Below are 115343 nucleotides of genomic sequence, written 5' to 3'. Positions count from 1 at the left end.
CACGGTGTTTACCGACCTGGCCACGGCGGTGCTGTGCGGCATTGTGATTGCGGCGCTGAACTTTGCCTGGCAACAAGCCCGTGAGCTGTACGCCGACGAGCATCTTGAAGCCGACGGTAGCAAGCTCTATCGCTTGCACGGCACGCTGTTCTTCGCCTCGACCACACCGTTCCTCAACCAGTTCGACCCGGCCAGCGACCCGGAACAGGTGACGCTGGATTGTCGCCACCTGAGCTTCGTCGACTACTCGGCCATCGCCGCGCTGATGACCTTGCGCGAGCGCTACACCAAGGCCGGCAAGCATTTACGGGTACTGCACTTGTCCGAACGCTGCAAAAAACTGCTCAAGCGTGCCCGCGTTCAGCACGACTAGCTAGAGCGACGGATCACTTCACGGGCCTACAAGGTTTTCCAGTTCCTGCGCGCGGGTCCGGGTCATGTCCAGCCAGCAGCTGGCACCGTTGACTTGGTCGATGGTGCCGCCGGTTGCCGAGCCTGCGAACCCGCAATTGGCATCCCGATATTTGATCCACAGGCGCTGCACATCCTGCAGCTTCTGTTTGCGATTGCCTTCCTGGGCTGCCATGGCTGTCTTGTAGGCGGTGTTCAGGCACGTGTCCTGCACCTTGGCTTCCTTGGTGTTGCAGTTGACCATGTCCGCGGTCGTATTCGCGCCATCCATGCATTTTTTCAACGCCGCACTGTCGGCGGCCGACGCGGTGCCGCACAAGGCCAGCAACAAGGCGCTGGCGGCGAAGGGGGCAAGCAGGGCTTTTCGATTCATTGTCGGTTTTTCCTGATCAGGATTCGGTCCTCTGTCTATGACCTGACACCGGCATTTGAGTTTCCAGCGTCCCTCTCAATCCTCATGTAAGAATGCACCTTCGATTTTCATTCTTTGTCTCTGGGCATATCTCAAAGCGACAGCGCTTATCTGTGGGCGAAACTTACTTTCATAAAAATTGAAAATAATCCTCGGTAATGATTTATGAATTTCACAACCTATTCGACGTGACCCTTTCCGAGGAGTACCGCATGGCCGCATCACCGGGCGTTTGGCTATTGGCATACGCAGCCATCGCCATCATTGCATTGATCGTGCTGATCGCACGCTACCGGCTCAACCCGTTTATCGTCATCACCCTGGTGTCCATCGGCCTGGCGCTGCTGGCCGGGATGCCGGCGGACACGATCATGGGCTCCTACGAGGCGGGCGTCGGCAAGACCTTGGGCCACATCGCCCTGGTGGTGGCGTTGGGCACCATGCTCGGCAAGATGATGGCCGAGTCCGGCGGCGCCGAGCAGGTGGCGCGCACGTTGATCGACCGCTTCGGCGAACGCAACGCCCACTGGGCGATGGTGTGCATTGCCTTCCTGGTTGGGCTGCCGCTGTTTTTCGAGGTCGGTTTTGTGTTGCTGGTGCCGATTGCTTTCACTGTAGCGCGGCGGGTAGGCGTTTCGATTTTGATGGTCGGCCTACCCATGGTTGCCGGCTTATCGGTGGTACATGCACTGGTTCCGCCCCATCCGGCGGCGATGATGGCGGTACTGGCCTACAACGCCTCGGTCGGGCAAACCGTGCTGTATGCGATCTTGATCGGCATCCCGACGGCGATCATTGCCGGCCCCGTCTACGCCAAGTTCATCGTGCCGCGCATTCACCTGCCGGCGGAAAATCCGCTGGAACGCCAGTTCATCGACCGCGAACCACGCACCCGGCTACCGAGCTTCTCGCTGACCATGGGCACCATCCTGTTGCCGGTGGTGTTGATGATGATCGGTGGCTGGGCCAACCTGATTTCCACCCCCGGCAGCGCCTTTAACCAGTTCCTGCTGTTTATCGGTAACTCGGTGATCGCGCTGCTGGTGGCGACCCTGGTGAGTTTTTGGACGTTGGGCCTGGCTCAGGGCTTCAGTCGCGAATCAATCCTCAAGTTCACCAACGAATGCCTGGCGCCGACCGCCAGCATCACCTTGCTGGTGGGGGCGGGCGGTGGCTTGAATCGGATTCTTATCGATGCCGGCGTCACCCATGAGATCCTTGGCCTGGCCCATGCTTTCAACCTGTCGCCACTGGTGATGGGTTGGTTGTTCGCTGCGTTGATGCGCATTGCTACCGGCTCGGCCACCGTGGCCATGACCACCGCCTCAGGCGTGGTGGCGCCCGTTGCCATGGGCCTGGGTTATCCACACCCGGAATTGCTGGTACTGGCCACCGGTGCCGGTTCGGTGATCTTTTCCCACGTCAACGACGGCGGCTTTTGGCTGGTCAAGGAATACTTCAATATGACGGTGATCCAGACCTTCAAGACCTGGACCGTGCTGGAGACCCTGATCTCGGTGGTCGCCTTCGGTCTGACTTACGGCCTGTCACTTTTGTTATGAGCATCATTCTGTAATTCGGAGCCCAATTGATGGACATCCTCTACCAGATCCGCGCCCGCCAGGATTCCTTCAGTGCCGGCGAAGGGCGTATCGCCAAGCTGATGCTCGACGATGTCGGCTTTGCCGCGTCCGCCAGCCTGGAAGAGTTGTCCCAAAGGGCTGAGGTCAGCACCGCCACTTTGTCGCGGTTTGCCCGCAGCGTCGGTTGCCGTGACTTGCGTGACCTGCGCCTGCAACTGGCCCAGGCCAGCGGCGTCGGCAGCCGATTTCTCGACCCGGCGGGCTTGCCCGAACAGTCGGCGTTTTACCGGCAGATCCTCGGCGATATCGAGGTGACCTTGCGTCAGCACTTGTCCGGCTTCAATCAACGTTGTTTTGTCGATGCCGTGAGCCTGCTGGGCAAGGTGCGGATGATCCATGCGTTTGGCATGGGCGGCCCGTCGAGCTTGTGCAGCGACGAGTTGCAAGTACGCCTGGTGCGGCTGGGGTACCCCATTGCAGCCAGTCACGACCCGGTGATGATGCGCGTGACCGCCGCCACGCTGGGCCCGGAACACGCGCTGATCGTCTGCTCGCTGACCGGCCTCACCCCGGAGTTGCTGAGCGTGGTGGAGCTGGCCCGTAACTACGGCGCCCACATTATCGCCATCACCCTGCCTGATTCACCGCTGGCGCAGTTGGCCGATGTGCTGCTACCGCTGCAACCGGCGGAAACCAGTTTTATCTACAAGCCAACGGCGGCGCGCTACGGAATGCTGTTGGCCATCGACGTGCTCGCCACCGAGCTGGCCCTGGCCATGCCGGACGACAACCAGGAACGCCTGCGACGGATCAAGCTGGCCCTGGACGATTATCGCGGCGGCGCTGATTGCCTGCCGCTTGGAGACTGAAATGAAGTACGACACGCTGATCCGCAACGCCCTGATCATTGATGGCAGCAATACGCCGGGTTATGTCGCCGATGTGGCCCTGCGCGAGGGGCGCATCGAAAAGATCGGCGATTTGTCGGCAGCCCATGCCGAGCATGAAATCGACGCCACTGGCCGGGTGCTGGCGCCGGGGTTTATCGACGTCCATACCCACGACGATACGGTGGTGATCCGCCAGCCACAGATGCTGCCCAAACTCAGTCAGGGCGTGACCACGGTGATCGTCGGCAACTGCGGCATCAGCGCATCGCCGGTCAGCTTGCGCGGCGATCCGCCAGACCCGATGAACCTGCTGGGCAAGCGCGACGCGTTCGTCTACCAGCATTTTGCCGACTACCGCGCAACGGTGGAAAACGCCCACCCGGCCGTCAACGTCGCCGCGTTGATCGGTCATACGGCGCTACGCAGCAACCATATGGATGACCTGCATCGCACCGCCACGCCCACTGAAATCGCCGCGATGCGTGAACAGTTGCAGGAAAGCCTGGAGGCCGGCGCCCTTGGCTTGTCCACAGGCCTGGCCTACGCCAGCGCCTTCAGCGCCGAGACCGACGAAGTGCTGCAACTGAGCGAAGAACTGACCGCGTTCGGCGCGGTGTACACCACCCATTTACGCAGTGAATTCGAGCCGGTGCTGGAGGCGATGGACGAGGCGTTTCTGATTGGCCGTCACGCCAAGGTGCCGGTGATCATCTCTCATCTCAAATGCGCCGGTGCCGGCAATTGGGGGCGCAGTCCGCTGTTGTTAGCGTCCCTGGAACAGGCGGCCAAGACCCATCCGGTGGGCTGCGATTGTTATCCCTATGCCGCCAGCTCTTCGACCCTGGACCTCAAGCAAGTCACCGATGCCTTTCGTATCACCATCACGTGGTCGACGCCGCACCCGGACATGGGCGGGCGCGATTTACAGGACATCGCAGCCGACTGGGCGGTGCCGCTGATGGAGGCAGCACGGCGCCTGCAACCGGCGGGGGCGGTGTATTACGGGATGGACGAGACGGATGTACAGCGCATCCTCGCTCATCCGCTATCGATGATTGGCTCGGATGGCTTGCCGGAAGATCCGTTTCCCCATCCGCGTTTGTGGGGGGCGTTTCCACGGGTGCTCGGGCATTTCAGTCGTGATCTGGGTTTGTTCCCGCTGCATACCGCCGTACACAAGATGACCGGGTTGTCGGCAGCGCGGTTTGGCCTGGCCGGGCGCGGTGAGGTTCGCGAAGGGCACTGGGCGGATTTGGTGTTGTTTGACCCGTTACGGGTGCGCGACGTAGCGGACTTCAAGGAGCCTCAACGCGCGGCGGAAGGGATTGACAGGGTGTGGGTCAACGGCGTGTTGAGCTACAGCGACGGGCAGGCAAACGGGCAGCGGCCGGGGCGGTTTTTGGCGCGTAGCGGGGATTTGCACTTGGGGTTTGCTGCTCTATAGTGGCGGCTCTTAAACAGGGAGTCAGCGCTATGCACTTAGGAAAAGTTACCCCTATCCTGCGAATCTTCGACGAGGCCAGGGCCGTTGAGTTCTACGTCGATTTCCTCGGGTTCAAGATCGATTGGCAGCACCGCTTCGAAGCGAATTTTCCGCTGTACCTGCAAGTGTCGCTGGGAGATTGCGTGTTGCACTTGTCCGAGCACCATGGCGATGGTTCGCCAGGTGTCGGGGTGCGGATTCAGGCGCAGGGGCTGGAGGCGTATCAGCAGCAATTGCTGGCCAAGGACTACCGCTATGCCAAGCCAGAAATTGAAGAGACGCCTTGGGGTACGCGGGAGATGACCCTCCGTGACCCGTCCGGCAATCGGTTGGTGTTTGTCGAAGAAATTTAAGGCTGACGCATACTCTGTGGCGAGGGGGCAAGCCCCTCGCCAGAGTTGAGCGTGCTACACCCGAAAGTGACTAACCATCTGCTGCAACTGCCCGCCCAATCGCGCCAGTTCCACGCTGGACTTGGCCGTCTCATCACTGGCCGCTGCGGTCTGTTCCGACACATCACGCACGTTGACGATACTGCGGCTGATCTCTTCAGCTACGGCGGTTTGCTGTTCGGCAGCGGCGGCGATCTGCTGGTTCATCGACTGGATGTTCGACACCGTACGGGTGATGTTTTCCAGTGACACACCGGCCTTGCGGGTCAGCTCGACGCTGCTGTCGGTAAGGTTGCGGCTGTTGTTCATCACAGTGGCCACTTGCTGGGTGCCGTTCTGCAAACCGGCTACCAGGCCTTCGATTTCTTCAGTGGATTTTTGCGTGCGCTGGGCCAGGCCACGTACTTCGTCGGCGACCACGGCAAAACCGCGACCGGCTTCACCGGCACGGGCGGCTTCGATGGCGGCGTTGAGGGCCAGCAGGTTGGTCTGTTCGGCCACGGCCTTGATCACGTCCATCACGCTGCCGATTTTGTTGCTCTCTTGTTGCAGGTGCGCCATGGCGTCGGTGGAACGAGCCACTTCGGCAGCCAGGCGTTCGATTTGGGCGATGGCTTCAGCCACCACTTTGTCGCCTTCACGAGCCTGGCCGTCAGCATCCGAGGCGGCCTGGGACGCTTGTTCGGCATTGCGCGCGACTTCCTGCACGGTGGCGGTCATCTCGTGCATGGCGGTGGCCACTTGATCGGTCTCGATCTTCTGGCTGTTGACCCCGGCGCTGGTCTGCTCGGTCACGGCCGACAGCTCTTCGGCGGCGCTGGCGATCTGGGTGACGCCGTCGCGGATACCCGCGATCAATTCGCGCAAGGTGGTGCCCATGCGCTGGATGCCTTGTTGCAGAACTCCCAGTTCATCACGGCGAGTCACTGCAATGTTATGGCTCAGGTCGCCGGAAGCGATGCGTTCCACTACGGCCAGGGTCTCGCGCAGTGGGCGGGTGATCTGGCGGGTGATGATTAGGGCGGCGATGATGCCAACGAGCAGTGCCAATAGGGTGCTGATCAGTTGCAGGCTGCGGGCCTGGGCACTTTCCACGTCGCGGCGTTGCAGCTGGATATCGTACAGAGCGTCGCTGCGGGCGAGAATGTCTGCACCCTGGACGGTCATCTCCTGGCGGGCGAGGACGATATTGGCGTTGGCAGACTTGTAGGTTTGCATCGCGCTGCGATAGGCACCGAGGGCTGTTTCCAGTGCGGCCAGCTCGGTTTGTTGGCTAGTGCCGAATATCGTGCTCAGCTCTTTCGAACCTTTGATTGCAGCCTCGATTTGCGCAGCGGCGCGGGCTTCGGTGTCCGGGTTGGTGTTGCCGGTGTAGCCGCGCACTTCATAGCGGGCCACTTGAAACTGTTCCTTGGCGTGGTTGACGGCATCGAACTCGGCGAAGCGTTCAGGGCTTTCCGGCATCTGGCGCATGTTGCGGTCCAGGGTGGTAATTAGCGCGCCCGCTGCGTCAGCCCGGTCGCCCATGGTTTGGCGAGCTGCGTTGCCAGCACGGTAGGCCTCGCGCATTTTGTTCAGGGACTGCTGGTAGGCGGTGATGATGCTTTTCTGCTCGTTGAGCAGCTTGAGGTTTTCCGGGCTCTTGAAACTGTTCAGAAGTTTTTGCTGCTGGGCGACAAAGCCGTCGAGGCTGGTCTGCACGTTTTGTGCCACGGTTTCGTCGCCGTTGGCCAGCATATATTGCAGGCGGACGATGCGCAGTTTGGTCAGCGAAGCATTGAGCTGGGTGATGTCGCTCATCCAGTTGCTACGGTCAATCAGGCCACTGAGGCTGGTCCAGCCGGTGAGGGCCAGGATCGAAGTCAGGACCAGTACCAAGCCGAAGCCCAGTCCCAGTTTCAGGTTGACGCTGATGTTACCGAACCACTGGTTCATCGAATTCCTCCAGGAACAGATTACGTGTACGACAGTTGCTGGAAGTTCGCCCAGCCCATAGTTAGTCAGGAGGTATCGGCAGCCAGGGCCAGAGCTGAAACGGTTTTTACAAGAAGGCATGATGCGCGGATGGGAGGCCATTAAAGGCAAGCGCTCCGAGAGGGCGCTTGAGGGGCGGTCAGAGGTCGGCTGCGGCGCTCGCAGGAAGAATCGTCAGGATCAATCGCGACGCAAAATCCCGGCTCAGATGTACCCGGTTGTGGGCCAGTTGTGGGCGCCGAGCTACGCAAGGCGACGTACCGTTCGACCTATGCCAGCGACCGGGATAACTATCGGGTCTATCTGACTTACGATTTGGCGTTGTGGTAGGCGTTCTGACTGATCACTGCTCGACAAAGTAGTAACGCTGTCGGTTCACCGCCATCTCCTTGACTACCGTCACCGGCGCCGTCAGTTGATCGGTGCGATCCAGCATCGCCACGTTGCCCGGCTTGGCTGCGAGGAACGTTCGCAGCTCAGGCTCCGACTGCACAATTGTCAGATACGCCTGGGTATAGAACACCGTGGCTCCGGCGATTCGTTCGTTCGGTTGATACAACACCACCTGCTTGCCCTCGGCTTGCAGCGCCTGGATCTGGCTGACCAGCGGCACGAACGATTGGCGCACATCGGCCTTGGGCGCAAACCAGCACGCGGCGACCAGGTAGCTGGCAATCACCAGGGCAAAAAAGCTGCTGATCAGGCCGCGCCGATGGTCATAAAAGTGCTCGGCGAAATTCGATGTGCGTGCGCGGTGTTTCAACCAGTCCAGTAGTACGCCAGCGTACTCCGCTGCCAGCACGGCGGCGGCCGGCGTCAGTGACATCAGGTACACCGTACGCTTGCTCGATGCCAGGGTCAGCAGGGTGAATTGCGCCACCAGCCACACGCAGAAGAACAGTCGATAACGATTGCGTGCCAGGCTTTTGCGAAAGTGCCACAGCCCCAGGTACACCAGGATGTTCCACGGCAGGAACGCCTCGGGCAATTTGACGAGGTAATAGTAGAAGGGCTCGTAATGCCCGGCTTCGACAAACGAGCCACTGAAGCGTCCGACGCTGTTGGTCCACAGCACCGCACCGACCGCCTGCATCCCGTCGCGTTGAAACAGAAAGCCCAGCCAGATCAGCAACGGTACCAACGCTAATAATGTGAACAGCCCCGGCCGCAGCCAGTCGCCGATCCGTAGGCGCTTGTCCAACAGGCTGGTGCAGGCCAGGTAGACGAAGATCACGATGCCCGGCATCGCGAGGCCCAGCACGCCTTTGCTCAAGGTGGCGATCACCATTCCCAGCGTAAACAGGCCCCACATGGCGGATGATTGTTTCGCCTCGGGGCGGGTCGCCTGGTAAAACGCCAGCAGTGCCATGGTCACGCCCAGGCTGAGCAATGCGTCTTCACCGACACCGCGTACGTTGCTCCAGTAACTGGCCATGGTCGCCAGCATCAGGGCCGCGACGAATGCCAGGGTCTTTGGCCTCCCGAACTTGCGCAGCATGCCGTACAGCAGCATCACACTGAACAACCCGGCAAGCGCCGAGGCCAGCCGCACCGCCCAAGTGCTGGCGCCAAACAGGCGAATCGCACCCGCGTCGAGCCACAGGCTCAAGGGCGGTTTTTCCAGGAAAGGCTCACCAAACAGTCGCGGCACTACCCAGTCGTTATCCAGGTGCATGGCCATGGCGATCCCGGCCACCCGGGCCTCGGTCGAGCCTTGCAACTCGTGATTGCCAAGGGCAAAAAAGAACAACAGACAGCCAAGTAGAAGCAGCAGAGGAGCAGGACGCGTCATGGGTTCTGGCTACCGGGGCAGGGGAGCGTTCGGGGGAACGTTCCAGGCAATCGGCGAGTATACGAGGGCGATTCTTAACGAATCGTGAATGAGTGAGGGGTTTTTGTAAGGCTAGCCTGCTAATGCCGGCAAGTTAAGAAAATGGAGCGCCTAAGATTACCCTGTGGCGAGCGGGCTTATTGCAGTGAGTGGACTTGATTGTGGCGAGCGGGCTTGCCCGCGTTGGGGCGCGCAGCGGCCCTAAAACCATCGACTGCGGTCTTTCTGACAGATCGCAGTGACCGGCCAGGGAGTGCTCCGCACTCCACGCGGGCAAGCCCGCTCGCCACAGGTACCAGCACTCACAAAAAGAGGTGTCGATGCCTATACAGCGATGGGTTCAGCTCGGTCTCCCACCTTTGACCGAGCCCGACTGGACGTCACCGATCAATGTGGAGACTGGCTTCCCAGCGATGTTTCTCTTTCATAGATGAACGGGAACATTTAGTAAGTCATCCGCATATCGTGGTTCAGACGATACTCTGGACTGATGATGACCGAGGTCATATTCCCCTTTCAGCAATCTGCTAAGGTCTAAAGCCCCTGAAACTTCCACGGAAGGCTAGATTTCAGTCCCCATGACAACGGATTGATGATCGGAGCATTCACGTTGAAGAGCTGGCACTGTATCGTCGGTATATTGCTAATCACCACCCTTACTCTGCTGATTGATGTCCCTGTCGATACCTGGCTGACCTCGGCGACCCTGAGCCTGGTCCTCGGTACTACAGCGTTGGTTTATATGGCAGCGTCCTGCCTATTGGCCAGTCGCTGGCGTGTGGTCGAGAGCCTATTTGGCGGCCTGGACCGGGTCTATGATTCGCATAAGTGGCTGGGAATTTGGGCCCTGGTATTCGCCACGTATCACTTTGTGTTCAAGGCCAACCTGGACGTCTGGAACAGCGTACCTATTCTGGAGCTCCCCAAGTACTGGACGCGACTGGTACGCCAACTGAGCTACGTCACCTTGGGCCTGATTGTGCTGCTCGCCTTAAACCGTAAGATCCCGTACAGCCTTTGGCGCTGGTGGCACAAGCTGTCCGGCCCGCTGTTTCTGATCGTAATTTTGCATTGGCTGAGCTTCAAGTCACCCATCACCCTGGCCAGCCCTTCAGGCATTTGGTTGATGCTGTTCTGCGGGCTGGGTGTGGTGGCAGCACTCTATAAACTGATGCTCTATCCATTTGTCGCCCGTGCTGGGGAATACCGAGTTACGGCAGTTTCCAGCGACAAGGGCGCGCTACATTTGACACTGGCAGCCGTGCATAAAGGGTTTCCCTTCAAGGCCGGGCAGTTCGCTTTTCTGGCGATGAAGCAAAAGGGTCTGCGTGAGCCGCACCCGTTCACCATTGCCAGCGCCTATGGGGAAAATGGGCAAATTGAGTTCGTGATCAGGGCCCTGGGGGATTACACCCAAAAGCTGCGCGAGCAGGTCAAAATTGGCATGCTCGCGGATATCTACGCCCCTTATGGACGCTTTAAACGCCAGCCCCAGGCCGAACGAGAAATCTGGATTGGCGCAGGTGTGGGTATTTCACCTTTTATTTCCTGGTTGCAAGACCCGGGCGGCCAAGACTTCGACAAAGCCACCTTGGTCTATTGCTTCAACCCCTCACGCGCCTTCCCGCCCGCCGAACAGTTACAAGCCATGGCCGAGGTACGTGGAGTGCAGTTCGTAGGCAATGTCGGTGGCGTCGATCAGTTGGCCGAAACCCTGCGTCAGGCAGTAGCCCAGACCGAACCCCACAAGGTTCAGGTCAGTTTCTGTGGTCCCAAGGGGTTACTGGCTCAGGTTCGTGAACTGATGCGGGCCATCCAGATTCCGGAAGCCAACCTGCACATCGAACTCTTCGAGTTCCGTTGAGCCGGCGGGCTGCCGTTTACTGAGTTGACCCTGGTTTTGTCACCCGCCTCAACATGGCGCCCGAGCAGCAATGGCAGTCCGCCATCGCCACGTCCGGGGACTACCGACACTGGGTCGATGTGAGGGGCAGTCCTATGCCCACACCATGAACCTGGCCACCAGTGCACCGTTCAACCTGCTTGCGGCCGTCACCGTGGTGGTGGCCTCGTGCATGCATCGCCGATGCTTGGGCCACGGCGCTGATGGTGCTGGTCGAAGTTGAAGGCCCACGCCTGGCGCAGGAGCGCATGACTGCGCGAGCTAGGTTGTTCATTTCCTATCCGCACGAGCTACATATATATCCTTATCCCATAACTCGCCTCGGCGTTAGAACTCAAGGCAGGAGCCGTATGCGGTAATTGCGCACGTACGGATCTGTGCGGGTGGGGGGAAAGTGACTGCCATTCCTGCCGCGACCAAAGGTCTGTCAGTGTCTTGCGTTATTCATACGGGTAACGGAAGACACAACTAGTCAGAGACTTGATCCTTGTCATATTTGTGAGCGTATTCAGGTTTATATTGTACGTGTTTGCCAAGCAACCCAATTTGCCACGCAATCCACGAAGTCCCAGAAAAAGCGGAGTATTATTATGAGTGGCTATAACGCAGTATTGGCAAGAAATACGAAAAATGCTGCAAGAAGTATAGGTCCATATTCACAAACTGTAGCGTTCTCTCATTATAACAATCTGTCAGCTCAATTGCCGATCGACCCAAAATCTGGAAAATTGGTAGCTGGCGGTGTAAAAGAGCAGGCGCTGCAATGCTTTGAAAATATCAAGGCAATTCTAGAAAGTATCGACCATGTTATGGATGATATTGTTAAAGTCAGCATATTTCTTAAAAATATTTCAGATGCTGACACTGTAAATAAAGTTTATGCAGCATTTTTTTCTGGCTATGTTCCTGTACTGACGACCGTCGCAGTTTCAGCTTTACCTATGGATGCCTTGGTGCAAGTTGAAGTGCTTGTGTCGAACGGCGAGGGTACCATTCCAAACGCGCCACAGGCAGGCGATCTAATAAAGACTACAAAGAATACGGAAAACGCACCAGTAAGCTCTCTGTCTACGCAAGCTGTAGCTTTCTCTCATTATAATAATCTGTCAGCCCAATTACCTATCGACCCAAAATCTGGGAAATTGGTAGCGGGTGGTGTGAAAGAACAGGCAGGTCAGTGCCTGAAGAATGTCAAGGCAATTTTAGAAAGTATCGACGTTCCTTTTGATGATATTGTTAAAGTAAGTATTTACCTTAAAGATCTCTCGGATATTGAAGCTGTAAACGAAGTTTATACAACATTTTTCCCAGACTCAGCTATCGCTAGGACCGTAGCCTATGTTCCTGCACGGACGGCAGTTGCAGTTTCAGCTTTGCCTATGGATGCTTTGGTGCAAATCGAAGTAGTAGTGTCACACGGAGATGGCACACCACCGCAAATTGTTGAAGATAGACATGGCCTCGTCATCAGGGCAAACAATACAGAAGACGCACCAAAAAGCGCTCTATCTACACAAACAGTAGCTTTTTCTCATTACAACCATCTTTCAGCTCAATTGCCTGTAGACCCAAAAACGGGTGAAGTGGTTGGCGGTGGTGTAAAAGAGCAGGCTGGGCAGTGCTTGAAAAATATCAAGGCAATTGTGGAAAGTATCAGCCACGTTATGGGTGATGTGGTTAAGATAAATATCTTCCTCAAAAATATCGAAGATATTGACGCTGTAGATGAGGTTTACACGACATTCTTCCCAGGCGGTATTCCTGCACGAAGAACAGTGGGTGTATCTGCTTTACTTCAAGATGCTTTGGTCCAAATCGAAGCGGTTTTGTCACACGCTGAAGGCACGCCTCCAAACGCATAACAGACATTTATTTGTCAGCGCAGAAACCGTCATGATTGCTTATTAGTGTCGGCGGTTAATGCGAGATCGCATGTAAGATTATAAAAGGAAACTGGAAGTGGTGTTCGGTTTCCTTTTTTAATAGTGCGAGGATGGTACTAAATGGTACATCTAAAACTAAATCCCCCGTTTTTCTAGAAGCGGGAACTGTCCATTGCAGGTCGGAAGCAGTCCTCTGCGAGCGTCCGCTTCTGGCCGTTTTCTGCCTCATGCGATGGGTTGCTATGGGTCCAGATTGTGTGAAAACGCATGCTCCGTTTTGCAGTCTGCGTGGCTAACCGTTTGATGAAGGCACTGTCGGCGTAGAAAAGGCTGAATTTTGCCCATCCGAGAGGCTGTAAAACAGCGTTGACGTGTTCTAGGTCGCTACCTGCGAAATTGCATCTCACTTGAGCACTCAATTGCATTGCCACGGACCAGTCGTTTGCATTCGCGCTGACCGGTCATTTGCATTCGACTTGACCACCCCGCCGGTTGGCGGAGTGGTCGGCGGTCTTTAGCTTTTCCTACTCTTGAGTTTGCGCATTGATTCGCCCTTTAGCGGAATCACATGCGCCTTGTGAACGATTCGGTCCAACACCGCATCGGCAATCGTCGGATCCGTGAAAAGGTCGTACCATTTTTCATTGGGGTACTGGCTGGTGATCAGCTAGGAGCCATTGCATGACTGCTGATCGATGACATCTCGAAGGAAGTGGCCGAGCGGGCGTTCGCCGAAGAAACATTCTGAACAAACGAAAGTTCTTATGCAGTTTAGGATGTTTCCTACATCTATTCGTTTGTCGCTTTGTTAGCGTGCTCGGAAATTTAAGCTTGTTCAGGCTAGGTATGACCTGACATCGCGTTTTTGCCTCCTCTCTCAGCTTAAGGATAAGCGTATGTTCGCACCGGCCAATGCTGCGCACTTCACGTTACTGATCCCCTCTGTTCGCAACGACTTCAAGGTACTGGCCTTTCACGGCTCTGAAGCTATCAGCAGCTTGTACGCGATCCAGGTTGAACTCGTCAGCGAGTCCCCTGATTTCGATTTGGAAAGTCTGCTCAGTCAGCCAGCGTTTCTCCAGTTCGGCCTGAATGGCGAAGGTATTCATGGGCGTATCGAAGATGTGTTTGTAGGTGAAGGGGGTAAGCGCCTGACCCGTTATCATCTGACCTTGGTGCCGGCTCTGCACTATTTGCAGTTCAGCCACAACCAACGGATATTCCAGCACCTGACGGTGCCGCAGATCGTGGCCCAAGTGCTCAACGGACACGGCATCCAGGCGGATGCGTATACCTTTCATGTCAGCACTAGCCCAGAGCGCGAATACTGTACCGAGTACGGGGAAAGCGACTTCGAGTTCATCCAGAGGCTGTGCAGTGAAGATGGAATTTCGTGGCACCACCAGCACAGCCAGGATGGCCATCAGTTGGTGTTCACTGACGATCAGACCTATTTCCCCAAGCTGGGGGGCACACCGTATCAGCAAGGCTCCGGCCTGGCCGCGGATCACCCGGTCGTCAGCCAGTTCTGGATGCGTTTTAGCACCCGAACCAGCACAACCACCCGCCGGGGCTATGATTTAAAACGCCCAAGCCAGTTGCTGGAAAGCCAATTTACCGCCGAGTTCAGTCCTGCTCTCGAAGACTACCGCTACCCGGTGCTGATCGAAAATGAAAAGCTCGGCAAACAGATTGCCCGGCAGGCCCTGGAGCGGCACCGTACCGACTACCAGTTGGCCGAGGGTAAAAGCGACCAGCCGATCCTGCGCAGTGGCCACTTCTTCGACCTGACCGAACACCCGCGTCAGCAGTGCAACGCGTTGTGGCTGCTGCTGAGTGTGACGCACTCAGGCAAGCAACCTCAGTCACTGGAGGAAGCAATCACCAGCGACGTCAAGTCCGAAGACGGCTTCACTCAAGGTTACCGCAATAGCTTCAGCGCCATCCCCTGGGACGTGTTTTACCGTCCACCGCTGGTCACGCGTAAATCGGTATTGGTCAGTCAGACTGCCCGAGTCACCGGGCCTGCTGGGGAAGAAATCTTTTGCGATGAGTACGGGCGAGTTAAGGTTGAGTTCCATTGGGACCGCGCCGAACTGGGCAGCGACAAGAGCAGTTGCTGGCTGCGGGTGTCATCCAGCTGGGGGGGGAAGGTTTCGGTTCGGTGACCATACCGCGCATCGGCATGGAAGTTGTGGTGACCTACCTGGAAGGTAATCCCGACAATCCGTTGATTACGGGTTGCGTGCCTAACAAGGTCACACCTGTGCCGTACCTCTTGCCAACGAACAAAACCAAAGCCGTGCTGCGCAGCCATAGCTCCCCGCACAGTGGTGGTTACAACGAGCTGTCGATTGAAGACCGTGCGGGACAGGAACTGATCTACCTGCGTGCTCAGCGCGATATTGAACAGGTGATCCTCAACGACAGCGACACCAAGATCGGTAACGACCGCAGCGAGCAAATTACTCGCGACAGTCACAGCCTGATCAGTAATGACCGCTTTGAGCAGGTAGATAACAACAGCTCCAGTCTGATCAATGGCGACGAGCTACACACTACCCAAGGCCTGCGTAACACGGTGATCGGTGGCAATGAACTGATCTCCATCGCCGGCAATAGCAGCACCGTGGCGGATGGAACGCTGGTGATACAGGCTGGGCCACACGCTCATGTCAGCGCCGCCAACGTGGTAATTAATGCGGGCATGAGCCTGACACTCAAGGCTGGTGGTCAGCACATTGTCATCAGCGCAGGCGGGATCTTTAGCAGCGTACCGATAGTTGTAGGCGGCGCACCGGTTGCGGGTGCAGCGGCTACGCCCGCCCTGTCGGTGATTCCTGTGGCCGCGCTGACAATGATCGTCAACACCCTCCCCATGGAAGCGCTACTCAAACAAAACGCTGTTTTCCGTGAAGCGACCTCCGGAATTTGTCCGGTGTGTGATGCCGCCCAAGAGCAGTTGGACGCCGAGGGGGCTCAAGCATGACGTCCATGACCCCAAAAAATGGACTGCTCCTGCTTGACGGCGCTCAGTATGACGACGCTTTTGATTGGTTGAACGAGCACTACGGTCTCGACAACCCCCTGCCACTCTTCAAGGGAACACCGTACGAGCCTATTGCCGGGGCCGGACCATTTTTACTCAATGCTTCATACGGCAGTGCCGCCTATACCGAGTGGTGGGGCGGCGGTGACTTGCAACGCGGCGTATGGCTGGGCTCTCTTAAAAGCGCCAATCAATTACTTCCAATCCTGCAACGACGCTTACGCATTTTTGATGAACAGCGCCGCGAATTTTGGTTACGCCTGGCCGATGGCCCCGCGCTGAATCGCGCACGGTTGGCCGGCGCCCAATGGCCTGCTGGTTTTTGGTGTGGCGTGGATAGTGTCTGGTTGCGACATGGCGGCGACTCAGTGCGTGCATGGACGAACGAAACACCTGAGCGTGATTCTGCTATCGCGGATAAAGGTTTAGCGGCACAAATCATCTTGCCCAATGCGCTCTTGCACGCGCTCAGCTTACCCGCCAACACGGAACAGCATTCATGAACCCACCCAATCAAGCGCCCTACGGGACGTGCCCGCTTTTCGCCGCTGTTTTGCCTCTGCGCTATGCCTTGGGTCCCACGGCAGCTGTCGATATCAGTGCCCATGGTCTGCCCCCGCTGAGCGGACAGTTTCCAGATCTTGGGCCGCGCCATCCTGACCTGGCCGAGCAAGACCTTAATTACACCTCGCGCTTGCTGCGCGATGGTTGGCTCTACGTCTGGGAAAGCGCTCCAGCCAAGCTGGTGGAGTATCAGGTCGAATCAGCGCAACTCACGCAAACCTCACGGGCAGGACGGGTGATTGACACCCGAACCCAGCCACACCTACTGCTCAGAGCTGGCGATTCTGCCGGTTTGGTGTGGTCGCCAGTTCGATGGAGTGAGCCGCAGTATCAGGCAGCCAAAAAAGACCCCGCCGTGCGCCAGCGCGTCATGCGCAGTTTTGTGCCGGGTACTGCACCGTTCAGTGGCCAAGTGGACTCTATCAACAAGCAGATTGGCGAATACAGCGATGCAACTCGCTATGGCTGGAGCAGTGAGCCCGAAACGGAGCACGCGCCCAACTGGCTGAAAGTGCTCAAGCAGATGGCACGTTGCGAACAGCACACTTATGCTGTCATTGATGATGCTTGGGGCGTGCTGCTCGATCTCGCTGCGCTGATGCGCGCCCGTAAAGCGGGGTTTGACAGTTATCAGGAACATCACGCGGAAGAGTGGGCCATTGCGGGTGTTTTAAAGTCCTTGAGCGATAATGACGCGCAACTAAAAACGCAGTTGCCCTCAATCACTCGCTATGACGAGTTGAGTCTCGCCTGGGAAGACCAGAACACGCAGGAAGACCGCTATACCGCCGACATGCGCCGGCTGGCGCAGCTCTGGGTCGATTGGTTCAAAACCTTGCAAGTGAATGGCCCCTCCAGCATGGACACCGCCTGTGGCCACTTCGATATCACTCAGCCAGCCAGTCGTGAGACCTTGGAGTTGCATTTTGCTGCCGCCTGCCTAGGCCCGGCGAATACCAGCGCCGGAGCCAAGGCCATAACGCTAAGCCTTGAAGGTGATGCGCAAGGCAAACCCTGGTTGCTCTGGGCATTGCTTGGGTTACCCAAAAGGCTTGGCATTGGAGAAATAAAATACCTGATCGATTTGAGCGATGCTGCCCACGACAATGGCGCATCGCTGAAAGAAGGCGCCACTCAGTTGGCTAAAGCCTTTGGTTATGCCGAAGCGATGAACAAGGCGGCTGAAAAGCTGAGTCAACGGGCTCCGGCGTCCAGTATGGAAGCTTTATTTCTGTCCCTTGCGCCGGCTGCTGGGCTGCACTTGCACCAAGCGGAAAATGCCGCCAGCACCGCTGGGCGCATTTACATGGCCGCCGCGTTAGCTCGCAGTGGCCAGCGTATTCAGACCTTGGGTATCACACCGCGCCAACTGGGCGAGTGGTACAGCGACCTGATAGGCACCCGCAACACACTGCCTGCCAGACTCAACGTGACGCCTCTGGCCGGTGCCGTGAGCGAAAGCATTCCGTTTATGCACCTGGTACCGGCCAGCACCAAGCTGCCGCCGTTGCCGGCGAATCTGGCGGCGAGTGCTGAGTTGGGCAGTGTGTTTGATTTGAAGAGCGCATTGGGTAAAGCGCCGATCAAGTGTTTGGTAACACTGATGGCGGGGGTGAATTTTGTTTGGGCGACGGATCAGCTTTTTGAAAAGCGGACTTACCAAAGCGCATTTAGTACCGCTGGGGCAGCATTTGGCATTGGTGCTGCGGGCGCAGCGGTTGTTCAGCGAGTGGCCGAGGTTGACTGGGCTTCGGCTGTCCGCCAAAGCGGAGGCACGTCGATTTCATCACGGCTACTTTTGGCCAAGGCTTTGGGGCGCGCCGCCACTACTGCTTTGGCGCAAGGCGTCTTTCTGGCGTTCGACGTCGTGCTTTATGGGGTAGACGCCTTTGAGGCCTACAAAGCGGGCGACTTTGACACCATGGCCGTGAACTTGGCAGTCGTTGGCGCTTCGCTGGCCAGTATCAAAATTCAGGTCCAGGCGTTCCGGGCGCTACGGGTCGCACGGGCCGCGGTGATAGCCGGGGATGCGGCGACTATTGCCAGGGGGCTCAACGTAGTGCCACACCTGGGAGCCAAGCTACTGGGTCTCGCGGTGGTGATTGTGGGTGGAGTGATTACCCGGATCTATACAAAAGACACGCCGTTGGAACAGTGGGTCAAAAATAGCTATTTCGGCATTAGGAAGGATGAAGAATGGGCCCACAGCTATGCCCAATCCATGGATAGGCTCTACCCCCTTCTTTTCCCAATTAGCGTCGAGGCTTATCGGTTGGCTGAACTCAACCCTTACCAAGGGCAAGTTGTCTCCACTTACCTGTTGCTAAACCTGCCCGGTGAAAACGTGGAGCTGACCGACGGTATGATTCATTTCACCGGCCAGGAAGTTTGGGGCGACACACTCGGATATCACTCCGATAAAATCCAAAAGGTCGAGTGGACAGGTAAAGACTTTGCTCGGCATAGCGGTACCCGCGTTCCTGTGCCAGCCGGCATCACCCCTTATCGTCGTGTGTACCATGAGGACGGTGTTAGAGACTTGCGGCGCATCGAGGGCGATTTGATCTATTCCCCTCGTGAAGGACTGACGCTGCCTTCAGTGAAGATCATGGAGCGAGCTTGGATATGAATACGCCAGAGCAACCCCTTAGTAACGCGGCATCAGCAATAAAACTCGAACCGGACAAGCCCACTGGCGAACAGCCAATGGAGCTGTTTATTACTGACGAACATACCGAGTATTACCTCGCGCTAAAAGCTGGGGGAGATTCGGATCGAGGGTTGCTCACCGGTGTATTAGGTGGAATAGGTGGCTGCGCATTGGTGGGACTTGGCCTTATAGGAGCAATGCAAGGTAAGTTCGATATCACCTATATGACGTTTTCTATAGGCATACCTTTATTTCTGGTGCCGTTCCTATGGGAAACACTACGCCCATTACCTCTGCCCATCCTATTTAACCGCCGCACCCGCGAGGTGTACTTCGATCATGAAGGCGAACTGTTCCACACCCCATGGGATGGCATTAGCGCTGTTGCCAATGAGTTTCAGCTAGTGGGCACCCAAATCGGTGGAATGCAAAGCGCTTCGCTTGAAATTCGAGTGTGGAAATTTGAAGAACCGGAAAACGCACTGATGATCAGCCTTGGTGCGCCGTTCGGTAAATCACTGGCGATGCAAAAAGGTTTTTGGGAGTACATCCGTGCCTACATGAACAACGGCCCTTACTTCGACGAACACGGTAATCACAGTGAATCGGATGCGTTCGTAAAAAGCCAGCTGGACGTGCGATTTAAAATGAGCGATAGCTTCAAGCAAACCCTGGCGCAGTTAAAACAGGCGAAAAACGAGGCGGACGGCAAGAATTACTTAGGCGCCAGTGATGTTGCAAAGCTGATATTAGAGCCAATGCTCTACCCTCAGGATCGAATCCAGGAATTCACCTACAGCATTGCAAAACGCCGCTCTCGCAACCGCTGGCCAAACGTTGTTGCTGAGCGTTTGAAAACCAATGGACCTACCACGCGTCTTGTCGATTTGGAATGCGAGATCGCGGCGAACCAATAATGTATCGGTGTGCTGCTTTCGTTTTCGAAGTTTTGCTATGCGTCGTTCTATTTACCTAAAAAATGCAACAGGTAATGGACCTTGTCCTGCCTAATATTAAAATAAAGGAAAAACATGCAAGCTATTTTTAATTTGAAAGTTTCCCTTGAAATCATGAGTTGGGCGTGTGGAAGCTTAGTCGTGACTTCGATTCTTCTTTTTTTTCCGATTCTTCAGTTCCAGAATTATTTTGGGTTGTGGTTGGTAGGCGCGTCGATCTTGGTAGCTGTAATACTTTTCGTCACTTGCTCCTTCGCAAGGCGTGATCATAAAGTGAGCATTTCAATCGTTCCGGAAGGGTTGATGTTTCGCGATGAGGCCGATGGTTATAATCGCCAAGATCTGATCCAATTTGAAAAAATACGTTCGATCCACGCTCGCCGGAATCCATTTTTTCAATCACTTATTATTGACTTGAAAGAACAGAACCAACAATTTACGCTGAGTAATGTATTGCTCCCCAAAGATTTTATTTCGCAGGTGCAGGCGCGAATTGGCGGTACAATCTCTCACGTTTGACGCCGTGCTATTTTGGGATAGAAGGTGATGTTGCGGTTATTAAGTGGGAATGCCTGTTTTGGTGCTTGTCTGGTACACGCTAACCAAAACTTGTTGAAGTTGAAAGTAAAATATTAAATCAAAAAATAAAGGCATGGAAAACTCCATGCCTTTGTTTTAATTGATTCCGATTGGCTTATCATTTTTGTCATAGCAAATTGGATACTCGCAGTGCCCGCCTGCATTGAGTACTTCTAGTTCGTAGACTGCTGGCAGGTATTGCTTAAGCTCCTCCTTTAGCACTTTCTTACCGTTGATCGTGCATTCATCATCTGCGCGCGGGTTGCACCAGGCTTCTTTTACGTCGATTGTTTGTGTGGGTTTTGTCATGGGCGTTTTTTCGATCTGTGGCTCGTCATCGACTGACTCACCACTCGTTACATTCGCATCCAACGAGTAGGCAGCAATAGCGTCTTTTGCGCTCGTTTTGCTGATGCCGTGATCTAGCAAAAAGTCCTGAAGTATTTTTCGGGATTGAGCGTAGGTAACCTCTTGAGTAAGCCGACACCTATTAGATACGCCCTTCCGGTAGCTGGGGTGCTATTTCACAACACAAAAGCGACTGAAAACATTCGCGAGGACGTGAGGCGGAGAGTGGTTCGCAGGGTAAGTATAGAGGCTGTCATAAAACTGGCATAACCGAGCCAAAACCACCCAATCAGACACAAAAAAGGCACTTGCGATAAACGCTAAGTGCCTGATTTGTATAGCTTATTTGGTGGAGCCGGGGTAATTTGAATTGGATTGTTAGGGGCTTGATTTAACTAAATTATGTGAGTTCGAAAAAAACTTTGGAATACCAAATGGAATACCGTGAGCAACTGGGTCGAGCACAATGCATTGTATCCGTCTCTTTTTTGATGAAGGCCGAAAGCAATCTCTGTTTACTCGAAACCGGGCAAACTGAGCATGCCGCCAGTGGTGCGTTTGCCAAAGCCGGTGGGCATTAGGATTTTGTGCTTCTTCATCTCTGCGAGTACCGCCAACCATTCGGTTTTGCCAAAGCGCAGCTTGGTGTCGTTCCAGCTATGCATGACTTCGTCCACGATGGCTTCATCAGAAGCCGGGCGGCCTTCGAGAATAAAGTCGTTCCAGGCTGCGTAGAGGGTCACTATCATTTCGCAGCGATCCGTATCCCAGTCCCGCATCAGCTCGATGACTCGCTCTATGGCGGCTCGCTCAGTGGCTGACCAAGCGGTGTTGTATGCCTGCCGATGCTGCCCAGCTTTGGAAAGTGGGCGGTAGGAGTGGCCCTTAGTCTCGCGCTCTATGCGCTCATACCACTGGTTGTTTTGCAACCCAGCTTCGACCTGGTTCATCAGTTGGCGATCATGGGGGCCGGCTACGTTGCGCAGGTAACTGCCCTGAATCGCCTTGAGCCTGGCCGCATGCTCGGCCAGGTAAATCACCTTCTGCAGCTTACGTTGGCCGAAGGTGCGCTGGGCGTGAAGCCTGTGAGTGACTTCGGCGGCGAGCAGGGTGCGAGTGGCTTTTTGATCCGTGGTAATAGGGAGCGACTGGCCATCTTTGACAAGGGCGCGCTGGATCAGCGTTCCGGTCAGTTGTTCGTTTAGTTGGCGCGCCTGGATTAGGCGGGTTTTGAGTTGGTCGCAGAGTGCCATTAGCTGATCGACCTTGGCGACGATGCGGTGTTGTTCTGCCAGAGGCGGCACAGCCATCAAAAGCGAAGTCGACTGAGCCAGATATAAGCCGGGCTGCGCACTCTGCTTAACCCCTGCCCATATGGCGCTTTGCAATTGGGGAGATCGGATCATCAGTGCCAGAAAATTGGCATCAACAAACAACGGCCTAATCAGCGTGACGCTTCGCACGATGACCATATCCATGTTTTCTTTAATAACAGTTAAGCGGCCTAAGGTCGCACCAACTGAAACCATCATTATATCGCCTACTTCTGGCTTGCAGCGGCTCCAGCATTTTTCAGCAATGCTGCGCTCTACATAATCGGTGTTTCCATAATCCATAAAGCCATCACGAACATTTTTCGCTGTAACCAGCGGAATCTGAGTACTGTCACTTGTCCGCTGCGGTGTTAAGTGCTCCCCATCTGTAATCAACAGGGCACAGTCAAGTAGGCGCGCCCATTGCCACCCCGTGGCCAATTCAAAAGGCTTTTCACCTGCTGCAATTTTGTGCGGAGGCTTCTGCTTTTTCAGTTTGCCTTCCGCCATAAGCCGCTGCTTTTTCGTTGCAATTCGCGTGAGCAGTTCGCTGGCCGGTTCATCGTCGGGATCTTGCGGCACCAGTTTGCCCATAACGGCCAGCTGCAGCAGGGTTTGTTTGAGGGCGTCGATGCTTGGTTCTGTGGTGAACAGTGTTTGGAAATGTTCTGCCAGGCGTTGCCAGTTGGTGGCGAAATTGGTCGCGTCGCTGGCTTGGGTTAGGCTTTCGAGCAGCTCTTTTACCAGTTGAGCGTGGACGCTTTCGGCATTAGCCTGCTGGGCTTCCAAGCGGTCGCACAGGACCATCAGCGCATCGACTTTCGCGACGATGCGGTGTTGTTCGGCTTCGGGTGGGATGGGTATTAGGAATTGAGCCAGCTTCCCGATGCTGAGTCCTTCACGCGAAACACCGACTTGCACATCCATTACAGTCTGTTGGACCAGTTGTGAGATCAGCGCCACATGAAGGAACTGCTGAGTATTGTCTGAAACTGGTCGAATAATAGTTACGTGCTGACTTACGTTACCTGTATCAAAGTCAGAAGGTACTGCCGCACAGCGCCCAATAGATGCACCGGTGATGTTGAAGAGCAGGTCACCTGATTCAACCTGTGTTCCTGACATTTTTTGGTGTGTCGCTTCAGGTATGAAGGCGACGTTATCAAGGCGAAGCCCTTCATTCCAAACGTTTTGAGACCGAAGAAATTTGACACCGTCCGTGACGTAAGCCTGTTTTCCTCCTAATGGAGTGCTACCTGCCCCAATTTTCTTAAGTAGAGCATCAAGTCGTACCCACTCCCACCCAGAAGGCAGCTCAAAGGGTTTTTCTTCCACATTAATCTCTGTCAACGGCTTTTGCTTTTTGATCTTGCCCTCAGCCACCAATCGCGCCTTTTCCTCGGCAATCCGCTTCAGCAACTCACTGGCTGGTTCATCGCTCGGGTCCTGCTGCACCAACTTGCCGCGCACCGCCAGCTCGAGAATCAGCTCACGCAGCTTATTGATGCCATTGGGCGCGCCAGCCAGCAATGGAAGGTTATCGGTAAGCAACTCCGTCATACTTGGCGCTCCAAGGCTTCAGCCAGTACAGCCTTAAGCTGGTCGCGCAGATCGCCGATCTCGCATTGCAGGCTGGCGTAGTCGCGAAGCAGTTCGTCTGGATCGTGGCTAATCTGCTCTCCGATGTGCGGATTCTTGCAGTCCAGGTTCCAGTTGCGTGCTCGCAGCTCGTCGATGCTGGCCTTCCAGGCAAATTCATTCTCCACGCGCGCGACAAAGCTATCGGCTTCGCTGCCCCACCAGGCTTCTTCCACGGCGAATTCTTCGACGTGCATTGGGCGGGTCTTGGAGTAGTTCTTCACTCCGGCCGGGTACTGGTGCTCGTAGAACCACACCTGTTTGGTCGGTGTGCCTTTGGTGAAGAACAGCAGGTTGGTCTTGATGCCGGTGTAGGGGTTGAAAACACCGTTAGGAAGACGAACGATGGTGTGCAGGTTGCACTCGGTCAGCAGCTTTTCCTTGATACGGCTTTTAATCCCTTCGCCAAACAGGAAGCCGTCGGGCAGCACTACGGCGGCGCGACCGCCGTCCTTGAGCAGGTGCATGATCAGCACCAGAAACAGGTCGGCGGTTTCGCGGGTGCGGAAAGCTGCGGGGAAGTTGGTTTCGATGCCGTCTTCTTCCATGCCGCCGAACGGCGGGTTGGCGACGATACAGTGCACGCGCTCGCTCGGGCCCCAACTGATCAGAGGTTTGCTCAGGGTGTTGTCGTGGCGAATCTGGTTGGGTACCTCGATGCCGTGCAGGATCATGTTCGTGGTCGCCAGCAGGTGCGGTAGCGGCTTTTTCTCCACGCCGAAAATGCTGGCCTGCAGGGTGCGTTCGTCTTCGGCGGTTTTTACGTAGCGGCTGCGTTTGTGTTCGATGGCGCAGGTGAGGAAGCCGCCTGTTCCGCAGGCCGGATCCATGACCTTCTCGTCTAGCTTGGGGTCGACCATGCGCACCATAAATTCAGTGACTGGGCGCGGGGTGTAGAACTCGCCGGCGTTACCCGCGTTCTGCAGGTCTCGCAGCAGTTGCTCGTAGAGGTTGCCGAACTCGTGGCGTTCCTGGGCTTTATTGAAGTCCACGCCTTCCTGAATCTTATTGATCACCTGGCGCAGCAACTGCCCGGACTTCATGTAGTTGTACGCGTCTTCAAACACGCTGCGTACCACAAAGGCCGAGGGCGTGTTGCTGTACTCGTGTAGGTTCTGCAGTTGGGGGAACAGGTTGTTGTCGATAAAGCCCTTGAGCGCATCGCCGGTCATGCCTTCCGGATCGGCGGCCCAAGTACGCCAGCGGCAACTGTCGGGAATGGGCGAGCGATAGTTGTCGTCCATCAGCTCCCATTCCAGCTCACGGTCATCAAAGATCTTCAGGAACAGCAGCCAAACTAGCTGGCCAATGCGCTGGGCGTCGCCGTCTACGCCAACGTCTTTGCGCATGATGTCTTGGATGGACTTGATGGTGGAGCTAATGGACATGAAGTTCTCTCAACGCGTACCGCAAGGGGGCGAAATTCTACAGGATAGTGTGAACGACTGCTTTGGCACGTCGTCAGCAGTTGACCGTTAGCTTGCGTAAAGTTCGTCTTCCAGCTCGTGGATAGCCTTGTTGTAGCCAGCCTTGCCGCCAAAGGCTTTGACCAACTCCATAGGCGCACCGAACTGGCTGAATGGGTCGAGCTGCAGGATTTTGATGTCCTCGATATGCTCAACGCCGGTATCGGCGTATTTATCCACTAAAGCCTCCAAAACCTGGCGGGCCGCGCCGGAATACTTGGCGAAATAGTTGCGCTTTTTCACCTGCTCAGCCCGCTCGCGGCGTGATAGGGCAGGCTGATCGAAGGCAACGTGGCAGATCAGGTCGAATGGATCGAGCTGTTTACCCTGTTTTTTTTCCACTTCCTCTGCCAAGGCTTCCCACATCACGCCCTGGACGGCCATCTCCTCAATGATGACTTTCTTTTGCTCGGAATCACTCCAGCGCCGAAGGAAGTCATCCAGTGAGGCAAACTGCTTTTGTACGCAGGTGCGGGTGTAGTCGTGGAGCGACTCTGTGATCAGGCGGCCATCCGGGCCGTAATACTGCACACGTTCGGCGATGACAGAAATCGTGACGTTGTCGATGACATACTTGATGCGTTTTTTGCCCTCATCTTCGCTAGTAAAATCCAAGTCATCGCCCTCATTACCATCGCCCGCGCTAATGCCATCTTCGTCGGCAAGCGGGTCATCCGGTGGTACGGGAGAGTCATCACCTTCCGGGGCGTAGATCACCACCGGGTCGCCGTCGAAGGCCGGGTCGGCAAACAGCTCGGTGGCCTTTTTGAAGTCCATGATGGTGAACCAGTACTTGCCGTAGTCCTCGTTGATGCGCGTGCCACGACCGATGATTTGCTTGAACTCGGTCATCGATTTGATGTGCTGGTCGAGCACAATCAGCTTGCAGGTCTGAGCATCGACGCCAGTGGTCATCAGCTTGCTGGTGGTGGCAATCACCGGGTAGCGCTCTTCCGGGTTGATGAAGTTATCCAGCTCGGCCTTGCCTTCCTGGTCATCGCCGGTGATACGCATGACGTATTTGCGATTCTCGGCCACACGCTCGGGGTTGAGGTTGACCAGTGCCTGGCGCATGCGCTCGGCGTGGTTGATGTCGTCGCAGAAGACGATGGTTTTCTGAAACGGATCTGTGGCCTTGAGGAGTTCGGTAACCTTCTGCGCCACCAGTTGGGTGCGGGCCTCGATAACCAGGGTGCGGTCCATATCCTTGAGGTTGTAGATGCGGTCTTCGATCAGCTCGCCATTTTTATCGAGCATGCCTTTGGGCGGCCGCCAGCCTTGCAGGTCTTTATCGAAGTCGATACGCACCACTTTGTAGGGGGCGAGAAAGCCGTCTTCGATGCCTTGCTTCAAGGTGTAGCTGTAAATCGGCTCACCGAAGTAAGTGATGCTGGAAACCTCTTTGGTTTCCTTTGGTGTGGCGGTAAGGCCAACATGGGTGGCGCTGGAGAAGTAGTCGAGGATTTCACGCCAGGCGGAATCCTCGGAGGCGCTGCCACGGTGACATTCGTCGATCACGATCAGGTCGAAGAAGTCGCGGGAGAACTGCTTGTAGATGTTCATCTCTTCATCAGTGCCGGTGACGGCCTGATAGAGCGACAGGTAGATCTCGTATGAGGTATCGATCTGACGTTTGGCGATTTTGGTCATCGCCTGGCCGAAGGGCTTGAAATCGTTGTTCTTGGTCTGGTCGACTAGGATGTTGCGGTCGGCCAGAAACAGGATGCGTTTCTTCTGTTTCGATTTCCACAGACGCCAGATGATTTGGAAGGCGGTGTAGGTCTTGCCGGTGCCCGTAGCCATCACCAGCAGGATACGGTCTTGGCCGCGCGCAACAGCCTCGACGGTGCGGTTGATGGCATTCATCTGGTAATAGCGCGGCATGCGCCCGGAGCCGTCGTCGTAGTAGGGCGCTTCGATCTTGTGTTGGGCTGTTGTATCCAGCCCCTTCCACTGGCAGTAGCGGTGCCAAAGTTCGGCAGGGCTGGGGAATTGATCAAGGGTGAGTTCGGTTTCTACCTGGCTGCCTGTGCCACTGCGGTCGTGAAACAGGAAACCATCGCCATTGCTGGAGAACACGAACGGTACGTCCAGCGCCTCTGCATAGCCCAGGGCTTGCTGCATGCCGGAGCCAACGGAGTGCTTGTTGTCCTTCGCCTCGATTACAGCGATAGGTAGGTTGGCCTGGTGGTAGAGGATGAAGTCTGCGCGGCGTGCTTCACCACGGCTGTGAAGTTTGCCTCGGACGATAATGCGGCCTTTGGTAAAGCTGACTTCCTCGCGCATCTGCTTGTGCATGTCCCATCCAGCTTGCTGAACGGCTGGGGCGATGTACTTGCTGCAGATGTCCCGCTCGGAAAGCGACTTTTTGTCCATAACCCCAATTCCCTTTCAAGCCGGCCTGGTCGCTCCATTCCGGCACTGCTGATCGTGCTCGATGGGCGTAAATGTACCTTGTTTGATAGTGGCACGGGGGAAGATCAGATTTTGGTGGTTGAAGCTGTAGGCAAGATGAGTCGAGGCCATGACAGCGCGAGTGTTTTGCGTCGTCCCGATTCCTTTATCTTGGATCGTTCTCTGCAGCGGGCTGAAGATGGCTAGGGTGGATAGGACCACAAGCGAATCGTTGGTACTGAATTAACTTCCGTCGGCGTACATCACCAATTTGGCGGAGCATGTTCGGTCGTTCCCGATCCATGTAGGCCGCTGGAAACAGCTCCGGATCGTAGGGGATGGCGTCCAGCACGTCGATTCCATATTCGACATAAACACGCTTGCCTAGCGGTGTCAGGGCCAAGGCCTTAATTCGATGGATATGCTCTGATATGACTCGATACCCATCATGAACCAGCAAGTCGCGCAGGTAGTGGTTCGATGCGCGTAGTGCGATCTTCACTCGCACTGACTCCCGGTGCTTTCGATCCTGCCAGTAAGCGAATAGATTGAACAATCGGGACTTTAAACACGTGATGGGATCGATGACGGCGACCTGCACACCTTCGATATCCAGGACGGATAAATACTTGAAAATCTCTTTTTTGGGCGCGCCCCCTACGCTGTCCATTTCCAGGATATCGACGATGACCTCTTTACCGTCAACCCAGTCAATGTACGCGGCGGCAATATTTATCGTGTTGTCGTCCATCTTCGCCTTGCGAAAAGGGACGCCCATCATCTGGGCGCAATAATCAATAGAGTTGGGCTTGCCGATAAAGTCCAAGTCATCGCTAGTGACGAATCCGACATCCTCGCCTGTCATTTCGTCGATGAGGTATTGCCGGGCCCAAAGCGTAAGCGATTGCCCGCCAACGATCACAAGGCCGTAATCGGTGACAGCTGATTGAATTGAGGGACGGTAGACGCGCTGAATTAGATCGAGCAGGAAAGTGAAGAGCTCTGAACGTTCAAGTAGGGCGAACGGAGCGTCTTCGTTTACCGCTTCGGGCATCAGTTGCTAAGCGCAGAGAATCGTTGTGGGCGAGCGATTGAAGCAGAGTTGCCACGAAGGGCAGCTTTGGCACGGGCAGCAGCCATTTCAAGCATCTGAGGGTCAGCTGCATAGACAGCATCAACCTGACGGTCACGTGAGCTGCTTTTAAGGCTCATCATTTCCGCAAAGCTAAGGTCTTTTGAATGCTGGTGGCTGCTGATCATGGCGAAAGTACCCATAAGGGTGGAGATATAGACTTGAATTTGAGGTTAGCACATTCAGTCTGCGCATTTACAGGTGAAGGGCTGTGATTGCAAGGCTTTAACCGACGAAATGCATTACCTAGTGAGCCTTTAACGCATTAAAAGACGATCTTTAAGAATCTAATCAGTTGTCAAGTGAAATGTCAACAGTGGTGTGGGTACTGTAGCGTTAGCTAAGCCTATCAGCTCCGGCATTGAGACGCGCTGACCCACATTGGTGATCCGTAATCGAAAAATTGCATGCACCGAAAATAGGTTGCCCGATGACCGTGAAGGTGAGGATCTCGCTGAGCACGTAGCCCTACGATTTTTGAGGGCGGGCCGGAGGGCAGTCCATAGTGTAAGCCGTGGAGTCTATTGCAAAAGAATTCGTGATTAAAAAACATGAGGCTGAGCTAGACACCTGATCGACTCTGGGCGCAATCTCACTTGAGAGTGGTATCTGAACTCCGAAGCTGGAGGAAGCGTCAAAATCCAACTGATAGCGCTGATGGCCAAAAATAGGTTGGTAATGTTCAAAAAGTCGATGAAGTGCTATTGAGATAGCTTAATGCTATCTGTAGAGTTCGGCCCCCAGAGAACATGACGGTACTGAGCATTGGAAGCGGACGTTAATCCAACCGGTGAGGTTGATGAGGTTGTTGAGGCTGAAGAGGCCATTCAACCCCGTCTCAGACTTGAGCTTCCAAATGAGATTTCAGCTGAAACGGTCGATCCCGTCGTTGCTTTCTTGAAGGACGCTCCTGAAGGGACTGCGATTGAGCTTCACCTGCGACATAACGCAGGTGGGCGAGTGGACAAAATGGTCGCTTTGATCGATGCTCTTAATGAAACGAAGGCAACGGTCGAAATAACCTATAGTCGATACATAATGAGCGCAGCAGCAACCGTATGGCTTCATTTTCTGCTGAGAGCCACGACGAATGTGCAGTCGCTGATGCCGAAAAAACCTGGCGTCGTCATGTATCACCGTCCACGCAAGACACAAGGTGACTATTTGTGTTTTGCGGACGAAGTAAAAGATGATCATCCGCTGAAAGGGCCCTTGGCGAAGCAGATGAAAATTTTTGATGACTTGTTTGAAACTATGTATTTAGCCTTCCTTAGAGTTGGTCCTGACGGCCAGCTGAGGGATGAGCCCGCTGAAAGTATGGTTCATGAGCCCGATGGCCTGACCTACAGGCATTGGGTGATGCGGCTCAGAGATTGCTACTACGGGAACCAGGACTGCCTGATTCCTGTCTAAACCTACAACGGAGTGGAGACGGCGATATGACTGGTAAATCGTTAAGGTATCTCAAACCTGCTTCAGTAGAGCAGCGTAAGCAGAACGCCGAGCTTACTCGCGAGGCTGTGGCCAGTTATAAGAAGGCCACCCAAGACATCCATGAAATTTGTGCAGCGAAAGGTTTGGTTGAGCCCATCCTTACTGCGTGAATTAGCTGAAGTCAAAAAACCCGCCTATTGGCGGGTTTTTTTGTGGGTTTTATCCAACGCTGGCCCGGGCCCACACGGCAAGGTTGTCTATTAAGCTGGCATAACCGAGCCGGTTCATCCGCAAGAGAATATCCACGCACAGATAGATGAAGGTGGGCAAACGAGCCTGGAGGGTTGCCTATCCACGATTCGAGCGTTAGATCGGCATTTCGCGGTCATTTCCTAAGCGTTTCCAGATCAATAGGGTGGTGAGTCGATAGTAATGCTGGGTGGCGTCGGAGTGGTCTTTCAGGTGCTGAGTGAGAAACCAGCGCACATGCTTGAGTTGCCAGGTCCAAGGGTTGTCTCGCTGCCATCGCTGTTGAATGGCCGTTTGCATGATTCGGGCTTGGCGTAGATGTCGTTGCTGCGTGACCTTCGAGCCAGTCAGTACGCCGCTCAGGAACAAAGCCATATCAAACGGTTTGCTCATGATCGGCCACCAATGTAGGCCGATACCACATCAATCCGGTTGTGTCCGAGTTCATGGCTGATCTGCTGACGCGCCTGTCGATCCAGTTCACGGTCAATGCGATAGCAGTGGCCGCCATTGACCGGTGCGGCGTGGCCCGTGAGCTGTTCGTAACGCTCGCAGGCGTAGGCTGCGCGCAGTTCATGAAAGCCCTTCAGCCCGTGTTCATGCAGCGTTTTGCGGGCCGGGAGTACGGTCTGTTGCAGGAACGCGGCATAGCTTTCGTCTCGGGCCAGCAAGTTGCGGCTGCGGGGCGGCGATGCATGACGAGCAAGTTGCAGTGCAGCCTTCACCGCCTCATTGGCCACAACCCATCGCGGCGCTGATACCCCTGAACGGCCGCCTTTGGTGCCGTCCTGGATGTTGATGCGGCCGAAGTGTTCGGCTTCGCGGTGCAATCGTGGCAGGTCAGCCAGGATCGCTTCACGCAGGCGCATACCGGTTGCTCGGGCCAACCGGACAATCGCGGCCACCCGCTCGTGTTGCTGTTCGCCAAGCGCCTCGAGTACTCGCCGCACCTGTTGGTGGTCTTGGCCATCTGGCGCGCGGGTGCGTACGGTCGAGCGCTTCTGTCCCAACGCCTGACTCGGGCCGGCGATCCTCACGTCTTGATCACCGCGCAGCGCAGCGAGGGTGCGGTTGACGCTGCTCAGGCGGTTCTGCGCGGTGGCGATGCAGAGTTCACCTTGCAGGATCTGCTGGCGCAGATACGCGGCGTAGTCTTGTAGCGTCTGTCTATCGATCTGGCGCGCATCGTTGTAACCGGGGCCGTCCTCTGATCGACACCAACGCACGAACGCTTGCCAGCGATCACTATGCGCTTTGACCGTGGCGAAGTGGCCGCCGGCAAACAGATCCTTGAGCGCCTGTGGACCGGCGTAGCTCAGCTGGCGGCCATAGCCAAAGTTGCGACCCTCACGCCGACCGACCAGAGCCATCGTCATCACCGTTTTCGTTTGTTTGCAGAAAGCGCAGCAGGGCTTTCCAGTGGGGGCTGAGCCTGTCCAGCTGCTGCCAGTGTGTCGGGCGGATCAGGAGGGCATTTTCGTAGTGCAGCAGCAGTGCCCCTTCCTCACGCAATTGCTCGATCAGTCGGGCGAGGTGGGTAGGCTCCAGGGGTGGTGTGGCGACAGCGGCGACAGTGGCGACAACCCGCGTCGTTGCTGGCCTGGCGCGTGGCGACAGGGTGGCGACAGAAGCGGCGACACGCCGCAATTCTGGCTGTGGTTGATGTTGCGCTTGGTAACGGCGTACCGCGTCATTGAGGCGGAACATGACGGACCTCGAACGTTTTTCCATCGCGGCTGTTCAGCCAGCGATGCGTGATCAGCTCGACGAATAAAGAGGCGGTATGGTCAGCGCTCTTGCGGGCAAAACGAGGACCGTTGCGATTGACGTCGCGGACGGTGAAGTGGGTCCAGCCTTTCTGCGCCAGCCAGCGCAGCAGCCGATCCGCTTCCTCGCGTCGGCTATGGATCGGCTCTTGTTCGGTCAGGCGCTGAATCTCGGCCAGGTAGTAATCCATCAGGGTGGAGGCGCGCTGGATGTGTGCTTCGTCCAAGGCACTGGCCTCTTCAACCATGGCCAGCACGCCCGCGATGCGCAGCACATTCGCCGCGGCCTTGCCCGCGACAGACTGGACGCCGGCCAGCTCACCGAACTCACCAGACTGGCACTCGATGGTGTCGTGAATATCAATCCAGGCCCGCCGGGCGCGGGGAGTTAGCTCCAGGGTGGCGGGATTGAGTGAGCCATCCTGGTGAAGCGACCAGGGCTGTTGCAGCAGGGCGGTGATCCGCTGTTGGTAGCGCTGGACGTTGGCATCTCGGGTCAGGTCGATCGCCTGGTAGAGCCGCTGGCCGGCCAGGCGCTCGGGCCAACTGATCAGGCAGCGGCCGAGGATGCCTTGGCCATTGATCACCGGGTCTTTGAACAGTTGGTTGGCCAGGTAGGGCTGCAGCATCAGATGCAGGCTGAGGCGGCGGTCATAGGCACGCAGGCTTTCTCCGGCCATGGAGCGCGCCCGATCGATCGGGCTACCATCCCACAGTGTCGACAAGGTGGTGATCGCCTTGAGCAGATTCTCTTTGCTCATGGTGCTGCTGCCCAAGAACTGGCCACCTTCATCATTGAACAAGCCCATGCTGGGCAAGCCCTGGCACAGGCTTTTGACCAGAGCCTCAATGGTGGGCTCGGCAATGATCAGTCTCGGTGATACCGGCTCGGACAGCTCGCCGCCTTCCGCCTCCGCGTGTTTCTTTGAGGTTTTGGGTTTGGCCATGATGCTGGTCGCGGCGCGATAGGCTTTGAGTTTTTCCGCATACAGGGTCCACTGCTGCCGTTCCCAGTCGCGCGCCGCCTTCAGTGCCAGATGGTCCACCGCGCTTTTGCGATCACCCGAGGACGCCACCGTCAGTAGGTAGAGGGACAGCGGATAGGTTCGGCCGTCGAGTTGGACATTGGCATGACCCTGGCTCACCAGGGCAGCAGTAGCCAGCACCGATTGCGCGGCCATGGCGCAGGGCACGCCGATCACCTCGGCCAGTCGTTCGACCGCAGGGCCCAACAGATCCCCGAGTGCTTCGACCGGGTAGGGCAGTGGCGCCTGCTGGTATTCCAGCAATGGCTGTGGTGGTTCGAACGCTTCGCACAGTTGCATCGCCATTCTCCTGAGATTATCGACTCCGTCCTCACTCATCCCGCCACGGTTGTTGAGTGTTATCAGGGATCAAGGCCCCTGCGACCTGTGAGGTTTGTCCACTAGCGCGGGACTGACGGCTCTTTATGACCGGGAGCTTGGGCATCTCATGATCTGGCCTCCTGAACACTTCCGCAGAAGTGGGCGGGTGGAGGCCGCACTGGCTGACGAGACCGGCGCCGCGAGATCCTGAGTCGGGTGAAGGCAGAGAGGCGACGACCGGGGCATGCCTGACTGTCAGTCAGGTGCAGTCCATTCCGTGGGCTGCGGCACCATCATCGGCATCGCTGTGGCGAGTGATCATTCGGTGTTTGTCACGCCGATTGTCACCAGGGAGAAAGCCGCAAAGGCCCGTGCGAGCAGGGCTGCAGCAGTGTGATATGCGCCCGTCTCTTTAGGGGGTAAAGAGACGGGCAAAAGGTTGGCGCAAGAACTGGCCAAGCGAATAAGTTGCTGCAGGACAGCTGGGTAGGGTGGTTTTGCCGCAGTAGGCAAAGCTAAGAAGTGGGCATCCATCACATGGGTAGTGACCGTGCGAGCCGCCGGACGCTAATCGCACTTGGGAAGAACCACCACGTTCGTGGCGTAGTCTTGAAGGTTCTGGCTACCTGGGTGCTGTCGAGGACAGCGCTTGTACGGTTCTGGTGTAGCGCTCGTTCTGCTCGCGGTCAACCGTATTTTGGGGGCGACTCTTGCGCCAATCGGTAGCGCTGGAAGACCTTGGAGGCCGGTGGTTTGCCATGGCCGGGCGGTCGTTCGTCGGGTTTTAATGTGAGCCCATGCAGGTGGGAATGCGGAGCCTTCCCGCCTGCATGGGCTTGGTCGATAAAGCCCCAAGAGCGAGGATTGCAACGGCGACAGTCGCCACTTTTGTCGCCATGCTGCAGGCCAGGTATTACACGGGTTGTCGCCGGTGTCGCCGCTGTCGCCAAATCAACCATCACTCCATCTGGGGAGTCATTCTCGGTTACCGGTAGCGTCCGGTGAGCGCTCACCGTATCGGTACGACGTTGCGGCCCCTGGTTTGATTGATGGCCGATGCCGACAGGCTGCCGGTGGCCGCCTTCTGGATATGTTCACTCCACCAGGCCATCATCGGACGCCGGCGTTCGATGTAATCCGCCCGGTTGTAGGCGCTTCGAACTTCGTCTTTATCGACATGCGCCAACGCGACTTCGATTAGCTCCGGATCCCATCCATGCTCGTTCAGGATTGTGCTGGCCATGGAGCGCATTCCGTGGCTGACCAAGCGGTCCTGAAAACCCATTCGTTTCAACGCCATGTTGGCTGTTTGGCTATTCGCGTGGGTGCGCGGATTTCTATCTGACGGGAACACATATTCCCTGTGGCCGCTATGGGGCTTAAGCGTCTCCAATAACGAGAGTGCATGTTCGGTCAGCGGGATTGTGTGCGGACGACGCTTTTTCATTCGCTCCGGAGGGATGGTCCAGATGCGTTTTTCGAAGTCTATGTCTTCCCATCGGGTAGTCGCCGCTTCGGCAGGGCGGGTCATAGTGTGTAGCTGCCATTCGATCAGGCAGCGGGTCGTCCGCTTGATGCTGGCGTTCGCGATTCCCATCATGAGCTCCGGAAGCTCATCTGGTAGTAGCGCTGCCATGTTCTCTTTCTTAGGTTTCTTGAACACCGCTCGAATGCCGCTGAGAGGGTTGGCAAAAATCATTCCGGAATTGACCCCGTAGGTCATGATCTCGTTAAGGCGCTGGCTCACTCGCTTAACTGTCTCGAGGCTACCTTTGGCCTCAATCGGACGAAGGAGCTTGATGACCATTGGGGCGCTGACTTCGGAGAGAGGCGTTGATTTCATGCTCGGAAAAACATGCAGTGTGAGGGAGCGCCAAATGTCTTCGGCATACGCCGGCGTGACGGAGTCCTTCTTCAGCTCGAACCAGGCGGTGGCCACGTTCTCGAAGGTGTGTTCCGTTTCCGCTCGTTTGGCTTCCTGTAGCTCATTGCGCTGAGCTTTTGGATCGATGCCCTGTGCAAGCAGCTCTCTGGCCTCAACGGTTTTCTTCCTCGCTTGCGCAAGAGAAACCTCGGGATAAGAGCCGAGTGCCATGTTGATTCGATTTTTGGTGACGGGATGCCGGTAGTTGAAATTCCACTGCATCGAGCGATTGACCCTGACTCGCAGTTGGAGCCCGTCGCCATCCGTGAGGACGTAATCCTTGTCTTTCGGTTTGACCGCCTTGAGTTGGTGGTCGGAGAGGCGGGTGGTTTGAGCGCACATGAGAAGTACTCCATGACACCTTTTGGTATTCCCAAGATTAGCGCCGGGGAGCCGGGAATACCATTGGGAATACCAAACTGCCTGGAACTCAAAAAGCCTGGAAAGCCTCCCGTGGCCCTGAAACCCCCGTATTTACTGGATTTCAGGCACAAAAAAAGACGTCCGTGGACGTCTTTAGATGTTGAAGTGGTGGAGCCGGGGGGATTTGAACCCCCGTCCGCCAGTACTCTGCTGTCGGTACTACATGCGTAGCCGTGTCTATTGAGTTAACCCTCAGCCGCCCGACGGGCAGGGTGCATTGGGCGAGTTGTGTAAGTTTTAGCCGCTTCGTCCACAACGTACTGCACGGCGATTCTGTTCTATATGACAATCACTTTGGGTTTACAGACATCCCCTGATGATTGCTGGACCCGAAGGTACCAGGAGGGAAGGGCTAAGGCTGCTTACGCAGCGAGAGCGTATTCCCCGTAGGTTTCGTCATTGGCAACTATAGAAAGTTGCAACAGTGGATTTACGAGTTCTGTTACCAACTCGGCATGCACCTAAAGGTTCGCAACCAGCGTCGAATCCTAAACGGCCCCGTGCTTGTTGCTCGGTGTTTCTTAATGAGCGACAAGCCTGCGCAGTGTACGTCAAACGGTCACAGAAGGCCAACCCGAAGGTTGGCCTTGAGCGGTTGGCGAATTACTTGCCGCCTTTGTCGCTGTCCTGCAGATCTTGCAGGGCCTTGGAGGTGATCTCGATACATCTCTTGTCGTCCCCCGCTGCATGGGCGGCTTTGGCTTGGGAGACGGCCGTATCAATTTCGCCGCTTTTGCCGCTGGTGTCAGTGGCGAGCAACGCTTTCCCGTTGTTGATTTTGTCCAGATTGATCTGGCACAGGTCATCGGTTGTACCGGCTGCAAACACCGGGGAAGCCAGCATTGCAGCGGTAACGAACAAACCAGCAAGAGCGGAACGCTTCATGGGTATCTCCTTGTGCAAAGAGGGCTCGATGCCGCCGGATTTCCGTGCAGCCAGCGAGGTCACTGATGAGCCTCGTTCGCCGAGGCCTATGCAGATGACTACGTTGGCGCGCAGGGGTTCTGTTTTATTGCCGGATTAGTGACTTCGCGCCTGAGTGACACGATCCACCAGGTACACCAAACCGTGATAATCAATCCCGCCATGCTGGCTCAGGCCGATCTCGCAGGTACGGCTGGTGGAGATGCCCTCGCTGCAATATTGCACCGCCTCTTTCAGGGATCGCAGTGAGTGAGCGTTCAGCTCGGGTGTGGTGAAACCCTTGTCACCGGCAAAACCGCAGCAGTGAATGCCTTCGGGGATCACTACGTTTTTGCTGCATCGCCGGGCCAGGTCGATCAAGGCCTGGCTTTCACCCAGATGCTGGGTGCTGCAGGTGACATGCACGGCGATGGGCGCGTCTTGAGGCGTGAAGTCGAGGCGGTCCATCAAGTGTGTGCGGATGAAGCGCACCGGGTCGTAGAGGTCCAGGCGCGTTTCGCCCAAGTCTTGAACCAGGCGCAGGGTGCAAGGGCTGGTGTCGCAATAAATCGGGTCAAGGCCGCCACGGCTGGCGTGAAGCAGGGCGCCGATCAGTTCCTGGCGCTTGTGCTCGGCTTGCTCGGCGTAGCCTTTGGACGCGAAAGGCTGGCCGCAGCAGAGGCTGTCCTGATTGTCTGGGAAGACTACTTGATAACCGGCCTTTTCCAGCAGGCCACGGGTTTTGTCGTACAGCGACATCTGTTCCTTGTCGCTCGCCGCCGGCCCCATGGTTCGGGATACGCAAGCCGCCAGGTAAACCACTCGTGGCCGTTCATCGTTGACGGTCGGACTGAAACGAATGGCCTTTTCCGGCTGCGGCATGGCGTTGGTCCATTGGGGGATTTGCCCCTTGGACAGCTTGGTCACCGTGGCGGAAAGTTTTGCCAGGCGTTGCGCGCCCAGCAACATCCGCGCACCGTTGGCTACGTGCAGGGTAAAGCGTGCGCCTTGCAATACTGTTGCAAAATGCGTCGCCAGCCACTCCGCTGTTTTCGTGTGGTCGGCGTCACGGCTGCGCAGCTTTTTCACCAGGTCACCGGTATTGATGCCTACGGGGCAGCGTTGAGCGCAAAGCCCGGTGGCGGCGCAGGTGTCGATGCCCTGATAGCGGTAAGCCTCTTCAAGTTCGGTGGTGTCGATGCCGGCGCGTTTTTTCGCCTGGATATCGCGCCAGATCACAATGCGCTGGCGCGGGCTCAAGGTCAGGCCTTTCGATGGGCATACCGGTTCGCAAAAACCGCACTCGATGCACTTATCCACCAACTCGTCGGCAGCCGGCAGAGGCTTGAGGTTTTTCAGGTGGATTTGCGGGTCTTCGCTGAGCACCACGTTCGGGTTGAGAATGCCGTTGGGGTCGAGCAGGCGCTTGAGTTGCCACATCAGTTGATAAGCATCGCTGCCCCATTCCAGCTCGACGAAGGGCGCCATATTTCGGCCAGTGCCGTGTTCGGCCTTCAGCGAGCCGCCGAACTCCACCGCCACCAATTGTGCCACGTCGTCCATGAACGCCTGGTAGCGTGTGACTTCTTCGGCACTGTTGAAGCCTTGGGTGAAGACAAAGTGCAGATTGCCTTCCAAAGCGTGTCCGAAAAGGATGGCTTCGTCGTAGTGATGTTTGTCGAACAACTTGATCAGGCGGTTTACGCCGATAGCCAGTTGTTCCACGGGGAAGGTGACGTCTTCGATGATTACGGTGGTGCCGGTTTTGCGTACGGCACCGACGGCAGGGAAGGTATCTTTTCGGATGGCCCAGAGGCGGGCGTTTTCCAGCGGATCTTCAGTGAAGTCGACTTGCTTCTCCACCGGGAAACCGGCCAGGGATGCCATGATCAGCGCCAGTTGTTCATGGAGCAGCGAGGACGATGCAGCGCGGGATTCGATCAATAGCGCGCAGGCGTTTTCCGACAGTTGCTGTACGAAAGCCGGCATGCCGGGTTTGTCCTGCACCGAACGCATACTGCGCCGATCCAGTAGTTCGACCGCTGAAACCGGCTGGGTTTTCAGCACCGTTACTGCGTTGCAGCAAGTTTCAACGTCTGGGAATACGATCAGCGCCGAGGCTTTGTTCGGGTGGTCGATGACTGTGTCGTAAGTCACTGCGCTGATAAACCCCAGGGTGCCCTCTGAGCCCACCAGCAGATGGCTGAGGATATCCAGTGGTTCGTCGAAGTCCACTAACGCGTTGAGTGACAGGCCGGTGGTATTTTTCAGACGGTATTTGTGGCGAATTTTTGCGGCCAATTCAGCATTGGCCCGGGTCTCGCGGCCCAGGGTCGCCAGGCGTTCAAGCAGGTCACCGTGCTGCTCACGGAATGCCGAGACGCTGACCCTATCTTCGGTGTCGAGGCGGCTGCCATCGGCCAGCACCAGGCGGATTCCGGCCAGTGTGTGGTAGGTGTTCTGCGCCGTACCGCAGCACATGCCGCTGGCGTTGTTGGCGACGATGCCGCCGATCTTGCAGGCGTTGATCGACGCAGGGTCAGGGCCTATCTTGCGTCCGAACGGTGCCAGCCAGGCGTTGGCCTGGGCGCCGATTACCCCAGGTTGCAGGCGGATTTGCATACCTTGGCCGCGAATCTCGCGACCGTTCCAGTTGTCGCCGAGCACGATCAATACTGAATCGCTGATGGCCTGACCGGAAAGGCTGGTGCCAGCGGCGCGAAAGGTCACCGGTACGCGGTCGCGCTGGGCCAGTTGCAGCAGGTCGACTACTTCCTCTTCCGACTCTACGCGGATGACCAGCTGTGGGATCAGTCGGTAAAAGCTGGCGTCGGTGCCAAATGCCAGAGTGGAAAGCGCATCGTCGAAGCGCCGATCTTTCGGGATCAGCCGTGCGACATCATCAAGGAACGCTGCGGGCAGACTCATTGGTCCTCCAGGATCAACACCACCAAGTCTTTCGGGCCGTGGGCACCGTAGGCCAGTACCTGTTCGATGTCGGCGGTCTTCGACGGACCGGATACCAGCAGGGCGTTGGTGGGCATGCCTTGGGCCCAGGCGAATTGCTGCTGGACCTGATAGAAATTATCGTAAATCTCACTGGCCTTGAGCAGGGCGAAATGCACCGGCGGCACCAGGCTCATCAGGCGCGGCTCTTCCCGCGTTGGCCAGAGAATCAAGCTACCGGTTGCGGCGATAGCGCCCAGGGTTGTTGTAAGACTGGCTGGGGTGTCATTGAACAGCTCGGCTTTCCACTCTTCTACCGGACGGTTGTAGGCTTTTAGCACCGGCAGATGCGGATTGTTCGCCCAGTGTTCGGTAACACACCGGCCGTGGGGCGTGGTTGGGGCGATCAGCAGGCTGGGCAATGTTCGGTCTTGCAGCAGTTGCGCCAGCAACGTTGGCCAGCCGGCACCAGACGTCAGGTGGATTTCAGTGTGTACCGCTTCCATCAGCTTGCGCAGTTGCGGGATACGTTGCTCGGCAGTGTAGGTGTAGATCTCCGTCACCAGGGCTTCGTCGAAGTTGTCAGGCACCGGCGTGGTGCCCGTCAGACTATGGCGCAATTTGGCGAGGATGTTGTGCTTGGCGCTCATCAGCGATCTCCCTGTTTGGCCAGATGCTCGCGGGCCAGGTCATGCAGTGAGCGTGCGGCGGGTTTCGGCGCACTGTGGTTTTGCGTCCACGGCCCGAGGTTGTTTGGCGCCAGGGCGCGCAGACGGGTGGCGCAGAAGGCAAACAGCCGGTACAGCGTCGGTGAACTATTGAGTCGGGCCCACGCATTCCAGATAAAACGTTCCTTGCGCGAGTACTTGCTGCCTTGGCCGCGCATCACCTGATGAGGGCTATCGGGGGCTTTGACGTTCTCTTCCCGCAGGCGACGCAGCAGCGCAGGGATTGGTATTTTTACCGGGCACACTTCACCGCAGGCGCCGCACAACGACGAAGCACTGGGATGATCGGGGACTTTCGCCAGGCCGACCATATGTGGGGTGATGATTTTTCCGATAGGGCCTGGGTACACCTCGCCGTAGGCATGGCCGCCGATTCGCGTGTACACCGGGCAGTGATTCATACAGGCGCCGCAGCGGATGCAGTTGAGGGTCTGACGCAGTTCGCTGTCGGCAAAGGCCTGGCTGCGGCCGTTGTCCAGCAGTACCAGATGCACGTGCTCGGGGCCGTCCAATTCATCGGCCTTGCGCGGGCCGGAGATCATGTTGACGTAGGTGGTGATCGGCTGGCCAAGGGCCGAGCGGGTCAGCAACGACAACAGCGGTACCACATCCCGCAGGTTTTCGACGACCTTTTCTATGCCAGTGACGGCAATATGCACTGGCGGCACGGTGGTCGACATGCGCCCGTTGCCTTCGTTTTCCACCAGCAGCAGGGTGCCGGTTTCGGCCACGGCGAAGTTGACACCGGAGACGCCAATGTCGGCTTCGAAGAATTTTTGCCGCAAGACTTTACGGCCAATCTGGATCAGTTGATCGACGTCCTTGGTGTACTCCACGCCCAATTTTTCGTGGAACAGCGACGCGACCTGGCCGGCGTTCTTGTGAATGGCCGGCATGATGATGTGGGAAGGCTTCTCGTGGTCCAGTTGAACAATGAACTCGCCCATGTCCGACTCCAGGCATTCAATGCCCTGGGCGGCGAGGACGTGGTTCATGTCCATCTCTTCACTGACCATGGATTTGCCCTTGATCACCTGTGTGGCTTGGCGCTCGCGGATGATCGACAGCACGATGGCGTTGGCCTCTTCGACTGTTTGCGCCCAGTGCACCTTGACGCCGTTGCGGGTCAGGTTCTGTTCAAGCTGCTCCAGCAGGTCAGGCAATTTGGACAGCGCCCGGGCACGCACAGCATTGCCCAGGGCTCGCAGGTGTTCACGTTCGTGGGCATCGCTAAAAGACGCTGCCCGTTTGGTCATCAGCGAATCCATCGCGCTGCGAAAGTTGTTTCGCAGTTGTGCGTCACCCAATGCCTGATGGGCACGGGTGCGGAAATCTTCCGACACGTCGACGGTGGGGATCAGCGTGGCGGTGTTCATTGTGCACCCCCGGTTCGCTGCCAGAGAAAGCTGGCCAGGTGCTGACCGCGCAATGCAGCCTGCTGTTTCTCCAGGGAGCCATTGATGTTCATCAGGCAGCCGCAATCGGCGCTTAACACTTGGTGGGCGCCGGACTCTTTCAGGGCTCGGGTCTTGTCGGCGACCATCGCCCCGGAAATATCCGGCATGCGCACGCTGAACGTCCCGCCGAAACCGCAGCATTCGCTTTCGTGGCTGTGATCGACCCGCTCGACGTTGTTCAGTTGCGCCAGCAGTTCACGGCCATGCAGGTGGGTGTTCATTTCCCGGCGTGCCGAGCAAGAGGTATGCAGCGCCACCTTAACCGGTGCACCGCTGTCCTTGAGCTGGACCTTGCACACGAACAGCAGGAACTCCGCCAACTCGTAGGTGCGAGCGGCGAGGGCCTGCACCTGTTTGAGCGTTTCGGGCTCGTCCTTGAACAGGTCGGCATAGTGCTCGCGCAACATGCCCGCGCAGGAGCCTGAAGGCACCACCACCGGGTAGTCATCGGCAAACAGTGCCAGTTGTGAGCGTGCCACTTGTCGGGCCTGTTCTGTGTAACCCGAGGTGTAGGCTGGTTGCCCGCAGCAGCTTTGTCCCTGGGGGTAGTTGACGCGAATGCCTTCGCGCTCCAGCAGGTGAATCGCGTCCATCCCGGCTTCGGGATAAAACAGGTCCACTACGCAGGTACCGAACAGGTAGACCTGTTGAGGTTTTACTCCGGGGTACTGGCGCGGTTCGGCCAAGGGCGGCGCGACACGGGTGGCATTAGGCACGGCATTGTAAAAAAGCTCGCTCATCAGGCGCATTCTCCGGGTGGTCCCGGTTATCCGTCCGTGTTGGCCGCTGATTGCTCGGCGGCCTTACAGACCGGGTTGTGAATAGCTGACGCCGGAATCGCTGTCCGGCGTCGGTTCTTACCCTAATCCCTGCACGGCTTAGTGCACCAGCATGCCGGTGAGCCAGTAGGCCTGGGCCAGGGTGATCAGCCCGACAATCGTGGCGAAGAACAGGCTGTGCTTGAGGGTGAAGCGGAACAGGTCGGACTCTTTGCCCACCAAGCCTGTTGCTGCGCAGGCCACGGCGATCGATTGTGGGGAAATCATCTTGCCGGTCACGCCGCCGCTGGTATTTGCCGCGACCAGCAGGGTGTCGCTGACACCAATCTGGTGGGCGGTGGTGGCTTGCAGGGAGCTGAACAGGGCGTTGGACGACGTGTCGGAACCGGTCAGGAATACCCCCAGCCAACCGAGGAATGGTGAGAAGAAGGGAAATGCTGCGCCGGTACCGGCCAGGACCAGGGCCATGGTCGACGACATGCCGGAGTAGTTGGTAACAAACGCGAACGCCAGCACCATGCCGATGGACAGGATTGGCCAACGCAACTCGTAGAAGGTCTCTTTCAAAGTGGTCAGACCAGTTTTGAAATCGATTTTCAGCACTGCCATAGAGATCAGTGCCGAGAAGAAAATGGCCGTGCCGGTGGCGGAAATAGGGTCCAGTTTGAACACCGCAGGAATGGCGGTCGGGTTGGTGACGATCGGGGCAACCTTGACCACCAGTTGGTCCAGGTGGGGGATCGCGAAATTGAAGACCCAGCTGTACATCGAGCCGCCAGCAGCGAACATCGCCTTGAATGGTTTGAGGGTCCAGATGGTGACCAGTACCGTCAGAATCAGGAACGGTGACCAGGCTTTGAAAATTTCCCCAAGGCTGTAGGGCGAAGCCACGGAAGTACGAGGTTGGCCGAAACCGCCGACGCGGGCAGTGACGGCTGCGCTGGAGGTTGCCCCGGCAATTTGTGCGCCTGCGGTGCGCTTGGGTTGCCAGACTTTCAGGAACAGGGTCAAGGAAATCAGGCTGGCCAGGGCCGAGGTGATGTCCGGCAGTTCCGGGCCGATGAAGTTAGAGGTGAAGTACTGGGTGATGGCGAAGCTCAGGCCCGCCACCAGTGCTGCCGGCCAGGTTTCTTTGACGCCGCGTAGGCCGTCCATCATGAATACTAGCCAGAACGGCACGAACAGCGACAGCAGCGGCAATTGGCGACCGGTCATGGCGCCAATCTTGAAGGCGTCGATGCCCGTCACCTGGCCGGCAACGATGATCGGGATACCCAGCGCGCCGAAGGCCACGGGCGCGGTGTTGGCAATCAGGCACAGGCCGGCGGCGTACAGGGGGTTGAAGCCCAGTCCTACCAACAGTGCGGCGGTAATCGCTACCGGAGCACCGAAACCGGCTGCACCTTCGAGGAATGCGCCGAAGCAGAAGCCAATCAGCAGCACTTGCAGGCGCTGGTCGTCGGTAATCGACAGCACGGAGCTGCGGATAACTTCGAACTGGCCGCTCTTGACCGTCAGTTTGTAGAGGAATACGGCGGCGACAATGATCCAGGCGATCGGCCATAGGCCGTAGGCAAATCCATAGCCAGCAGCGGCGAGCGCCATGTCTACCGGCATCTGGAAGGCGAAGATCGCCACCAGGATCGACAGCGCCAATGTGATGCTGCCCGCGACGTGGCCTTTAAGGCGAAACACGGCCAGGGCCAGGAAGAAAAATACGATGGGAATAACGGCGGCCAATGCGGACAAGCCGAGGCTGCCGAGTGGACTGTAGAGCTGTTGCCAGGTTTGCATATGGGGTGGCCCCTAATTGTTGTTGGTCATGCACTGTGCAGCTGATTTGGTTAATTGGTAATACCAATATACAATCGCTGTTGGCTAGGTTAAAAGCCTTGGGGCCGATGTGTCAATTTGTCGCTTGTGAAACTTTGGTCGAATGCTGGGGGGGCAAATGATCTGGGCGGCTAAATCAAAGGGGCTCTGATAGGTGCCGGTAGCGCGGCAATAGGCCAGAATAGAGAGCTCGGCGACTTGGTCGGGATGGTGGAGAGTGAGTTATGGGGTTTGATCAGGTGCGTCAGCGCCGTTTGTCTGACGATATTGTCGAGCAGCTTGAGGGGATGATCCTTGAGGGCACGTTGAAGTCGGGCGAACGCTTGCCGGCCGAGCGCGCACTGGCCGAGCAGTTCGGCGTGTCACGCCCGTCGTTGCGTGAGGCGATTCAGAAGCTGTCCGCCAAAGGTTTGTTGGTCAGTCGCCAGGGCGGTGGCAACTATGTGGTTGAAACCCTGGGCTCAACCTTCAGTGATCCGCTGCTGTGCCTGCTGGAAAATAACCCGGAAGCCCAGCGTGATCTGCTGGAGTTTCGCCAGACCCTCGAAGCGTCTTGCGCCTATTACGCTGCACAGCGCGCCACCGAAGTGGACCGCGAGCGGCTGACCGCCGCCTTTGAAACATTGCAGGATTGCTACACGCGGGTTGATGAAGTGAGCCGGGCGGAAGAGGGGGCGGCGGACGCCAGGTTTCACCTGGCCATCGCCGAGGCCAGCCACAACGCAGTGCTGCTGCACACCATTCGCGGCCTGTTCGACCTGCTCAAGCGCAACGTGGTCACCAACATTGGCGGCATGTACCAGCAGCGCACAGAAACCCGGGACATGCTGATCAGTCAGCACCGGGATTTGTACCTGGCAATTATCGAGGGGAGAGCCGAGCAGGCGCGGGAAGTCTCCACGCGTCACCTGCTGTATGTGCAGGAAGTGTTGGAGGAAGTGCGTCAGGAGGTTCAGCGCATGGCTCGGGCGGAGCGGCGTAAAGGGGTGTGATTGTTTAATGCAAAAAATCGCAGCCTGCGGTAGCTCTTTCAGGAGCGGCCGCTGGCTGCGATCTTTTCAATCGCGCCACATATTTAGAGCGAAAGATTAATCTTCCTTGCCCTTGTTACGTACGGCACGCTGCAATTCTCGGTCGGAATCGCGCTCGCGCTCGGTGTCACGCTTGTCGTATTCCTTCTTGCCCTTGCCCAGAGCAATTTCGCACTTGACCAAGTGCTTGCTCCAGTACCACGACAGGCAGATGCACGCGTAACCCTTTTGTTGCACGGCGGCGGCCAGCTTCTCCAGTTCGCGGGCATTGAGCAACAGCTTGCGGGTGCGTACCGGGTCGGCGATGACGTGGGTGCTGGCAGCGGTCAGCGGCGTGATATGGCTGCCGAGCAGCCACGCTTCGCCATCCTTGAGCAGCACATAACTGTCGACCAGCTGTAGCTTGCTGGCACGCAGACTCTTTACTTCCCAGCCGGCCAGGACCAGACCAGCTTCGAACCGATGCTCGATGAAGTAATCGTGTCGCGCCTTTTTATTTTGCGCGATGGTCCCTGTAGGGTGTTTCTTTTGTTTAGCCATAGGGGCGGCATTATAGGGAGTTGCGAGCGTATCGGCTACGGTCAACCTGCGTGCTTGAGCGTGTTGGCTGAATCCCGGACAATACGCGCTCTTCTTTAGATTTCTTTCTTTCGCGAATCATGTAGTTCTTTCGCGATGTTTGCCGCTCAGCTGTGGAAATAACGCTCACATGACGACGCATATTCAACGCTCGGCCCTGTTGCCCTATCCGGCGCAAGCGCTCTATGACCTGGTTAACGATGTGGAGCGTTACCCGGAATTCCTGCCCTGGTGTTCGTCTGCCGAGGTGCTGGAGAGCAGCGATGAACACATGCGTGCCAGTCTGGCAGTGGCCAAGGGCGGGCTCAGTCAGCATTTCGTTACACGTAATACGTTGGTGCCGGGCCACTCCATCGAGATGAATCTGGAGGAAGGGCCGTTCAGCCAGTTGCATGGCGTCTGGGTGTTCAAGCCCTTGGGGGAGAAAGCCTGCAAGATCAGCCTGGACCTGGCGTTCGATTATGCCGGTCCTATCGTGCGAGCTACGCTCGGGCCGCTGTTCAATCAGGCGGCGAACACGTTGGTGGATGCGTTCTGCCAACGGGCCAAGCAATTGCATGGTTGAGTCATTGATCGAAATTGAGGTGGTATACGCCGCCGTGGATCGTCAGGTGTTGTTGATGCTGGCGGTTGCATCGGGCACGAGTGTGAGGGCGGCAGTGCTGGCGTCGGGGGTTGCGGCGCAGTTTCCTGAGCTGGATCTGACGGGCTGTCCATTGGGAATCTTTGGGAAAGTCGTAGCCGACGCCGATGTTCGTACTGTGCAAGCCGGGGATCGCATTGAGATATACCGGCCTTTGATGGCTGATCCGAAAGAAGTTCGCCGGTTGCGTGCGGCCAAGGCCGCCAGCGCGAAGCAGCAGACTCGGTGATTTGTGAAACCACAGGCAACAAAAAGCCCGGCATGCCGGGCTTTTTGTTGGGCGTTTAAACTTACTGCGGGCTGGAATCCAAAGGTTCTGGAGTTGGCACCGGAACAGTTTGCACACCGTCGACGTCTTTCTGGATTTTATCCAGCAAGGAGCCTGGCTTGGCTGGCACCTCGGACTTTGGCTGTTCGCCATTCTGCGCAGGCGCAGTGACGTTGGTGCCGCTGTCCTTGCCCAGCAGGGCTTCATCGCGGCTTACGCCAGGCATGAAGTCACCGGACAGGCTGCTGAGCTGGTCATTGCCATTGAAGATGACACTGACGCGCTCCTGTTGGCGTTCCCCGCCTCCAGGCTGCAGGCTATAGAGATAATCCCAGCGATCGGCATGGAATGTGTCAGTCAGCAGGGGATTGCCCATAATAAACCGTACTTGCCGTCGGGTCATTCCCGGGCGTAACTGGTCTATCATGTCCTGCGTGACGACATTGCCCTGCTGGATGTCGATTTTGTAAACCCCGGGGAATGAACAACCGGCGAGTGCGAGCAGTCCCACAAAGGTGAAACTGGTTAGCAAGAGCTTGGTGTTTTGCATCGGTGGGCGACTTCCACTATCTTGGCTGGGACAACGTAAACGCCGATCATACCCGTATTAAGAGAAGCTGCGAAGCAGCATCCGCGAGAAAGCTGACCATGGTTGAAAATAGCGAACTTCGTAAAGCCGGCCTTAAAGTGACCCTGCCACGGGTCAAAATTCTACAAATGCTCGATTCTGCTGAGCAGCGCCACATGAGTGCTGAGGATGTTTACAAGGCGCTCATGGAGTCTAACGAGGATGTCGGCCTGGCCACGGTTTACCGTGTACTGACCCAGTTTGAAGCCGCAGGGCTGGTAGTTCGTCATAATTTCGACGGCGGTCATGCAGTATTCGAATTGGCTGACAGCGGCCACCACGACCATATGGTCGATGTGGAAACTGGCGAAGTTGTCGAATTCGTCAGCCCGGAAATCGAGAAGCTCCAGAATGCTATCGCCGAGGCGCACGGAGTCGAATTGGTGGATCACAATTTGGTTCTGTACATCCGTAAGAAAAAGTAAGAAAACTACGCAGATTCGCTTTGCGAAACGATCGAAGGCGACCTTAGGGTCGCCTTCGTGCTTTGTGTCGGGAGGGAAATGGTCTGTAAGGCTTGGCTCAGGCCTTCGCGGTAACGACCATTTTTTTCGCGTGGGCCAGGGATTCCTTGGTCAGGTCGATACCGCCGAGCATGCGCGCCACCTCTTCCACCCGCTCGGTCTTGTTCAGCTTGGACACGGCAGTATGGGTTGCGTCGCTGCCTCGCACCTTATGTACAAACAGGTGCTGATGCCCTTGCGCAGCCACCTGTGGCAAGTGGGTAACGGTCAATACTTGCCCGCGATCACCCAGCCGGCGCAGAAGTTGGCCGACAATTTCGGCTGTCGGCCCGCCGATCCCCACGTCCACCTCGTCGAATACCAGTGTCGGAACCCGTGAGGTCTGAGCGGTAATGACCTGGATCGCCAGGCTGATCCGCGATAGCTCGCCACCGGATGCGACCTTTGCCAGCGCTTTCAACGGTTGGCCAGGGTTTGCGCTAACCAGTAGCTCCACCTGCTCCAGGCCATTGGGCAGCAATTCATTACTGGTATTGGCGTGCAGTTCAATGGTGAAGCGCCCGCCAGGCATGCCCAGGCGTTGAATCTCCTGCTCCACCGCGCAGGCCAGGCCGGTGGCCGCCTGATGCCGCAGATCGCTCAGTTCACGGGCTTTCTCTTGATAATGACGTGCGAAGGAGGCCAGTTCGTCCGCCAGGCGTTCGATGGATTCATCGTTGGCATTTAGTGTTTCGATTTCATCCAGCAGCTTCTGCTGCATGGTCGCCACTTCGGTTGGCTGGATTCGATGCTTGCGCGCCAGTGTGTAGATAGTGTCCAGGCGCTCTTCTATCTCTTGCAGGCGCGCTGGGTCGGCGTCGAAATGGTCAAGGAACCGGTTCAGCTCACCCACGGCCTCTTCCACCTGAATCTGCGCGCTGGTCAGCAGGGTCGTGGCTTCATTCAGCGAGCCGGAGGAATTGTTCACGCTCGACAGGCGATTGAGGCTGGCGGTCAGTGCGTTAAGCACATTTCCGGAATCGCTCTCGCTGCACTGCTCGACCACTTGTCGGCAAATACCCAGCAGGGTTTCTGCATTGGTCAGATTCTTGTGCTCTTGCTCCAGTTGCTCCAGCTCTGTGTCGCCCAGCCCCAGGCTTTCCAGTTCTTCCAGCTGATAGCTGAGCAATTGGTGGCGGGCGCGCTGCTCGTCGCCGGAGTTGGAGAGGCGTTCCAGCTCCTGGCGGGTCTGGCGCCAGCGCTGTGCGGCCAATTGCACTTGGCGCGCAAGGTCGGTTGCGCCAGCGTATTCGTCGAGAAGGCGGCGGTGGGTGTCGGTTTTCAGCAGGGACTGGTGTTCATGCTGGCTGTGGATGTCAATCAGCAACTCGCCCAGGGCTTTCAAGTCGCCAAGAGGGCAGGGCGTGCCGTTGATATAGCCGCGTGAGCGCCCTTCGGCGGTGATCACGCGGCGCAGGATGCATGGGCCATCGCTATCAAGATCGCGCTCGGCAAGCCAGGCGCCGGCTTCCGGGATATCCGCCAGGTCAAAGGTCGCGAGAATGTCGGCTTTGTCGGCGCCTGGACGAACCACGCCGCTGTCGGCGCGATCGCCCAGGGTGAGACCCAGGGCATCAAGCATGATCGACTTGCCGGCGCCGGTTTCGCCTGTGATTACGCTCATCCCGCGATCCAGTTCAAGATCCAGGTGCTCAACGATGGCGTAGTTGTGTACAGACAGGTGCACCAGCATGACGGCCGCTCCCAAGCTTAAGGTATGGTTATTTATACAGTGTTTTGTTCTTGGCTGACAATCCTGCCGCTTAGCTCGATTCACTTGGTGATAGGTGTTTTTTATTGCATCAAGGAATGAGTCGGGGAAATTGATCCAAGACATGCCAAAGACATTCGTGCCCTTGAACCTGAAAATTGTGGCCCCATATACCGGAACAGAAGCGCGAGTCGAGTTCGCGCACGATTTTGAAAGGAGAAATCTATGGCTGACGAACAGACGCTGGATACGCAAAATCTAGACGCCAACCAGGCCTCGCAAGCATCGGGTGAAGACCTGGCGGCTCGTGTGCAAGTGCTCGAAGAGCAACTGGCAGGCGCTCAGGATCAGGCTTTGCGTGTTGCGGCCGATCTGCAGAACGTCCGCCGTCGCGCTGAGCAGGATGTAGAAAAAGCCCACAAGTTTGCTCTGGAAAAATTTGCCGGGGATCTGTTGCCGATCATCGACAGCCTGGAGCGTGGCCTGGAGTTGTCCAGCCCGGACGATGAAAACATCCGCCCCATGCGTGAAGGGATCGAACTGACCCTGAAAATGTTCCAGGACACCCTGAAGCGTTATCAGTTGGAAGCCATCGATCCGCAAGGCGGTGAGCCGTTCAACGCTGAGCATCACCAGGCAATGGCGATGCAGGAAAGCGCAGATGTTGAGCCTGGCAGCGTATTGAAGGTGTTTCAGAAGGGTTATCAGCTCAACGGTCGCTTGTTGCGTCCGGCGATGGTGGTGGTGAGCAAGGCTCCTGCACCGGTTGCACCTTCGATTGATGAGCAAGCTTGAAATTAGCCGCAAGGCCCCCATTTATAAGTCAAGCGTTTAAGTGCTACCGCAGTTAGCCACCACTGCTGCGGCAACCAAATCCAAAGTTTCGGGAGAGTAAATCATGGGCAAAATTATCGGTATCGACCTGGGGACTACCAACTCCTGCGTCTCCGTGCTGGAAAACGGCGTATCCAAAGTTATTGAAAACGCCGAAGGCGCGCGCACCACTCCGTCCATCGTGGCCTATGCCAGCGACGGCGAAATCCTGGTGGGCCAGTCTGCCAAGCGTCAGGCTGTGACCAATCCGCATAACACCCTGTACGCGGTGAAGCGTCTGATCGGTCGTAAGTTCGACGAAGAAGTCGTACAGAAAGACATCAAGATGGTCCCTTACAAAATCGCCAAGGCTGACAACGGTGACGCCTGGGTTGAAGTAAACGGCCAGAAAATGTCGCCGCCACAAATCTCGGCTGAAATCTTGAAAAAGATGAAAAAGACCGCCGAAGACTACCTCGGTGAAGCAGTGACTGAAGCGGTCATTACCGTTCCGGCCTACTTCAATGACAGTCAGCGTCAGGCGACCAAAGATGCCGGCCGTATTGCTGGTCTGGACGTAAAACGTATCATCAACGAACCAACCGCGGCCGCTCTGGCTTACGGTATGGACAAGGCTCGGGGCGACCACACTGTGATCGTTTATGACCTGGGTGGCGGTACTTTCGACGTTTCCGTGATCGAAATCGCTGAAGTCGATGGCGAGCACCAGTTCGAAGTGTTGGCCACCAACGGTGACACGTTCCTGGGTGGTGAAGACTTCGACATTCGTCTGATCGACTACCTCGTTGACGAATTCAAGAAAGAAAGCGGCATGAACCTCAAGGGTGACCCGCTGGCGATGCAGCGCCTGAAGGAAGCTGCTGAGAAGGCCAAGATCGAATTGTCTTCGAGCCTGCAGACTGACGTGAACCTGCCGTACATCACTGCAGACGCCACCGGTCCTAAGCACTTGAACGTGAAAATTTCCCGCGCCAAGCTGGAATCGCTGGTTGAAGACCTGGTTCAACGCACCATCGAGCCTTGCCGCATTGCTCTGAAAGACTCGGGTATCGAAGTTGGCAAGATCGACGATGTGATCCTGGTCGGCGGTCAGACCCGTATGCCACTGGTTCAGAAGCTGGTGACTGAGTTCTTCGGTAAAGAAGCGCGTAAAGACGTCAACCCGGACGAAGCGGTTGCCATGGGTGCTGCCATCCAGGGCGCGGTATTGGCCGGCGACGTGAAAGACGTTCTGCTGCTGGACGTAAGCCCGTTGACCCTGGGTATCGAAACCATGGGCGGCGTGATGACTGCGCTGATCGAGAAAAACACCACGATTCCTACCAAAAAATCGCAAGTGTTCTCGACTGCCGACGACAACCAGGGCGCTGTGACCATTCACGTGCTGCAAGGCGAGCGTAAGCAAGCTGGTCAGAACAAATCCCTGGGCAAGTTCGACCTGGCCGAGATTCCACCAGCACCACGTGGCGTGCCACAAATTGAAGTGACCTTCGATATCGACGCTAACGGCATTCTGCACGTAGGCGCCAAAGACAAGGCCACCGGCAAGACTCAGTCGATCGTGATCAAGGCCAACTCCGGTCTGTCCGAGGAAGAAATTCAGCAGATGATTCGCGATGCTGAAACCAACGCCGAGGAAGATCGCAAGTTCGAAGAGCTGGCAGCTGCCCGTAACCAGGGTGATGCACTGGTTCACTCGACTCGCAAAATGGTCGCTGATGCTGGCGACAAAGTGACTGGCGAAGAGAAAACTGCGATCGAAGCTGCTGTAGTTGCCCTGGAAGCCGCCGTAAAAGGCGACGACAAGGCAGCTATCGAAGCCAAGGTTGAGGCGCTGTCAAAGGTCTCCGCGCCAGTGGCTCAGAAGATGTATGCCGAGCAAGGCCAGCCAGCTGATGGCGCTGCGCAGCAAGCAGAGCCTGAAGCCAAGCACGACGATGTTGTCGATGCCGAGTTCGAAGAAGTCAAAGAAAACAAGTAAGCAGTAAGTTGGTCGGCCGGTTGACCGCTTTCAGGCGGTGACTGGTAGGATGTCGCCGCGCGGGAGCTTGCTCCCGCGTTGGCGTGTCTGGGGCACGCGAATTTTTACAGCATGCGACAGCGTTCGGATGCTGGCGGTGTGATCGGGGATGCTCCTGCTTTCCGAGCGACAGTCGCCGCTTTTTTGGCTGGGTTCCTGGCTGAAAACATTTAAGACCAGGATCGTTGAATTGACGTGAGTTGGGTCCGGGCCTGTATTGGGGCTCAACGAGTTTGGCGAGGCTCAGGAGGGGTTTGCCGAACGTCCTTAAGAGTGCAAAGACTTATGGCAAAGCGTGACTATTACATAGTGTTGGGTGTGGAGCGCGGTTCCAGCGAGGCGGACCTGAAAAAGGCTTACCGTCGCCTGGCGATGAAGCACCACCCGGACCGTAATCCGGATAACAAAGAATCCGAAGATTTGTTCAAAGAGGCCAACGAGGCCTACGAGTGCCTGTGTGATCCAAACAAGCGGGCGGCCTACGATCAGTATGGTCACGCTGGCGTTGATCCAAGCATGGGTGGCGGCGGTGCCGGTTTTGGCGGCCAGAACTTCTCCGATATTTTCGGCGACGTGTTCAGTGACTTCTTTGGTGGTGGTCGTGGCGGTCAGCGTGGCGGTGCCCAGCGTGGTAGCGACCTGCGCTACACCCTTGAGCTGAACCTCGAAGAAGCAGTGCGTGGCACCAGCGTCAATATCCGTGTGCCGACACTGGTCAACTGCAAGCCGTGCGACGGTGCGGGCGCCAAGAAAGGCTCCTCGCCGATCACTTGCCCGACCTGTGGTGGTATCGGTCAGGTTCGCATGCAGCAAGGCTTCTTCTCGGTGCAGCAAACCTGCCCGCGCTGCCATGGCCAGGGCAAGATCATTTCCGATCCGTGCGACTCCTGCCACGGTGAAGGCCGTGTCGAAGAGTACAAGACCCTTTCGGTGAAAGTGCCATCGGGTGTTGATACCGGTGACCGCATTCGCCTGTCGGGTGAGGGTGAGGCGGGCGCGCAAGGTGGTCCCGCGGGCGACCTGTACGTGGTGATCAATGTGCGCGAGCACGCTATCTTCCAGCGCGACGGTAAACATCTGTTTTGTGAAGTGCCGATCAGCTTCGTCGATGCGGCTCTGGGTGGTGAGTTGGAGATTCCGACACTGGATGGTCGGGTCAAACTCAAAATTCCCGAGGGTACGCAGACCGGCAAGCAGTTCCGTATCCGTGGCAAAGGCGTTGCGCCGGTGCGCGGTGGTGGTGCTGGCGACTTGATGTGTCGTGTGGCGGTAGAGACGCCGGTCAACCTGGGTCGTCGTCAGCGCGAACTGTTGGAAGAGTTGCGCAGTTCCCTGGCGGGCGATGACACTCATTCGCCCAAGACTGCTGGCTGGTTCGAAGGCGTGAAGCGCTTCTTCGGCGACCTGTAAGGACGTGAGTATGCGACGTATAGCTGTGATGGGCGCGGCCGGACGCATGGGCAAGAACCTGGTTGAGGCGGTGCAGCAGCGCTCGCCTCTGTCGGGTCTGACGGCGGCGATCGTTCGGCCGGACAGCACACTGATCGGCGCCGATGCCGGTGAGTTGGCATCGCTGGGCAGGATCGGTGTGTCGTTGTCCGGTAGCCTGGAAAAGGTTATTGATGAGTTCGATGTGTTGATCGATTTCACGCTTCCAGAGGTGATGCTGAAAAACCTGGCGTTCTGCCGCAAGGCGGGCAAGGCCATGGTCATTGGCACCACCGGCTTGAATGCCGAGCAAAAGCAGCTGTTGGTTGCAGCGGGTAAGGATATCCCGATTGTGTTTGCTGCCAACTTCAGTGTTGGTGTCAATCTGTCGCTGAAGTTGCTCGACATGGCAGCTCGTGTGTTGGGTGATGATGCGGACATCGAAATTATCGAAGCTCATCACCGGCACAAGGTCGATGCGCCGTCGGGTACGGCGATGCGCATGGGTGAAGTGATCGCCGATGCGCTGGGCCGTGATCTTTCGAAAGTGGCGGTGTATGGCCGCGAAGGCCATACCGGCGTGCGCGATCGTGAAACCATCGGCTTTGCTACCGTTCGCGGCGGTGATGTGGTGGGTGATCACACGGTGTTGTTCGCGGCAGAGGGTGAGCGCCTTGAGATCACGCACAAGGCTTCCAGTCGTATGACTTTCGCCAAGGGTGCGGTGCGTGCGGCGTTGTGGTTGGACGGTCGTGAGCCTGGCCTGTACGACATGCAAGATGTGCTTGAACTGCGTTAAGCAGTAGCTAAAACAGGGCTCAGGCATTAACCTTGGGCCCTGTTTTTACCCGCTAAGCGACGTCCTGTCGCATTCCCCTGCCTTTAAGGCTCATTAGCGGTGGACCAAAAAAGCCTTTTTCTGTAAGCTACAGCTTTAGTGTGTCCACTAAAAGCGCGCAGAATAATTCAGTGAAGAAGCGGGGTGACGTGTCCATACGTCACTCCGCTTTTTTGCAACCTGCGATCGCCCTTTCAGGCTTTATTTACGGGAGGTCTTCTTGACTAAGCCAGCCATACTCGCCCTTGCTGATGGCAGCATTTTTCGCGGCGAAGCCATTGGAGCCGACGGTCAGACCGTTGGAGAGGTGGTGTTCAACACCGCCATGACCGGCTATCAGGAAATCCTTACCGATCCTTCCTACGCCCAACAGATCGTTACCCTGACCTATCCGCACATCGGTAATACCGGCACTACGCCGCAAGATGCCGAGTCTGATCGTGTCTGGTCGGCCGGTCTGGTTATTCGTGACCTGCCACTGGTTGCGAGCAACTGGCGTAGCACGATGTCCCTGTCCGATTACCTGAAAGCCAACAACGTAGTGGCCATCGCAGGTATTGATACGCGTCGCCTGACACGCATCCTGCGTGAAAAGGGCTCGCAGAGCGGTTGCATCATGGCCGGTGACAATATTTCCGAAGCAGCAGCGATTGCCGCGGCGCAAGGTTTCCCTGGCCTGAAAGGCATGGACCTGGCGAAAGTTGTCAGTACCAAGGAAAAGTACGAGTGGCGCTCCACTGTCTGGGACTTGAAGACCGACAGCCATGCCACCATCGAAGCCTCCGAGCTGCCGTATCACGTAGTGGCTTACGACTACGGTATCAAGCACAACATCTTGCGCATGCTGGTCGAGCGCGGTTGCCGCGTGACCGTGGTGCCGGCGCAAACCCCGGCCAGCGACGTACTGGCCTTGCAGCCGGACGGTGTGTTCCTGTCCAACGGCCCGGGTGACCCGGAGCCTTGCGACTATGCGATTCAGGCCATCAAGGACGTGTTGGAGACCGATATTCCGGTATTCGGCATTTGCCTGGGTCACCAGCTGTTGGCTCTGGCCTCCGGTGCCAAGACCCTTAAAATGGGCCACGGCCATCACGGTGCCAACCACCCGGTGCAGGACCTGGATACCGGCGTTGTCATGATCACCAGCCAGAACCACGGTTTTGCGGTGGATGAAGCGACCTTGCCGGGCAACGTCCGAGCGATTCACAAGTCGCTGTTCGACGGCTCCCTGCAAGGTATCGAGCGCACAGACAAGAGCGCGTTCAGCTTCCAGGGCCACCCTGAAGCAAGCCCGGGCCCGAACGACGTAGCGCCGCTGTTCGACCGTTTCATCAATGAGATGGCCAAGCGACGCTAAGTGAGTGGCCTGAGGGCGGCACGGGAAACCGGCGGCCCCCTCAGGCTCTTCAAGGATTGTTCAAGACGGCTTGCCGACTGACCTGCGGATTTGAGTGACAAACCCATGCCAAAACGTACAGACATAAAAAGCATCCTGATTCTCGGCGCTGGCCCGATCGTGATCGGCCAGGCCTGCGAATTCGACTACTCCGGCGCCCAGGCCTGTAAAGCCCTGCGCGAGGAGGGTTACCGCGTCATCCTGGTGAACTCCAACCCAGCCACCATCATGACCGATCCGGACATGGCCGACGCCACCTATATCGAGCCGATCAAGTGGCAGACCGTTGCCAAGATTATCGAAAAAGAGCGTCCGGACGCACTGCTGCCAACCATGGGCGGCCAGACTGCACTGAACTGCGCCCTGGACCTGGAGCGCGAAGGCGTTCTGGAAAAGTTCGGCGTAGAGATGATCGGCGCCAATGCCGACACCATCGACAAGGCTGAAGACCGTTCGCGTTTCGACAAGGCGATGAAGTCCATCGGCCTTGATTGCCCGCGCTCGGGTATCGCCCACAATATGGAAGAGGCCAACGTGGTCCTCGAGAAGCTTGGCTTCCCGTGCATCATCCGTCCGTCCTTCACCATGGGCGGTACCGGTGGCGGTATCGCTTACAACCGTGAAGAGTTCGAAGAAATCTGCGCTCGTGGTCTGGACCTGTCGCCGACCAAAGAGCTGCTGATCGACGAATCCTTGATCGGCTGGAAAGAATACGAGATGGAGGTTGTCCGCGACAAAAAGGACAACTGCATCATCGTTTGCTCCATTGAAAACTTTGACCCGATGGGTGTGCACACTGGTGATTCGATCACTGTGGCTCCTGCACAAACCCTGACCGACAAGGAATACCAGATCCTGCGTAATGCCTCCCTGGCGGTACTGCGTGAGATCGGCGTGGAAACTGGTGGCTCCAACGTTCAGTTCGGTATCTGCCCGAACACCGGCCGTATGGTCGTGATCGAGATGAATCCGCGTGTTTCGCGCTCTTCGGCCCTGGCGTCGAAAGCCACTGGCTTCCCGATTGCCAAGATCGCGGCCAAGCTGGCTGTGGGTTATACCCTGGACGAGCTGTCGAACGACATCACCGGCGGCAAGACCCCGGCGTCCTTCGAGCCGTCCATCGACTATGTTGTGACCAAGCTACCGCGTTTTGCCTTCGAAAAATTCCCGAAAGCCGACGCCCGCCTGACCACTCAGATGAAGTCGGTGGGTGAAGTCATGGCCATCGGTCGGACCTTCCAGGAGTCCCTGCAGAAAGCCCTGCGCGGCCTGGAAGTGGGCGTTTGCGGCCTGGACGAGAAGCTCGACCTGAGCAATCCGGAAAGTATGAGCGTGCTCAAGCGTGAGCTGACCGTGCCGGGCGCCGAGCGTATCTGGTACGTGGCTGATGCCTTCCGCGCCGGCATGACCGTCGAAGAGATCTTCGGCATGAACATGATCGACCCGTGGTTCCTGGTACAGATCGAAGACCTGATCAAGGACGAAGAGAAGGTCAAGACCCTGGGTCTGGCCAGCATCGACCGCGACATGATGTACAAGCTCAAGCGCAAGGGCTTCTCCGATATGCGCCTGGCCAAGCTGCTGGGCGTCACCGAGAAAAGCCTGCGTCGCCACCGTCACAAGCTTGAGGTGTACCCGGTCTACAAGCGCGTTGACACCTGCGCCGCCGAGTTTGCCACCGACACCGCTTATCTCTACTCGACGTACGAGGAAGAGTGCGAAGCCGCACCGTCGGGCCGCGACAAGATCATGATCCTTGGCGGTGGTCCCAACCGTATCGGTCAGGGCATCGAGTTCGATTACTGCTGCGTACACGCGGCACTGGCCCTGCGCGCAGACGGTTACGAGACCATCATGGTCAACTGCAACCCTGAAACCGTTTCCACTGACTACGACACCTCGGATCGCCTGTACTTTGAACCAGTGACCCTGGAAGACGTGCTGGAAATCGTTCGGGTAGAGAAGCCAAAAGGCGTGATCGTCCAGTACGGCGGCCAAACCCCGCTGAAATTGGCTCGTGCCCTGGAAGAGGCCGGCGTACCGATCATCGGCACCAGCCCTGACGCCATTGACCGTGCCGAAGACCGTGAGCGCTTCCAGCAGATGGTCGAGCGCCTGAACTTGCGTCAACCGCCAAACTCCACCGTGCGCAGCGAAGACGAAGCCATCCGTGCAGCCAGCAAGATCGGTTACCCGCTGGTGGTGCGTCCGTCCTACGTACTGGGCGGCCGGGCGATGGAAATCGTCTACGAGGAAGAAGAGCTCAAGCGTTACCTGCGCGATGCGGTGAAAGTCTCCAACGACAGCCCGGTGCTGCTGGACCACTTCCTCAACTGCGCCATCGAAATGGACGTGGATGCGATCTGCGACGGTACCGACGTAGTGATCGGCGCGATCATGCAGCACATCGAACAAGCGGGTGTTCACTCGGGTGACTCCGCTTGCTCGCTGCCGCCGTATTCGCTGCCATCGCACATCCAGGACGAGATGCGCGAACAGGTCAAGAAAATGGCCCTGGAGTTGGGTGTGGTAGGTCTGATGAACGTACAGTTGGCGCTGCAAGGCGAAGACATCTACGTCATCGAAGTCAACCCGCGTGCTTCCCGTACCGTGCCGTTTGTTTCCAAGTGCATCGGTGTTTCCCTGGCAATGATTGCCGCACGTGTGATGGCCGGTAAGACCTTGAAGGAAGTCGGCTTCACCAAGGAAATCATTCCGAACTTCTACAGTGTGAAAGAGGCGGTGTTCCCATTCGCCAAATTCCCTGGCGTGGACCCGATCCTGGGCCCAGAGATGAAGTCTACCGGTGAAGTGATGGGTGTGGGCGACACCTTCGGTGAAGCGTTCGCCAAGGCCCAGATGGGCGCGAGCGAAGTGCTGCCGACCGGCGGTACTGCCTTCATCAGCGTGCGTGATGATGACAAGCCGCTGGTTGCAGGCGTGGCCCGTGATCTGATCAACTTGGGCTTTGAAATCGTGGCTACTGTCGGGACTGCCAAGCTGATCGAGGCGGCAGGCCTGAAAGTGCGTCGCGTGAACAAGGTGACGGAAGGCCGTCCACACGTGGTCGACATGATCAAGAATGACGAAGTCACTCTGATCATCAACACCACCGAAGGTCGCCAGTCGATTGCGGACTCCTACTCCATTCGTCGTAACGCCTTGCAGCACAAAATCTATTGCACCACCACCATTGCTGCTGGCGAAGCTATCTGTGAAGCGCTCAAGTTTGGTCCAGAAAAGACTGTGCGCCGCTTGCAGGATCTACACGCAGGATTGAAGGCATGATCAAGTACCCAATGACAGTCCAGGGCGCCAAGGCCCTGGAAGAAGAACACGCTCATCTGACCAAGGTTGTCCGTCCGAAGCTGAGTCAGGACATCGGGACCGCCCGCGAATTGGGTGACCTGAAGGAAAACGCCGAATACCACGCCGCTCGTGAGCAGCAAGGTATGGTCGAAGCGCGGATCCGTGACATCGAAGGCCGTATGCAGAACGCGGTGATCATTGATGTCACGACCATCCCGCGCACCGGCAAGGTGATTTTTGGTACGACCGTGGAAATTGCCAACGTCGAGACTGATGAGCGCGTGACCTACCACATCGTGGGTGAGGACGAGGCTGACTTCAAACTCGGTAAGATCTCCGTCGGTTCGCCACTGGCCCGCGCCTTGATTGCCAAGGAAGAGGGTGATGTGGTGGCCGTCAAGACGCCTGGTGGCGTGATCGAGTACGAGATTGTCGAAGTTCGTCACATCTGAGAGGCGGCGCCCGCTACGTGCGGGCGCCATGCTCTGGCAGTTGGCCCAGATGCTCTGGGTCGGCGGCCTGTGGCTGTTGCATATTGGTGTCTTGCCGGTGTTGGGCCTGATTGGCCTGGCGCCGTTGCTGATCGATGAGGTCGGCGGATTATTGAGTGCGCTGCTGGTGGGTTTTGCAGCGGCGTGCGTGACGCTTCAGGCGCTGGTGCTGATCGAGGCCGAAGGCTTGGGGAGTTTGTGGCGGGATATTCGCGGGCAACTGCTGTTGATGGCGTTGTATGCGTGCGCAATGTATTGCTTGGTGCGCATGTTTCTGCCGGAAGCGTTGCGCTGGCAGCTGTTCAGCTATCTTGTGCTAGGGTTCTCCGGCTTGGTGCTGGTTGTGCAACCGGCGCCGGGGTGGAGCGGCAGGGCGCGCGAAGCGCGCCCTTGACCCTTGTATCATTTGAAACGATGGACGTTCGACAGTTGCTTGTTGGCGCTGAAGTTCCTGCGATACAACAGTGCCATCTTGCCGATGACCTGAACCAGGTCCGCTTTGCCGGCCTTGCAGAGTTCTGCAATGGCCGCCAGGCGCGCCTCGCGATCAAGGATGCTGACCTTGATCTTGATTAGTTCGTGATCGCCCAATGCGCGTTCAAGTTCGGTTAACACACCTTCAGTCAAACCGTTGTCAGCCACAGTCAAAACTGGTTTCAGATGGTGGCCAATGGATTTGTACTGTTTCTTCTGCTCTTGAGTGAGCGGCATAATCTGACCCCTGTGTCTGATCTTGTAAAAAGCGGCGGCCAGTTTACCCGAGCGAGTCCGGGACCGCCCAGTTAATCACGACCCGTTTATTTTTGAGGTGGCCCGTGGCCCGTTCCAAAACTAGCCTTAAGTGGCTGCAAGAGCATTTCAACGACCCTTACGTCAAAATGGCGCAAAAGGATGGCTACCGTTCCCGGGCCAGTTACAAGCTGCTGGAGATCCAAGAAAAGGACAAGTTGATCCGCCCTGGCATGAGCGTTATCGATCTTGGCGCAGCCCCAGGTGGTTGGTCCCAGGTGACCAGTCGTCTGATTGGTGGGCAGGGTCGTTTGATCGCTTCCGATATTCTGGAAATGGACAGCATCCCGGATGTGACCTTTGTCCATGGTGACTTTACCCAGGACGCCGTGCTGGCGCAGATTCTCGAAGCCGTTGGAAAATCGCAGGTAGACCTTGTGATTTCCGATATGGCCCCCAATATGAGTGGATTACCAGCCGTGGATATGCCACGAGCGATGTTCCTTTGCGAATTGGCATTGGACTTGGCTGGTCGGGTTTTGCGTCCCGGTGGTGATTTTCTGGTCAAGGTCTTCCAGGGTGAAGGCTTCGACGAGTACCACAAAAACATCCGCAAGCTGTTCGACAAGGTGCAGACGCGCAAGCCTGACTCTTCCCGGGGCAGGTCCCGCGAGCAGTATTTGCTGGGCCGCGGTTTCCGTGGCATTGAAGGCGCTGCCAGCGATGAGCGTTTTTGAGAGATTCAAGGGAGTCGATAGGTTTTTTTATATCGCTTTCGTCACGAAGCTTTACGAATATTGTGTAGTCAAAGTTTCACAAAGGGTTACAGACGGCGCCTGCCAGAGTTGTAGGTAATGTAGTAAGTTAGGCCGGTGAATATCATGCGAAGCACGCGCCAGTAGCGGAGCTTGCTTCAGAGGGTAGTTAATTGAACGATATGGCAAAGAATCTGATCCTGTGGTTGATCATCGCGGCTGTCCTGGTGACGGTGATGAACAACTTCTCCAGCCCTAACGAGCCGCAGACCCTCAACTATTCCGACTTCATCCAGCAAGTTAAGGATGGCAAGGTCGAGCGCGTAGCGGTTGATGGCTACGTGATTACCGGCAAGCGCAACGATGGCGACAGCTTCAAGACCATTCGTCCGGCAATCCAGGACAATGGCCTGATCGGCGACCTGGTGGATAACCACGTAGTCGTTGAAGGCAAGCAGCCTGAACAGCAAAGCATCTGGACCCAGCTCCTGGTGGCCAGCTTCCCGATCCTAGTGATTATCGCCGTGTTCATGTTCTTCATGCGCCAGATGCAAGGTGGTGCGGGAGGCAAGGGCGGGCCGATGAGCTTTGGTAAGAGCAAGGCGCGCCTGCTCTCCGAAGATCAGGTGAAGACCACCTTGGGTGACGTTGCTGGTTGCGACGAAGCCAAGGAAGAAGTGGGCGAGCTGGTTGAGTTCCTGCGTGATCCGGGCAAGTTCCAGCGCCTGGGTGGCCGTATTCCTCGCGGCGTGCTGATGGTGGGTCCTCCTGGTACGGGTAAAACCCTGTTGGCCAAGGCCATTGCTGGTGAAGCCAAAGTACCTTTCTTCACCATTTCCGGTTCTGACTTCGTCGAGATGTTTGTCGGTGTTGGCGCCAGCCGTGTTCGTGACATGTTCGAACAGGCCAAGAAGCACGCTCCGTGCATCATCTTCATCGATGAAATCGACGCCGTTGGTCGCCATCGTGGCGCCGGCATGGGCGGCGGTCATGATGAGCGTGAGCAGACCCTTAACCAGTTGCTGGTTGAGATGGACGGCTTTGAAATGAATGACGGCATCATCGTCATCGCCGCTACCAACCGTCCTGACGTACTTGACCCGGCGTTGCTGCGTCCAGGTCGTTTCGACCGTCAAGTCGTAGTTGGTCTGCCGGATATCCGTGGTCGCGAACAAATTCTGAAAGTGCACATGCGCAAAGTGCCGATGGGCGACGACGTGGCTCCGGCCGTAATTGCCCGTGGTACCCCAGGCTTCTCCGGCGCTGACTTGGCCAACCTGGTGAACGAGGCGTCGTTGTTTGCCGCACGTACCGGCAAGCGCGTTGTTGAAATGAAAGAGTTCGAGCTGGCGAAAGACAAGATCATGATGGGCGCTGAGCGCAAATCCATGGTCATGTCTGAGAAAGAGAAGCGCAACACCGCTTATCACGAAGCCGGTCACGCCATTGTTGGTCGCGTTGTGCCTGAGCATGACCCGGTTTACAAGGTATCGATCATTCCTCGCGGTCGGGCGCTGGGTGTCACCATGTTCCTGCCGGAAGAGGATCGCTACAGCCTCTCCAAGCGTGCCTTGATCAGCCAGATCTGTTCGCTGTATGGCGGCCGGATTGCTGAAGAGATGACCTTGGGCTTCGACGGTGTCACCACGGGTGCCTCCAACGACATCATGCGCGCCAGCCAGATTGCGCGGAACATGGTGACCAAATGGGGTCTTTCGGAAAAGCTTGGCCCCTTGATGTATGCCGAGGATGAAGGCGAAGTGTTCATGGGTCGTGGTGGTGGCGGTCAAGGTGCCAGTTTCTCCGGTGAGACCGCCAAGCTGATCGACTCCGAAGTGCGCAGTATCATTGACCAATGCTATGGTACGGCCAAGCAGATCCTTACGGATAACCGGGACAAGCTCGATGCCATGGCTGACGCCTTGATGAAGTACGAGACCATCGATGCCGAGCAGATCGACGACATTATGGCTGGGCGCACTCCTCGCGAGCCTCGCGATTGGGAGGGTGGTTCGGGTACTTCGGGTACGCCGCCGGTTGTACAGGACGAACGCCCTGAAACCCCGATCGGCGGCCCGGCTGCTGATCATTAAGGTTTGAAATGACTTCTGTGTTGTCCTCGACCCGGTTGCCTTGCGGCAGCCGGGTTCTTGATTTGTCCCATACGCATGTCATGGGCATTCTCAATGTAACTCCCGACTCGTTCTCCGACGGTGGCCGCTTTAGTCAGCTTGATGCGGCATTGCGTCATGCCGAGGCGATGGTTGCTTCGGGTGCCACTCTGATTGATGTTGGTGGTGAGTCAACTCGTCCCGGCGCCCGTGCAGTTTCTCCCTTGGAGGAATTGGAGCGCGTCGCGCCGATTGTTGAGCGCATTCATCGCGAGTTGGACGTGATCATTTCGGTGGATACGTCGACGCCGGCCGTCATGCGCGAAACAGCGAGGTTGGGGGCAGGCTTGATCAATGACGTAAGGTCCTTGCAGCGTGATGGCGCCCTTGATGCGGCGGCTGCGACTGGGTTGCCGGTGTGCCTCATGCACATGCTCGATGAGCCGGGGACCATGCAAGACGACCCGCATTACGACAACCTTGTCGGGGAAGTGACTGAGTTTCTTGCCGAGCGTATTGCCCAATGCGCCGCAGCCGGGATCGCTCCTGAGCGGATTATTCTCGATCCGGGGTTTGGCTTTGCCAAAACCCTGCAACACAACTTAAGTCTGTTCAAGCATATGGAATCCCTGCATGCCCTTGGTCGCCCCCTGTTGGTTGGGGTTTCGCGCAAGAGCATGATAGGTCTGGCGTTGAATCGTCCGGTGGGAGAGCGGCTGCATGGCGGCCTGGCTCTCGCGGCGCTTGCCGTAGTCAAGGGTGCGCGTATCTTACGTGTGCATGACGTAGCTGAGACGGTAGATGTGGTGCGGATGATTGCAGCGGTTGAATCAGCCGAATAAGAATGATGGAGCACGTATGACTAAAAAATATTTTGGCACCGATGGCATTCGCGGTCGGGTTGGTGAGTTTCCGATTACTCCGGATTTCATGCTCAAGCTCGGCTGGGCCGCCGGGATGGCGTTCCGCAGCATGGGCGCGTGCCGCATTCTGGTGGGCAAGGACACGCGGATCTCGGGTTACATGTTTGAGTCCGCGCTGGAGGCTGGCCTGTCCGCCGCCGGGGCCGATGTGATGCTACTGGGGCCCATGCCTACGCCGGCGATCGCTTACCTGACGCGTACCTTTCACGCTGAAGCCGGTATCGTGATCAGTGCCTCGCACAATCCCCATGACGACAATGGCATCAAGTTCTTCTCGGGCCAGGGCACCAAGCTGCCGGACGAGATCGAGCATATGATCGAAGAGCTGCTGGATGCGCCGATGACCGTCGTCGAGTCGAGCAAATTGGGCAAGGTCTCGCGGATTAACGACGCCTCTGGCCGTTACATCGAGTTTTGCAAAAGCAGCGTGCCGAGCAGTACCAATTTTGCTGGCCTGAAAATCGTCATCGACTGCGCTCATGGTGCGACCTACAAGGTGGCTCCCAGTGTGTTCAAGGAGCTTGGCGCACAAGTGACGGTGCTGTCGGCTCAGCCTAACGGCTTGAACATCAACGACAACTGTGGCTCGACCCATATGGGGCAGTTGCAGGCGGCAGTATTGGCCGAGCACGCCGACCTGGGTATCGCCTTCGATGGTGATGGTGATCGAGTATTGATGGTCGATCACACCGGCGCCATTGTCGACGGTGATGACCTGTTGTTTATCATCGCTCGCGACTTGCATGAGCGTAATAAGCTCCAGGGCGGCGTTGTCGGTACCTTGATGAGTAATCTGGGGCTGGAGTTGGCGCTGGCAGATCTGGGGATTCCGTTTGTGCGCGCCAATGTTGGTGACCGTTACGTGATCGCTGACCTGCTGGAGCGTAACTGGCAGGTGGGTGGGGAGAACTCCGGGCATATCGTGTGTTTCCAGCACACCACTACCGGCGATGCGATCATTGCGGCGCTGCAAGTGCTGCTGGCATTGCGTCGTCGCGAAGAAAGCCTCGCTCAGGCGCGCCAGGCGCTGCGCAAGTGCCCGCAAGTGCTGCTTAACGTCCGTTTTGCGGGCGGTGATAACCCTGTCGAACATCCGGCCGTCAAGGAGGCCAGCGAGCGCGTTACTGCTGCCATGGCAGGTCGTGGTCGGGTCTTGTTGCGCAAGTCTGGCACCGAGCCTTTGGTCCGGGTGATGGTCGAAGGTGAGGATGAAAGCCAGGTTCGTGGCTATGCCGAAGAGCTGGCAAAACTGGTAACTGAAGTTTGCGCCTGAATTCGGCTTGCCAGTGATGGTGTGGTTGGGTAACATCTGCGCCCACTTTGACCGACGGGGTACAGCATGCGTCGCACTATGGTAGCTGGTAACTGGAAAATGCACGGTACCCGCGCCAGTGTCGCTGAGCTGATCAACGGCCTTCGTCATTTGGCCTTGCCTAGCGGTGTTGATGTCGCGGTATTCCCGCCTTGCTTGTATATCAATCAAGTGATTGATGGCTTGAAAGGCAAGTCGATTCAGGTCGGCGCGCAGAACTCTGCGGTGGAATCCATGCAAGGTGCGTTGACTGGTGAGATTGCACCTAGTCAACTGGTTGATGCGGGTTGTTCCCTGGTGCTTGTTGGGCACTCCGAGCGTCGTCAGATCATGGGCGAGCGTGATGGGACACTTAATCGCAAGTTCGCAGCGGCACAGGCTTGTGGCTTGATTCCGGTGCTGTGCATAGGGGAGACCCTTGAGCAGCGTGAGTCCGGGAAAACTCTTGAGGTTGTCGGGCGTCAGCTGGGCAGTATCATTGAGGAGCTGGGAGTCGGTGCCTTTGCAAATGCAGTAATTGCTTACGAGCCGGTCTGGGCCATTGGTACCGGGCTGACTGCTTCGCCGCAACAGGCGCAGGATGTGCACGCAGCCATCCGCGCGCAGTTGGCGGCAGAGAATTCTGAGGTCGCACGAGGTGTGCGGCTTCTATACGGCGGCAGCGTGAAGGCGGCCAATGCGGTCGAACTGTTCGGCATGCCGGATATCGATGGGGGGCTCATTGGTGGAGCCTCCCTGAATGCAGATGAGTTCGGTGCGATTTGTCGCGCCGCGGGAAACTGAGAAAATGCTGGAAACAGTCGTAGTCGTTTTTCATCTGTTGGGTGCACTGGGCGTTGTTGCTCTGGTATTGCTGCAGCAGGGTAAGGGTGCGGATGCTGGTGCGTCTTTCGGGGCAGGTGCTTCAAATACTGTGTTCGGAAGCCAAGGTTCCTCTACCTTTCTTAGTAAGTTTACTGCTATACTTGCCGCCGGTTTCTTCATAACCAGCTTAGGGTTAGGTTACTTTGCTAAAGAGAAAGCTCATGTGCTGACTCAAGTAGGCTTGCCAAACCCAGCAGTGTTGGAAGTTCCAAAAGCAAAGCCGGCTTCTGATGATGTCCCGGTGCTTCAAGAGCAAAAGTCGGCTACCCCAGCGACTGACGTGCCTCCAGCTCAAGAGCAAAAGTAAGAAGGGTTACACGCTGTAAATGTTGTATTGCCGAGGTGGTGGAATTGGTAGACACGCAACCTTGAGGTGGTTGTGCCCATAGGGTGTAGGGGTTCGAGTCCCCTTCTCGGTACCAATTGTCAGGAGAGCCCGCTGTTGCGGGCTTTCTTGTAGGTGGAAGGTTACATTGACCCTGTAAGGGATCGGTCGTATACTTCCGCCCCAGCTTTGTCGCGGGGTGGAGCAGTCTGGTAGCTCGTCGGGCTCATAACCCGAAGGTCGTCGGTTCAAATCCGGCCCCCGCAACCAGTTTTAGCGGAGCCCCTTTTAAGGGGCTTTTTGTTAGCTGGACACTTTCAACGCCGCTGTTCGACGGCGTTTCAAGGATGGGCGTTTCGCCCATTTTTTTTATTTTGCACAGCATGCACATACATGCACTAGGGGGTTCAGGTGTCGAGCAAGCTAGAAGAGTTGCAGGCCTTGTTGGCCCCGGTGATCGTGGCCCTAGGCTATGAATGCTGGGGTATTGAGTTTTCGGCTCAAGGTCGTCACTCAATGTTGCGCGTTTATATCGATAAAGAGGGCGGCGTGCTGGTGGACGATTGTGCCATTGTCAGCCGTCAGATCAGTGGTGTCCTGGATGTTGAAGATCCAATCGCCGTTGAATACACCCTTGAAGTTTCCTCGCCTGGCATGGAACGCCCACTGTTCACTATTGAGCAGTTTGCAAAATTTGCCGGTGAACAAGTGAAGATCAAGCTGCGTTCCCCTTTTGAAGGGCGCCGCAACTTTCAGGGCCTTCTGCGCGGTGTAGAAGAGCAGGACATCGTGGTGCAGGTAGAAGACCATGAGTTCCTGTTGCCGATCGATATGATCGACAAGGCCAACATTATTCCCAGTTTTGACTGAGACGCGGATCCCGCGGATCCAATGGCTTGCGAAAGGCGAGGCGTACGATGAGCAAAGAAGTACTGCTGGTTGTTGAGTCGGTATCCAATGAAAAGGGCGTACCGGCAAACGTGATTTTTGAAGCGCTGGAGCTGGCCCTGGCCACTGCTACCAAAAAGCGTTTTGAAGACGAAGTTGATCTGCGTGTGGAAATCAATCGCCACACCGGTGCCTATGAGACTTTCCGTCGCTGGACGGTCGTCGAAGAAGCTGATCTTGATGATCCGGCTATCGAAACCTGGCCAAGCAAGGTTGCTGAAACGCATCCTGGTGCCAGCGTTGGCGATGTCGTTGAAGAAAAGATCGACTCCATCGAGTTCGGCCGCATCGCTGCACAGACCGCCAAGCAGGTCATTGTGCAAAAGGTTCGCGAAGCCGAGCGCGCTCAAGTCGTTGACGCCTATCGCGAGCGCCTGGGGGAAATCATCTCCGGCACCGTGAAAAAAGTGACCCGCGACAACGTGATTGTCGATCTGGGTAACAACGCCGAAGCGTTGCTGGCCCGTGAAGACATCATTTCTCGCGAAACTTTCCGGGTTGGCGTGCGTTTGCGCGCGCTGCTCAAGGAAATCCGCACTGAAAACCGCGGCCCTCAGTTGATCCTGTCGCGTACCGCGCCGGAAATGCTGATTGAGTTGTTCCGCATTGAAGTGCCGGAAATTGCCGAAGGCCTGATCGAAGTCATGGCTGCGTCCCGCGATCCGGGTTCGCGCGCCAAGATCGCGGTCCGCTCCAAGGATAAACGCATCGACCCGCAAGGCGCGTGCATTGGTATGCGCGGTTCGCGCGTCCAGGCAGTGTCGGGCGAATTGGGCGGTGAGCGTGTGGACATCGTGCTGTGGGACGATAACCCGGCGCAGTTCGTGATCAACGCCATGTCACCGGCCGAAGTCGCGGCAATTATCGTTGACGAAGATGCCCATGCAATGGACATCGCCGTTGGCGCAGACAATCTGGCTCAGGCCATCGGTCGCGGTGGTCAGAACGTACGTTTGGCCAGCCAGTTGACCGGCTGGACCCTGAACGTGATGACCGAATCGGACATCCAGGCTAAGCAGCAAGCAGAAACCGGTGACATCCTGCGCAACTTCATCGACGAGCTGGAAGTCGACGAAGACCTGGCGCAGGTGCTGGTAGATGAAGGCTTCACCAGCCTGGAAGAGATTGCCTACGTACCGTTGGAAGAAATGCTCAACATCGACGGCTTTGACGAAGATACTGTCAACGAGCTTCGCGCTCGGGCCAAGGATCGTTTGTTGACTAAAGCCATCGCTACTGAGGAAAAGCTGGCAGACGCCCATCCGGCCGAAGACCTGCTCTCGCTTGAGGGTATGGACAAGGATTTGGCGATGGAACTGGCGGTGCGCGGCGTAATTACCCGCGAAGACCTGGCCGAGCAGTCTATTGACGACCTGCTCGACATCGACGGCATTGACGATGATCGTGCCGGCAAGTTGATCATGGCCGCCCGAGCCCATTGGTTCGAGTAATTAGGCGCGGCCTGAGGAGAGAAGTGCATGACGCAAGTCACGGTGAAACAACTGGCCGATGAGGTCAAAACACCGGTAGAGCGCCTGTTGCAGCAGATGCGTGAGGCAGGTCTGCCGCACACCGCCGCCGATGAAGGTGTGAGCGATAGTGAGAAGCAGTCTTTGCTGACTCACTTGAAGAGCAGCCACAAGGCGAAAGTGGAAGAACCGCGCAAGATTACATTGCAGCGCAAAACCACCAGCACCTTGCGTGTTGCTGGTAGCAAGAGCATCAGCGTTGAAGTACGCAAGAAGAAAGTCTTCGTACAGCGCAGCCCGGAAGAAATCGAAGCCGAGCGCAAACGTGAACTGGAAGAACGTCGCGCAGTAGAAAATACTGCTCGTCAGAAGGCTGAAGAAGAAACCAAGCGTCGCGCCGAAGAAGAAGCGCGTCGCCAGCCTGCTGGTACTGAAGCAGTTGCGGCACCTGCTGCACCTGTAGAGGCTGTGCGTGAGGCCGCTCCGGTTGCCGCAGCACCAGCCCCTGCAGCTGACGCTCGTAAGCGCGACGAACCTCGTCGTCCGGACAAACCACGTGCCGACGATAACAGTCGTCGTGGCAGTGGTGATGGTGAGCGCAAAAACGCTCCACATCGTGCTTCGGTCAAAGAGAAGGCGCCAACGCCGCGGGTTGCTCCACGTACTACCGACGAAGAAAGCGACAGCTTCCGTCGTGGTGGTCGCGGCAAGGCCAAGCTGAAGAAACGCAACGCCCACGGTTTCCAGAGCCCAACCGGCCCTGTCGTGCGTGAAGTGAAGATCGGCGAGACCATCACTGTGGGCGACCTCGCTCAACAGATGTCGGTCAAGGCAGCTGAAATCATCAAGTTCATGTTCAAACTGGGTACTCCAGCGACCATCAACCAGGTACTGGATCAGGAAACTGCCCAACTGGTTGCTGAAGAGTTGGGCCACAAAGTGACCCTTGTCAGCGACACCGCCCTGGAAGATTCCCTGGCTGAGTCCCTGAAGTTTGAAGGCGAGACCTTCTCCCGCGCGCCAGTCGTGACCGTAATGGGCCACGTTGACCACGGTAAGACCTCGCTGCTCGACTATATCCGTCGTGCCAAGGTAGCTGCAGGCGAAGCCGGCGGTATCACCCAGCACATCGGTGCGTACCACGTTGAAACCGACCGCGGCATGGTCACCTTCCTCGATACCCCAGGTCACGCCGCGTTTACCGCCATGCGTGCCCGTGGTGCCAAGGCGACTGACATCGTGATCCTGGTAGTTGCAGCGGACGATGGCGTAATGCCGCAGACCATTGAAGCTGTCCAGCACGCCAAGGCCGCTGGTGTTCCATTGGTTGTCGCAGTGAACAAAATCGACAAGCCGGGCGCCGATCTTGATCGCATCCGTAGCGAACTGTCGGTTCACGGCGTGACTTCTGAAGAGTGGGGCGGTGATACGCCGTTCGTTTCGGTCTCGGCGAAAGTCGGTACCGGTGTAGACGAACTGCTGGAAGCGGTCCTGCTGCAAGCTGAAGTTCTCGAATTGAAAGCAACCCCTTCGGCCCCAGGTCGTGGTGTTGTGGTTGAATCGCGTCTCGACAAAGGTCGTGGCCCGGTTGCAACCGTTCTGGTTCAAGACGGTACCCTGCGCCAAGGCGACATGGTCCTGGTCGGTTCGAACTATGGCCGTGTACGTGCCATGCTCGACGAGAACGGCAAGTCTATCAAGGAAGCCGGTCCTTCCATCCCTGTCGAGATCCTCGGCCTGGACGGTACCCCGGACGCTGGCGACGAGATGAGCGTACTGTCAGACGAGAAGAAAGCCCGTGAAGTGGCTCTGTTCCGTCAAGGCAAGTTCCGCGAAGTCAAGCTGGCCCGTGCTCACGCTGGCAAGCTGGAAAACATCTTCGAGAACATGGGCCAGGAAGAGAAGAAGACGCTTAACATCGTCCTCAAATCTGACGTCCGTGGTTCCCTCGAAGCGTTGAACGGCGCCTTGAATGGCCTGGGTAACGACGAAGTGCAAGTGCGTGTTGTCGGTGGCGGTGTCGGTGGTATCACCGAATCCGACGCCAACCTGGCACTGGCCTCCAACGCTGTACTGTTTGGCTTCAACGTGCGTGCCGATGCTGGCGCACGGAAGATCGTCGAGCAGGAAGGCTTGGATATGCGTTACTACAACGTCATCTACGACATCATCGAAGACGTCAAGAAGGCCCTTACCGGCATGCTTGGCAGTGACGTCCGGGAGAACATCCTGGGTATTGCTGAAGTCCGCGACGTGTTCCGTTCGCCGAAGTTTGGCGCGATCGCCGGTTGCATGGTGCTCGAAGGTGTTGTGCACCGTAACCGTCCAATCCGTGTACTGCGTGAAGACATCGTTATCTTCGAAGGCGAGCTGGAATCCCTGCGCCGCTTCAAGGATGACGCTTCTGAAGTACGTGCTGGCATGGAATGCGGTATCGGCGTCAAGAGCTACAACGACGTCAAGGCCGGTGACAAGATCGAAGTCTTCGAGAAGGTTCAGGTTGCTCGCAGCCTCTAACTCGCGCACTTCAAGGGCCACGATGGGCCGCGGCACGCAAGTGCCCGGCGCAGCGTCCGGACTCTAAACGCAACGCCCGGTCTGGCTTTTGTCAGGCCGGGCGTTTGCCGCTTTCAGACCCCATGGGTTTCACCGTGTGGCAGTAACAGGTAACAAGACATGGCAAAAGAATACAGCCGTACCCAACGTATCGGCGATCAGATGCAGCGTGAGCTGGCACAGCTGATCCGTCGTGAAGTCAAGGACCCACGTGTAGGCCTGGTCACCATCACCGCCGTTGAAGTCAGCCGCGATGTGGGTCACGCCAAGATTTTCATCACTGTGATGGGTCAGGACAACGCCGAAGATATTGCGCAAAGCATCAAGGTGCTGAACTCTGCCGCAGGCTTCCTGCGCATGCAGTTGGCGCGTGAGATGAAGCTGCGCAGCGTCCCTCAGTTGCACTTCCACTACGACGAAAGCGTCGTGCGTGGCGCGCACTTGTCGGCACTGATAGAGCGGGCCGTGGCTGAAGACAGCCAGCGCCCGGAATCGGCCACACCTGAAGACGCCAAGGAGTAATCGGTGGCTCAGGTCAAACGTATCCGTCGTAACGTCAGCGGCATCATTCTGCTCGATAAGCCCATTGGCTTTACCTCCAATGCTGCCTTGCAGAAAGTGCGCTGGCTGCTCAATGCCGAGAAGGCAGGGCACACCGGTAGTCTTGATCCCCTGGCCACTGGCGTGCTGCCATTGTGCTTTGGCGAGGCCACCAAGTTTTCGCAATACCTGCTTGAGTCCGATAAGGGTTACGAAACCCTGGCGCAACTGGGCAAGACCACCACCACGGCAGACGCCGAAGGTGATGTTTTGCGGGTTCGTGACGTGACCGTTGGTCGTGCTGATATTGAAGCTGCTTTGCCCGCTTTTCGTGGGAAAATCAGTCAGATACCGCCGATGTACTCGGCGCTCAAGCGTGATGGCCAACCCCTTTACAAGCTGGCGCGTGCTGGGGAAGTGGTGGAGCGCGAACCGCGTTCTGTTACTATTGCGCGCTTGGAATTGCTCGCCTGCGAAGGCGACACTGCTCGGTTGGCGGTGGACTGCAGCAAAGGCACCTATATCCGTACCCTGGTGGAAGATATTGGTGAGCAACTAGGCTGTGGCGCATACGTTGCAGAACTGCGACGGACCCAGGCAGGCCCTTTCACCTTGGCCCAGACGGTCACGCTGGAAGAACTGGAAGCCGTACATGCCGAAGGCGGCAACGAGGCGGTTGATCGCTTCCTGATGCCATCGGACAGCGGTTTGCTGGATTGGCCATTGCTGCACTTCTCGGAGCACAGCGCGTTCTATTGGCTTAACGGCCAGCCGGTACGCGCTCCGGATGCCCCGAAGTTCGGCATGGTGCGGGTACAGGATCATAACGGTCGCTTTATCGGTATTGGTGAAGTGAGCGAAGACGGGCGAATCGCGCCGCGTCGACTGATTCGGTCAGAATGACCGGAACCAGTTTGAGGTAAAAGCGCAGCTGCTTTTATACAAACTGGAACGAGGGTGGCTGTTAGCAGGCACGGTCACTACTCATTTTTAGATACAGGGATTTGTCCCTGGCCTGTTGAAACCGTCCCTTGGATGGTTTCCTGATAAAAGGATTGCCTCATGGCTCTCGACGTTCAAGAAAAAGCTCAAATCGTAGCTGACTACCAGCAAGCTGTTGGTGACACTGGTTCGCCAGAAGTGCAAGTTGCACTGCTGACCCACAACATCAACAAGCTGCAAGGTCACTTCAAGGCCAACGGTAAAGATCACCACTCCCGTCGTGGTCTGATCCGCATGGTAAACCAGCGTCGTAAGCTGCTGGATTACCTGAAAGGTAAAGATCTGGGCCGTTACCAGGCTCTGATCGGTCGCCTGGGTCTGCGTCGCTAATCAGCGATTGCGCTAGAGGTTGGCTGTCTGCCGTGTGTCAGTGGGATTCCCGCTGGCCCATGGCAGGCTCCCAGCCTCAAGTTTTATCTGGATACACGTTTTACCCTGGACAGGCGTTGGGCCGACTCCCGACATTGCCCAAGAATTTCGCAAGAAGACAAGTTCCCCAAGAGCCACAAAGAAGGTAGGACACCGTGAACCCGGTAATCAAAAAATTCCAGTTCGGTCAGTCGACCGTTACCCTCGAGACAGGCCGTATCGCCCGTCAGGCCTCCGGCGCAGTGCTGGTCACCGTTGACGACGACGTCAGCGTATTGGTGACCGTTGTTGGTGCCAAGCAAGCCGATCCAGGCAAGGGCTTCTTCCCTCTGTCTGTCCACTACCAGGAAAAGACTTACGCTGCCGGTAAGATCCCTGGCGGTTTCTTCAAGCGTGAAGGCCGTCCTTCCGAGAAAGAAACCCTGACTTCCCGACTGATCGACCGTCCGATCCGTCCGCTGTTCCCAGAAGGCTTCATGAACGAAGTGCAGGTTGTCTGCACCGTCGTGTCTACCAGCAAAAAAATCGATCCGGACATCGCTGCGATGATCGGTACCTCGGCTGCACTGGCAATCTCCGGTATTCCTTTTGATGGTCCTATCGGCTGTGCCCGCGTTGCATTCCACGAAAGCACTGGCTACCTGCTGAACCCGACTTACGAACAACTGAAAGCTTCGAGCCTGGACATGGTCGTTGCCGGTACGTCGGAAGCCGTTCTGATGGTTGAATCGGAGGCCAAAGAGCTGACCGAAGACCAGATGCTGGGCGCGGTACTGTTTGCTCACGACGAGTTCCAGGTGGTGATCAACGCCATCAAAGAACTGGCCGCCGAAGCAGCCAAGCCAACCTGGACCTGGGCTCCAAAGCCAGAAGCCACTGCTCTGCTGGGCGCTATCCGTTCCGAGTTCGGCGACGCGATCTCCCAGGCTTACACCATCACCATCAAGGCCGACCGTTACGCTCGCTTGGGCGAACTGAAAGACCAGGTTGTTGCCAAGCTGTCCGGTGAAGAAGGTCAGCCGACCTCCAGCGAAGTCAAAGCCGCTTTCGGTGAAATCGAATACCGCACCGTTCGCGAAAACATCGTTAACGGCAAGCCACGTATCGACGGCCGCGACACCAAGACTGTACGTCCGCTGAACATCGAAGTCGGTGTTCTGCCTAAAACCCACGGCTCGGCTCTGTTCACCCGTGGCGAAACTCAGGCTCTGGTAGTCGCGACTCTGGGTACTGCCCGTGACGCACAGCTGCTGGACACCCTGGAAGGCGAGAAAAAAGACCCCTTCATGCTGCACTACAACTTCCCTCCGTTCTCGGTGGGCGAGTGTGGTCGTATGGGCGGTGCTGGTCGTCGCGAAATCGGTCACGGCCGTCTGGCTCGTCGCTCGGTTCAGGCCATGTTGCCTGCTGCTGACGTGTTCCCGTACACCATCCGCGTCGTATCGGAAATCACCGAGTCCAACGGTTCCAGCTCCATGGCTTCGGTCTGCGGTGCTTCCCTGGCTCTGATGGACGCTGGTGTGCCAATGAAGGCCCCAGTTGCCGGTATCGCCATGGGTCTGGTTAAAGAAGGTGAGAAATTCGCCGTCCTGACCGACATCCTGGGTGACGAAGACCACTTGGGCGACATGGACTTCAAGGTAGCCGGTACCGCCAAAGGTGTTACCGCGCTGCAGATGGACATCAAGATCAAAGGCATCACCGAAGAAATCATGGAAATCGCTCTGGGCCAAGCCCTGGAAGCGCGCCTGAACATCCTCGGCCAGATGAACCAGATCATTGCTCAGTCCCGTACCGAGCTGTCGGAAAATGCTCCGACCATGATCGCGATGAAAATCGACACCGACAAAATCCGTGATGTCATCGGTAAAGGCGGTGCGACTATTCGTGCGATCTGTGAAGAGACCAAGGCTTCGATCGACATCGAAGACGACGGCTCGATCAAGATCTTCGGCGAAACCAAGGAAGCCGCAGAAGCTGCGCGTCAGCGCGTTCTGGGCATCACTGCTGAAGCCGAGATCGGCAAGATCTACGTTGGTAAGGTTGAGCGCATCGTCGACTTCGGCGCATTCGTCAACATCCTGCCGGGCAAGGACGGTCTGGTTCACATCTCCATGCTGAGCGATGCTCGCGTTGAGAAAGTGACCGACATTCTGAAAGAAGGCCAGGAAGTGGAAGTATTGGTACTGGACGTGGACAACCGCGGTCGTATCAAGCTGTCCATCAAGGACGTTGCAGCAGCCAAGGCGTCGGGCGTTTAATCACCCCGTAGCTGTACGCTGAAAAGGGACTCTTCGGAGTCCCTTTTTCATGTCTGCAGGAAAGTGCCATGAAATCAGCTGTTTAGCCAAACTCAAAAACCGCAACTTGCATGCAGCTACGATTGGCTTCATGCAAATTGCACGATTTCGAAAATTATTATTTTTATAACATGCTGATTTTTAAGGTTTTTTGTTGCTCTCGAAACTTGGCACAGCGTCTGCAATAGTACTGGTAACCCTGCAGCATCAGCGTTTACACGCTGCAGACTTTTTATAAAACAGGAGTTACTCGTATGAAGAAGTTCGCTATCGCTGCTGCAACTGCCACCGCTCTGACCCTGACCATGGCCAACGTGGCTTTCGCTCAAACTTCCCAGGCGCCTATGGTTGTAGCTGCCGGTGAAGTGACCAAGGCCAAGGAAGCGACCTCCGACACCTGGATCACCACCAAAGTGAAAAGTGATCTGGTCACCGAGAAAGGCATTCCTGGTACCGACATCAAAGTCGAAACCAACAAAGGTGTAGTTTCCCTGTCTTCGACCGTCGCTGTGACTGAAGCGCAGAAAACTACTGCGGTGAACATCACCAAGAAGATCAAAGGCGTTAAAGCTGTTTCGGCCGACGGCCTGAAAGCAGAGTAACGCTCAACAAATCGCCTGGACTAGGCGAAGGCGGCGGCGAGCGAGTTAGATATCTGCTCAGTTAGATATCTGCTCAATGCACCTCACAGGTTCATGCGACCGACCACACGGATGTGGTCATTACAGGCCCCGGCACTTGTGCCGGGGCCTGTTCTATGTGGGAGAGGGAATAAGCAGTAGTTGTCGAGCCCTAGCGAGGCTACGACGGCCGCACCACCTCTATCAGGTCGACCCCCAAGTGACACGCAGCCTCGCTAATGCTCGACGGCTATGGGGTGCCGGGTCGTCGTTGGGGTTACTCGGCATCCAGATGCATTTGGGTAATCACCCGACCATCCTTCTCCGCTTGCCCCAGGTTGGCATCGATAAAGTAAACCCGGTCGTCTTCCAGTTGCCCTTTGTCCACCAGGTAGTCCTTGATGCTGCTGGCGCGGTCCTGGCCCAGTTGGCGTAGCAGCACGTCGCTTGCGCTCCAGAATTTGATCAAACCGTCCCGCAACTTCGCGGTACGTTCATCACGGCTCAGGTCTTTCCACTCAGCTGGCGGCTGCTGTTTCAGACGAGTGCGATAGATGCCTTCTAGGAGCGGCGCTTTTTCGCTTTCGGGTACTTCAATCAGCGACGCCTGGGCCGGGACTTTATCGCCACGGCGCTGGAGTATCTTGTAGTAGTTGTACTGGTATTCCCGCTCCAGCCGTTGTGCGGCCAACAAAGGCCCGTCACTGCTGGCAGCGGCCGTGCCTTCAATCTCCAGGCGCAGGGCTGGTCGCTCCTTGAGCGCCTTGGCCAAGGTGTTCAGCGCCGATTCGGAATCCTTGCTCAGGTCGCTGGAGCCGGCTGCGAACGACACCGTGCCTAGGTCCTCTGAACCGCCACCGGTAATCAGCCCCCCAATAAACTTGAATGGCGCCTGGGCTGCACGCAGCACCAAGTTGCGCAGGGTCTGCCAGACAATCGGCATCACGCTGAATTGCGGGTTGTTCAGGTCTCCGGTAACCGGCAACTCAATGGAGATTTTGCCGTCAGTGTCCTTGAGCAGGGCAATTGCCAGGCGAATCGGCAGGTCTACGGCGTCTGCACTGTCGACTTTTTCGCCTAACTGCAATTGCTCGACCACTACCTTGTTCTGCGCTTTCAGCTGGCCATTGGTGATGATGTAGTGCAGGTCCAGGTTGAGTCGACCTTTACGGATACGAAACCCGGCGAATTTTCCCGAGTACGGCGTAAGGGTGGTCAGTTCGACGCGTTTGAAGCTGGTGGCGATATCCAGCGCCGCCATCGGGTCAAACGGGTTGACGCTACCCTTGATGGTGACAGGCGCATAGCGGTCGACCTTGCCCTTGATGTCGACGCTGGCGGGTTTGGCCTGACGACTGTCGATGGTGCCGATCTGACCGTTGAGCTGCTGAATGGCGGTGGCGAAGTTTGGGGTCAGGCTGAAGTCGGCAAAGTTGGCTGAACCGTCATTGATCGCAATTTGGCCAATGTGAATACCCAGGGGCTTTTGATTGCTCGTTGCTGATTTGGCCGCCGGCTTCGCGCCACTGTCGGCCGGCTGAGGAATGAGCAGGTCATCGACGTTAGTGGTGCGGTCGTCATTGATCATGAAGCGGGCATAGGGCTGCAGCAGGTTGACCTTGTCGATCGAGAGGCTGTCCCCGTGCTGGTAGTTGAGACCCTCCACCACCAGGCGCTGCCACTTGAGGAAGTCGCGAGTCTTGAGAGTGTCCAAGGTGTGCAACTGATCAACCTGCGCGCGACCGGTGATCTGGAATGCAAGGGGCTCGGTGCTCTTGAGGTTCACGTCGAGATTGCTGCCGAGCATGCCGCTGCGCAGCTCCAGGCGAATGAACGGGCTGATATAGGACTGGGCGACCCGCAGGTCGATGTCCTTGGTGTCCACTTTCAATTTGGCGCTGACCGGGTTCAGGTTGACCTGGCCGGTTGCCTGGATCTTGCCTTGTTTACCCACGCCAGTGTCGAGCTTGAGGGTAAAAGGGCTCTGGTTGAGGCTGTCGAAATTTTGCAAATCGACATTCAGTGGGCCCAGCTCCAGCGCTACCGCCGGTTTAGCCTGGCGGTCAGCCAAATGCACCTGATAGTTGCGCAGTTGGACGTCCTTGAGCAGCACTTGCCAGGGTTTGCTGGGTGCGGCGGGTGCAGGCTTTGGCGAGTCGGCGGTGGCGGGTGCAGTCGCGGGCTCAGGTGCTGCTTGAGGCTTGCTCGGCTGGCTGGCGAACAGCTTCTGCCAGTCCAATTGGCCGTCGGCTTCAAGGGCTGCCCAGGTTTCGAGTTTATTGCTGCGGATCTTGCCGACGATCACTTGCTGCTTGGCCAGGTCCACCGTCGTTTCGCTGACGTCCAGGCGCTCCAGGCGTACCAGTGGCCGGCCATCTGGCGCCTTGATGGCAAAGGGCGCGATGCTTACGGACGTATTGGTCAGGTTCAGCTCGGTTTCCTTGGCCAGGTTCAGCTTGTAGTCGGTGCTGAGGTTGAGCAAGCCGTCTTCGAGGACCAGCGGCAGCGCGTCACGCACATACGGCCACCAGACCTTCATCTTGCCATCGGTGACCTTGAGCTTGCCCTCGGACGCAATCGGCACCAGGCTGAAGTTACCGTTCCAGTCGATCTGACCGCCCTCGGGGCCGGCTGCGACCAAGGTCATATCGGCATTGTCGTCGGGCAGCGTGCTGAGGTTTTTCAGCTCGAAGTCGAGTTTGTCGTAGAGAAATTCAATGGGTTCGCTGGGGCGCAAATCCTGGAAGTGTACGTAGCCGTCGGCCAGCTTGATGCGCTCGATGCGCAGCGGGAACGGCTTGCTGTCAGGGTCGACAGGGGTGGGCTCACTGGCAGGCAGTTTGAACAACTGCGCGAGGTTGAGTGTGCCGGACTTGTTGAACAGCAATTGCGTCTTAGGCTTGTCCAGTTGTACGTCTGTCAGGTGCAGGGCGCGGGTCCAGAGGCTGTCTATCTGCAGATTGGCATACAGGCGTTCAAAACCCACCTGCTCTTTGCCCGGTTCGCCGATTTTCAGGCCCCAGAGGGTCAGCTCAAGGCTGAACGGGTTGAGCTCTATCCGCTCGATGCGCGCTGGCACGGTGGCGTAATTGGCCAACTGTTGATTGGCCACGCGAAGGGCAATACCGGGCAGAATCAGGAAGCCCAGCAAGCTGTAGAGTGCAAGGGCGGTCAGCAAGGCGCCAGCGGCGCGTATCAATCCTTTGGGCATGTGAGGCGCCATCTACGTCGATTAGAAGTGCCTTGGAGTATGGCACGGGTTTACGGTTCCGAAGAGCAGCGCCTTTATTGCTGTAGGCGGATACTTTTGGGGCAAGTCTTACAGTTGCAGGATCAGGGTCTTTAGCGGTGGCTGCTGGTCTTGTGAGGGAAAGTCGGCGCCCGGGGTCATGATTTTCCAGTCGCGGACCGGACGCCCGGCTTTTTCAGCGCAACGCAGTACCTGCTCACGCCAGTCATCCATGCTGACTTTTGCCAGGTTGTTGCAGCAGATCAGCACGCCACTATCGGCCGTCGCCAGCAGTGCCGGCTTGAGCAGGCTTTGATAGTCACGCAGCAGGTCGACGGTGCCGAAGGCGCTTTTGGCCCAGGCTGGCGGGTCGAGTAACACCAGGTCGTATTGGCGTTGCTCCAGGCGTGGATAACTCGGCAGTTTCTGGCCGCGCCGCTGAGTGATCGGCAGACCAGCCAACTGGCGGATTGCCGGGAAGTAGTCCGATTGCACAAACTCCATGGCCGGCAGCTGCGGGTTAAGCTGACCGTTTTCGCGACCGACCGCGAGGTTGCTCTCGGCGAAATCCAGGTTGCACACTTCACGGGCGCCACCGGCCGCTGCGCTCAGGCCCACGCCGCAGGTGTAGGCGAACAGGTTCAGTACGCTTTTGCCGGCACTGTGGTCCTTGACCCAACCGCGGGTGTTGCGCAGGTCGAGAAACAGCAGGGGGTCTTGCCCAACATGGCGGCCGCGCACGCGGTAATTGAGTCCCCATTCGTGGCCGACCAGGTTTTCCAGGGCGGCAGGTTCGGCGCAGTAGACGGTGTCTTCGCGGTCGATGCGCGAGTTGCCTCGGGAGCGGTCGTTGTAGACCAGCAGCAATTCCAGGCCCAGGTGCTGATTGATGGCTTGGTGCAGCTCCAACAGATCGCCTCTTTCCAAGGACTGGTGAAAGCTTTGTACCAGCAGCTGCGGGCCATAGCGGTCGATGGTCAGGCCGCTGGCGCCTTCCTGGCTGCCGTGAAACAGGCGATAGCTATCGGTGCCTTGCGCGTGAAGCTCAACAAGCAGGTCTTGGCGATGATCGAGGGCGGCGCGCAGCGCCTGATTCAGGGAAGACATGGAGCGCGCCTTGGGTGATTGGGGGCGCAGGAGTTTAACAGTTCTCAGCTCTGTGGTGCCGCTGACGCAGTTATCGCGGGCAAGCCCGCGATGTTTTTAATGCAGGCCCATACGCCTGTGGGCTCTTTGTACTGAGCCGTTACGCATTGCCCAGCGCAACAACGGCGCACTACGCCTGACACCTGCGCGGATCAGTTGGCGTTGCAATGGGCTTTGTTGTTGCCCAAGCATGTCGCTGGCCCAGTTCGGCAGCAGATCAATACCGGCCCGCATCATCAGCGAGCCAAAGGGCTTGGCCAGGGTGCTGGGGGCGGGCGCCTTGAGCAGCAGCCGCATCACTTCTCGACTGCGATCGTCACACAGCAGTTGTGGTCGAATTCGTTCGAGGTAGTCGGCCACTTCCTGACGTGAGCGCGGCACATGACGAGCCCCCAGTTGCTCGGCGACCAGGGCGATTTCGGTGTAGTACCGGTCCTGATCCCTTGGCGATAAATCCGGGTTGCGATAACGCAGATGGGCGGCGAGGAAGTTGCTGACTTCAGCCACATGCACCCAGGTCAGTAACTCCGGGTCGCTGGCGGCATAGGGTCGGCCATCAGGCGCATGCCCGACCACTTGCAGGTGGATGGTGCGCACCTTTTCGATCAGCCACTCGGCGTCGCGACGGGAACCGAACGTGGTGCCGGAAATGAACTGCGAGGTGCGCCGCAAACGCCCGAGCATGTCTTCGCGAAAATTCGAATGGTCCCAAACCCCGGCCAGCGCCAGGGGGTGCAACGCCTGCAGCATCAAGGCGCTGATGCCGCCGATCAACATACTGCTGAAGTCACCATGGACCTGCCAGCTCACCGAGCCCGGACCGAACAGGCCTGGATCGCCCTTGGGGTTTTCTAGGTCCAGATTGCCCAGGGACAGCCCCGTCAGACTCATCAGTTGGGTTTCGATGCGGCTACGCAGAAATTCCATGGCGACTCGGGTTTTCCTATCGGTTCAGGCGTTTGTCGATCAGACCCTCGACCACGCTGGGATCGGCCAGGGTCGAGGTATCCCCGAGGCTGTCCAGTTCGTTGCAGGCGATCTTGCGCAGAATGCGCCGCATGATCTTGCCGGAGCGGGTTTTCGGCAAGGCCGGCGCCCATTGGATCAACTCGGGCTTGGCAAAGCTGCCGATCTCTTTACTGACCAGTTCCAGCAAATACTTTTTCAGTTCGTCGCTGGGCTCGACGCCATTCATCGGCGTGACAAACGCATAAATGCCCTGGCCCTTGAGGTCATGGGGATAACCTACCACCGCTGCCTCGGCCACCTTGTCATGCAGCACCAGGGCGCTTTCGACCTCAGCAGTACCGATGCGGTGGCCCGATACGTTGATCACGTCATCAATGCGCCCGGTGATCCAATAGTCACCGTCCTCGTCCCGTCGCGCACCGTCGCCGGTGAAGTAGTAACCGGGATAGGGCTTGAAGTAGGTGTCGATCATCCGTTGCGGATCGCCATAGATGCTGCGGATCTGCCCTGGCCAACTGGACTTGATTGCGAGAATGCCGCTGCCAGCACCGCTGATTTCCTTGCCTTGCTCGTCGAGTAGCACCGGTAGCACGCCGAACATCGGCTGGGTCGCACACCCCGGCTTGATGTGTTGAGCGCTGACCAGTGGGCTGAGCATGATGCCGCCGGTTTCAGTCTGCCACCAGGTATCGACAATCGGGCAACGTTGTTCGCCGACCGCATTAAAGTACCAGTCCCAGGCTTCCGGGTTGATCGGCTCGCCGACACTGCCCAACAACCGAAGGCTGGCGCGGGAGGTATTTTCCAGTGGGCCGTGGCCTTCGCGCATCAGGGCGCGCAATGCGGTGGGAGCGGTGTAGAAGATATTGACCTGGTGTTTGTCGATCACTTGCCAGAAGCGCGAGCTGTCCGGATAACTTGGCACGCCCTCGAACATTAACGAGGTCGCGCCATTGGCCAGCGGCCCATAGACGATGTAGCTGTGGCCAGTGACCCAGCCGACATCGGCGGTACACCAGAACACCTCGCCGTCGCGGTAATCGAGCACGTATTTGAAGGTCATCGCCGCTTGCAACAAGTAGCCGCCGGTGGTGTGCAATACGCCCTTGGGTTTGCCGGTGCTGCCGGAGGTGTAGAGGATAAACAGCGGGTCCTCGGCGTCCATGGGTTCGGGTGGGCAGTCGGCGCTCACGGCGTCCAATGCCTGTTGATACTTGAGGTCGCGGCCCTCCACCCAATTGACTGCCGCGCCGGTACGCTCAATCACCAGCACCGTGCTGACGTTGGGGCAACTGGCCAGAGCCTTGTCGACATTCTGTTTCAGCGGCACGGGTTTACCGCCCCGTACGCCTTCATCGGCAGTGATCACGGTGCGGCAGTCTGCGTCGAGAATACGGTCGCGCAGGGCGTCCGGGGAAAAACCACCAAACACCACCGAGTGCACGGCACCGATGCGCGTACAGGCCAGCATGGCGTAGGCCGCTTCGGGGATCATCGGCATGTAGATACACACACGATCGCCTTTCTTCACGCCGCGGTTTTTCAGGACGTTGGCCAGGCGGCAAACGTTTTGATGAAGTTGGCGGTAGGTGATTTTGGAGGATTTTGTCGGATCATCGCCCTCCCAGATGAAGGCCGGCTGATTGGAGCGTTGCGCAAGGTGACGGTCGATGCAGTTGTAACTGACGTTCAGTTGACCACCGGCAAACCAGCGGGCGGCGCCGGTGTTGATGTCCGATTGCTGGACGCTTTGCCAGGGTGTGATCCAGTCGAGAAAGCGCTTGGCCTGTTCAGCCCAGAAGGTGTCGGGTTGCTCGATGGATTGGCGGTAGAGGCGCTGATAGTCCTCTTGACTGAGTTGCGCAGCTCGGCGGACGGCATCGGCGTTGGGGAACGTGCTGATATCGAACATGAGGGATCCTTATTCTTGTTATTTGCGACAAGAGATAAAGATGCACCCTGTGGAGGGAGGGTTCAAGGCCAACGTCCAAACGGACGTTGGCCTCTTGAGGCTCACATCAACCGCGGTGGCGACCGCGGAAGTAGTTGATCAACCCTTGGGTCGAGGCATCATCGGCCGGTTCTTCTTCGCTGCCGGTCAGGCGGTTGTAGACGCCCTTACCCAGTTCCTTGCCCAGCTCCACGCCCCATTGGTCGAAGGCGTTGATACCCCAGATGACGCTCTGCACGAACACTTTGTGCTCATACATGGCCACCAGCGCGCCCAGGCGACGAGGGCTGATGCGTTCCACCACCAAGGTGTTACTTGGACGGTTGCCGGGAATAACCTTGTGCGGTGCCAGTTTCTGCACCTCGTCTTCGGCCATGCCCTTGTCACGCAGCTCTGCTTCGGCTTCGCTGCGAGTCTTGCCGAGCATCAGTGCCTGGCTCTGGGACAGGCAGTTAGCGTATAGCCACTGGTGGTGATCGGAGACCGGGTTGAAGCTGACAATCGGCACGATAAAGTCGGCCGGGATCAATTGGGTGCCTTGGTGCAGCAACTGGTGGTAGGCGTGCTGGCCGTTGCAACCTACGCCACCCCAGATGACCGGGCCGGTATCGGTGGAAACCGGCGTGCCATCTTGGCGCACGCTCTTGCCGTTGGATTCCATGTCCAGCTGTTGCAAGTGCTTGGTGATGTTACGCAGGTAGTGGTCGTACGGCAGGATCGCGTGGCTTTGCGCGCCCCAGAAGTTGCCATACCACACGCCGAGCAGACCCAGCAGCACCGGCATGTTCTGCTCGAATGGTGCGGTCTGGAAGTGCTGGTCCATGGTGTAGGCACCGGACAGCAGTTCCTTGAAGTTGGACATGCCGATGGCCAGGGCGATAGGCAAACCAATGGCCGACCACAGCGAGTAACGGCCGCCGACCCAGTCCCACATCGGGAAGATGTTTTCTTCGCGGATACCGAAGGCCACGGCCGCCGCGTTGTTGCTCGATACGGCGATGAAGTGGCGATACAACTCAGCTTCCGAACCACCCTGGGCCAGGTACCAGGCGCGAGCGGCCTGGGCGTTTTTCAGGGTTTCCAGAGTGTTGAAGGACTTCGACGAGACGATAAACAGCGTGGTCTCGGCGCGCAGCTTCATGGTCAGCTCGTGGAACTCACTGCCGTCGATATTCGCCAGGTAATGGCAGCGCACACCTTTATGGGCGTAGGACAACAGCGCTTCGGATACCAGCTCCGGGCCGAGGAACGAGCCACCGATGCCGATGTTGACCACGTCGGTGATTGGCTTCTCGGTGTAACCGCGCCACAGGCCGTCGTGGATTCGGCCCACCAAGTCAGTGATCTGGTTCAGCACTTTATGCACGTCGGGCATGATGTTCACGCCGTTGACCGACAACTTGTCGCCAACCGGGCGGCGTAGTGCAGTGTGCAGCGCTGGGCGATCTTCGGAGGAATTGACCGGCTCGCCGTTGAACAGCGCCTTGATCGCGCCCTGAAGGTCGACTTCCTTGGCCAGCTCCACCAGCAGGTCGCGGGTTTGGCTGGTGATCAGGTTTTTTGAGTAATCGAGGAAAAGTCCGCAGTTACTCAAGGTAAATTGGGTAAAGCGCTGTGGATCGGCATTAAAGGCTTCGCGCATGCTGAAATCCTGCATGGCTTGGCGGTGTTGATTGAGCGCTTGCCAGGCGGGCAGAGCGGTAACGTCATGGGGAGTGCGGTAGTACGCCATCGCTGCGGGTTTCCTTTTTATTGCTGGGACTGCCTTTAGGACATTTGAAAGCCCGGAACGTCCAGTTTTATGCCGTGGAAGTATAAAACGATGGGTTACGGTCTACTGCGTCAACGCCAACCAATAACGCAGGGCGATTACAGTAAACCTAGCGACTCATTCTGTCTTGGCTTTGTCTGCGCTGTGACCGGTACTTTTTTATACCGGCGCATCAGGCAGTGCAACAGGCGGGCTGCTTTTGGGTGCAAAGCGGCGGGTCGGTCAGTTCAGGTTCAGATGCAGGTTGTCGATGAGCCGGGTAGCACCCAGATAGGCTGCCACCAGAATCACCACATCCCGATCTTCGGCGGTTGCCGGGCGCAGGTGCTGGCCCTGGCGAACCTCCAGGTAGTCCATGCGCAAGCCGGCGGCTTCAATCTGCTGCATCTGCTCGGCGCGCAACTTGGCGAAGTCACGCTCACCGCTTTTAATGGCCGTGGCGATCTGGCCGAGGCTGCGGTAGAGCACCGGGGCGATTGCCCGTTGTTCTTCGGTGAGATAACCGTTACGCGAGGACAGCGCGAGCCCGTCGTCCGCGCGGACGGTGGGTTCGCCGATGATCTGGATCGGCATGTTCAGGTCATGCACCATGGCGCGAATGACCGCCAGTTGCTGATAGTCCTTCTGGCCAAATATCGCCAGGTCAGGCTGGACCATGTTGAACAGCTTGCTGACCACTGTTGCCACGCCTTCGAAGTGCCCTGGACGGCTGGCGCCACACAGGCCTTCGGACAGGTGCGCAACACTGACGCGCGTCTGGCCGGTCGTACCGCCGGGATACATTTCCTCAACGGTGGGTGCAAACAGCAGGTTGCAACCGGCCTGCAGGAGTTTTTCCTGATCCGCCGCCAGGGTGCGCGGGTATTTGTCCAGGTCTTCGCCTGCGCCAAATTGCAGTGGGTTGACGAAAATGCTCGCCACCACGAAGTCCGCTTGCTGGGATGCCTTGCTGACCAGCGTTGCATGGCCGCTGTGCAGGTTACCCATGGTAGGCACGAAGCCGATACGTTTGCCCGCGTTGCGGGCGTGGGCGACGGCGGCACGCAGTTCGCGCACGGTCTTGACGGTGTTCATGCAGAAAACCCGTGTTCGGTGCCTGGGAAGGTGACGGCTTTGACTTCGGTGACGTAGGCGCTCAAGGCGGCCTGAATGCTGTCTTGGCCGGCCATGAAGTTTTTCACAAACTTCGGCGCGCGACCGGTGAGGGCCAGCCCGAGCATGTCATGCAGGACCAGAACTTGGCCGTCGGTGGCGGCGCCTGCACCAATGCCGATTACCGGGATTTTTACCGCCTGGGTGATTTCTGCGGCCAATTCACTGGGTACGCATTCCAGCACGATCATGGCGGCGCCAGCCTGTTCCAAAGCGATGGCATCGGCCCGCATCTGGCGCGCCTGGGCTTCATTGCGGCCCTGGACCTTGTAACCGCCAAGGATGTTGACCGACTGCGGCGTCAGGCCCATATGTGCGCACACCGGCACGCCACGCTCTGCCAGCAGGCGGATCGACTCGGCGAGCCAGGCGGCACCTTCCACTTTGACCATGTGCGCACCGGCCTGCATCAGTTGGGCACTGTTGTTGAAGGTTTGCTCAAGCGTGGCGTAGGCCATGAACGGCAGGTCGGCGATGATCATGGCCCCGTCGTTGCCGCGTTTGACGCTGGCGACGTGGTACGCGATCTCGGCGGTGGTGACGGGCAGCGTGCTGTCATTCCCTTGTAGGACCATGCCCAGGGAGTCACCCACCAGTAACACCTCGACTCCGGCCTGGCAGCAAGCCTGGGCGAAGGTGGCGTCATAGCAGGTCAGCATGGTGATTTTTTCACCCTTGAGTTTGAGGCTCTGCAAGGTGGTCAGGGTAATGTCTGGCATGAAAAGGGTCCTCGTTCAGGCGCTTGGAAACAGCGAGTAACGCGCGTGAGTCTTCGTTTATACAGGCGCACTTTCTTAAAAAACAGTGCTTATAAGGCCTGGATTGCGCCCTTTAGCGCCGGGTTGGCGGCAGCGGGACGCCTATAGTCGTGAGGAGGACTCTGGAAGTCAATTGGATGTGTTACCGCATTGTTACGATCGGGGTGTTACCGCTGTTACTGATGCGATTCAGCAGGAGTGAGGCGCTCCAGACCAACGAACGGGCAGGCGGCGAGCAGGTCGCTGAGGGTGCGGCCATCGGCCAATTGCAGGCTGGCTGGCGCCAGTTCGGCCAACGGGTAAAGCACGAACGCTCGCAAATGCATCTGATAGTGCGGCACCTTGAGGCGCGGCTCATCAATCAGCCAATCGCCGAACAGCAATATGTCCAGGTCCAGGGTCCGCGGGCCCCAGCGCTCAAGACGCTCACGGCCTTGGTCGTTTTCAATTGCTTGCAACGCATCGAGCAGTTCGATGGGCGCGAGGGTGCTGTCCAGGGCCGCGACCGCGTTGGTATAACGCGGTTGGCCTGGGAGTAACGAATCACTTTGATAAAAGGCGGAGACGCCCGCCAGCGTGGTGTTTGGCAATTGCGCCAATGCCTGGACGGCATTGTGCAATTGCTCTTCGGGGGCTGACAGGTTGCTGCCCATTGCGATGTAGACGCGCTTCATCGGACTTACTCGCCAGACGCGCTCGGGGTGTCGGCAGCACTGCGTTTACGCTTGCTACCGCTGCTGCGACGGCGCTTTTTCGGTGCATCGCCGGTGCCGTCGCCCTTGCTGCTGAGCTCACGAATCATCTCGCGACGTTCGCTGTCGTTGGCATCCTGATAGTTGGTCCACCATTCCCCCAAGCCGTCGGTCTGCTCGCCAGCGCTTTCACGCAGCAGCAGGAAGTCGTAACCAGCACGGAAGCGCGGATTGTCGAGCAGCAGGTCGGCGCGTTTGCCGCTGCGCCGTGGCAGGCGCTCTTGCATGTCCCAGATCTCGCGGATCGGCATGGTGAAGCGCTTGGGGATTGCGATGCGTTGGCACTGTTCGGCGATCAGTTCGTGAGCCGCTTCCTGTATGGCCGGAATCGGCGGCATGCCGCGGTTCTGCAAGCGCACCACCCGCGCTGGCAGCGCTGGCCACAGGAGGGCGGCAAACAGGAAGGCCGGGGTTACCGGTTTGTTCTGTTTGATACGCAGGTCGGTGTTGATCAATGCTTCGCTGATCAGCGTGTGGGTGTAGGTCGGGTTGTGCTCCAGTGCTTCGGCGCTGGCTGGGAACAGCGGGTCGAACAACTGCAGGTCCACGAGCATTTCGAAGGTGTCGGCGGCGTAGCCGGAGAGGAACAGCTTGAGTACCTCTTCGAACAGGCGTGCCGAAGGGATTTCCCGCAGCATTGGCGCCAGTTCTCGAATCGGCGTGGCCGTGTGCTTCTCGATGCCAAAGTTCAGCTTGGCAGCAAAGCGCACTGCCCGCAGCATCCGCACCGGGTCTTCCTGGTAGCGTTGCGTCGGATCGCCGATCAGGCGCAGCAGGTTGTTGCGGATATCGTGTACGCCATTGGCGTAATCGAGGATGCGCTCGCTGACCGGATCGTAGTAAAGGGCATTGATGGTGAAGTCGCGGCGTTGCGCGTCCTCTTCCAGGGTGCCGTAGACATTGTCTCGCAGGATGCGCCCGCTTTCGTTGCGGGAAGACTGGTTGCTGTCTTCCTCTTCATCATTTTGCGGGTGATTGGCGCGGAAGGTCGCCACTTCAATGATTTCACGACCAAAGTGGATATGCACCAACTTGAAGCGCCGACCGATGATTCGCGCATTGCGAAACTCGGCACGCACTTGCTCCGGCGTGGCACTGGTGGCGACGTCGAAATCTTTGGGCGTGATGTTGAGCAACATGTCGCGCACGCAACCGCCCACCAGGTAAGCCTGGTAGCCTGCGTTCTGCAAGCGTTCGACGATGTTCACCGCATAACGGCTGAACTGGGCGCGTTGCAGCGAATGTTGGCTGCTGTTGAGCACTTCAGGCGTGCTGCGTTTATGTTGCGTACGACGCAAGGGAGAACGGAATGACTGGAACAACTTCTTCAGCATGGGATGCACTGTTTGAAGGAATGTTCGGCCATAACGAAGAATGACCGCATGATGGGCGGGGATTCTAGCATTTAGTCAGGGGATGGTGTAGGAACAAGCTGCAAGCCTTGAGCCAGAAGCTTAAAAGAGTGGTGATACCGGTCAATCGCGCAAGCCAAATTGTAGAAACTACAAGGGGAGCCGAAGCTCCCCGAGAAAGTAGTTGCGTACTCTATTTTTATTATTGATTTCGGGCTTCTTGTTTTTGTTGATCGCCCTCGCCATAAAGCTTTACCTTCATGACACTCCCAATCGGGAGTCAAGAGCAAACGGATTGCTTTGGTCGCTGTGTTGCGATGATCAATGATCCAACCAGTTCAGGCTCTGCCTTAGGGCAGTTTTTGTTGTTCTCGGCCTGGTTGCGGGGCAAGCCCCAAATGCAACGCCTCTCCAAAAGAATCAGTTAGCTGCGCCTCCGCCGTGTTGTTTTTATTGTGCGTGAGTCGATTCGTCTTATTTTTATTGTCTTTTGCATTGCTTGTTATTGTTCTTGTACTAAACATATAGCAGGGTGCGTGCCAACTTTTGCGCGGGCCAGCAAAATAGGGGTTAAAGGCGCTTTCGGGTTTTTGGCAGGCAAAAAAAAGCCGGGACTTCGTTACCGTAAGCCCCGGCTTTTGTTACGTGAAATATCTGAGGTAACAGTTTTTTCACATTTGAGGGTGTTACCTGGTGTGACGCTGCATCAGCTTTCGCTGGCAACCCCGGTCTTGCGCCGTGGAATACCCAGGCGCTGGCGCCGTTCCCACAGGCATTTGCGGCTTACACCCAGCTTGCGGGCCAACTCGGTCTCGGTCATATGGTCCTGATGCTCAAGGACAAAGTGCTGGAAGTAATCTTCCAGTGACAAATCTTCCGTTGGCTCATGGCTAGTGTTACTGCCGCCCTGTTGCGGGGCCAGGCCGATGAAGTCGTCATCGTGCAGATCGCTCAACTCGATATCGATACCCAGCAGTTCGGCGGAAATTTCCGGGCTCTCCGACAGGATCACTGCACGTTCCACCGCGTTTTCCAGTTCTCGCACGTTACCGGGCCAGGAGTAATGCCTGATCGCTTGCTCGGCATCGGCGGCGAACTTCAGGTCGGTGCGGTTAACCCGTGCGCTCTGGCGTATCAGAAATGCATCTGCAATCTCATTGACGTCGGCACCACGCTCGCGCAGGGCTGGCAACTTGAGCGCGATCACATGCAGGCGATAGTAAAGGTCTTCACGGAACTGTCCGATTTTCGCCAGGCCTTTCAGGTCCCGGTGAGTGGCCGCGATCAGGCGTACATCGACCTTCTGCGACTGCACCGAACCGACCCGACGAATCTCGCCTTCCTGCAGCACCCGCAGCAGACGTGCCTGGGCTTCCAGAGGCAGTTCACCGATCTCGTCGAGGAACAACGTGCCGCCATCCGCAGCTTCGACCAGGCCGGCACGACCGGCACTGGCACCGGTAAAGGCGCCTTTTTCGTGGCCGAACAGTTCGGACTCGATCAGGGATTCAGGAATCGCTGCACAGTTCACAGAGATCATCGGTGCCTTGGCGCGCTTGGACAGGTTGTGCAGGGCGCGGGCCACTAGCTCTTTACCGGTGCCGGACTCGCCCTGGATCAGGACATTGGAGTCGGTGGGCGCTACTTTGCGGATCTTGCTGTACAGGTCCTGCATTGGCGGGCAGGAACCGATAATGCCGATCTCGCCATTACTGTTGTCGACCCCCGGCTTGTCGGCGCCGTTGACGGCCTTGCCCGCTGGGCGCTCGGCTGGAGTGCTGCTGACTGACTGTCGGTCACGCAGAATACGGGCCACGGCCTGGAGCATTTCGTCGTGATCGAAAGGCTTGGCGATGTAGTCCACCGCGCCCATCTTCATCGAGTCCACCGCTGAGCGCAGGCTGGCGTAGCTGGTCATGATCAGTACCGGGGTACCTTGGCCGAGCTTGATCAGTTCGGTGCCAGGCGCGCCAGGCAGGCGCAGGTCACTGACGATCAGGTCGAACGTGGGAATGCTGAAACGCTCTTGGGCTTCCTGCACCGAGCCGGCTTCGCTGACCTGGTACTGATTACGTTCAAGCAAGCGACGCAAGGCAGAGCGGATAATGGTTTCGTCTTCGACGATCAAAATGTGCGGCATTGATTCAGTTCTCTCGACGGTCTCAGTTCACAGCGGACGTCGCTTCGACATGACGCGGCAAGGTCACCCGAATACGGGTGCCGCGTTGGCTTTCGGTGTCAGCCGGGCTGTCGATGGTGATTTGTCCATAATGCTCTTCAACGATGGAATAGACCAGTGCAAGGCCCAGACCGGTACCTTCACCCGGATCCTTGGTAGTGAAGAAGGGTTCGAACAATCGGTCCATGATGTTCTGTGGAATGCCGCTGCCTTCGTCTTCGACGATCAGGTCGACGGTGTGCTCGAAAACCTCGCTCTTGACCCGTACCGCGCTGCCGGCCGGCGATGCGTCGCGGGCGTTGGACAGCAGGTTGATTAGCACCTGGGCCAAGCGTTGCGGGTCACCATCGACCCAGTGTTCCGGGTCGCACAGGTTAAAGAACTGTACTTCGAAATTGCGCCGGTTCAAGGCCAGCAGGCCAATGGCATCTTGGGCGACTTCGGCCAGGCACACAGCTTCATCGCGATTCTGATGACCGCCCGCGTGGGCAAAGCTCATCAGCGATTGCACGATGCGCGAGACACGTTTGGTTTGCTCGAGGATTTGCCCGCTGATTTCGGTGATTTCGCTGTCTTCTTCGCGCTCTTCCCGCAGGTTTTGCGCAAGGCAGGCGATACCGGTGATCGGATTGCCGATTTCATGGGCTACGCCGGCCGCCAGGCGCCCGATGCTGGCCAGGCGTTCGGAGTGCACCAGTTTGTCTTCCAGCATCTGGGTTTCGGTGAGGTCTTCCACCAGCAGCACCAAACCGCTGTTGCCAGGCGCCAGGGGCTCGTCGATTGCCGCTTTGTGCAGGTTGAGCCAGCGGGTCTGGCCGTCGAGGGCCAGGTGCTGTTTGTGCAAGTGCTCATCCGGCAGGTTAATGAAGCCTTGAAGTAATTCTTTCCACGGATCGCCAATGGTGTTCAGGCGCGAGCCCACCACACGCTGGGCAGCGATACCGGTGAGTTCTTCCATGGCCTTGTTCCACATCAGGATTTCTTGATCCTTGGCCAGGGAGCAGACGCCCATGGGCAGTTCCTGCAAGGTTTGGCGGTGGTAACGACGCAAGGCATCGAGTTCGGCGGCAAGGCCGGTGAGGCGCGAGTGGTAGTCCTCCAGCCGGCTCTCGATGAAGTGGATGTCTTCGGTGACGTAGTTTTCGCCGCCTGCCTTGTAGGGCAGGAACGTCTCGACCATGTCCTGGGACACGCTGGGGCCCATCAAGCCGGAGAGGTTGGCTTCGATGCGGTCACGCAGGCGGCGTAGCGCATACGGCCGGCGCTCGTCGAAGGGCAAGTAGAGATCGCGCAGGGCCTGTTCGACTTCCTTTTGCGCGGCCTTGGCGCCCAGGGGCTTGGCCAGTTGCGTGGCGAATTCCTGGGGCGAGGCGGCATGCAGTTCCCGGCGTTGCGGGCGACGCACGTTATCTACCGCACAGGCTTCGGCAGCGCTGGTTTCTTCGGGGCTGGCGTTGGTGAATAGCGATATCAGAGTGAACATCAGTACGTTGGCCGCCAGCGAGGCAATGGCTGCCATGTGCCAACTGGTGTCGTCCAGCACGTAGATCATGTTCAGCAACGGAATGTAGAAGCCTTGCAGATTGCCCACCAGCGGCAGCAGCATGGTCACCAGCCACACCAGCATCCCCGCCAGGAGCCCGGCGATAAAACCGCGACGATTGGCGGTCGGCCAGTACAGCACCGACAGCACGCCTGGCAAAAACTGCAAAGTGGCAACGAAGGCGACGATGCCCAGGTTGGCTAGGTCCTGCTCGGCGCCCAGCAGCAGATAGAAACCATAACCGGCCATGATGATCGCGACGATCAGTGCCCGGCGGGTCCACTTCAGCCAGCGGTAGATGTTGCCTTCAGCGGGTGGCTGGTACAGCGGCAGCACCAGGTGATTGAGCGCCATGCCCGATAGCGCCAGGGTGGTGACGATGATCAGCCCGCTGGCGGCGGATAAGCCGCCGACGTAGGCCAGCAGCGCCAAGGACTTGCTGTTGGCCGCGATACCAATGCCCAGAGTGAAGTATTCCGGGTTGGTGGTGGCGCCCAGCTTCAGGCCGGCCCACAGGATCAGCGGCACCGCCAGGCTCATCAGCAAAAGGAACAGCGGCAAGCCCCAACTCGCACTTACCAATGAGCGCGGGTTGAGGTTTTCGGTAAACGTCATGTGGTACATGTGGGGCATGACGATGGCCGAGGCAAAGAACACCAGCAGCAAGGTGCGCCACGGGCCTTCTTGCAGCGGAGTGTGCAAGGCGGCGAGGGCGGTCTGATTTTGCAGTAGCCACATTTCCAACTGTTGTGGGCCGTCGAATACGCCGTACAGCGCATAGAGCCCGACGCCGCCAATGGCGATCAGCTTGATCACTGACTCAAAGGCAATCGCAAACACCAGGCCTTCGTGTTTTTCGCGGGTGGCAATATGCCGTGAACCGAAAAAAATTGTGAACAGGGTGATCAGCGCGCAGAAACTCAGGGCGACCCGGTGTTGCACGGGTTCTCGGGTGAGGATGCCAATCGAATCGGCCACCGCCTGGATTTGTAGCGCCAGCAACGGCAATACGCCGATCAGCATGAAAATCGTGGTCAGCGCCCCGGCCCAGGTGCTGCGAAAGCGGAAGGCAAACAGGTCGGCCAGGGACGACAGCTGATAGGTGCGGGTAATTTTTAGAATCGGGTACAGCAGCACCGGCGCCAGCAAAAACGCGCCCGACACTCCGAGGTAGCTGGAAAGAAAGCCATATCCATACTGATAGGCCAGGCCCACCGTGCCATAAAACGCCCAGGCACTGGCATACACGCCCAGCGACAAGGTGTAGGTCAACGGATGGCGAATGATCGCCCGCGGAATCATTCCGCGCTCACTGATCCAGGCTACCCCGAACAGCGCGGCCAGGTAGGCGGCGCTGATCAGCAGCATCTGGGTCAGGCTAAAGCTCATCGGCATCTTTTTGGCTCTGCAGGATGAAAGTCACAACGATCAGGATCAGCCAAAGCAGATAGGGCCGGTACCAGGCACCCGTGGCGTCGATCCACCAATCCATGATGGCGGGGGAAAACAGATAGATCCCGACGACCAGCAGGAGGACCAATCGATAGATATACATACTGGCCTCTGATTGAAAAACTCGTTGAAGTAGCGGCTTTTTTGTAGGTGCGAGCGCCTATACAAATAAAACTGCGGCGATGGTAACGGATGGGCGCCAAGCTGCAAGCGCCCTTAACGTAATTGCGCTTGCGCCAAGGTGAGTGTGCGCGGGATTTGGTTGGCGTCCCAGTGACGGATGCCCCAATCCAGCAGTTCCCGTGGGCTGGCGTGATCCAGTTCATTACCCGGTTGTTGGCCAAGGGCGCGCAACGCTCTGAGCAGCAAAGGCGTGGCCTGGTCGCTAGTCAAGGGCGGTGAGCGGTAGGATTTGCCCAGTTTGTTGCCGTCGGGCTGGGTGATCAGCGGCACATGCAGGTAACGCGGTTGCGGCAAGCCGAGCAGCTCCTGCAGATACAACTGGCGTGGTGTGGAGTCGAGCAAGTCGGCGCCCCGCACGATATCGGTGACACCCTGCCAGGCATCGTCGAGGACCACGGCCAATTGGTAAGCATAAAGGCCGTCTCGGCGGCGGATGACGAAATCACCTACATCCCGGCCCAAGTGCTGTCGGAATTTGCCTTGTACGCGGTCGGTAAAGTGGTATTCCAGCTCCGGTACCCGCAGGCGGATAGCGGCGTCTTGCTGGCCATGGCCGGCATTGCGACACAGCCCCGGATAAATGCCGTTGTAAGGTTCCAGTTGTTTGCGCGAGCAGGTGCAAGCGTACGCCAGGCCGTGGTTGAACAGGCGATTGACGACTTCGGCGTAGGCATCATGCCGTGCGCTTTGTTGGACCAACTCGCCGTCCCACTCGAAGCCATAGCGTTCCAGGGCAGTGAGGATGGCTGCTTGGGCGCCGGGCTCTTCCCTAGGCGGGTCGAGGTCTTCCATGCGCATCAGCCATAGGCCCTTGTTTGCGCGGGCGTCTAGGTAGGAAGCAAGGGCAGCGACCAGCGAACCGAAGTGCAGGTGACCGCTGGGGGTGGGGGCGAAGCGCCCGATATAGGAGGAGGCTGTCATGGGGTGGATGTTACTGGAAAAGCCGTAAACGGCAGATACAAAAATGGGGCGTTTGCACGCCCCATTCGTTCAGTCCGACAGTGTTTACTTGCCGACCTGTTTTTCCTTGATTTCTGCCAAGGTCTTGCAGTCCACGCACATGTCGGCAGTAGGACGCGCTTCCAGACGCTTGATACCAATCTCTACGCCGCAGGATTCGCACCAGCCGTAGTCTTCGTCTTCGATCAATTGCAAGGTCTTGTCAATTTTCTTGATCAGCTTGCGCTCGCGATCACGGGCGCGCAGTTCAAGGCTGAACTCTTCTTCCTGGCTGGCACGATCTGCCGGGTCGGGGAAGTTGGCCGCTTCGTCTTTCATATGGTCAACCGTGCGGTCGACCTCCTGCATCAAGTCCTGTTTCCACTTTTGCAGAATCTTGGTGAAGTGCTTACGCATGGGCTCGCCCATGTACTCCTCGCCCTTCGATGGTACGTAGGGTTCGAAGCCGCTGATGCTCTGTTGCTTTTCTTGGGTGGGCATGAATGGGCCGCCTCTCACTCTTCTAATCCATTGCGCAGGATTGCAACGTCGCCGACACCTGCCGGCCCTGCGGCTGCAAGCGGGCGAACTTACCAGATAGCTTCGAGGTGCGCCACTCCCTGTTGTCGAGGCGACGTCCCATGCTGGCCACAAAGCACCGAAAGCCGCAGCAGGGCGGGCTTGTACCGTCTTGAATATGGATTTTAGTCGTTTTGCAGGCGGTTGCCGTACCGTCTGGCGCGGACATCAGGGTAATAGAGCAGGTTTTGCGTCGCCGGTTGGGTAGAATCGGGGTTTGCATTCACAGTTAAGGAAGGCTAATGGCTCAGCCCTACAGTGCCCGCAGTCGCGCTATCGAACCTTTCCACGTCATGGCGTTACTGGCGCGGGCCAATGAGTTGCAGGCTGGCGGTCACGATGTGATTCATCTGGAAATCGGTGAGCCGGACTTCACCACGGCGCAGCCCATCATCAAGGCAGGGCAGGCCGCCCTGGCCAATGGCAAGACGCGCTACACCGCAGCTCGCGGTTTGCCTGAGCTGCGCGAAGCCATCAGCGGTTTTTATCAGCAGCGTTACGGCCTGAATGTCGATCCCGAGCGAATTCTGATCACCCCGGGTGGCTCGGGAGCCCTGTTATTGGCCAGCAGCCTGCTGGTGGACCCCGGTAAACACTGGCTGCTGGCGGACCCAGGCTACCCGTGCAACCGGCACTTTTTGCGTCTGGTGGAAGGCGCGGCGCAACTGGTCCCGGTCGGGCCGGAGGTGCGCTATCAACTGACCGCTGATCTGGTGGCTCGCCACTGGGATCAGGACAGCGTCGGCGCACTGGTTGCCTCGCCAGCTAACCCCACCGGGACGATCCTGACGCGCGACGAACTGGCCGGGCTGTCGAACGCGATCAAGGCGCGCAACGGGCACTTGGTGGTGGATGAGATTTATCACGGGCTGACCTATGGCACTGATGCCGCCAGCGTGCTGGAAGTCGATGATGAAGCCTTTGTTCTAAATAGTTTTTCAAAGTATTTCGGAATGACCGGCTGGCGCCTGGGCTGGCTGGTGGCGCCGCCCGCGGCGGTCGGTGAACTGGAAAAGCTGGCGCAGAACCTCTACATCAGCGCGCCGAGCATGTCCCAGTACGCGGCCTTGGCCTGCTTCACCGAGGAAACACTGAGTATTCTTGAAGAGCGCCGTATTGAGTTTGGCCGTCGCCGTGACTTTCTTCTGCCGGCGTTGCGGGAGCTGGGTTTTGGTATCGCTGTCGAGCCCGAAGGTGCCTTTTACTTGTACGCCGATATCAGCGCATTTGGCGGCGATGCCTTCGCGTTTTGCCGGCATTTCCTGGAAACCGAATATGTGGCCTTTACTCCAGGCCTGGATTTTGGCCGTTACCAGGCCGGTCACCATGTACGGTTTGCCTACACGCAAAACCTCGATCGGCTACAGGAAGCTGTAGAACGGATTGCCCGTGGCTTACGGAGCTGGCAAGGCTGATGCGCTTTAATCCTCCCCTCGAAGAGGGTCGGCTGATTCGCCGATACAAACGTTTTCTCGCCGATATCGAAACCGTTACCGGCGAGTTGTTGACCATTCACTGCCCAAACACAGGCTCGATGTTCAATTGCATGGTTGAAGGCGGTCAGGTCTGGTTCAGCCGGTCCAACGACCCTAAGCGCAAGCTGCCAGGCACTTGGGAAATCAGCAAAACACCACAGGGGCGCCTGGCCTGTGTCAACACGGCTCGCGCCAATCAACTGGTGGAGGAGGCGTTGCGGGCAGGGGTCATTACCGAGCTCAATGGCTTTACCGGCTTGAAGCGCGAAGTGGCCTACGGTCAGGAAAACAGTCGCATCGACTTTCGCCTGGATTACCCCACGGGTGCGGCGTATGTCGAAGTCAAAAGTGTCACTTTGGGCTTTGACGGAACGTCAGTCGCGGCGTTTCCTGATGCGGTGACCCAGCGAGGGGCCAAGCACCTGCGCGAGCTGGCGCATTTGGCCCGTGACGGCGTACGGGCGGTGCAGTTGTATTGCGTCAACCTGTCCGGTATCGACGGGGTGCGGCCCGCCGAAGAAATTGACGCGGGTTATGCTGCCGGGTTGCGCGAGGCCAAGGCCGCTGGGGTTGAAATCCTGGCGTACGGGGTGCGGGTTAGCTCGCAGGAAGTCTGCATTGACCGCCGATTGGACGTGCTGCTCAGCGACTAGAGTTGCACCCACAACCCTTGTTCGTCTTCGCGGCCGTGCAGGGCGGTTAGGCTTTGACCCGCGCAGGGGCCGGCGATGCATTCGCCGGTCTCGATCAGAAACAGCGCACTGTGGGTCGCGCATTGAATCAGGCTGGCGCTTTGATCGAGAAAATGGTCAGGCTGCCATTCTAGCGGCACACCGCGATGGGGGCAGCGATTGACATAGAAGTAGGCGGTGCCTTCCCTGCGCACGGCGAATAGCTTGTGGCCATCGATATCGAAGCCGCGGCTGCTGGCTTCAGTAAGGATGTGTGAAGGGCAAAGAAACTTCATATTTACTCTCAGGTGGTGCGGGTAAAGGGCTGCAGGACGATCCGGGTTTTGCCCGTGTGTCCGGCGCTTGACGTTTAAATGCAAACAATTATCAAATGCCAGCTTCGCCCGTTAGCTAGCTGCGTGCTCAGTACGATGCCAGGCAGCCTTGATCTGTCACATGACTGAGTGGTTCAGTCGGTCCACCCCTTTGAAGGAAACCCTTTTATGCGTCTGAGTGCCAGCGCTATTGCGATTGTTGTCGGACTGCTGGTCAACCATGGGGCTCAAGCCCAAGCCTCTGAACTGCCGCAACGCTGGGTCAGTGCCGGCGGTGCGTTATCGGAGTGGGTGACGGCTCTGGGCGGCGAATCGAAGTTGGTGGGGGTCGATACCACCAGCCAGCATCCTGAATCCCTCAAGGCGCTGCCGAGCATCGGTTACCAGCGTCAGTTATCGGCCGAGGGCATTCTTAGTCTGCGTCCGCAAATCCTGGTCGGTACTGAAGAAATGGGCCCGCCACCGGTGCTGGCGCAGATTCGCAGTGCTGGCGTGCAGGTGGAGATGTTTTCGGCTCAGCCCGACCTGCCGACGCTTGAGGGCAATTTGCAGCATTTGGGCAAGCTGCTGGGTAGCGATGCCAAGGCGTCAGAGTTGTTTGGCGTCTATAAAAAGCAGCTTGAGCAGCAAAAAGGCTGGGTGGCTCACGCTCAGGCCACACAAAAAGCGCCAGGCGTCCTGTTGGTGTTGGGGCATGCTGGTGGCAAACCGTTGATTGCAGGTAAAGACACGGCCGCCGACTGGGTGCTGCAACAAGCGGGTGGTCGTAACCTGGCCACCCACAGTGGCTACAAACCGTTTTCCGTCGAGTCCTTGGCGGGCATGAGTCCCGAGGTGCTGGTGTTCTCGGATCGTGCCCTGAGTGGTGACGCAGCGCGCGCGGCGCTGTTCAAGGAAAACCCGATTCTCGCGGCCACGCCGGCAGCCAAGGCTGGTCGGGTCTTTGAGCTGGACCCTACTTTACTGGTGGGGGGGCTGGGCCCACGTCTGCCAAAAAGCTTGGTGCAACTGTCCGCCGGTTTCTACCCGTCTCAGGTTAAAACCGCCCCATGACCACTCTGGTTAAACCGCGGACGCTGTTCATTGGCTTGAGCCTGCTGTGTGTCCTGGCGATCTGGCTGTCATTAGCCCTGGGGCCTGTCAGCTTGCCGTTGCTCGATACGTTGCGGGCGGCATTGCGCTTGCTTGGCGTGCCGATTGAGGCGCAGGGCCTGGAGCAGGCGGAGTTGATTCTTGGCCAGATCCGCTTGCCGCGCACCTTGCTGGGGCTGGCGGTTGGCGGCGTGCTGGCGCTGTCGGGCGTTGCCATGCAGGGGCTGTTTCGCAACCCGTTGGCTGATCCTGGCTTGGTGGGGGTTTCCAGTGGCGCGGCGCTGGGGGCCGCGGTTGCAATTGTCGGCGGTTCGATCTTTGGTGGTTTGCCCGATGCCCTGGGGCCGTACTTGCTGTCGCTGTGCGCGTTTCTCGGCGGCCTGGGGGTGACTGCACTGGTCTATCGCCTGGGACGGCGCAATGGCCAGACCAACGTTGCAACGATGTTGCTGGCCGGTATCGCGCTGACGGCGCTGGCCGGCTCGGCAGTCGGCCTGTTTACCTACCTGGCAGATGACGCCACGCTGCGCACCCTCACTTTCTGGAACCTGGGTAGCCTTAACGGTGCCAGCTATTCGCGGTTGTGGCCGTTGTTGTTGGTCAGTGCGGGTGTGGCGCTGTGGCTGCCCCGCCGGGCCAAGGCGCTGAATGCTCTGTTGCTGGGCGAATCGGAAGCCAATCACCTGGGAGTTGATGTCGAGGGCCTTAAGCGTGAATTGGTGTTTTGCACGGCGCTTGGGGTAGGTGCTGCGGTGGCGGCGGCGGGGATGATCGGCTTTGTCGGCCTGGTGGTGCCGCATCTGGTGCGCCTGCTGGCGGGTCCGGATCATCGCGTGTTGCTGCCTGCGTCGGTGCTGGCGGGCGCGAGCCTGCTGTTGTTCGCTGATCTGGTGGCTCGCCTGGCCCTGGCGCCGGCGGAGTTACCCATCGGTATTGTTACCGCCTTTATCGGCGCCCCGTTTTTTCTTTATCTGTTGTTGCGAGGACGCGCCTGATGCTGCGAGTGGACAACCTGCAGATCCGTCGCGGCAGGAAAACCGTGCTGGCCGACGTGACCCTGGATCTGAGGCCGGGGGAAGTACTCGGCGTGCTAGGTCCCAATGGCGCGGGCAAAAGCACCTTGCTTGGGGCGCTGTGTGGCGAGTTGCAGCCCGATAAGGGTCAGGTATGGCTGGATCAGCTCGAATTGAAGGAGTGGAGCGGGGCGCAGCGGGCTCAGCGTCTGGCGGTATTGCCCCAGACGTCTACTTTGGACTTTGCTTTTCGTGTCGAGGAAGTCGTCGGCATGGGCCGTCTACCTCATCAAACCGGTCGGGTGCGTGACGATGAAATTATTAGCGCCGCCTTGCATGCTGCTGATATCGGCCACTTGAGTGGTCGCAGTTATCTGGCCCTGTCCGGCGGTGAGCGTCAGCGTGTTCACCTGGCGCGGGTGCTCGCGCAACTGTGGCCTGGCGAGGCAGGGCAGACCTTGTTACTGGATGAGCCGACGTCGATGCTCGATCCGTTGCACCAGCACACTACCTTGCAAGCGATTCGCACTTTCGCTGACCGCGGCGCGGCGGTGCTGGTGATCCTGCACGATCTGAACCTGGCTGCCCGCTACTGTGACCGCATATTGCTGCTGGAAGAGGGGCGTCCGCATGCCCTCGATTCTCCGGCGCAGGTCTTGCGTCCAGAGCCTCTGAAAGCGGTGTTTGGTCTTGATGTATTGGTGCAGCCGCATCCCGAGCGCGGGCATCCGTTGATCATTGCCCGCTGAAGCGGCAGTGCGGTTCAGGATGATTTTTTCTAGGCAAAAAAAGACCCGGCAAGAGCCGGGTCAAATAACCGTGATTAGCCTGATGAGGAGATAATCTGAGAGTCCGAACCAATGGTCTTTCAGTTATCGGCTGATCTCGCGACCAGTTGCGATAATCATAACGATTCTCATTTGAGAGTCAATATTTGTTTTTGCTGTCCTTTCCATTTTTCTCAAATACTTGTTTGGAATCCCCGGAAACATTAGGTCAGTTGGTCGTCTCAGTTTTTGTGCCGTGTCAAAAGAGCTTCCAGTTGACGATTCAAGGCTTCTTTGCGCTCTGCCGGAATATCGTTCCAGTGCACATCCATCAGCGCCCCTTCGATGGCATACAGCAGCACTTTGGACGCCCGGAAGCCTCGGGTTCGTACCGCCCGGTAAGCGTCTACCGCCCCCAGGCGACGCAGGTCCGAAGCACTGTGGATGCCCACCGCATGCAGCCACTGCGCCGACGTTTTGCCAAGGTTTTTCAGGTGTTGCAGCTCATCATTCATCAAGCCTCCTTGCGATGGCCGAATGGTGCGGTGGGTATCGTGACCAGGCAGCCTGAAAGGAGTGTAGCGCTCAGTAGGAAAAACGTAGTTCTTTGCTCGGAAACGACGCAAAAGCTTCTAAGGCTGACGCTGGAAATTTGACGGCAGGCAGACGAAGAGAGCCCGGCCCGCGTTGCGCGTAACTGAGCGGCGATGTAACTGCATTACTTGATGCGGTAGCGCAGGCGAGTGCCGAAATTGACTGACATGAGTATCTCGTCAGCAGTCAGTTCCGGTGGGAAGTAAGTGCCCGAGATCTGCGCATGGGCGAGGCTCGCGCCCTCCAGTGAGCAACCGCGCAAGTCCAGGCCGCGCAAATCGGCGGAGCGGAAATAGGCGTCGGTAAAATCGACACCCTCGGCGTTCAGGTGGCGTAGGTCCAGCCCACGAAAGTCGCCGCCGCGCATGTCGACGGTGCCGTCCTTCGGGCGTTCCTGGTTGAAGCCATGGATATCATCTTTATGCAGCAGTGCGTAAAGCGGGGAATCAAGAAGCTTCGGCTGGCTCACAACGGCGTCTCCTGTTGGATTTATGACGCCATTATAGTGCCACTGTTGCTCGGTCGTTAGCCGATGAGGCTGCACGACCAAGAAATTTTTCTTACAGTCCCGGCAGACGCTGACGAATATGCGCCACCAGCGCGTCCAGTGTCCCGCTTTCATTGGTCTCGACCCGCTTGCTCAGCAGCACTTCCTCGGCGCTGAGCGGGTCACGGGAGGCCTGCTGCTCTTCGATGATGGTCAACGTGGCATCGGACGGGTCGTTCTTGTCTGCCTGGCGCTTTGCCAGCCAATTGGCGATAACGGCTTGCGGTGCGTTGCAGTCGAGGATCAGGAACGGCGCACCGGTGGCCTCGGCGACTTTGGCGGCAGCATCACGCTGATCACGCTTGAGGTAGGTGGCATCCAGCACCACCGGAAAACCGGCGCGCAGCACTGTGTCGGCGATGGTGTTGAGTTGCGCGTAGGTGGCGGCGCTGGCGTCTGCTGCGTAAATTCCGGCTTGTGGTGTGTTTTCGACCTTTTGCTCGCCAAACAGGCGCTTGCGCTCTACGTCCGAGCGCAGGCGAACGGCACCCAGCGCTTCCACCAGGCGCATCGCTACATGGCTTTTGCCGGTGGCCGATACGCCGTGGGTAATCGCCAGGAAACGCGATGGGATGGTGCTGTAGCTTTCTGCCAGGTTCGCGTAGTTGCGGTACTGGCGCAGTGTGGTCGCACGCTGCACCGGGTCGGCTTCGGCCGGCATGCTGAACAGGGCAATCTTGGCTCGGACCAGGGCGCGGTAGGCTTTATAGAAGTTCAGCAGTTCCAGGCCTTGATAGTCGCCGGTCAATTCCAGGTATTGGCTGATAAATCGCCGGGCCAGGGATTTTAGACCACGGTCTTCGAGATCCATGGCCAGGAAGCCAGTGTCGGCATAAACGTCTGTGAAGCGAAACGGCTCATTGAATTCGATGCAATCGAAGATCACCACATGACCGTCAATCATGGTCACGTTGCCCAGGTGAATATCACCGTGGCATTCACGAATGAAGCCATCGAGCTTGCGTTGTTCGAACAGCGGCTTGAGGCGCTCGAAGCTGCTTTCGGCCCAGGCTTGAAGGGCTTCGAGTTGCAGCAGGTCGGCCTTGTCGCTCAGGAACGGGCGGATTTGTTCGAAGTTCTGCCGCACAGGCGCCATTACGTCTTGCGGTGTGCCGGCCGAATGAGCCTGTGGAACCTTGGGTGCATTCAGATGGAAGTGCGCGATTTGCTCGGCCATCTCGTCGATGTGCGCGGTGGTCAATTCGCCGTTGGCTTGCAGGGTGCTGAGCAACTGGCTTTGCGGGAACTGGCGCATCTTCAGAACATATTCGATGACCGGGCCTTCACCGTTGAGTTGTGGTGCCTCAATGCTGCCGGTGATTGGCAAAACTTCAAGATACAAATCTTTCGTCAGGCGCTGGTTGAGGCGCAGTTCTTCGTTGCAGAAGTGGCCGCGAGCGTCCAACTGGGTGAAGTCGAGAAAGCCGAAATTCACCGGTTTTTTCATTTTATAGGCGTAGGGGCCGGTGAGCAGGACCCAGGAAATATGGGTTTCGATGACTTGAAACTCGTCTACCGGATGTGGAAACAGGGCCGGGTTTTGCAGGGCAGCAATCAGGGACTGGCTCACGGGCGATCCTTCAGAGTCTGGAAAAATTAATGGGGGGCATTATGGCTGCTCAAGCCGGTCGTGCAAACCGCTGCCCGGCTCATGTTGATCATCAATAAAGTGCGTATAATCCGCCGCCATGACTCGTACCCGATCTCCCCGTTCCCGTAAAAAACCTCCTTCCAGCGGCCTGCGCCCCTGGCTGGGCTGGGCCATCAAGCTCGGCCTGGTCGGTCTTGTAGTGATTGCAGGCTTCGCGGTCTACCTTGATGCAGTGGTTCAGGAGAAGTTCTCTGGCAAGCGCTGGACCATTCCCGCGAAGGTCTACGCGCGCCCGCTGGAATTGTTCACCGGCCAGAAGCTTAGCAAGGACGATTTCCTCACCGAACTCGATGCCCTGGGCTATCGGCGCGAAAGCGTGGCCAATGGTCCTGGTGCGGCGGCGGTCAGCGGCAATACCGTGGACTTGAACACCCGTGGCTTCCAATTCTATGAAGGCCTTGAAAAGGCGCAGCCGGTTCGTGTGCGTTTCTCGGGCGACTACGTCGCGCAGCTTTCGGCCCTCAGTGGCGCAAAGCTGCCGGTGGTGCGCCTGGAGCCGTTGCTGATTGGTGGGATTTACCCGAAAAACCTTGAAGATCGCATCCTCATCAAGATTGACCAGGTGCCTCCTTATCTGCTGGAAACCCTGGTCGCCGTGGAAGACCGGGACTTTTACAGTCACTGGGGTGTTTCGCCCAAGTCGATTGCCCGTGCCATATGGGTCAATACCTCGGGCGGCAAGATGACCCAGGGCGGCAGCACCCTGACGCAACAATTGGTCAAGAACTTCTACCTGACCAGCGAGCGCAGCCTGAGCCGTAAGCTCACTGAAGCCATGATGGCGATGCTGCTTGAGTTGCATTACGACAAGCGCGAGATTCTGGAGGCGTACCTCAATGAAGTGTTTGTCGGACAGGATGGGCAGCGTGCCGTGCATGGCTTCGGTCTGGCCAGCCAGTTCTTCTTTGGTCAACCGTTGTCCGAGCTGAAGTTGCATCAAGTTGCTTTGCTGGTGGGCATGGTCAAGGGACCATCCTATTACAACCCGCGCCGCAATCCTGAGCGGGCAATGGAACGGCGCAATCTGGTACTCGACGTGCTTGAGCAGCAAGGCGTCGCCACAGCCGAGCAGGTCGCTGCCGCAAAGAAAATGCCACTGGGTGTGACCACTCGCGGCAAGCTGGCGGACAGCTCGTTCCCAGGCTTCATCGATCTGGTCAAGCGCCAGTTGCGTGAAGACTATCGCGACGAAGACTTGACCGAAGAGGGCCTGCGGATCTTTACCAGTTTCGACCCCATCTTGCAGATGAAGGCCGAAGCGTCCGTCACCGACACCTTCAAGCGCCTGGCTGGGCGTAAAGGCTCCGATGAGGTGGAAGCGGCCATGGTGGTGACCAATCCGGAAACCGGTGAGGTCCAGGCCATGATCGGCAGTCGCCAGGCCAGTTTCGCGGGGTTCAACCGCGCGCTGGATGCTGTGCGACCGATTGGCTCTTTAATCAAGCCGGCGGTATACCTGACCGCGTTGGAAAAACCGAGCAAGTACACGCTGACCAGTTGGCTGTCCGACGAGGCTTTTTCGGTCAAGGGCGCCGATGGTCAAGTCTGGAAGCCGCAGAATTATGATCGGCGTTCCCACGGTACGGTGTTCCTGTATCAGGGCCTGGCGCACTCCTACAACTTGTCGACTGCGCGTCTTGGCCTTGAGCTTGGTGTGCCGAACGTCCTCAAGACGCTTGCACGTCTGGGTGTCAGCCGGGAGTTCCCGGCATTCCCTTCCATGTTGCTCGGTGCCGGTGGCCTGAGTCCGATGGAAGTGGCAACCATGTACCAGACCCTCGCCAACGGTGGTTTCAATACGCCAATGCGCGGGATTCGTAGCGTCTTGACCGCTGAAGGTGAACCGCTCAAACGCTATCCATTCCAGATTCAGCAGCGCTTTGATCCGGCTTCCATCTATCTGGTCCAGAACGCGATGCAGCGGGTAATGCGTGAAGGTACAGGGCGTTCGGTGTACAGCTCGCTGCCTGCCAACCTGACCCTGGCCGGCAAGACAGGTACCAGTAACGATTCCCGGGACAGCTGGTTCGCCGGTTTCAGCCAGGACTTGCTCGCCGTGGTCTGGCTGGGCCGCGATGACAATGGCAAGACCCCGTTCACTGGTGCCACCGGTGCATTGCAGGTCTGGACCAGTTTCATGCGCAAGGCTGACCCGTTACCACTGAACATGCCGCAGCCCGACAATATCGTCCAGGCCTGGATCGATCCCCATACCGGTCAAGGCTCCGATGCCAACTGTCCGGGTGCGGTACAGATGCCGTATATTCGCGGCAGCGAACCGCCAGCCGGCGCAGCGTGCGGTGGCGGTGTTCCCGCGGACGCTGATTCGGTCATGGATTGGGTCAAGGGCTGGATGAATTAAGCAAAGAGGATTTCAAGTGAACAAGTGGTGGATTCCAGCTATTACAGCTCTGGCTTTGCTCAATGGTTGCGCCAGTGTGCAGCGCGGTTCTATTCCGGTGGTGGATTCCGGTTCAGCTGTTTCAAACAATGATCGGATCTCGGCCAATGGCGGCTTCCGTCAAACCGTGACCACGCGCCCTACACAGGCGACAACTCAAGCGGTGCCTCAAGATTCTGGCGTGGTAGTGATGGTTCCAGGTGGCGGCGCGACTACATCGGCACCAATCAGTGCCGAGCCGTTTACACCAGGGCCGATCACTCCTGGGCCGGTTGATTCTGCACCGATTCAATCCGCGCCGATCAACCAGGGCACCTACAACATGCCGTCGACACCGAGCGGGATTCCGTCCGCCAATGCCGGTGGCTTGTCGGCCGACGAGCAATTGGACGGCCCGGTGCTGGCTTTGCTCACCACCGCGCAGCAACAGCAGGCCGGTGGTGACTTGAACGGCGCATCCTCCAGTCTTGAGCGCGCCCAGCGCGTGGCACCGCGCGAACCGCAAGTGCTGTATCGCTTGGCACAAGTGCGCATGGCCCAGGGCGATGCGCCGCAAGCCGAGCAGTTTGCACGCCGCGGCCTGACGTTGGCCAACGGTCGACCTGACCTGCAGGCAAGTCTATGGGGGTTGATTGCCCAGGCTCGTGAGAAGCAGGGTGACGCTGCCGGTGCCGCTCAGGCTCGGCAAAAGGCCAAGGTCAGTCTCTGATGGATGCACGTTTTCCAGCGATTGCCGAACAGTTGTTGATGATCGAGCGTGAGTTACGATTGCAGGACTGGTGGGACGAGGTGTCTCCGAGTGCGCAGGCCTTGAGCAGTGTTGAGCCCTTTTCGGTCGATACCCTGGATTTCCATCAGTGGCTGCAATGGATTTTCCTTGTAAGGATGAAGCAAATCCTTGAACAGGACCTGCCGCTGCCCAATGCTTCGGGAATTATGGAGATGGCCGAGATGGTCTATGCCGCTCGGCCGCGAGAAAGCCTTGGCCTGCGGGCTGCGCTGAAAAAGTTCGACCAATTGATCGTCGACGCTCGTTAATTGCCTGACTGCCGGGTTTTCCGGCAGCCTTGCGCATATTTCTACCGCTTGACGACATTCAGGCGAGTTTTATCCCTTCTCAAGCCCCTTTCTTCTGCGTTCTCATGCGCTTAGTTGGAAAAAAGCGCAATTATTGCTTGACTTGAAGGGGCTGAAACAGAAGAATCCAAAGTCCGCTGTAGAGGGACTGCCAAAAGCAGATCCACTCAGCAGATCATGAGGCGTATATCCGCGCCGACCTGTTACACCCGCAACGCGTTACCTCGCGCTGGGTGGGAAAGTCCCGCAACACTTGGGACGATCCCAATACTTGCTCAGTCAGTGCTGACGTAGTCGGCGACCACCGTCGCTCATGCTCTGCTGAGAAGTAAACCTATTAAGACCCGTCGGTTTTTAACAGACGGTATTCTGGCGTTTTAGAGGTGAACAACGTGGAGCTTTTATCTGGCGGTGAGATGCTCGTCCGCTTTTTGCGTGACGAAGGCGTCGACTATATCTACGGGTACCCAGGTGGTGCTCTGCTGCATGTCTACGACGCACTGTTCAAGGAACCGGCTGTCACCCACATCCTGGTTCGTCACGAACAGGCCGCAACCCATATGGCTGACGGTTATGCCCGTGCCACCGGTAAAGCCGGCGTGGTACTGGTGACGTCTGGCCCTGGCGCGACCAATGCCATCACCGGCATCGCGACTGCTTATATGGACTCCATTCCGATGGTGATCATTTCCGGCCAGGTGGCGAGCACCATGGTCGGTACCGATGCATTCCAGGAAACCGACATGATCGGTATCTCCCGGCCGATCGTGAAGCACAGCTTCATGATCAAGCATGCTTCGGAAATCCCGGAAGTCATGAAAAAGGCGTTCTACCTCGCTCAATCCGGTCGCCCGGGCCCCGTGGTGGTTGATATCCCGAAAGACATGACCAACCCGGCGGAAAAATTCGAATACATCTTCCCGAAAAAAGCCAAGCTGCGTTCCTACAGCCCAGCCGTTCGTGGGCACTCGGGGCAAATTCGCAAGGCGGCAGAAATGCTCCTGGCGGCCAAGCGTCCGGTGCTTTACGCGGGTGGAGGGGTGATCCTGGGAGGCGGTTCCGCACCGCTGACTGAACTGGCGAAGATGCTCAACCTGCCGGTGACCAATACGCTGATGGGCTTGGGCTCATACCCTGGTTCGGATCGGCAGTTCGTCGGCATGCTCGGCATGCACGGCAGCTACACCGCCAACCTGACCATGCACCATGCCGACGTGATCCTTGCGGTTGGTGCACGGTTCGATGACCGGGTAATCAATGGTGCGAGCAAGTTCTGCCCGAATGCCAAGATCATCCACATCGACATCGACCCGGCGTCTATCTCCAAGACCATCAAGGCTGATGTACCTATCGTTGGTCCTGTGGAAAGCGTGCTGACCGAAATGGTCGCGGCGCTCAAGGACATCGGCGAAACGCCGAACAAGGACTCCGTCGCCAGTTGGTGGAAACAGATCGACGAGTGGCGCGGTGACCGCGGCCTGTTCCCTTACGACAAGGGCGACGGCAGCATCATCAAGCCTCAAACCGTGATCGAAACCCTGTGCGAAGTGACCAAGGGCGATGCCTATGTCACCTCCGACGTAGGTCAGCACCAGATGTTCGCGGCGCAGTACTACAAATTCGACAAGCCTAACCGCTGGATCAACTCTGGTGGCTTGGGCACGATGGGCTTTGGTTTCCCTGCCGCCATGGGTGTGAAGCTGAGCTTCCCTGATGCCGACGTCGCTTGCGTCACTGGCGAGGGCAGCATCCAGATGAACATCCAGGAGCTGTCGACATGCCTGCAATATGGCCTGCCGGTGAAGATCATTTGCCTGAACAACGGCGTGCTGGGCATGGTTCGCCAGTGGCAGGACATGAGCTACGGCAGCCGTCACTCTCACTCCTACATGGAGTCTCTGCCTGACTTCGTCAAACTGGTTGAAGCCTATGGCCATGTTGGCATGCGCATCACCGATTTGAAGGATTTGAAGCCGAAGATGGAAGAGGCGTTCGCCCTGAAGGATCGCCTGGTGTTCATCGATATTCAGGTCGACACCAGTGAGCACGTCTACCCGATGCAGATCAAAGACGGCTCTATGCGCGACATGTGGCTGAACAAAACGGAGCGTACCTAATCATGCGGCATATTATCTCCCTGCTTCTGGAGAACGAACCGGGCGCTCTGTCTCGTGTGGTCGGCCTGTTTTCGCAACGCAACTACAACATCGAAAGCCTGACTGTGGCGCCGACCGAAGACCCAACCCTGTCGCGCCTGACATTGACTACTGTTGGCCATGATGAGGTGATCGAGCAGATCACCAAGAACCTCAACAAACTGATCGAAGTGGTCAAGCTGGTCGACTTGTCGGAAAGTGCCCACATCGAGCGCGAGCTGATGCTGGTTAAGGTTAAGGCTACGGGCGCTCAACGTGCCGAGATCAAGCGCACTACCGACATCTATCGCGGGCAGATCGTCGATGTGAGCGCCAGCGTTTATACCGTTCAATTGACCGGTACAAGCGACAAGCTGGACAGCTTCATCCAGTCGATCGGGACGGCCTCGATTCTGGAAACTGTACGCAGTGGCGTCACCGGGATCGCCCGTGGCGACAAAGTACTCAGCATCTAACCCAAATTAGCGAATGGCCTTAACGGCCTGGATATATAGAGGAACCTCATGAAAGTTTATTACGATAAAGATTGTGACCTGTCGATCATCCAGGGCAAAAAAGTCGCCATCATCGGCTACGGCTCCCAGGGTCACGCTCAAGCCTGCAACCTGAAAGACTCCGGCGTCGATGTGACTGTTGGTCTGCGCAAAGGCTCGGCCACTGTGGCCAAGGCCGAAGCTCACGGCCTGAAAGTTACCGATGTGGCTTCTGCTGTTGCTGCTGCCGACGTGGTCATGATCCTGACCCCGGATGAGTTCCAGTCCGCGCTGTACAAGACCGAAGTTGAGCCGAACATCAAGAAGGGCGCCACCCTGGCCTTCTCCCACGGCTTCGCGATCCACTACAACCAGGTTGTGCCACGCGCCGACCTCGACGTGATCATGATCGCGCCGAAAGCGCCGGGCCACACCGTGCGTACCGAGTTCGTCAAGGGCGGCGGTATTCCTGACCTGATCGCGATCTACCAGGACGCCTCGGGCAATGCCAAGAACGTTGCACTGTCTTACGCTGCTGGCGTCGGTGGCGGTCGTACCGGCATCATCGAAACCACCTTCAAGGACGAGACCGAAACCGACCTGTTCGGCGAACAAGCCGTTCTTTGCGGCGGTACCGTTGAGCTGGTTAAAGCCGGTTTCGAAACTTTGGTTGAAGCTGGTTACGCGCCAGAAATGGCCTACTTTGAATGCCTGCACGAACTGAAGCTGATCGTGGACCTCATGTACGAAGGCGGTATCGCCAACATGAACTACTCGATCTCCAACAACGCTGAATACGGCGAGTATGTGACTGGCCCGGAAGTGATCAACGCTGAATCCCGTCAGGCTATGCGCAACGCTCTGAAACGTATTCAGGACGGCGAATACGCCAAAATGTTCATCAGCGAAGGCGCAACCGGCTACCCTTCGATGACCGCCAAGCGCCGTAACAACGCCGCTCACGGTATCGAAATCATCGGCGAGCAACTGCGCTCCATGATGCCGTGGATCGGTGCCAACAAGATCGTCGACAAAGCCAAGAACTAAGTCGTAGGTATCAAGGAAAAACGCGGCCTAGGCCGCGTTTTTTCGTTTGGGGGGCAGGTTCTGGTATAAAGCTGCATCGTTTGCGGGCGAACACTCGCCGCAAGTTTCTGTCGAGATTTTTCAAACCGTTGCAAGGTAAAGTCCATGAGCGAACGTCCCGAAGAGCCAAACCAGGCTTCTGACGCCGAAAGCCTGCTACCGATCGATGAGCATGTCGAAGAAGGGCATGACGCTGAAGGCCGTAAAGTCCGGCACCGTGGTATCTATCTTCTGCCTAATCTGTTCACTACTGCGAACCTGTTCGCTGGCTTCTATTCCATTATCAATTCCATGAGTGCCCAGAGCGCTCTTGCGGCCGGTGATACGGTCAGTGCCAGCAAGTACTTTGGCTTTGCTGCGATAGCGATCTTCGTGGCCATGGTCCTCGATGGTCTGGATGGTCGTGTGGCGCGGATGACCAACACCCAGAGTGCATTCGGTGCCGAGTATGACTCGCTTTCCGACATGGTCGCCTTTGGTGTTGCGCCGGCGTTGCTGGCGTTTGCCTGGGCCCTGGGTGATATGGGTAAGGTTGGCTGGATGGTGGCGTTCATTTATGTTGCGGGCGCGGCGTTACGTCTGGCGCGTTTCAATACCCAGGTGGGCACGGCCGACAAGCGTTACTTCATCGGCCTGGCCAGTCCGGCTGCAGCAGGTGTGGTTGCCGGTATCGTCTGGGCGTTCAGTGACTATGGCATCCAGGGGTCGAAGATGTCGTTCCTGGTCGCTTTGATGGTGGCGGCTGCCGGTATGCTGATGGTCAGTAATATCAAGTACAACAGCTTCAAGGAGCTCGATCTCAAGGGGCGCGTGCCCTTCGTGGCGATCCTTGCGGTGGTGTTGGTATTCGCGGTGGTCTTCAGTGATCCGCCGCGGATTCTGTTGCTGGTGTTCCTTGCCTATGCTGCTTCCGGCCCGGTGCAGTATTTGCTTGATCTTCGTAGGCGTAAAACGTTGCCTTAATGTAATTTCCACCATACTCCGCAGTCTATTGGTGCATCAGTCCTCCAAAGCTGCGGAGTTGCCATGTTAATCAAGTTGCCCCAATCGTCCGATTGCCAAGAATCGGAAGTCACTCCCGAATCCCTCTATTTCTCTCGCCGCAGCTTGCTCGGTGGTGCGCTTGCTGGCATGGCTGCCAGTAGCCTGCCGCGCTGGGCCAGTGCTGATGACGCTGCCCGTTATGCGGGCGTCGAGCCAGGCAAGGCGCCAGGCTGGTTTGCCGACAAACTGCCAAGTACCAAGTGGCAGGCGGTTACCGTCAAGGACGAGACGATCACGCCGTTCAAGGACGCGACGCACTACAACAACTTCTATGAGTTCGGTACTGACAAGGGCGATCCGGCAACCAATGCGGGATACCTCAAGACCGAGCCGTGGAGTGTGGTGATCGATGGTGAAGTCGCAAAACCTGGGCGCTATGCTCTGGAAGACTTCATGAAGCCCTATCAGTTGGAGGAACGTATCTATCGTCTGCGCTGTGTTGAGGCGTGGTCGATGGTGATTCCATGGATTGGCTTTCCGATTTCGGCGTTGCTCAAGCAGGTCGAGCCTACTTCCAAGGCCAAGTACATCCGCTTTGAGACCCTGCAGGACCCCAAGAGTATGCCGGGGCAGCGCTCCAGTTTTGCCCTGATTGACTGGCCTTATGTAGAAGGGTTGCGTCTTGATGAGGCGATGAATCCTTTGGCGATCCTGGCGGTGGGTATGTACGGCCGTGAGTTGCCTAATCAAAATGGAGCACCCTTGCGTTTGGTGGTGCCATGGAAGTACGGCTTCAAGAGCGTCAAATCCATTGTGCGAATCAGCCTGGTCAGCGAGCAGCCGAAAACCACGTGGCAAAGCATCGCTGCAGATGAGTATGGTTTTTACGCGAACGTGAACCCTACCGTCGATCATCCGCGCTGGACCCAGGCGCGGGAGCGACGTCTGCCGAGCGGCCTGTTCAGTCCCAATGTGCGCGAGACGCAAATGTTCAATGGCTACGCCGATGAAGTAGCCTCTTTATATACGGGTCTCGATTTGCGGAAGAACTATTGATGCGATACCCGATCTGGCGCCTCGGCGTATTTATAGCTGTGGCCGTATGGCCGTTGCTCTGGTTGTATGAGGCTTGGAGCTTCGCCCTTGGGCCTGATCCAGGGAAAGTACTGGTGGACAGGCTGGGGCTTGGTACTTTGACCCTGTTGCTGATAACCCTGAGCATGACGCCACTGCACAAGCTCAGCGGTTGGGCGGGGTGGATCGGTGTGCGCCGGCAGTTAGGGTTGTGGTGCTTTGCCTATGTGGTTTTGCACCTGGCCGCCTACAGCGTCTTTATCCTGGGGCTTGACTGGTCACAGCTGGGCGTAGAGCTGCGCAAGCGGCCCTATATTATTGTGGGTGCCTTGGGCTTCCTTTGCCTTTTGGTGCTGACGGTAACGTCAAACCGCTATAGCCAGCGTCGGTTGGGTGCGCGCTGGAAGAAGCTGCATCGTATGGTTTACGTGATTCTCGGGCTTGGTCTGCTGCATATGTTGTGGATCGTTCGTGCTGACCTGAAGGAGTGGGCTATCTATGCATCTATAGGTGTACTGCTCCTGGTGCTGCGGGTACCGCCGGTAATGCGCCGGATTCCACGTCTTATAGCGAAAAAAGCACCTTCTGTAACAAAAGCGTAATTAACCCTTGACGGCAGATTCTGGAAGTCTATAATTCGCCCACTTCCGGCGCAGTCGAAACGGAAAACTCCTTGGTAAACAAAGAGTTATGTAGGTTTCGATAGCGAGTTGCTTCAGTTCACCGAAGCCCAGAAGGAGTTGATAAGGTCGTGTTGTTTGACCCTATTAACGTTTCGATCTTCTCGGTCGAAAGCGGAGAAAAAGAGGTGTTGACAGCAGCGAGTAACGCTGTAGAATTCGCCTCCCGCT

95 protein-coding genes, 2 tRNA genes, 1 other RNA gene and 4 pseudogenes (1 of these 102 running past the window's edge) are annotated in these 115343 nt (G+C 57.4%); 57 read left to right on the top strand and 45 right to left on the bottom strand.

The genetic code is table 11. The features are described 5' to 3' along the window. Positions 1-373: the 3' portion of a SulP family inorganic anion transporter gene (locus FQ182_RS19950; protein WP_149413265.1), read on the top strand. Its footprint begins 1073 nt before the window's first position; the window shows 373 of its 1446 coding nt (coding positions 1074-1446); its start codon lies beyond the left edge, outside the window; it ends in the stop codon at positions 371-373. 18 nt (positions 374-391) lie between these two features. On the opposite strand, the gene FQ182_RS19945 is transcribed toward FQ182_RS19950, so the two are convergent. Further along, positions 392-784, bottom strand: a complete 393-nt coding sequence (locus FQ182_RS19945; protein ID WP_149413264.1) for a lysozyme inhibitor LprI family protein — start codon at positions 782-784, stop codon at positions 392-394. A gap of 197 nt (positions 785-981) precedes the next feature. On the opposite strand from FQ182_RS19945, the gene FQ182_RS19940 reads away from it, so the two are divergent. Genes FQ182_RS19940 through FQ182_RS19925 form a run of 4 tightly spaced genes read left to right on the top strand, consistent with a single transcriptional unit; the run spans position 982 to position 5132 of the window. Continuing rightward, positions 982-2385 carry a gluconate:H+ symporter gene (locus FQ182_RS19940; RefSeq protein ID WP_178114490.1) on the top strand — a complete coding sequence of 468 codons (1404 nt, stop codon included), beginning with the start codon at positions 982-984 and terminating at the stop codon, positions 2383-2385. 29 nt (positions 2386-2414) lie between these two features. Beyond that, the gene (locus FQ182_RS19935) at positions 2415-3275 is read left to right on the top strand and encodes a MurR/RpiR family transcriptional regulator (protein ID WP_149413262.1); all 861 of its coding nucleotides are present in this window, start codon (positions 2415-2417) and stop codon (positions 3273-3275) included. Between the two features lies 1 nt (position 3276). Beyond that, entirely contained in the window at positions 3277-4740 is a 1464-nt protein-coding gene (locus tag FQ182_RS19930; RefSeq protein WP_149413261.1) for an amidohydrolase family protein, read from the top strand. Then, complete coding sequence (locus tag FQ182_RS19925; RefSeq protein WP_256666211.1) at positions 4740-5132, top strand: glyoxalase superfamily protein; 393 nt, start codon at positions 4740-4742, stop codon at positions 5130-5132. Before FQ182_RS19930 ends, FQ182_RS19925 begins: the two co-directional genes overlap by 1 nt. A 54-nt stretch (positions 5133-5186) precedes the next feature. Here FQ182_RS19925 and FQ182_RS31020 read toward each other — a convergent pair. The 3 genes and pseudogenes from FQ182_RS31020 to FQ182_RS19915 form a co-directional block, all read right to left on the bottom strand. Continuing rightward, positions 5187-5783, bottom strand: a pseudogene (locus tag FQ182_RS31020) (methyl-accepting chemotaxis protein); the annotation flags it as partial. Positions 5784-6041: 258 nt separating this feature from the next. Then, positions 6042-7106: pseudogene (locus FQ182_RS31015) on the bottom strand (methyl-accepting chemotaxis protein); the annotation flags it as partial. Positions 7107-7488: 382 nt separating this feature from the next. Beyond that, positions 7489-8937 carry a glycosyltransferase family 39 protein gene (locus FQ182_RS19915; protein WP_149413258.1) on the bottom strand — a complete coding sequence of 483 codons (1449 nt, stop codon included), beginning with the start codon at positions 8935-8937 and terminating at the stop codon, positions 7489-7491. A gap of 649 nt (positions 8938-9586) precedes the next feature. Between FQ182_RS19915 and FQ182_RS19910 the strand changes: the two genes are divergently transcribed. The 3 genes and pseudogenes from FQ182_RS19910 (at position 9587) to FQ182_RS19900 (ending at position 12741) form a co-directional block, all read left to right on the top strand. Beyond that, positions 9587-10840 (top strand): ferric reductase-like transmembrane domain-containing protein, encoded by a 1254-nt coding sequence (locus FQ182_RS19910; RefSeq protein ID WP_149413281.1) that lies wholly within the window; start codon positions 9587-9589, stop codon positions 10838-10840. Between the two features lie 77 nt (positions 10841-10917). Beyond that, positions 10918-11127: pseudogene (locus FQ182_RS30395) on the top strand (FAD:protein FMN transferase); the annotation flags it as partial. A 342-nt stretch (positions 11128-11469) separates the two neighbouring features. Further along, positions 11470-12741, top strand: coding sequence for a Rid family detoxifying hydrolase (locus tag FQ182_RS19900; protein ID WP_149413257.1), 1272 nt, complete (start codon positions 11470-11472; stop codon positions 12739-12741). A gap of 535 nt (positions 12742-13276) precedes the next feature. Here FQ182_RS19900 and FQ182_RS19895 read toward each other — a convergent pair. Next, positions 13277-13426, bottom strand: a complete 150-nt coding sequence (locus FQ182_RS19895; protein ID WP_371923897.1) for an ATP-binding protein — start codon at positions 13424-13426, stop codon at positions 13277-13279. Between the two features lie 232 nt (positions 13427-13658). On the opposite strand from FQ182_RS19895, the pseudogene FQ182_RS19890 reads away from it, so the two are divergent. From FQ182_RS19890 to FQ182_RS19870, 5 genes and pseudogenes are all read left to right on the top strand, one after another. Continuing rightward, positions 13659-15751 (top strand): annotated as a pseudogene (locus tag FQ182_RS19890) (type VI secretion system tip protein VgrG). Next, on the top strand, positions 15748-16314 hold the full coding sequence (locus FQ182_RS19885) for a DUF4123 domain-containing protein (protein WP_149413256.1): 567 nt from the start codon (positions 15748-15750) through the stop codon (positions 16312-16314). The pseudogene FQ182_RS19890 and the gene FQ182_RS19885 overlap by 4 nt, the downstream one beginning before the upstream one ends. Next, on the top strand, positions 16311-19004 hold the full coding sequence (locus FQ182_RS19880; protein WP_149413255.1) for a toxin VasX: 2694 nt from the start codon (positions 16311-16313) through the stop codon (positions 19002-19004). Before FQ182_RS19885 ends, FQ182_RS19880 begins: the two co-directional genes overlap by 4 nt. After that, positions 19001-19942: a hypothetical protein gene (locus FQ182_RS30390; protein ID WP_256666212.1), complete on the top strand. Its 942-nt coding sequence runs from the start codon at positions 19001-19003 to the stop codon at positions 19940-19942. Before FQ182_RS19880 ends, FQ182_RS30390 begins: the two co-directional genes overlap by 4 nt. 114 nt (positions 19943-20056) lie before the next feature. Further along, positions 20057-20500 carry a hypothetical protein gene (locus FQ182_RS19870; protein WP_149413254.1) on the top strand — a complete coding sequence of 148 codons (444 nt, stop codon included), beginning with the start codon at positions 20057-20059 and terminating at the stop codon, positions 20498-20500. 156 nt (positions 20501-20656) lie between these two features. Here the strand turns inward: FQ182_RS19870 and FQ182_RS19865 are convergent, their stop codons facing one another. The 6 genes from FQ182_RS19865 to FQ182_RS19840 form a co-directional block, all read right to left on the bottom strand. Further along, positions 20657-20989, bottom strand: coding sequence for a hypothetical protein (locus FQ182_RS19865; RefSeq protein WP_256666210.1), 333 nt, complete (start codon positions 20987-20989; stop codon positions 20657-20659). A gap of 434 nt (positions 20990-21423) precedes the next feature. Then, positions 21424-23781 (bottom strand): restriction endonuclease subunit S, encoded by a 2358-nt coding sequence (locus FQ182_RS19860; RefSeq protein ID WP_149413253.1) that lies wholly within the window; start codon positions 23779-23781, stop codon positions 21424-21426. Next, positions 23778-25247, bottom strand: coding sequence for a class I SAM-dependent DNA methyltransferase (locus FQ182_RS19855; RefSeq protein ID WP_149413252.1), 1470 nt, complete (start codon positions 25245-25247; stop codon positions 23778-23780). Before FQ182_RS19855 ends, FQ182_RS19860 begins: the two co-directional genes overlap by 4 nt. A gap of 87 nt (positions 25248-25334) precedes the next feature. After that, positions 25335-27701, bottom strand: a complete 2367-nt coding sequence (gene hsdR / locus FQ182_RS19850) for an EcoAI/FtnUII family type I restriction enzme subunit R (RefSeq protein WP_149413251.1) — start codon at positions 27699-27701, stop codon at positions 25335-25337. 184 nt (positions 27702-27885) lie between these two features. Beyond that, a complete protein-coding gene (locus tag FQ182_RS19845) occupies positions 27886-28773 on the bottom strand; it encodes a hypothetical protein (RefSeq protein WP_149413250.1) in 888 nt (295 codons plus the stop codon). Continuing rightward, on the bottom strand, positions 28773-28979 hold the full coding sequence (locus tag FQ182_RS19840; protein ID WP_139048416.1) for a hypothetical protein: 207 nt from the start codon (positions 28977-28979) through the stop codon (positions 28773-28775). Before FQ182_RS19840 ends, FQ182_RS19845 begins: the two co-directional genes overlap by 1 nt. 637 nt (positions 28980-29616) lie before the next feature. Here FQ182_RS19840 and FQ182_RS19835 point away from each other — a divergent pair. Both FQ182_RS19835 and FQ182_RS29840 read left to right on the top strand, forming a co-directional pair. Then, complete coding sequence (locus tag FQ182_RS19835) at positions 29617-30264, top strand: hypothetical protein (protein ID WP_149413249.1); 648 nt, start codon at positions 29617-29619, stop codon at positions 30262-30264. 26 nt (positions 30265-30290) lie between these two features. Then, on the top strand, positions 30291-30455 hold the full coding sequence (locus FQ182_RS29840) for a hypothetical protein (RefSeq protein WP_158267389.1): 165 nt from the start codon (positions 30291-30293) through the stop codon (positions 30453-30455). Between the two features lie 196 nt (positions 30456-30651). Here FQ182_RS29840 and FQ182_RS19830 read toward each other — a convergent pair whose 3' ends face one another. The 12 genes from FQ182_RS19830 to FQ182_RS19770 form a co-directional block, all read right to left on the bottom strand. Next, positions 30652-30927 carry a hypothetical protein gene (locus FQ182_RS19830; RefSeq protein ID WP_149413248.1) on the bottom strand — a complete coding sequence of 92 codons (276 nt, stop codon included), beginning with the start codon at positions 30925-30927 and terminating at the stop codon, positions 30652-30654. Next, positions 30924-31904: an integrase domain-containing protein gene (locus FQ182_RS19825; protein WP_149413279.1), complete on the bottom strand. Its 981-nt coding sequence runs from the start codon at positions 31902-31904 to the stop codon at positions 30924-30926. The genes FQ182_RS19830 and FQ182_RS19825 overlap by 4 nt, the downstream gene beginning before the upstream one ends. Further along, complete coding sequence (locus FQ182_RS19820) at positions 31882-32241, bottom strand: hypothetical protein (protein WP_149413247.1); 360 nt, start codon at positions 32239-32241, stop codon at positions 31882-31884. Before FQ182_RS19820 ends, FQ182_RS19825 begins: the two co-directional genes overlap by 23 nt. Continuing rightward, entirely contained in the window at positions 32225-33625 is a 1401-nt protein-coding gene (locus FQ182_RS19815; RefSeq protein WP_149413246.1) for a YfjI family protein, read from the bottom strand. Before FQ182_RS19815 ends, FQ182_RS19820 begins: the two co-directional genes overlap by 17 nt. 1030 nt (positions 33626-34655) lie before the next feature. Continuing rightward, positions 34656-35912 (bottom strand): integrase domain-containing protein, encoded by a 1257-nt coding sequence (locus tag FQ182_RS19805; protein ID WP_149413245.1) that lies wholly within the window; start codon positions 35910-35912, stop codon positions 34656-34658. Between the two features lie 187 nt (positions 35913-36099). Further along, positions 36100-36493: a transfer-messenger RNA gene (gene ssrA, locus FQ182_RS19800) on the bottom strand. A 103-nt stretch (positions 36494-36596) separates the two neighbouring features. Further along, positions 36597-36878, bottom strand: a complete 282-nt coding sequence (locus tag FQ182_RS19795; RefSeq protein ID WP_149413244.1) for a hypothetical protein — start codon at positions 36876-36878, stop codon at positions 36597-36599. 135 nt (positions 36879-37013) lie between these two features. Continuing rightward, complete coding sequence (locus FQ182_RS19790; protein WP_149413243.1) at positions 37014-39824, bottom strand: FAD-binding and (Fe-S)-binding domain-containing protein; 2811 nt, start codon at positions 39822-39824, stop codon at positions 37014-37016. Continuing rightward, positions 39821-40492 carry a lactate utilization protein gene (locus FQ182_RS19785; protein ID WP_133103662.1) on the bottom strand — a complete coding sequence of 224 codons (672 nt, stop codon included), beginning with the start codon at positions 40490-40492 and terminating at the stop codon, positions 39821-39823. Before FQ182_RS19785 ends, FQ182_RS19790 begins: the two co-directional genes overlap by 4 nt. Then, positions 40492-41946, bottom strand: coding sequence for a LutB/LldF family L-lactate oxidation iron-sulfur protein (locus tag FQ182_RS19780; protein WP_149413242.1), 1455 nt, complete (start codon positions 41944-41946; stop codon positions 40492-40494). The genes FQ182_RS19785 and FQ182_RS19780 overlap by 1 nt, the downstream gene beginning before the upstream one ends. Beyond that, positions 41943-42767 (bottom strand): (Fe-S)-binding protein, encoded by an 825-nt coding sequence (locus FQ182_RS19775; RefSeq protein ID WP_149413241.1) that lies wholly within the window; start codon positions 42765-42767, stop codon positions 41943-41945. Before FQ182_RS19775 ends, FQ182_RS19780 begins: the two co-directional genes overlap by 4 nt. Before the next feature lie 138 nt (positions 42768-42905). Continuing rightward, complete coding sequence (locus FQ182_RS19770) at positions 42906-44600, bottom strand: lactate permease LctP family transporter (protein WP_149413240.1); 1695 nt, start codon at positions 44598-44600, stop codon at positions 42906-42908. A 263-nt stretch (positions 44601-44863) separates the two neighbouring features. On the opposite strand from FQ182_RS19770, the gene FQ182_RS19765 reads away from it, so the two are divergent. Further along, entirely contained in the window at positions 44864-45631 is a 768-nt protein-coding gene (locus FQ182_RS19765; protein WP_149413239.1) for an FCD domain-containing protein, read from the top strand. Positions 45632-45727: 96 nt separating this feature from the next. On the opposite strand, the gene smpB is transcribed toward FQ182_RS19765, so the two are convergent. Further along, complete coding sequence (gene smpB / locus FQ182_RS19760; RefSeq protein WP_133103657.1) at positions 45728-46210, bottom strand: SsrA-binding protein SmpB; 483 nt, start codon at positions 46208-46210, stop codon at positions 45728-45730. 169 nt (positions 46211-46379) lie between these two features. Between smpB and FQ182_RS19755 the strand changes: the two genes are divergently transcribed. Beyond that, positions 46380-46814, top strand: coding sequence for a type II toxin-antitoxin system RatA family toxin (locus FQ182_RS19755; protein WP_149413238.1), 435 nt, complete (start codon positions 46380-46382; stop codon positions 46812-46814). After that, positions 46807-47121, top strand: coding sequence for an RnfH family protein (locus tag FQ182_RS19750; RefSeq protein WP_149413237.1), 315 nt, complete (start codon positions 46807-46809; stop codon positions 47119-47121). Before FQ182_RS19755 ends, FQ182_RS19750 begins: the two co-directional genes overlap by 8 nt. A 61-nt stretch (positions 47122-47182) precedes the next feature. Here the strand turns inward: FQ182_RS19750 and FQ182_RS19745 are convergent, their stop codons facing one another. Then, positions 47183-47710, bottom strand: coding sequence for an outer membrane protein assembly factor BamE (locus FQ182_RS19745; RefSeq protein WP_133103492.1), 528 nt, complete (start codon positions 47708-47710; stop codon positions 47183-47185). A 98-nt stretch (positions 47711-47808) separates the two neighbouring features. On the opposite strand from FQ182_RS19745, the gene fur reads away from it, so the two are divergent. Then, positions 47809-48213: a ferric iron uptake transcriptional regulator gene (fur, locus tag FQ182_RS19740; protein ID WP_133103545.1), complete on the top strand. Its 405-nt coding sequence runs from the start codon at positions 47809-47811 to the stop codon at positions 48211-48213. Between the two features lie 97 nt (positions 48214-48310). On the opposite strand, the gene recN is transcribed toward fur, so the two are convergent. Then, on the bottom strand, positions 48311-49984 hold the full coding sequence (recN, locus tag FQ182_RS19735; RefSeq protein WP_149413236.1) for a DNA repair protein RecN: 1674 nt from the start codon (positions 49982-49984) through the stop codon (positions 48311-48313). Positions 49985-50227: 243 nt separating this feature from the next. On the opposite strand from recN, the gene grpE reads away from it, so the two are divergent. The 8 genes from grpE (at position 50228) to FQ182_RS19695 (ending at position 60712) form a co-directional block, all read left to right on the top strand. After that, a complete protein-coding gene (grpE, locus tag FQ182_RS19730; RefSeq protein WP_149413235.1) occupies positions 50228-50797 on the top strand; it encodes a nucleotide exchange factor GrpE in 570 nt (189 codons plus the stop codon). A 103-nt stretch (positions 50798-50900) separates the two neighbouring features. Continuing rightward, complete coding sequence (gene dnaK / locus FQ182_RS19725; RefSeq protein WP_149413234.1) at positions 50901-52817, top strand: molecular chaperone DnaK; 1917 nt, start codon at positions 50901-50903, stop codon at positions 52815-52817. A 324-nt stretch (positions 52818-53141) separates the two neighbouring features. Then, on the top strand, positions 53142-54266 hold the full coding sequence (dnaJ, locus tag FQ182_RS19720; protein ID WP_149413233.1) for a molecular chaperone DnaJ: 1125 nt from the start codon (positions 53142-53144) through the stop codon (positions 54264-54266). A gap of 10 nt (positions 54267-54276) precedes the next feature. Beyond that, positions 54277-55083, top strand: a complete 807-nt coding sequence (gene dapB, locus FQ182_RS19715) for a 4-hydroxy-tetrahydrodipicolinate reductase (RefSeq protein ID WP_149413232.1) — start codon at positions 54277-54279, stop codon at positions 55081-55083. A 259-nt stretch (positions 55084-55342) separates the two neighbouring features. Further along, positions 55343-56479 (top strand): glutamine-hydrolyzing carbamoyl-phosphate synthase small subunit, encoded by a 1137-nt coding sequence (gene carA / locus FQ182_RS19710; protein ID WP_149413231.1) that lies wholly within the window; start codon positions 55343-55345, stop codon positions 56477-56479. Positions 56480-56584: 105 nt separating this feature from the next. Next, positions 56585-59806 (top strand): carbamoyl-phosphate synthase large subunit, encoded by a 3222-nt coding sequence (carB, locus tag FQ182_RS19705; protein ID WP_149413230.1) that lies wholly within the window; start codon positions 56585-56587, stop codon positions 59804-59806. Then, the gene (gene greA, locus FQ182_RS19700; protein ID WP_149413229.1) at positions 59803-60279 is read left to right on the top strand and encodes a transcription elongation factor GreA; all 477 of its coding nucleotides are present in this window, start codon (positions 59803-59805) and stop codon (positions 60277-60279) included. The genes carB and greA overlap by 4 nt, the downstream gene beginning before the upstream one ends. Before the next feature lie 28 nt (positions 60280-60307). After that, the gene (locus FQ182_RS19695; protein WP_149413228.1) at positions 60308-60712 is read left to right on the top strand and encodes an MFS transporter; all 405 of its coding nucleotides are present in this window, start codon (positions 60308-60310) and stop codon (positions 60710-60712) included. An 8-nt stretch (positions 60713-60720) separates the two neighbouring features. Here the strand turns inward: FQ182_RS19695 and FQ182_RS19690 are convergent, their stop codons facing one another. Beyond that, positions 60721-61029 (bottom strand): YhbY family RNA-binding protein, encoded by a 309-nt coding sequence (locus tag FQ182_RS19690; RefSeq protein ID WP_133103502.1) that lies wholly within the window; start codon positions 61027-61029, stop codon positions 60721-60723. A 104-nt stretch (positions 61030-61133) separates the two neighbouring features. Here FQ182_RS19690 and rlmE point away from each other — a divergent pair, with 104 nt between their 5' ends. The 16 genes from rlmE (at position 61134) to FQ182_RS19610 (ending at position 77123) form a co-directional block, all read left to right on the top strand. After that, positions 61134-61784: a 23S rRNA (uridine(2552)-2'-O)-methyltransferase RlmE gene (rlmE, locus tag FQ182_RS19685; RefSeq protein WP_133103503.1), complete on the top strand. Its 651-nt coding sequence runs from the start codon at positions 61134-61136 to the stop codon at positions 61782-61784. Between the two features lie 200 nt (positions 61785-61984). Next, a complete protein-coding gene (gene ftsH, locus FQ182_RS19680; RefSeq protein ID WP_149413227.1) occupies positions 61985-63895 on the top strand; it encodes an ATP-dependent zinc metalloprotease FtsH in 1911 nt (636 codons plus the stop codon). Between the two features lie 8 nt (positions 63896-63903). Then, complete coding sequence (gene folP, locus FQ182_RS19675) at positions 63904-64755, top strand: dihydropteroate synthase (protein ID WP_149413226.1); 852 nt, start codon at positions 63904-63906, stop codon at positions 64753-64755. Positions 64756-64771: 16 nt separating this feature from the next. Continuing rightward, positions 64772-66109, top strand: a complete 1338-nt coding sequence (glmM, locus tag FQ182_RS19670) for a phosphoglucosamine mutase (RefSeq protein ID WP_149413225.1) — start codon at positions 64772-64774, stop codon at positions 66107-66109. A 66-nt stretch (positions 66110-66175) separates the two neighbouring features. Beyond that, on the top strand, positions 66176-66931 hold the full coding sequence (gene tpiA / locus FQ182_RS19665; RefSeq protein ID WP_063033212.1) for a triose-phosphate isomerase: 756 nt from the start codon (positions 66176-66178) through the stop codon (positions 66929-66931). A gap of 4 nt (positions 66932-66935) precedes the next feature. Then, complete coding sequence (gene secG, locus FQ182_RS19660) at positions 66936-67319, top strand: preprotein translocase subunit SecG (protein WP_133103507.1); 384 nt, start codon at positions 66936-66938, stop codon at positions 67317-67319. A gap of 29 nt (positions 67320-67348) precedes the next feature. Then, positions 67349-67434: transfer RNA gene (locus FQ182_RS19655), tRNA-Leu, on the top strand. 96 nt (positions 67435-67530) lie between these two features. Beyond that, positions 67531-67607, top strand: a tRNA-Met gene (locus FQ182_RS19650). A 141-nt stretch (positions 67608-67748) separates the two neighbouring features. Then, a complete protein-coding gene (gene rimP, locus FQ182_RS19645; protein WP_133103508.1) occupies positions 67749-68207 on the top strand; it encodes a ribosome maturation factor RimP in 459 nt (152 codons plus the stop codon). 47 nt (positions 68208-68254) lie between these two features. Continuing rightward, positions 68255-69736, top strand: coding sequence for a transcription termination factor NusA (gene nusA, locus FQ182_RS19640; RefSeq protein WP_149413224.1), 1482 nt, complete (start codon positions 68255-68257; stop codon positions 69734-69736). Between the two features lie 27 nt (positions 69737-69763). Further along, entirely contained in the window at positions 69764-72271 is a 2508-nt protein-coding gene (gene infB, locus FQ182_RS19635) for a translation initiation factor IF-2 (protein WP_149413223.1), read from the top strand. 159 nt (positions 72272-72430) lie between these two features. Further along, positions 72431-72832, top strand: coding sequence for a 30S ribosome-binding factor RbfA (gene rbfA, locus FQ182_RS19630; RefSeq protein ID WP_133103511.1), 402 nt, complete (start codon positions 72431-72433; stop codon positions 72830-72832). 3 nt (positions 72833-72835) lie between these two features. Further along, the gene (truB, locus tag FQ182_RS19625; RefSeq protein WP_149413222.1) at positions 72836-73753 is read left to right on the top strand and encodes a tRNA pseudouridine(55) synthase TruB; all 918 of its coding nucleotides are present in this window, start codon (positions 72836-72838) and stop codon (positions 73751-73753) included. A gap of 159 nt (positions 73754-73912) precedes the next feature. Next, entirely contained in the window at positions 73913-74182 is a 270-nt protein-coding gene (gene rpsO / locus FQ182_RS19620; protein ID WP_003176135.1) for a 30S ribosomal protein S15, read from the top strand. Positions 74183-74376: 194 nt separating this feature from the next. Next, positions 74377-76482 (top strand): polyribonucleotide nucleotidyltransferase, encoded by a 2106-nt coding sequence (gene pnp, locus FQ182_RS19615; RefSeq protein WP_133103513.1) that lies wholly within the window; start codon positions 74377-74379, stop codon positions 76480-76482. A gap of 293 nt (positions 76483-76775) precedes the next feature. Continuing rightward, positions 76776-77123, top strand: coding sequence for a BON domain-containing protein (locus FQ182_RS19610; RefSeq protein WP_025857115.1), 348 nt, complete (start codon positions 76776-76778; stop codon positions 77121-77123). 295 nt (positions 77124-77418) lie between these two features. Here FQ182_RS19610 and FQ182_RS19605 read toward each other — a convergent pair whose 3' ends face one another. The 14 genes from FQ182_RS19605 to dksA all read right to left on the bottom strand — a co-directional run bounded on the left by FQ182_RS19605 (position 77419) and on the right by dksA (position 97018). Next, positions 77419-80352, bottom strand: coding sequence for a DUF748 domain-containing protein (locus FQ182_RS19605; RefSeq protein WP_149413221.1), 2934 nt, complete (start codon positions 80350-80352; stop codon positions 77419-77421). A gap of 108 nt (positions 80353-80460) precedes the next feature. Continuing rightward, entirely contained in the window at positions 80461-81477 is a 1017-nt protein-coding gene (locus FQ182_RS19600; protein WP_149413220.1) for a class I SAM-dependent rRNA methyltransferase, read from the bottom strand. A gap of 96 nt (positions 81478-81573) precedes the next feature. Then, positions 81574-82443 (bottom strand): oxygenase MpaB family protein, encoded by an 870-nt coding sequence (locus tag FQ182_RS19595; protein WP_149413219.1) that lies wholly within the window; start codon positions 82441-82443, stop codon positions 81574-81576. Positions 82444-82459: 16 nt separating this feature from the next. After that, positions 82460-84397, bottom strand: a complete 1938-nt coding sequence (gene acs, locus FQ182_RS19590) for an acetate--CoA ligase (RefSeq protein WP_149413218.1) — start codon at positions 84395-84397, stop codon at positions 82460-82462. A gap of 106 nt (positions 84398-84503) precedes the next feature. Then, on the bottom strand, positions 84504-86168 hold the full coding sequence (pgi, locus tag FQ182_RS19585) for a glucose-6-phosphate isomerase (RefSeq protein WP_149413217.1): 1665 nt from the start codon (positions 86166-86168) through the stop codon (positions 84504-84506). Between the two features lie 261 nt (positions 86169-86429). After that, positions 86430-87281, bottom strand: coding sequence for a pantoate--beta-alanine ligase (gene panC, locus FQ182_RS19580; protein ID WP_149413216.1), 852 nt, complete (start codon positions 87279-87281; stop codon positions 86430-86432). Further along, positions 87278-88078, bottom strand: coding sequence for a 3-methyl-2-oxobutanoate hydroxymethyltransferase (gene panB / locus FQ182_RS19575; RefSeq protein ID WP_149413215.1), 801 nt, complete (start codon positions 88076-88078; stop codon positions 87278-87280). Before panB ends, panC begins: the two co-directional genes overlap by 4 nt. 215 nt (positions 88079-88293) lie before the next feature. Further along, positions 88294-88791 (bottom strand): 2-amino-4-hydroxy-6-hydroxymethyldihydropteridine diphosphokinase, encoded by a 498-nt coding sequence (folK, locus tag FQ182_RS19570; protein ID WP_149413214.1) that lies wholly within the window; start codon positions 88789-88791, stop codon positions 88294-88296. Between the two features lie 5 nt (positions 88792-88796). Next, positions 88797-90203: a polynucleotide adenylyltransferase PcnB gene (locus FQ182_RS19565; RefSeq protein WP_149413213.1), complete on the bottom strand. Its 1407-nt coding sequence runs from the start codon at positions 90201-90203 to the stop codon at positions 88797-88799. A gap of 724 nt (positions 90204-90927) precedes the next feature. Further along, a complete protein-coding gene (locus FQ182_RS19560; RefSeq protein ID WP_149413212.1) occupies positions 90928-92361 on the bottom strand; it encodes a sigma-54 dependent transcriptional regulator in 1434 nt (477 codons plus the stop codon). A 22-nt stretch (positions 92362-92383) separates the two neighbouring features. Then, positions 92384-95338, bottom strand: a complete 2955-nt coding sequence (locus tag FQ182_RS19555) for a sensor histidine kinase (RefSeq protein WP_178114489.1) — start codon at positions 95336-95338, stop codon at positions 92384-92386. Continuing rightward, on the bottom strand, positions 95322-95498 hold the full coding sequence (locus tag FQ182_RS19550) for a hypothetical protein (protein ID WP_003176118.1): 177 nt from the start codon (positions 95496-95498) through the stop codon (positions 95322-95324). The genes FQ182_RS19555 and FQ182_RS19550 overlap by 17 nt, the downstream gene beginning before the upstream one ends. Before the next feature lie 113 nt (positions 95499-95611). Next, positions 95612-96499, bottom strand: coding sequence for a tRNA glutamyl-Q(34) synthetase GluQRS (gluQRS, locus tag FQ182_RS19545; RefSeq protein WP_149413210.1), 888 nt, complete (start codon positions 96497-96499; stop codon positions 95612-95614). A gap of 84 nt (positions 96500-96583) precedes the next feature. Then, positions 96584-97018, bottom strand: coding sequence for an RNA polymerase-binding protein DksA (gene dksA / locus FQ182_RS19540; RefSeq protein ID WP_149413209.1), 435 nt, complete (start codon positions 97016-97018; stop codon positions 96584-96586). A 320-nt stretch (positions 97019-97338) separates the two neighbouring features. Between dksA and FQ182_RS19535 the strand changes: the two genes are divergently transcribed. Both FQ182_RS19535 and sfsA read left to right on the top strand, forming a co-directional pair. Then, positions 97339-98511 carry a pyridoxal phosphate-dependent aminotransferase gene (locus FQ182_RS19535; protein ID WP_149413208.1) on the top strand — a complete coding sequence of 391 codons (1173 nt, stop codon included), beginning with the start codon at positions 97339-97341 and terminating at the stop codon, positions 98509-98511. Next, positions 98511-99224, top strand: a complete 714-nt coding sequence (sfsA, locus tag FQ182_RS19530) for a DNA/RNA nuclease SfsA (RefSeq protein WP_149413207.1) — start codon at positions 98511-98513, stop codon at positions 99222-99224. The genes FQ182_RS19535 and sfsA overlap by 1 nt, the downstream gene beginning before the upstream one ends. Here the strand turns inward: sfsA and FQ182_RS19525 are convergent. Further along, positions 99221-99538 (bottom strand): Rieske 2Fe-2S domain-containing protein, encoded by a 318-nt coding sequence (locus tag FQ182_RS19525; RefSeq protein WP_149413206.1) that lies wholly within the window; start codon positions 99536-99538, stop codon positions 99221-99223. The genes sfsA and FQ182_RS19525 overlap by 4 nt on opposite strands. Positions 99539-99745: 207 nt before the next feature. On the opposite strand from FQ182_RS19525, the gene FQ182_RS19520 reads away from it, so the two are divergent. From FQ182_RS19520 to FQ182_RS19510, 3 genes are read left to right on the top strand one after another with little or no spacing between them, the layout of a single operon-like run. Beyond that, on the top strand, positions 99746-100630 hold the full coding sequence (locus FQ182_RS19520) for a hemin ABC transporter substrate-binding protein (protein WP_149413205.1): 885 nt from the start codon (positions 99746-99748) through the stop codon (positions 100628-100630). Further along, positions 100627-101664: an iron ABC transporter permease gene (locus FQ182_RS19515; protein WP_133103531.1), complete on the top strand. Its 1038-nt coding sequence runs from the start codon at positions 100627-100629 to the stop codon at positions 101662-101664. Before FQ182_RS19520 ends, FQ182_RS19515 begins: the two co-directional genes overlap by 4 nt. Continuing rightward, on the top strand, positions 101664-102431 hold the full coding sequence (locus FQ182_RS19510; RefSeq protein ID WP_149413204.1) for a heme ABC transporter ATP-binding protein: 768 nt from the start codon (positions 101664-101666) through the stop codon (positions 102429-102431). The genes FQ182_RS19515 and FQ182_RS19510 overlap by 1 nt, the downstream gene beginning before the upstream one ends. Positions 102432-102691: 260 nt before the next feature. On the opposite strand, the gene FQ182_RS19505 is transcribed toward FQ182_RS19510, so the two are convergent. The 3 genes from FQ182_RS19505 to FQ182_RS19495 form a co-directional block, all read right to left on the bottom strand. Continuing rightward, positions 102692-102964: a TfoX/Sxy family protein gene (locus FQ182_RS19505; RefSeq protein WP_149413203.1), complete on the bottom strand. Its 273-nt coding sequence runs from the start codon at positions 102962-102964 to the stop codon at positions 102692-102694. A gap of 203 nt (positions 102965-103167) precedes the next feature. Beyond that, the gene (locus FQ182_RS19500) at positions 103168-103512 is read right to left on the bottom strand and encodes a pentapeptide repeat-containing protein (RefSeq protein ID WP_149413202.1); all 345 of its coding nucleotides are present in this window, start codon (positions 103510-103512) and stop codon (positions 103168-103170) included. 91 nt (positions 103513-103603) lie between these two features. Further along, complete coding sequence (locus FQ182_RS19495; RefSeq protein WP_149413201.1) at positions 103604-105160, bottom strand: bifunctional aminoglycoside phosphotransferase/ATP-binding protein; 1557 nt, start codon at positions 105158-105160, stop codon at positions 103604-103606. Between the two features lie 118 nt (positions 105161-105278). On the opposite strand from FQ182_RS19495, the gene mrcB reads away from it, so the two are divergent. The 9 genes from mrcB (at position 105279) to msrQ (ending at position 115094) form a co-directional block, all read left to right on the top strand. Beyond that, complete coding sequence (gene mrcB / locus FQ182_RS19490) at positions 105279-107603, top strand: penicillin-binding protein 1B (RefSeq protein WP_149413200.1); 2325 nt, start codon at positions 105279-105281, stop codon at positions 107601-107603. Between the two features lie 16 nt (positions 107604-107619). Next, positions 107620-108351 carry a M48 family metallopeptidase gene (locus FQ182_RS19485; RefSeq protein WP_149413199.1) on the top strand — a complete coding sequence of 244 codons (732 nt, stop codon included), beginning with the start codon at positions 107620-107622 and terminating at the stop codon, positions 108349-108351. Next, entirely contained in the window at positions 108351-108680 is a 330-nt protein-coding gene (locus FQ182_RS19480; RefSeq protein WP_149413198.1) for a YqcC family protein, read from the top strand. The genes FQ182_RS19485 and FQ182_RS19480 overlap by 1 nt, the downstream gene beginning before the upstream one ends. 431 nt (positions 108681-109111) lie before the next feature. Beyond that, positions 109112-110836, top strand: a complete 1725-nt coding sequence (locus tag FQ182_RS19475; protein ID WP_149413197.1) for an acetolactate synthase 3 large subunit — start codon at positions 109112-109114, stop codon at positions 110834-110836. A 2-nt stretch (positions 110837-110838) separates the two neighbouring features. Beyond that, complete coding sequence (gene ilvN / locus FQ182_RS19470) at positions 110839-111330, top strand: acetolactate synthase small subunit (protein WP_003176102.1); 492 nt, start codon at positions 110839-110841, stop codon at positions 111328-111330. Positions 111331-111378: 48 nt separating this feature from the next. Further along, positions 111379-112395 (top strand): ketol-acid reductoisomerase, encoded by a 1017-nt coding sequence (gene ilvC / locus FQ182_RS19465; RefSeq protein ID WP_133103540.1) that lies wholly within the window; start codon positions 111379-111381, stop codon positions 112393-112395. Positions 112396-112539: 144 nt separating this feature from the next. Beyond that, complete coding sequence (pssA, locus tag FQ182_RS19460; protein ID WP_149413196.1) at positions 112540-113397, top strand: CDP-diacylglycerol--serine O-phosphatidyltransferase; 858 nt, start codon at positions 112540-112542, stop codon at positions 113395-113397. A 63-nt stretch (positions 113398-113460) separates the two neighbouring features. Beyond that, positions 113461-114474 carry a protein-methionine-sulfoxide reductase catalytic subunit MsrP gene (msrP, locus tag FQ182_RS19455; RefSeq protein WP_149413195.1) on the top strand — a complete coding sequence of 338 codons (1014 nt, stop codon included), beginning with the start codon at positions 113461-113463 and terminating at the stop codon, positions 114472-114474. After that, positions 114474-115094, top strand: coding sequence for a protein-methionine-sulfoxide reductase heme-binding subunit MsrQ (gene msrQ, locus FQ182_RS19450; RefSeq protein ID WP_149413194.1), 621 nt, complete (start codon positions 114474-114476; stop codon positions 115092-115094). The genes msrP and msrQ overlap by 1 nt, the downstream gene beginning before the upstream one ends. Positions 115095-115343 lie beyond the last annotated feature (249 nt).

The sequence above is a fragment of the Pseudomonas sp. ANT_H4 genome, from assembly GCF_008369295.1.
Lineage (GTDB): Bacteria > Pseudomonadota > Gammaproteobacteria > Pseudomonadales > Pseudomonadaceae > Aquipseudomonas.
This window is presented reverse-complemented; position numbering and strand designations above follow the sequence as displayed.

What these genes read in the sequence shown, in the direction of transcription:
- FQ182_RS19945 (WP_149413264.1), bottom strand. Translation starts at nt 784, where the DNA reads ATGAATCGAAAAGCCCTGCTTGCCCCCTTCGCCGCCAGCGCCTTGTTG.
- FQ182_RS19940 (WP_178114490.1), top strand. Translation starts at nt 982, where the DNA reads ATGATTTATGAATTTCACAACCTATTCGACGTGACCCTTTCCGAGGAG.
- FQ182_RS19935 (WP_149413262.1), top strand. Translation starts at nt 2,415, where the DNA reads ATGGACATCCTCTACCAGATCCGCGCCCGCCAGGATTCCTTCAGTGCC.
- FQ182_RS19930 (WP_149413261.1), top strand. Translation starts at nt 3,277, where the DNA reads ATGAAGTACGACACGCTGATCCGCAACGCCCTGATCATTGATGGCAGC.
- FQ182_RS19915 (WP_149413258.1), bottom strand. Translation starts at nt 8,937, where the DNA reads ATGACGCGTCCTGCTCCTCTGCTGCTTCTACTTGGCTGTCTGTTGTTC.
- FQ182_RS19900 (WP_149413257.1), top strand. Translation starts at nt 11,470, where the DNA reads ATGAGTGGCTATAACGCAGTATTGGCAAGAAATACGAAAAATGCTGCA.
- FQ182_RS19885 (WP_149413256.1), top strand. Translation starts at nt 15,748, where the DNA reads ATGACGTCCATGACCCCAAAAAATGGACTGCTCCTGCTTGACGGCGCT.
- FQ182_RS19880 (WP_149413255.1), top strand. Translation starts at nt 16,311, where the DNA reads ATGAACCCACCCAATCAAGCGCCCTACGGGACGTGCCCGCTTTTCGCC.
- FQ182_RS30390 (WP_256666212.1), top strand. Translation starts at nt 19,001, where the DNA reads ATGAATACGCCAGAGCAACCCCTTAGTAACGCGGCATCAGCAATAAAA.
- FQ182_RS19870 (WP_149413254.1), top strand. Translation starts at nt 20,057, where the DNA reads ATGCAAGCTATTTTTAATTTGAAAGTTTCCCTTGAAATCATGAGTTGG.
- FQ182_RS19860 (WP_149413253.1), bottom strand. Translation starts at nt 23,781, where the DNA reads ATGACGGAGTTGCTTACCGATAACCTTCCATTGCTGGCTGGCGCGCCC.
- FQ182_RS19855 (WP_149413252.1), bottom strand. Translation starts at nt 25,247, where the DNA reads ATGTCCATTAGCTCCACCATCAAGTCCATCCAAGACATCATGCGCAAA.
- hsdR (WP_149413251.1), bottom strand. Translation starts at nt 27,701, where the DNA reads ATGGACAAAAAGTCGCTTTCCGAGCGGGACATCTGCAGCAAGTACATC.
- FQ182_RS19845 (WP_149413250.1), bottom strand. Translation starts at nt 28,773, where the DNA reads ATGCCCGAAGCGGTAAACGAAGACGCTCCGTTCGCCCTACTTGAACGT.
- FQ182_RS19840 (WP_139048416.1), bottom strand. Translation starts at nt 28,979, where the DNA reads ATGATCAGCAGCCACCAGCATTCAAAAGACCTTAGCTTTGCGGAAATG.
- FQ182_RS29840 (WP_158267389.1), top strand. Translation starts at nt 30,291, where the DNA reads ATGACTGGTAAATCGTTAAGGTATCTCAAACCTGCTTCAGTAGAGCAG.
- FQ182_RS19830 (WP_149413248.1), bottom strand. Translation starts at nt 30,927, where the DNA reads ATGAGCAAACCGTTTGATATGGCTTTGTTCCTGAGCGGCGTACTGACT.
- FQ182_RS19825 (WP_149413279.1), bottom strand. Translation starts at nt 31,904, where the DNA reads ATGGCTCTGGTCGGTCGGCGTGAGGGTCGCAACTTTGGCTATGGCCGC.
- FQ182_RS19820 (WP_149413247.1), bottom strand. Translation starts at nt 32,241, where the DNA reads ATGTTCCGCCTCAATGACGCGGTACGCCGTTACCAAGCGCAACATCAA.
- FQ182_RS19815 (WP_149413246.1), bottom strand. Translation starts at nt 33,625, where the DNA reads ATGCAACTGTGCGAAGCGTTCGAACCACCACAGCCATTGCTGGAATAC.
- FQ182_RS19805 (WP_149413245.1), bottom strand. Translation starts at nt 35,912, where the DNA reads ATGTGCGCTCAAACCACCCGCCTCTCCGACCACCAACTCAAGGCGGTC.
- FQ182_RS19795 (WP_149413244.1), bottom strand. Translation starts at nt 36,878, where the DNA reads ATGAAGCGTTCCGCTCTTGCTGGTTTGTTCGTTACCGCTGCAATGCTG.
- FQ182_RS19790 (WP_149413243.1), bottom strand. Translation starts at nt 39,824, where the DNA reads ATGAGTCTGCCCGCAGCGTTCCTTGATGATGTCGCACGGCTGATCCCG.
- FQ182_RS19785 (WP_133103662.1), bottom strand. Translation starts at nt 40,492, where the DNA reads ATGAGCGCCAAGCACAACATCCTCGCCAAATTGCGCCATAGTCTGACG.
- FQ182_RS19780 (WP_149413242.1), bottom strand. Translation starts at nt 41,946, where the DNA reads ATGAACACCGCCACGCTGATCCCCACCGTCGACGTGTCGGAAGATTTC.
- FQ182_RS19775 (WP_149413241.1), bottom strand. Translation starts at nt 42,767, where the DNA reads ATGAGCGAGCTTTTTTACAATGCCGTGCCTAATGCCACCCGTGTCGCG.
- FQ182_RS19770 (WP_149413240.1), bottom strand. Translation starts at nt 44,600, where the DNA reads ATGCAAACCTGGCAACAGCTCTACAGTCCACTCGGCAGCCTCGGCTTG.
- FQ182_RS19765 (WP_149413239.1), top strand. Translation starts at nt 44,864, where the DNA reads ATGGGGTTTGATCAGGTGCGTCAGCGCCGTTTGTCTGACGATATTGTC.
- smpB (WP_133103657.1), bottom strand. Translation starts at nt 46,210, where the DNA reads ATGGCTAAACAAAAGAAACACCCTACAGGGACCATCGCGCAAAATAAA.
- FQ182_RS19755 (WP_149413238.1), top strand. Translation starts at nt 46,380, where the DNA reads ATGACGACGCATATTCAACGCTCGGCCCTGTTGCCCTATCCGGCGCAA.
- FQ182_RS19750 (WP_149413237.1), top strand. Translation starts at nt 46,807, where the DNA reads ATGGTTGAGTCATTGATCGAAATTGAGGTGGTATACGCCGCCGTGGAT.
- FQ182_RS19745 (WP_133103492.1), bottom strand. Translation starts at nt 47,710, where the DNA reads ATGCAAAACACCAAGCTCTTGCTAACCAGTTTCACCTTTGTGGGACTG.
- fur (WP_133103545.1), top strand. Translation starts at nt 47,809, where the DNA reads ATGGTTGAAAATAGCGAACTTCGTAAAGCCGGCCTTAAAGTGACCCTG.
- recN (WP_149413236.1), bottom strand. Translation starts at nt 49,984, where the DNA reads ATGCTGGTGCACCTGTCTGTACACAACTACGCCATCGTTGAGCACCTG.
- grpE (WP_149413235.1), top strand. Translation starts at nt 50,228, where the DNA reads ATGGCTGACGAACAGACGCTGGATACGCAAAATCTAGACGCCAACCAG.
- dnaK (WP_149413234.1), top strand. Translation starts at nt 50,901, where the DNA reads ATGGGCAAAATTATCGGTATCGACCTGGGGACTACCAACTCCTGCGTC.
- dnaJ (WP_149413233.1), top strand. Translation starts at nt 53,142, where the DNA reads ATGGCAAAGCGTGACTATTACATAGTGTTGGGTGTGGAGCGCGGTTCC.
- dapB (WP_149413232.1), top strand. Translation starts at nt 54,277, where the DNA reads ATGCGACGTATAGCTGTGATGGGCGCGGCCGGACGCATGGGCAAGAAC.
- carB (WP_149413230.1), top strand. Translation starts at nt 56,585, where the DNA reads ATGCCAAAACGTACAGACATAAAAAGCATCCTGATTCTCGGCGCTGGC.
- greA (WP_149413229.1), top strand. Translation starts at nt 59,803, where the DNA reads ATGATCAAGTACCCAATGACAGTCCAGGGCGCCAAGGCCCTGGAAGAA.
- FQ182_RS19695 (WP_149413228.1), top strand. Translation starts at nt 60,308, where the DNA reads ATGCTCTGGCAGTTGGCCCAGATGCTCTGGGTCGGCGGCCTGTGGCTG.
- FQ182_RS19690 (WP_133103502.1), bottom strand. Translation starts at nt 61,029, where the DNA reads ATGCCGCTCACTCAAGAGCAGAAGAAACAGTACAAATCCATTGGCCAC.
- ftsH (WP_149413227.1), top strand. Translation starts at nt 61,985, where the DNA reads ATGGCAAAGAATCTGATCCTGTGGTTGATCATCGCGGCTGTCCTGGTG.
- folP (WP_149413226.1), top strand. Translation starts at nt 63,904, where the DNA reads ATGACTTCTGTGTTGTCCTCGACCCGGTTGCCTTGCGGCAGCCGGGTT.
- glmM (WP_149413225.1), top strand. Translation starts at nt 64,772, where the DNA reads ATGACTAAAAAATATTTTGGCACCGATGGCATTCGCGGTCGGGTTGGT.
- tpiA (WP_063033212.1), top strand. Translation starts at nt 66,176, where the DNA reads ATGCGTCGCACTATGGTAGCTGGTAACTGGAAAATGCACGGTACCCGC.
- secG (WP_133103507.1), top strand. Translation starts at nt 66,936, where the DNA reads ATGCTGGAAACAGTCGTAGTCGTTTTTCATCTGTTGGGTGCACTGGGC.
- nusA (WP_149413224.1), top strand. Translation starts at nt 68,255, where the DNA reads ATGAGCAAAGAAGTACTGCTGGTTGTTGAGTCGGTATCCAATGAAAAG.
- infB (WP_149413223.1), top strand. Translation starts at nt 69,764, where the DNA reads ATGACGCAAGTCACGGTGAAACAACTGGCCGATGAGGTCAAAACACCG.
- rbfA (WP_133103511.1), top strand. Translation starts at nt 72,431, where the DNA reads ATGGCAAAAGAATACAGCCGTACCCAACGTATCGGCGATCAGATGCAG.
- rpsO (WP_003176135.1), top strand. Translation starts at nt 73,913, where the DNA reads ATGGCTCTCGACGTTCAAGAAAAAGCTCAAATCGTAGCTGACTACCAG.
- FQ182_RS19610 (WP_025857115.1), top strand. Translation starts at nt 76,776, where the DNA reads ATGAAGAAGTTCGCTATCGCTGCTGCAACTGCCACCGCTCTGACCCTG.
- FQ182_RS19605 (WP_149413221.1), bottom strand. Translation starts at nt 80,352, where the DNA reads ATGCCCAAAGGATTGATACGCGCCGCTGGCGCCTTGCTGACCGCCCTT.
- FQ182_RS19600 (WP_149413220.1), bottom strand. Translation starts at nt 81,477, where the DNA reads ATGTCTTCCCTGAATCAGGCGCTGCGCGCCGCCCTCGATCATCGCCAA.
- FQ182_RS19595 (WP_149413219.1), bottom strand. Translation starts at nt 82,443, where the DNA reads ATGGAATTTCTGCGTAGCCGCATCGAAACCCAACTGATGAGTCTGACG.
- acs (WP_149413218.1), bottom strand. Translation starts at nt 84,397, where the DNA reads ATGTTCGATATCAGCACGTTCCCCAACGCCGATGCCGTCCGCCGAGCT.
- pgi (WP_149413217.1), bottom strand. Translation starts at nt 86,168, where the DNA reads ATGGCGTACTACCGCACTCCCCATGACGTTACCGCTCTGCCCGCCTGG.
- panC (WP_149413216.1), bottom strand. Translation starts at nt 87,281, where the DNA reads ATGAACACCGTCAAGACCGTGCGCGAACTGCGTGCCGCCGTCGCCCAC.
- panB (WP_149413215.1), bottom strand. Translation starts at nt 88,078, where the DNA reads ATGCCAGACATTACCCTGACCACCTTGCAGAGCCTCAAACTCAAGGGT.
- folK (WP_149413214.1), bottom strand. Translation starts at nt 88,791, where the DNA reads ATGAAGCGCGTCTACATCGCAATGGGCAGCAACCTGTCAGCCCCCGAA.
- FQ182_RS19565 (WP_149413213.1), bottom strand. Translation starts at nt 90,203, where the DNA reads ATGCTGAAGAAGTTGTTCCAGTCATTCCGTTCTCCCTTGCGTCGTACG.
- FQ182_RS19560 (WP_149413212.1), bottom strand. Translation starts at nt 92,361, where the DNA reads ATGCCGCACATTTTGATCGTCGAAGACGAAACCATTATCCGCTCTGCC.
- FQ182_RS19555 (WP_178114489.1), bottom strand. Translation starts at nt 95,338, where the DNA reads ATGCCGATGAGCTTTAGCCTGACCCAGATGCTGCTGATCAGCGCCGCC.
- FQ182_RS19550 (WP_003176118.1), bottom strand. Translation starts at nt 95,498, where the DNA reads ATGTATATCTATCGATTGGTCCTCCTGCTGGTCGTCGGGATCTATCTG.
- gluQRS (WP_149413210.1), bottom strand. Translation starts at nt 96,499, where the DNA reads ATGACAGCCTCCTCCTATATCGGGCGCTTCGCCCCCACCCCCAGCGGT.
- dksA (WP_149413209.1), bottom strand. Translation starts at nt 97,018, where the DNA reads ATGCCCACCCAAGAAAAGCAACAGAGCATCAGCGGCTTCGAACCCTAC.
- FQ182_RS19535 (WP_149413208.1), top strand. Translation starts at nt 97,339, where the DNA reads ATGGCTCAGCCCTACAGTGCCCGCAGTCGCGCTATCGAACCTTTCCAC.
- sfsA (WP_149413207.1), top strand. Translation starts at nt 98,511, where the DNA reads ATGCGCTTTAATCCTCCCCTCGAAGAGGGTCGGCTGATTCGCCGATAC.
- FQ182_RS19525 (WP_149413206.1), bottom strand. Translation starts at nt 99,538, where the DNA reads ATGAAGTTTCTTTGCCCTTCACACATCCTTACTGAAGCCAGCAGCCGC.
- FQ182_RS19520 (WP_149413205.1), top strand. Translation starts at nt 99,746, where the DNA reads ATGCGTCTGAGTGCCAGCGCTATTGCGATTGTTGTCGGACTGCTGGTC.
- FQ182_RS19515 (WP_133103531.1), top strand. Translation starts at nt 100,627, where the DNA reads ATGACCACTCTGGTTAAACCGCGGACGCTGTTCATTGGCTTGAGCCTG.
- FQ182_RS19510 (WP_149413204.1), top strand. Translation starts at nt 101,664, where the DNA reads ATGCTGCGAGTGGACAACCTGCAGATCCGTCGCGGCAGGAAAACCGTG.
- FQ182_RS19505 (WP_149413203.1), bottom strand. Translation starts at nt 102,964, where the DNA reads ATGAATGATGAGCTGCAACACCTGAAAAACCTTGGCAAAACGTCGGCG.
- mrcB (WP_149413200.1), top strand. Translation starts at nt 105,279, where the DNA reads ATGACTCGTACCCGATCTCCCCGTTCCCGTAAAAAACCTCCTTCCAGC.
- FQ182_RS19480 (WP_149413198.1), top strand. Translation starts at nt 108,351, where the DNA reads ATGGATGCACGTTTTCCAGCGATTGCCGAACAGTTGTTGATGATCGAG.
- ilvN (WP_003176102.1), top strand. Translation starts at nt 110,839, where the DNA reads ATGCGGCATATTATCTCCCTGCTTCTGGAGAACGAACCGGGCGCTCTG.
- ilvC (WP_133103540.1), top strand. Translation starts at nt 111,379, where the DNA reads ATGAAAGTTTATTACGATAAAGATTGTGACCTGTCGATCATCCAGGGC.
- pssA (WP_149413196.1), top strand. Translation starts at nt 112,540, where the DNA reads ATGAGCGAACGTCCCGAAGAGCCAAACCAGGCTTCTGACGCCGAAAGC.
- msrP (WP_149413195.1), top strand. Translation starts at nt 113,461, where the DNA reads ATGTTAATCAAGTTGCCCCAATCGTCCGATTGCCAAGAATCGGAAGTC.
- msrQ (WP_149413194.1), top strand. Translation starts at nt 114,474, where the DNA reads ATGCGATACCCGATCTGGCGCCTCGGCGTATTTATAGCTGTGGCCGTA.